At 69.2% G+C, this 115343-nt stretch carries 100 protein-coding genes, 3 pseudogenes and 1 riboswitch (1 of these 104 running past the window's edge); of the genes and pseudogenes, 68 read left to right on the forward strand and 35 right to left on the reverse strand.

All coding sequences use genetic code 11. From position 1 onward, the window contains the following. Positions 1-128: 128 nt before the first annotated feature. Positions 129-2054, reverse strand: a complete 1926-nt coding sequence (gene asnB, locus EGT67_RS12325; RefSeq protein WP_127916382.1) for an asparagine synthase (glutamine-hydrolyzing) — start codon at positions 2052-2054, stop codon at positions 129-131. Positions 2055-2357: 303 nt separating this feature from the next. Between asnB (EGT67_RS12325) and ctaC the strand changes: the two genes are divergently transcribed. Further along, positions 2358-3422: an aa3-type cytochrome oxidase subunit II gene (gene ctaC, locus EGT67_RS12330; RefSeq protein WP_127916383.1), complete on the forward strand. Its 1065-nt coding sequence runs from the start codon at positions 2358-2360 to the stop codon at positions 3420-3422. 35 nt (positions 3423-3457) lie between these two features. Beyond that, on the forward strand, positions 3458-3874 hold the full coding sequence (locus EGT67_RS12335) for a cytochrome c oxidase subunit 4 (protein ID WP_127916384.1): 417 nt from the start codon (positions 3458-3460) through the stop codon (positions 3872-3874). Between the two features lie 77 nt (positions 3875-3951). On the opposite strand, the gene EGT67_RS12340 is transcribed toward EGT67_RS12335, so the two are convergent. Continuing rightward, a complete protein-coding gene (locus EGT67_RS12340) occupies positions 3952-5382 on the reverse strand; it encodes a DUF1254 domain-containing protein (protein WP_241565992.1) in 1431 nt (476 codons plus the stop codon). 779 nt (positions 5383-6161) lie between these two features. Here EGT67_RS12340 and EGT67_RS12345 point away from each other — a divergent pair. Further along, on the forward strand, positions 6162-6518 hold the full coding sequence (locus EGT67_RS12345; protein ID WP_127916385.1) for a hypothetical protein: 357 nt from the start codon (positions 6162-6164) through the stop codon (positions 6516-6518). Positions 6519-6651: 133 nt separating this feature from the next. On the opposite strand, the gene qcrB is transcribed toward EGT67_RS12345, so the two are convergent. The 4 genes from qcrB to ctaE form a co-directional block, all read right to left on the reverse strand. Continuing rightward, positions 6652-8298, reverse strand: coding sequence for a cytochrome bc1 complex cytochrome b subunit (gene qcrB / locus EGT67_RS12350; protein WP_127916386.1), 1647 nt, complete (start codon positions 8296-8298; stop codon positions 6652-6654). Then, a complete protein-coding gene (gene qcrA / locus EGT67_RS12355; protein WP_127916387.1) occupies positions 8295-9431 on the reverse strand; it encodes a cytochrome bc1 complex Rieske iron-sulfur subunit in 1137 nt (378 codons plus the stop codon). The genes qcrB and qcrA overlap by 4 nt, the downstream gene beginning before the upstream one ends. Next, positions 9428-10300, reverse strand: coding sequence for a cytochrome bc1 complex diheme cytochrome c subunit (gene qcrC / locus EGT67_RS12360; protein WP_206612361.1), 873 nt, complete (start codon positions 10298-10300; stop codon positions 9428-9430). Before qcrC ends, qcrA begins: the two co-directional genes overlap by 4 nt. A gap of 64 nt (positions 10301-10364) precedes the next feature. Then, positions 10365-10976, reverse strand: a complete 612-nt coding sequence (gene ctaE / locus EGT67_RS12365; RefSeq protein WP_127916388.1) for an aa3-type cytochrome oxidase subunit III — start codon at positions 10974-10976, stop codon at positions 10365-10367. 126 nt (positions 10977-11102) lie between these two features. Here ctaE and EGT67_RS12370 point away from each other — a divergent pair, with 126 nt between their 5' ends. Both EGT67_RS12370 and trpD read left to right on the forward strand, forming a co-directional pair. After that, positions 11103-11549 carry a hypothetical protein gene (locus tag EGT67_RS12370; protein ID WP_206612362.1) on the forward strand — a complete coding sequence of 149 codons (447 nt, stop codon included), beginning with the start codon at positions 11103-11105 and terminating at the stop codon, positions 11547-11549. Positions 11550-11632: 83 nt separating this feature from the next. Beyond that, positions 11633-12727, forward strand: a complete 1095-nt coding sequence (trpD, locus tag EGT67_RS12375) for an anthranilate phosphoribosyltransferase (protein WP_127916389.1) — start codon at positions 11633-11635, stop codon at positions 12725-12727. Between the two features lie 22 nt (positions 12728-12749). Here trpD and EGT67_RS12380 read toward each other — a convergent pair whose 3' ends face one another. Beyond that, on the reverse strand, positions 12750-13025 hold the full coding sequence (locus tag EGT67_RS12380; RefSeq protein ID WP_127916390.1) for an Lrp/AsnC family transcriptional regulator: 276 nt from the start codon (positions 13023-13025) through the stop codon (positions 12750-12752). Between the two features lie 8 nt (positions 13026-13033). Continuing rightward, the gene (locus tag EGT67_RS12385) at positions 13034-14836 is read right to left on the reverse strand and encodes a DEDD exonuclease domain-containing protein (protein ID WP_241566025.1); all 1803 of its coding nucleotides are present in this window, start codon (positions 14834-14836) and stop codon (positions 13034-13036) included. A gap of 386 nt (positions 14837-15222) precedes the next feature. Beyond that, positions 15223-15388, forward strand: a riboswitch (cyclic di-AMP (ydaO/yuaA leader). 15 nt (positions 15389-15403) lie between these two features. On the opposite strand from EGT67_RS12385, the gene EGT67_RS12390 reads away from it, so the two are divergent. The 4 genes from EGT67_RS12390 (at position 15404) to EGT67_RS12405 (ending at position 19919) form a co-directional block, all read left to right on the forward strand. After that, positions 15404-16000, forward strand: a complete 597-nt coding sequence (locus EGT67_RS12390) for a C40 family peptidase (RefSeq protein ID WP_127916392.1) — start codon at positions 15404-15406, stop codon at positions 15998-16000. A gap of 231 nt (positions 16001-16231) precedes the next feature. Further along, positions 16232-17284, forward strand: a complete 1053-nt coding sequence (locus EGT67_RS12395; RefSeq protein WP_241565993.1) for an NlpC/P60 family protein — start codon at positions 16232-16234, stop codon at positions 17282-17284. 96 nt (positions 17285-17380) lie between these two features. Further along, a complete protein-coding gene (locus tag EGT67_RS12400) occupies positions 17381-18748 on the forward strand; it encodes a peptidase MA family metallohydrolase (protein ID WP_206612363.1) in 1368 nt (455 codons plus the stop codon). Between the two features lie 43 nt (positions 18749-18791). Continuing rightward, positions 18792-19919, forward strand: a complete 1128-nt coding sequence (locus EGT67_RS12405) for a glycosyltransferase family 4 protein (RefSeq protein WP_127916394.1) — start codon at positions 18792-18794, stop codon at positions 19917-19919. Positions 19920-19971: 52 nt separating this feature from the next. On the opposite strand, the gene EGT67_RS12410 is transcribed toward EGT67_RS12405, so the two are convergent. Then, entirely contained in the window at positions 19972-21783 is a 1812-nt protein-coding gene (locus EGT67_RS12410) for an AMP-dependent synthetase/ligase (RefSeq protein WP_127916395.1), read from the reverse strand. Between the two features lie 169 nt (positions 21784-21952). On the opposite strand from EGT67_RS12410, the gene EGT67_RS12415 reads away from it, so the two are divergent. From EGT67_RS12415 to EGT67_RS12450, 8 genes and pseudogenes are all read left to right on the forward strand, one after another. Continuing rightward, on the forward strand, positions 21953-22339 hold the full coding sequence (locus tag EGT67_RS12415; RefSeq protein WP_127916396.1) for a polyketide cyclase / dehydrase and lipid transport: 387 nt from the start codon (positions 21953-21955) through the stop codon (positions 22337-22339). A 106-nt stretch (positions 22340-22445) separates the two neighbouring features. After that, positions 22446-22880 (forward strand): SRPBCC family protein, encoded by a 435-nt coding sequence (locus tag EGT67_RS12420; protein WP_127916397.1) that lies wholly within the window; start codon positions 22446-22448, stop codon positions 22878-22880. Positions 22881-22918: 38 nt separating this feature from the next. Further along, positions 22919-24139, forward strand: coding sequence for an ArsA family ATPase (locus EGT67_RS12425; protein WP_338324860.1), 1221 nt, complete (start codon positions 22919-22921; stop codon positions 24137-24139). After that, entirely contained in the window at positions 24136-24504 is a 369-nt protein-coding gene (locus EGT67_RS12430; RefSeq protein ID WP_164877553.1) for a hypothetical protein, read from the forward strand. The genes EGT67_RS12425 and EGT67_RS12430 overlap by 4 nt, the downstream gene beginning before the upstream one ends. Before the next feature lie 49 nt (positions 24505-24553). Then, positions 24554-25531 (forward strand): ROK family glucokinase, encoded by a 978-nt coding sequence (locus EGT67_RS12435; RefSeq protein ID WP_241565995.1) that lies wholly within the window; start codon positions 24554-24556, stop codon positions 25529-25531. A 148-nt stretch (positions 25532-25679) separates the two neighbouring features. After that, entirely contained in the window at positions 25680-26417 is a 738-nt protein-coding gene (locus tag EGT67_RS12440) for a lysophospholipid acyltransferase family protein (RefSeq protein ID WP_127916400.1), read from the forward strand. Between the two features lie 80 nt (positions 26418-26497). Next, positions 26498-27094: a SanA/YdcF family protein gene (locus EGT67_RS12445; RefSeq protein ID WP_241565996.1), complete on the forward strand. Its 597-nt coding sequence runs from the start codon at positions 26498-26500 to the stop codon at positions 27092-27094. Positions 27095-27194: 100 nt separating this feature from the next. Further along, positions 27195-27980, forward strand: a pseudogene (locus tag EGT67_RS12450) (DUF4436 family protein); the annotation flags it as partial. A 33-nt stretch (positions 27981-28013) separates the two neighbouring features. Here EGT67_RS12450 and EGT67_RS12455 read toward each other — a convergent pair. Next, positions 28014-29351 (reverse strand): glycosyltransferase 87 family protein, encoded by a 1338-nt coding sequence (locus tag EGT67_RS12455; protein ID WP_421958123.1) that lies wholly within the window; start codon positions 29349-29351, stop codon positions 28014-28016. A 65-nt stretch (positions 29352-29416) separates the two neighbouring features. Between EGT67_RS12455 and EGT67_RS12460 the strand changes: the two genes are divergently transcribed. Continuing rightward, positions 29417-29908, forward strand: a complete 492-nt coding sequence (locus tag EGT67_RS12460) for a polyadenylate-specific 3'-exoribonuclease AS (RefSeq protein ID WP_127916402.1) — start codon at positions 29417-29419, stop codon at positions 29906-29908. 90 nt (positions 29909-29998) lie between these two features. Beyond that, positions 29999-31384, forward strand: coding sequence for a class II 3-deoxy-7-phosphoheptulonate synthase (locus EGT67_RS12465; protein ID WP_127916403.1), 1386 nt, complete (start codon positions 29999-30001; stop codon positions 31382-31384). Positions 31385-31470: 86 nt separating this feature from the next. Here the strand turns inward: EGT67_RS12465 and pknB are convergent, their stop codons facing one another. Continuing rightward, positions 31471-33489: a Stk1 family PASTA domain-containing Ser/Thr kinase gene (pknB, locus tag EGT67_RS12470; RefSeq protein ID WP_127916404.1), complete on the reverse strand. Its 2019-nt coding sequence runs from the start codon at positions 33487-33489 to the stop codon at positions 31471-31473. Positions 33490-33614: 125 nt separating this feature from the next. Here pknB and EGT67_RS12475 point away from each other — a divergent pair, with 125 nt between their 5' ends. After that, a complete protein-coding gene (locus tag EGT67_RS12475) occupies positions 33615-33983 on the forward strand; it encodes an Rv2175c family DNA-binding protein (protein ID WP_127916405.1) in 369 nt (122 codons plus the stop codon). Positions 33984-33989: 6 nt separating this feature from the next. Here the strand turns inward: EGT67_RS12475 and EGT67_RS12480 are convergent, their stop codons facing one another. The 4 genes from EGT67_RS12480 to EGT67_RS12495 form a co-directional block, all read right to left on the reverse strand. Next, positions 33990-34925, reverse strand: a complete 936-nt coding sequence (locus EGT67_RS12480) for a phytoene/squalene synthase family protein (RefSeq protein ID WP_127916406.1) — start codon at positions 34923-34925, stop codon at positions 33990-33992. A gap of 13 nt (positions 34926-34938) precedes the next feature. Next, positions 34939-36561: an alpha-(1->6)-mannopyranosyltransferase A gene (locus EGT67_RS12485; RefSeq protein WP_127916407.1), complete on the reverse strand. Its 1623-nt coding sequence runs from the start codon at positions 36559-36561 to the stop codon at positions 34939-34941. 103 nt (positions 36562-36664) lie between these two features. After that, entirely contained in the window at positions 36665-38194 is a 1530-nt protein-coding gene (gene crtI, locus EGT67_RS12490) for a phytoene desaturase family protein (RefSeq protein ID WP_421958124.1), read from the reverse strand. 29 nt (positions 38195-38223) lie between these two features. After that, on the reverse strand, positions 38224-39345 hold the full coding sequence (locus EGT67_RS12495; RefSeq protein ID WP_127916408.1) for a polyprenyl synthetase family protein: 1122 nt from the start codon (positions 39343-39345) through the stop codon (positions 38224-38226). Between the two features lie 215 nt (positions 39346-39560). Here EGT67_RS12495 and metF point away from each other — a divergent pair, with 215 nt between their 5' ends. Further along, positions 39561-40490, forward strand: coding sequence for a methylenetetrahydrofolate reductase [NAD(P)H] (gene metF / locus EGT67_RS12500; protein ID WP_206612375.1), 930 nt, complete (start codon positions 39561-39563; stop codon positions 40488-40490). A 21-nt stretch (positions 40491-40511) separates the two neighbouring features. On the opposite strand, the gene EGT67_RS12505 is transcribed toward metF, so the two are convergent. Genes EGT67_RS12505 through EGT67_RS12525 form a run of 5 tightly spaced genes read right to left on the reverse strand, consistent with a single transcriptional unit; the run spans position 40512 to position 45497 of the window. Continuing rightward, positions 40512-41768, reverse strand: a complete 1257-nt coding sequence (locus EGT67_RS12505) for a glycosyltransferase family 2 protein (protein WP_241565997.1) — start codon at positions 41766-41768, stop codon at positions 40512-40514. Continuing rightward, positions 41696-42424, reverse strand: a complete 729-nt coding sequence (locus EGT67_RS12510; RefSeq protein WP_127916410.1) for an LppM family (lipo)protein — start codon at positions 42422-42424, stop codon at positions 41696-41698. The genes EGT67_RS12505 and EGT67_RS12510 overlap by 73 nt, the downstream gene beginning before the upstream one ends. A 54-nt stretch (positions 42425-42478) precedes the next feature. Beyond that, on the reverse strand, positions 42479-43294 hold the full coding sequence (locus EGT67_RS12515) for a carotenoid biosynthesis protein (protein ID WP_127916411.1): 816 nt from the start codon (positions 43292-43294) through the stop codon (positions 42479-42481). Continuing rightward, complete coding sequence (locus EGT67_RS12520; RefSeq protein ID WP_127916664.1) at positions 43291-44874, reverse strand: phytoene desaturase family protein; 1584 nt, start codon at positions 44872-44874, stop codon at positions 43291-43293. The genes EGT67_RS12515 and EGT67_RS12520 overlap by 4 nt, the downstream gene beginning before the upstream one ends. After that, a complete protein-coding gene (locus EGT67_RS12525) occupies positions 44874-45497 on the reverse strand; it encodes a GNAT family N-acetyltransferase (protein WP_127916665.1) in 624 nt (207 codons plus the stop codon). Before EGT67_RS12525 ends, EGT67_RS12520 begins: the two co-directional genes overlap by 1 nt. Before the next feature lie 249 nt (positions 45498-45746). On the opposite strand from EGT67_RS12525, the gene EGT67_RS12530 reads away from it, so the two are divergent. The 24 genes from EGT67_RS12530 (at position 45747) to EGT67_RS12645 (ending at position 73322) form a co-directional block, all read left to right on the forward strand. Further along, positions 45747-46205 carry an SAV_6107 family HEPN domain-containing protein gene (locus tag EGT67_RS12530; protein ID WP_164877554.1) on the forward strand — a complete coding sequence of 153 codons (459 nt, stop codon included), beginning with the start codon at positions 45747-45749 and terminating at the stop codon, positions 46203-46205. A 205-nt stretch (positions 46206-46410) separates the two neighbouring features. Next, the gene (locus EGT67_RS12535) at positions 46411-46839 is read left to right on the forward strand and encodes a DUF3040 domain-containing protein (RefSeq protein ID WP_127916412.1); all 429 of its coding nucleotides are present in this window, start codon (positions 46411-46413) and stop codon (positions 46837-46839) included. Between the two features lie 512 nt (positions 46840-47351). After that, on the forward strand, positions 47352-47783 hold the full coding sequence (mraZ, locus tag EGT67_RS12540; protein ID WP_127916413.1) for a division/cell wall cluster transcriptional repressor MraZ: 432 nt from the start codon (positions 47352-47354) through the stop codon (positions 47781-47783). Positions 47784-48052: 269 nt separating this feature from the next. Beyond that, positions 48053-49069: a 16S rRNA (cytosine(1402)-N(4))-methyltransferase RsmH gene (rsmH, locus tag EGT67_RS12545; RefSeq protein WP_127916414.1), complete on the forward strand. Its 1017-nt coding sequence runs from the start codon at positions 48053-48055 to the stop codon at positions 49067-49069. Continuing rightward, positions 49066-49758 (forward strand): cell division protein FtsL, encoded by a 693-nt coding sequence (ftsL, locus tag EGT67_RS12550; RefSeq protein ID WP_127916415.1) that lies wholly within the window; start codon positions 49066-49068, stop codon positions 49756-49758. Before rsmH ends, ftsL begins: the two co-directional genes overlap by 4 nt. Then, positions 49755-51656 (forward strand): peptidoglycan D,D-transpeptidase FtsI family protein, encoded by a 1902-nt coding sequence (locus EGT67_RS12555; RefSeq protein WP_241565998.1) that lies wholly within the window; start codon positions 49755-49757, stop codon positions 51654-51656. The genes ftsL and EGT67_RS12555 overlap by 4 nt, the downstream gene beginning before the upstream one ends. Positions 51657-51845: 189 nt before the next feature. Continuing rightward, entirely contained in the window at positions 51846-53507 is a 1662-nt protein-coding gene (locus EGT67_RS12560; protein ID WP_127916416.1) for a UDP-N-acetylmuramoyl-L-alanyl-D-glutamate--2,6-diaminopimelate ligase, read from the forward strand. Beyond that, positions 53504-55012, forward strand: coding sequence for a UDP-N-acetylmuramoyl-tripeptide--D-alanyl-D-alanine ligase (locus EGT67_RS12565; RefSeq protein WP_127916417.1), 1509 nt, complete (start codon positions 53504-53506; stop codon positions 55010-55012). The genes EGT67_RS12560 and EGT67_RS12565 overlap by 4 nt, the downstream gene beginning before the upstream one ends. Beyond that, positions 55009-56103, forward strand: coding sequence for a phospho-N-acetylmuramoyl-pentapeptide-transferase (mraY, locus tag EGT67_RS12570; protein ID WP_127916418.1), 1095 nt, complete (start codon positions 55009-55011; stop codon positions 56101-56103). The genes EGT67_RS12565 and mraY overlap by 4 nt, the downstream gene beginning before the upstream one ends. Positions 56104-56106: 3 nt before the next feature. Next, positions 56107-57627 carry a UDP-N-acetylmuramoyl-L-alanine--D-glutamate ligase gene (gene murD, locus EGT67_RS12575; protein WP_127916419.1) on the forward strand — a complete coding sequence of 507 codons (1521 nt, stop codon included), beginning with the start codon at positions 56107-56109 and terminating at the stop codon, positions 57625-57627. Continuing rightward, positions 57624-59117 carry a putative lipid II flippase FtsW gene (ftsW, locus tag EGT67_RS12580; RefSeq protein WP_127916420.1) on the forward strand — a complete coding sequence of 498 codons (1494 nt, stop codon included), beginning with the start codon at positions 57624-57626 and terminating at the stop codon, positions 59115-59117. Before murD ends, ftsW begins: the two co-directional genes overlap by 4 nt. Further along, entirely contained in the window at positions 59114-60259 is a 1146-nt protein-coding gene (murG, locus tag EGT67_RS12585) for an undecaprenyldiphospho-muramoylpentapeptide beta-N-acetylglucosaminyltransferase (RefSeq protein WP_127916421.1), read from the forward strand. The genes ftsW and murG overlap by 4 nt, the downstream gene beginning before the upstream one ends. Continuing rightward, on the forward strand, positions 60256-61752 hold the full coding sequence (gene murC / locus EGT67_RS12590) for a UDP-N-acetylmuramate--L-alanine ligase (RefSeq protein WP_127916422.1): 1497 nt from the start codon (positions 60256-60258) through the stop codon (positions 61750-61752). The genes murG and murC overlap by 4 nt, the downstream gene beginning before the upstream one ends. Then, positions 61749-62576: a cell division protein FtsQ/DivIB gene (locus EGT67_RS12595; protein ID WP_241565999.1), complete on the forward strand. Its 828-nt coding sequence runs from the start codon at positions 61749-61751 to the stop codon at positions 62574-62576. Before murC ends, EGT67_RS12595 begins: the two co-directional genes overlap by 4 nt. A 222-nt stretch (positions 62577-62798) precedes the next feature. Further along, on the forward strand, positions 62799-64028 hold the full coding sequence (gene ftsZ / locus EGT67_RS12600) for a cell division protein FtsZ (RefSeq protein ID WP_127916423.1): 1230 nt from the start codon (positions 62799-62801) through the stop codon (positions 64026-64028). Then, positions 64025-64765, forward strand: coding sequence for a peptidoglycan editing factor PgeF (pgeF, locus tag EGT67_RS12605; RefSeq protein ID WP_241566000.1), 741 nt, complete (start codon positions 64025-64027; stop codon positions 64763-64765). Before ftsZ ends, pgeF begins: the two co-directional genes overlap by 4 nt. A gap of 27 nt (positions 64766-64792) precedes the next feature. Then, a complete protein-coding gene (locus tag EGT67_RS12610; RefSeq protein ID WP_127916424.1) occupies positions 64793-65521 on the forward strand; it encodes a YggS family pyridoxal phosphate-dependent enzyme in 729 nt (242 codons plus the stop codon). Between the two features lie 118 nt (positions 65522-65639). After that, positions 65640-66245 (forward strand): cell division protein SepF, encoded by a 606-nt coding sequence (locus tag EGT67_RS12615; protein ID WP_127916425.1) that lies wholly within the window; start codon positions 65640-65642, stop codon positions 66243-66245. Between the two features lie 104 nt (positions 66246-66349). Then, complete coding sequence (locus EGT67_RS12620; protein ID WP_127916426.1) at positions 66350-66652, forward strand: YggT family protein; 303 nt, start codon at positions 66350-66352, stop codon at positions 66650-66652. 114 nt (positions 66653-66766) lie between these two features. Further along, positions 66767-67591 (forward strand): DivIVA-like cell division protein Wag31, encoded by an 825-nt coding sequence (gene wag31, locus EGT67_RS12625; RefSeq protein ID WP_127916427.1) that lies wholly within the window; start codon positions 66767-66769, stop codon positions 67589-67591. Positions 67592-67631: 40 nt separating this feature from the next. Then, positions 67632-67910, forward strand: a complete 279-nt coding sequence (locus EGT67_RS12630) for a hypothetical protein (RefSeq protein ID WP_127916428.1) — start codon at positions 67632-67634, stop codon at positions 67908-67910. Between the two features lie 237 nt (positions 67911-68147). Next, a complete protein-coding gene (gene ileS, locus EGT67_RS12635) occupies positions 68148-71303 on the forward strand; it encodes an isoleucine--tRNA ligase (protein WP_127916429.1) in 3156 nt (1051 codons plus the stop codon). A 65-nt stretch (positions 71304-71368) separates the two neighbouring features. Next, positions 71369-72721 carry a DNA polymerase IV gene (locus EGT67_RS12640; protein ID WP_127916430.1) on the forward strand — a complete coding sequence of 451 codons (1353 nt, stop codon included), beginning with the start codon at positions 71369-71371 and terminating at the stop codon, positions 72719-72721. Between the two features lie 112 nt (positions 72722-72833). Then, complete coding sequence (locus EGT67_RS12645) at positions 72834-73322, forward strand: WKL family lipoprotein (protein WP_127916431.1); 489 nt, start codon at positions 72834-72836, stop codon at positions 73320-73322. A gap of 64 nt (positions 73323-73386) precedes the next feature. Here EGT67_RS12645 and EGT67_RS12650 read toward each other — a convergent pair whose 3' ends face one another. Next, the gene (locus EGT67_RS12650; protein WP_127916432.1) at positions 73387-74142 is read right to left on the reverse strand and encodes a hypothetical protein; all 756 of its coding nucleotides are present in this window, start codon (positions 74140-74142) and stop codon (positions 73387-73389) included. After that, entirely contained in the window at positions 74130-75083 is a 954-nt protein-coding gene (locus EGT67_RS12655; protein WP_127916433.1) for a hypothetical protein, read from the reverse strand. Before EGT67_RS12655 ends, EGT67_RS12650 begins: the two co-directional genes overlap by 13 nt. A 65-nt stretch (positions 75084-75148) precedes the next feature. Here EGT67_RS12655 and lspA point away from each other — a divergent pair, with 65 nt between their 5' ends. Genes lspA through EGT67_RS12670 form a run of 3 tightly spaced genes read left to right on the forward strand, consistent with a single transcriptional unit; the run spans position 75149 to position 77347 of the window. Beyond that, positions 75149-75754: a signal peptidase II gene (gene lspA / locus EGT67_RS12660; protein ID WP_127916434.1), complete on the forward strand. Its 606-nt coding sequence runs from the start codon at positions 75149-75151 to the stop codon at positions 75752-75754. Between the two features lie 14 nt (positions 75755-75768). Then, complete coding sequence (locus EGT67_RS12665) at positions 75769-76677, forward strand: RluA family pseudouridine synthase (RefSeq protein WP_206612365.1); 909 nt, start codon at positions 75769-75771, stop codon at positions 76675-76677. A gap of 1 nt (position 76678) precedes the next feature. After that, a complete protein-coding gene (locus EGT67_RS12670; RefSeq protein ID WP_127916436.1) occupies positions 76679-77347 on the forward strand; it encodes a hypothetical protein in 669 nt (222 codons plus the stop codon). A gap of 16 nt (positions 77348-77363) precedes the next feature. On the opposite strand, the gene EGT67_RS12675 is transcribed toward EGT67_RS12670, so the two are convergent. Further along, positions 77364-78440, reverse strand: a complete 1077-nt coding sequence (locus EGT67_RS12675) for an alpha/beta hydrolase (RefSeq protein ID WP_241566001.1) — start codon at positions 78438-78440, stop codon at positions 77364-77366. Between the two features lie 111 nt (positions 78441-78551). Between EGT67_RS12675 and rarD the strand changes: the two genes are divergently transcribed. Beyond that, positions 78552-79448 carry an EamA family transporter RarD gene (rarD, locus tag EGT67_RS12680; protein WP_206612377.1) on the forward strand — a complete coding sequence of 299 codons (897 nt, stop codon included), beginning with the start codon at positions 78552-78554 and terminating at the stop codon, positions 79446-79448. Positions 79449-79508: 60 nt separating this feature from the next. Beyond that, positions 79509-83045 carry a DNA polymerase III subunit alpha gene (dnaE, locus tag EGT67_RS12685; RefSeq protein WP_127916438.1) on the forward strand — a complete coding sequence of 1179 codons (3537 nt, stop codon included), beginning with the start codon at positions 79509-79511 and terminating at the stop codon, positions 83043-83045. A gap of 63 nt (positions 83046-83108) precedes the next feature. Here dnaE and EGT67_RS12690 read toward each other — a convergent pair whose 3' ends face one another. Both EGT67_RS12690 and EGT67_RS12695 read right to left on the reverse strand, forming a co-directional pair. Continuing rightward, the gene (locus EGT67_RS12690; protein ID WP_127916439.1) at positions 83109-83375 is read right to left on the reverse strand and encodes a hypothetical protein; all 267 of its coding nucleotides are present in this window, start codon (positions 83373-83375) and stop codon (positions 83109-83111) included. A 228-nt stretch (positions 83376-83603) separates the two neighbouring features. Next, a complete protein-coding gene (locus EGT67_RS12695) occupies positions 83604-84491 on the reverse strand; it encodes a DUF5995 family protein (RefSeq protein ID WP_127916440.1) in 888 nt (295 codons plus the stop codon). 333 nt (positions 84492-84824) lie between these two features. On the opposite strand from EGT67_RS12695, the gene EGT67_RS12700 reads away from it, so the two are divergent. After that, entirely contained in the window at positions 84825-85385 is a 561-nt protein-coding gene (locus EGT67_RS12700) for a hypothetical protein (RefSeq protein ID WP_127916441.1), read from the forward strand. Positions 85386-85416: 31 nt separating this feature from the next. On the opposite strand, the gene EGT67_RS12705 is transcribed toward EGT67_RS12700, so the two are convergent. Further along, positions 85417-85668, reverse strand: coding sequence for a hypothetical protein (locus tag EGT67_RS12705; RefSeq protein ID WP_127916442.1), 252 nt, complete (start codon positions 85666-85668; stop codon positions 85417-85419). A gap of 158 nt (positions 85669-85826) precedes the next feature. Here EGT67_RS12705 and EGT67_RS12710 point away from each other — a divergent pair, with 158 nt between their 5' ends. The 3 genes from EGT67_RS12710 to ilvA all read left to right on the forward strand — a co-directional run bounded on the left by EGT67_RS12710 (position 85827) and on the right by ilvA (position 89584). Beyond that, positions 85827-86264: a nitroreductase family deazaflavin-dependent oxidoreductase gene (locus tag EGT67_RS12710; RefSeq protein ID WP_127916443.1), complete on the forward strand. Its 438-nt coding sequence runs from the start codon at positions 85827-85829 to the stop codon at positions 86262-86264. Between the two features lie 105 nt (positions 86265-86369). Next, a complete protein-coding gene (locus EGT67_RS12715) occupies positions 86370-88145 on the forward strand; it encodes a pyruvate dehydrogenase (RefSeq protein ID WP_127916444.1) in 1776 nt (591 codons plus the stop codon). Positions 88146-88219: 74 nt separating this feature from the next. Next, complete coding sequence (ilvA, locus tag EGT67_RS12720; protein WP_127916445.1) at positions 88220-89584, forward strand: threonine ammonia-lyase IlvA; 1365 nt, start codon at positions 88220-88222, stop codon at positions 89582-89584. Here the strand turns inward: ilvA and EGT67_RS12725 are convergent. Then, on the reverse strand, positions 89577-90143 hold the full coding sequence (locus EGT67_RS12725) for a TetR/AcrR family transcriptional regulator (protein WP_127916446.1): 567 nt from the start codon (positions 90141-90143) through the stop codon (positions 89577-89579). The genes ilvA and EGT67_RS12725 overlap by 8 nt on opposite strands. 117 nt (positions 90144-90260) lie before the next feature. Here EGT67_RS12725 and EGT67_RS12730 point away from each other — a divergent pair, with 117 nt between their 5' ends. The 4 genes and pseudogenes from EGT67_RS12730 (at position 90261) to EGT67_RS12745 (ending at position 98597) form a co-directional block, all read left to right on the forward strand. Next, positions 90261-91775: an MFS transporter gene (locus tag EGT67_RS12730; protein WP_127916447.1), complete on the forward strand. Its 1515-nt coding sequence runs from the start codon at positions 90261-90263 to the stop codon at positions 91773-91775. 173 nt (positions 91776-91948) lie between these two features. Continuing rightward, a pseudogene (locus tag EGT67_RS12735) lies at positions 91949-94258 on the forward strand (arylsulfatase); the annotation flags it as partial. Between the two features lie 589 nt (positions 94259-94847). After that, positions 94848-97739, forward strand: coding sequence for a DUF7507 domain-containing protein (locus EGT67_RS12740; RefSeq protein WP_164877556.1), 2892 nt, complete (start codon positions 94848-94850; stop codon positions 97737-97739). 120 nt (positions 97740-97859) lie between these two features. Continuing rightward, a complete protein-coding gene (locus EGT67_RS12745) occupies positions 97860-98597 on the forward strand; it encodes a class F sortase (RefSeq protein ID WP_241566002.1) in 738 nt (245 codons plus the stop codon). Here the strand turns inward: EGT67_RS12745 and treZ are convergent. Then, entirely contained in the window at positions 98578-100335 is a 1758-nt protein-coding gene (gene treZ / locus EGT67_RS12750; RefSeq protein WP_127916450.1) for a malto-oligosyltrehalose trehalohydrolase, read from the reverse strand. The two genes, EGT67_RS12745 and treZ, sit on opposite strands and share 20 nt — an antisense overlap. Before the next feature lie 45 nt (positions 100336-100380). Then, positions 100381-101193 carry a mycofactocin-coupled SDR family oxidoreductase gene (locus tag EGT67_RS12755; RefSeq protein ID WP_127916451.1) on the reverse strand — a complete coding sequence of 271 codons (813 nt, stop codon included), beginning with the start codon at positions 101191-101193 and terminating at the stop codon, positions 100381-100383. Between the two features lie 121 nt (positions 101194-101314). Here EGT67_RS12755 and EGT67_RS12760 point away from each other — a divergent pair, with 121 nt between their 5' ends. Then, positions 101315-102160 carry an SAM-dependent methyltransferase gene (locus EGT67_RS12760; protein ID WP_127916452.1) on the forward strand — a complete coding sequence of 282 codons (846 nt, stop codon included), beginning with the start codon at positions 101315-101317 and terminating at the stop codon, positions 102158-102160. Positions 102161-102193: 33 nt separating this feature from the next. On the opposite strand, the gene EGT67_RS12765 is transcribed toward EGT67_RS12760, so the two are convergent. After that, positions 102194-102451, reverse strand: a complete 258-nt coding sequence (locus EGT67_RS12765; protein WP_127916453.1) for a hypothetical protein — start codon at positions 102449-102451, stop codon at positions 102194-102196. 84 nt (positions 102452-102535) lie between these two features. Here EGT67_RS12765 and EGT67_RS12770 point away from each other — a divergent pair, with 84 nt between their 5' ends. Together EGT67_RS12770 and EGT67_RS12775 are read left to right on the forward strand one after the other, a co-directional pair. Continuing rightward, on the forward strand, positions 102536-102994 hold the full coding sequence (locus EGT67_RS12770) for a DUF2867 domain-containing protein (RefSeq protein WP_127916454.1): 459 nt from the start codon (positions 102536-102538) through the stop codon (positions 102992-102994). A 539-nt stretch (positions 102995-103533) separates the two neighbouring features. Continuing rightward, positions 103534-104454 (forward strand): poly(ethylene terephthalate) hydrolase family protein, encoded by a 921-nt coding sequence (locus EGT67_RS12775; RefSeq protein WP_241566003.1) that lies wholly within the window; start codon positions 103534-103536, stop codon positions 104452-104454. Between the two features lie 260 nt (positions 104455-104714). Here the strand turns inward: EGT67_RS12775 and EGT67_RS25615 are convergent. Continuing rightward, positions 104715-105494, reverse strand: a pseudogene (locus EGT67_RS25615) (LysR family transcriptional regulator); the annotation flags it as partial. A 90-nt stretch (positions 105495-105584) separates the two neighbouring features. Between EGT67_RS25615 and EGT67_RS25620 the strand changes: the two are divergent. The 3 genes from EGT67_RS25620 to EGT67_RS12800 all read left to right on the forward strand — a co-directional run bounded on the left by EGT67_RS25620 (position 105585) and on the right by EGT67_RS12800 (position 107823). Then, a complete protein-coding gene (locus EGT67_RS25620) occupies positions 105585-105935 on the forward strand; it encodes a DoxX family protein (RefSeq protein WP_127916455.1) in 351 nt (116 codons plus the stop codon). A 282-nt stretch (positions 105936-106217) separates the two neighbouring features. Continuing rightward, positions 106218-106907, forward strand: coding sequence for an RNA polymerase sigma factor (locus tag EGT67_RS12795; RefSeq protein WP_127916456.1), 690 nt, complete (start codon positions 106218-106220; stop codon positions 106905-106907). Between the two features lie 88 nt (positions 106908-106995). After that, positions 106996-107823 (forward strand): hypothetical protein, encoded by an 828-nt coding sequence (locus tag EGT67_RS12800; RefSeq protein ID WP_127916457.1) that lies wholly within the window; start codon positions 106996-106998, stop codon positions 107821-107823. A 317-nt stretch (positions 107824-108140) separates the two neighbouring features. Here EGT67_RS12800 and EGT67_RS12805 read toward each other — a convergent pair whose 3' ends face one another. Beyond that, positions 108141-109268 (reverse strand): NDMA-dependent alcohol dehydrogenase, encoded by a 1128-nt coding sequence (locus EGT67_RS12805; RefSeq protein WP_127916458.1) that lies wholly within the window; start codon positions 109266-109268, stop codon positions 108141-108143. A gap of 134 nt (positions 109269-109402) precedes the next feature. Here EGT67_RS12805 and asnB (EGT67_RS12810) point away from each other — a divergent pair, with 134 nt between their 5' ends. The 3 genes from asnB (EGT67_RS12810) to EGT67_RS12820 all read left to right on the forward strand — a co-directional run bounded on the left by asnB (EGT67_RS12810) (position 109403) and on the right by EGT67_RS12820 (position 112777). After that, positions 109403-111232: an asparagine synthase (glutamine-hydrolyzing) gene (asnB, locus tag EGT67_RS12810; protein ID WP_127916459.1), complete on the forward strand. Its 1830-nt coding sequence runs from the start codon at positions 109403-109405 to the stop codon at positions 111230-111232. Positions 111233-111313: 81 nt separating this feature from the next. Next, positions 111314-111709 (forward strand): hypothetical protein, encoded by a 396-nt coding sequence (locus EGT67_RS12815; RefSeq protein WP_127916460.1) that lies wholly within the window; start codon positions 111314-111316, stop codon positions 111707-111709. A gap of 324 nt (positions 111710-112033) precedes the next feature. Next, positions 112034-112777, forward strand: a complete 744-nt coding sequence (locus EGT67_RS12820) for an SDR family oxidoreductase (protein WP_127916461.1) — start codon at positions 112034-112036, stop codon at positions 112775-112777. Here EGT67_RS12820 and EGT67_RS12825 read toward each other — a convergent pair. Beyond that, positions 112771-113667 carry a LysR family transcriptional regulator gene (locus tag EGT67_RS12825; protein WP_127916462.1) on the reverse strand — a complete coding sequence of 299 codons (897 nt, stop codon included), beginning with the start codon at positions 113665-113667 and terminating at the stop codon, positions 112771-112773. The two genes, EGT67_RS12820 and EGT67_RS12825, sit on opposite strands and share 7 nt — an antisense overlap. A gap of 83 nt (positions 113668-113750) precedes the next feature. Here EGT67_RS12825 and EGT67_RS12830 point away from each other — a divergent pair, with 83 nt between their 5' ends. Continuing rightward, on the forward strand, positions 113751-114602 hold the full coding sequence (locus tag EGT67_RS12830; protein WP_241566005.1) for an EamA family transporter: 852 nt from the start codon (positions 113751-113753) through the stop codon (positions 114600-114602). Between the two features lie 147 nt (positions 114603-114749). Here the strand turns inward: EGT67_RS12830 and EGT67_RS12835 are convergent, their stop codons facing one another. Both EGT67_RS12835 and EGT67_RS12840 read right to left on the reverse strand, forming a co-directional pair. Then, on the reverse strand, positions 114750-115256 hold the full coding sequence (locus tag EGT67_RS12835; RefSeq protein ID WP_241566006.1) for a hypothetical protein: 507 nt from the start codon (positions 115254-115256) through the stop codon (positions 114750-114752). 65 nt (positions 115257-115321) lie between these two features. Further along, positions 115322-115343 carry the end of a DEAD/DEAH box helicase gene (locus EGT67_RS12840; RefSeq protein WP_127916464.1) on the reverse strand. It continues 1850 nt past the right edge of the window, so 22 of the gene's 1872 nt are visible here — the last part of the coding sequence; its start codon lies beyond the right edge, outside the window — the gene reads right to left on this strand; it ends in the stop codon at positions 115322-115324.

Below are 115343 nucleotides of genomic sequence, written 5' to 3' on the forward strand. Positions count from 1 at the left end.
GTGCGGGCATTACGGTGGGACACGAGAACCTCCGAGCGGATGTGGGCCTTAGACAAGCCACACCCCACTCGGAGGTTCTCTTCACATCAAGCCGACACGCCCGCTACCAACGTCCTGGCCGGGTACACCTAGAGGCTGACGGGGTACACCGGCTCCTGGATCTGCGGCACGATGCGCTTCTCGACGAAGATGCCGTGCCACACCATGAAGCACAGGACCGTCCACAGCCGGCGGCTGTGATCCGACGTGCCCGCGCGGTGCTCGTTCAGCATCCGGGTGACCGCGGCCTTGTCGAAGATGTGGTCGGTGCCCGACTCGGCGATCTGCTGGTGCGCCCAGTCGAAGAGCTCGGTGCCGCGCAGCCAATGCCGCAGCGGAACCGGGAAGCCCAGCTTCGCGCGGTGCAGCACGTGCGGCGGGACGATGCCCTCGAGCGCCTGCCGCAGCGCGTACTTGGTGGTGTCCTTCGTGATCTTCTGATCCAGCGGCACCCGGGACGCGACGTCGAAGACCTCGGGGTCGAGGAACGGCACCCGCAGCTCGAGCGAGTTGGCCATCGTCATCTTGTCGGCCTTGACGAGGATGTCGCCCCGCAGCCAGGTGAACAGGTCAAGGTGCTGCATGCGCGCCACCGGATCCCAGTCGCGGGACTGCGCGTAGATCGGCGCGGTCACGTCCTGGTGCGTCCACTCGGGGCGGAAGTCGCGCAGCACGGCGCGCAGCTGCGCGTCGTTGAAGCTGCGGGCGTTGCCGTAGTAGCGCTCCTCGAGCGTCATCGAACCGCGGTTGAGCAGGCTCTTGCCGCGGGTGCCCTCCGGGATGCGCTCGGACAGCTTGCCCGCAGCGCGCCGCAGCGGCTTCGGCAGGTACTCGAAGGGCTTGAGCGACAGCGGCTCGCGGTAGATCGTGTAGCCGCCGAACAGCTCGTCGGCGCCCTCACCGGAGAGCACCACCTTGACGTGCTTGCGGGCCTCCTTCGCGACGAACCACAGCGGCACCAGCGCCGGGTCGGCGACCGGGTCGTCGAGATACCAGATGATCTCGGGGATCGCGGCCGCGAACTCGGCGGGGGAGACGACCTTGACCACGTGCCGGGCGCCGATCGCCGCCGCGGACTCGGCCGCGACGTCCACCTCGGAGTAGCCCTCGCGCTCGAAGCCGGTGGTGAACGTGATCAGGTTCGGGTTGTGCCGCATCGCGAGCGCCGCGATGGCCGTCGAGTCGATGCCGCCCGACAGGAACGAGCCGACGGTGACGTCCGCGCGCATGTGCTTGGCGACCGAGTCCTCCAGCGCCTCCGCGATCTCCCGGTAGCGGGACTGTTCCGACCCCGCGGCGAACGGCACGGCCGGGAACTTGGGCGTGAAGTAGCGGGTGATCTCGGGATCCTTGCCCGGGGTCAGGCGCGCGTAGCAGCCCGACTCGAGGCGGCGGATCCGGGCGTGCAGCGTCTCCGGCTCGGGCACGTACTGCAGCACGGTGTAGTGCTCGATCGCGCGCGGATCGAGGTCGGTGTCGATGCCGATGACGTCGGCCAGCTCGAGCAGGCTCTTCTTCTCGCTGCCGAACGCGGTGCCGCCCGTTCCGGTCGCGATGAACAGCGGCTTGATGCCGAACGGGTCGCGGGCGACGAACAGCTCGCGGGTCTCGGTGTCCCACACCGCGAACGCGAACATGCCGCGCAGCCGGCGGACCGCGTCGGCGCCCCAGTAGTGGTACGCGGCGACGATGGCCTCGCTGTCACCCTCGGTGCGGAACTGGGCGCCGTGATCCTTCGCGAGCTCGGCGCGGACCTCGAGATAGTTGTAGATCTCGCCGTTGAAGGTGAGCGCGTAGCGCTCCGGGTTCTCGGGCGGCCCCCAGCGCAGCGGCTGGTGGGAGTGCTCGAGGTCGATGATCGACAGCCGGTTGAAGCCGAAGATCAGGTCGTCGTCGTGCCATGTCCCGTGCTCGTCGGGGCCACGATGGCGCAGGCAGTGCATGGCCGCATCGACGCGCGCGACCGCGTCGTCGCTGGTGCCGTCGGTGGTGAGTAGTCCGAGCAGTCCGCACACAGCGTCCAGTACCTCGATTCAGAGTCGATTGTCGGTCGGAACGCGACCGCCCCGATGCGCGACGGCGAATTCCCCAGGGAAGTATGCCGCAGTTTCCGCGCGGGGACCGTCGGTGGACCGTGCGCGTGCATCGCGATCTCAGCTGAATCCCAGGTGGGAAGCGTACGGTGGAGGGTCGTTGGTCCCGACTCCAACACGGGCGCCTACCCGAGAGTGGAGGATCGGCGCCTTTGGTCTACGCTGCGTAGTAATTGGGCCTTCCCTTCGGGTGTGCCCTAGTGGAATTGCGGCGATCAGGAAGGCGTGAACGTGGCGCAAGGTCGGATCCTTCGGCGAGCCGGGCTGGCAGCATCTCTCGGCATAGCTGCCATGCTGTTGTCGGGTTGTTCAATCGACAATTCGGTGCTTCGCTTCGGGTGGCCATCGGGAGTTACCCCGCAGGCCGAACGTATGCGCGAACTGTGGACGTGGTCGGTCATCGCCGCCCTCGTCATGGGTGTCATCGTGTGGGGCCTCACCTTCTGGGTGGTCGTCTTCCACCGCAAGAAGAAGGACTCGCCCGAGTTCCCGCGTCAGACGGCATACAACGTGCCGCTGGAGCTCTTCTACACGGCCGTACCGTTCGTGATCATCGCTGTGCTCTTCTACTTCACCGTGGTCGTTCAGAACTACGTGACCGAGAAGAAGGACAACCCGAACGTCGTGGTGGATGTCACCGCGTACCAGTGGAACTGGAAGTTCGGTTACCGCACCATCGACCTCGGCGACGGCACCGCCAAGTACGAGGGCACCGATGAGGCCGCCACCGCGGCCGCACTCGCCGCGTCGAAGCCGGAGGGCGTCGACGAGCACGGCAACGAGAAGATCGGCCCGATCCACGGCAAGAACACGCAGGATCTGTCCTACCTGCACTACGACAAGATCGAGACCGTCGGCTCCAGCAACGAGGTTCCGATCCTCGTTCTGCCGACCGGCAAGCGCATCGAGTTCGTGCTCGCGTCCTCGGACGTCATCCACTCCTTCTGGGTGCCGGAGTTCCTGTTCAAGCGTGACGTGAACCCGAACCCGAAGGAGAACCACTCGGACAACGTCTTCCAGATCAGCGAGATCGAGAAGGAAGGCGCGTTCGTGGGCCGCTGCGCCGAGATGTGCGGCACCTTCCACGCGATGATGAACTTCGAGGTCCGTGCAGTGACGCCGGAGAAGTTCGAGAAGTACATCGAGGCTCGCAAGCCCGTCGAGGAAGGCGGCAAGGGCCTGAACACCGCTGAGGCACTGGCGTCGATCGGTGAGTCGCCGACCGCGACTTCCACCTCGCCGTTCTACACCGACCGCACCGTGCGCGAGGCATCGGTCAGCGGCAACTGACCCCCGAGCACCCCTGACCAAGGACAAGAACTGATATGAAGATCGAAGCCAAGCTCTTCGAGATCCTGACGGTGTTCTTCATTCTCGTCGCGATCGTCTACGGCGTCTTCACCGCCATGTCGCGCACCGGAATCGAGTGGGCCGGCCTGACCGCGATCGTCCTGTCGGCGGGTCTGAGCCTCATCGTCGGAACGTACTTCCGGTTCGTGGCGCGTCGTCTCGACACCCGCCCCGAGGACTACGAGGAGGCGGAGATCTCCGACGGCTCCGGCGATCTGGGCTTCTTCAGCCCGGGTAGCTTCTGGCCCATCCTGCTGGCCGGTGCCGCCGCGATCGCCGCTCTGTCGCTGGCCTTCTTCCAGCCGTGGATGATCGTCATCGCGGTGGTGCTGGTCCTCACGGCCGCCGCAGGACTGGTCTTCGAGTACCACCTCGGACCCGAGAAGCACTAGCTCTCGCCCAGATCGACGCCGAAGGCGCCGAACCCGACAAGGGTTCGGCGCCTTCGGCGTTCGCGTGCCGGAATCGGTCAGCCGCGCGGGAGCGGGGTCTCCTCGAGTTCGCTCGGCTGCCAGGTCTTCTCGAACCACGGTTCGAGGGGGCCGTAGAGCCGCAGCATCGGGAACCAGCTCTTGTTCGGCACGGTCTGGATCCAGTTCGCCTCCTTGCCCGCGGGCGCGGTCGGTCCGAACCACAGGACGAACGATCCGTCCGGCTCGGGTTCGACCGTTCCGGTCAGGCTCATCAGGCTCGGATACGGATTGTCCGTCTGCAGGAGCGACCGGGTCTGGGTGTCGTAGATGTCGACGGACCAGAAGTTCTTCGCCGGCGGATTCGGCGGCAGCGTGAGCCGATAGGTCCTGCCGCCGTCGAGGATCCGCCCCTGAGCGTCCTCGGCCGTGTAGGCGTACGCGGACCCGGCGCCCACCTGGGCGTGAGCCATCGCCGGGGTGATCACCGTGGCGAAGTAGTGGAACTGGGTGCGGGCGTCGAGCAGTCGCGCGTGGTTGTCGAGGAATTCGTAGCTGCCGCCGACGAACGCCTCCTTCCAGGACGATCCCTCGAACACGAAGCTGTCCGGGTTGCGGGGCGAGTAGACCAGCGCGCGGCTGATCCCGGCGGCCGTCTTCGCGGCGGCGTCCAGGATGCCGCGCAGACGCTCGTCCGGATCGAACTTCCGGCCGTGCTGGATCCCGATCGCGGCGAGTTGACCGGCCCGCTCGGGATCGAGGGAGTCGGCGGGCTCCTCCTGAACCAGTTCGTCGAGTTCCTCGAAGAACGAGAAGTCGTTCGCGTGCACGGTGTTGAACTGCTTGTCGGCGACGTTCACGAACGTCGTCGGCGGCGGGTCCGCGGCCTCGGTCAGCCGGTAGACGCGGGTCTGTTTCATCGCCTCGACACCGCCGAGCGCCCGGAGCACGACCCAGTTGGTGTAGGTCGGTGTCCGGTAGACGTAGTAGCCGTCCGGTTCGGCCCCCTCGTGGCCGGGCGGCAGGAACAGGTACTTGCCGCCCGCACCCTTGTCCGGGCCGGCGATGCCCATGTCGGCGACGTAGCGGAACCAGAAGTCGTCCACCACACACAGCGACTGCGTGGGCGGTTCGATGACCACCGGGCCGTCGCGCAGGTCGATGAACATCGTGCCGTAGGTGGTCTCCGTGTTCGGGGTGAGAAAGTAGCTACCCGAGTTCGCCCGGGGTTCGGTGAAGGCGACAATTCCCGGGCCGTCGATGCCGACGCTGCGGAATCCGGTGCGCATCGCCACCAGGGACGCTCCGGGCACCGCGTTGAGGAACACCTCGATTCCGCGCAGGAAGTCGAGCCCGTCGTACAGGGTCCGCGTGGTGTCCGGAAGCGGGACACCGTCGAAGAAGTCGAACGTGCCGATCGGTGTCTCGATGCTGTCCGGGACACCGACGCCGAAGGCTTCGGGTGTCAGCGCATTGCCGTGGTGCTCCAATGTTCCTCCTCGCACGACATGGGTCGGTCAGCGTGACCCTAGTTCCGCAGCACCGCCACCTCCTCACCCTTACGGGGTGACACTGATCCTCCAGCGGCTGGGCGTCCAGGATGCGGAGGTCCGTCGAATGCGCCGGACCGATCGTCCGAGCCCACCACGCGCCAGCAGTCGTGATGGGGCGCGGCGGTGTACCGGGATCGAGGGCCCTGCGGAAGTCTCGCGAGCCAACTGGCTGGGGCACACGAAGATCGCGTGAGTTGAGATTCGTCCGGGCCGCGGACATTTCGTAGGCTCCGATCGCTCGGAGGTGCAGCGCAAGCATCGAACTTGGCATACCGGCTAAACCAGCGACGCCAGCCGACGCGCCCGAGATCCGTCAAAGTAGCGAGGCGCGCTAGTCTTCGCTGCATCTCGCCGGTTGCCCCAGTGAGCTAGGCCCCGGCACCAGCGAGATGATCGACTCGAAGGAGGTCGCCCGAATCCGGGCGCCTACCAGCGAAGCGATCCGCAGCGCCGCTGAGATTCGACACCCAGCGACACAAGATCCACGACGTCGTCCGCCACGCGAACCGCCGCCTCTAGGTCGACAGGGACGCCTATGGCGCTGCGAGTTGGTAGCTGACCCCGGTGGAGGTCCTCGACGGGAACAGTCAACTCGACGACCGGTAGATCGTCATGGCAGCAGCCGGGTAACAGTGCGGACCGTTAGCCGGACGGCCGGGAGACGGCAGGACTACAGTCGGCCGGACTCGTCCTTCGACCGCGAGGTGGGGATCGCGATGAACCTGATCAAGAAGGTGGCAGCATCGGCGCTCGTCACCGGAGCGGTATTCGTCGGAGCCGGGACCGCGCACGCGGACCCGCCGCCGACCACCCAGCCGCCACTGACCAAACAGCAGGCACTCGACAACATGTTGAACGAGTTGGGCATCGGCTGGGAGCAGGGCGGCGCCGCGGGGGCCGCGACGGGCTCCGCGATAGGCCTCGGCATCGGCTGCGTATCGATGTTCCCCGGCAGCCTCGCCGGCTGCATCATCGGCGGCCCGACCGGCGCCGTCATCGGAGGCCTCATCGGTATCGGCAACGGCAACCCGAAGGCCCAGCAAGCCATCGAAACGTACCTGAACACTCCCTAGTCCGAAACACCCCGCAACTGGACGACCAGCTGAGGAGTCCTGGCAGGGGAGGGGAGCGGCGCCTCCACGCACACCGAAACGGGAAAGGCCCGAACCCGTGAGGGTTCGGGCCTTTCCCGTCAGTCTCGGCGAACTAGTGCGCTTCGCCGTCGCCGGAGCCGTTTCCGCGGTTGCGGTCCTGGTACTCCGTGAGAATCCGAAGCTGCTCGTGCTCGGCTGCGTGATCGGCAGCCTCGAGAGCCTGGCTCTGCTCGACCGGGTCGGGGGTGACCCAGCTGCCCGAGCCGGGCTTGCCGGCCGAACCGAGCTTGTTCATCTTCTTCGGGATCGCAGCACCCTGGTACTCCAGCGGGATCGGGTGGCCGTGATCGTCGACCGGGCCGAGCGGCTGGTGGATCTCGACGTACTCACCGTGCGGCAGGCGCTTGATGATGCCGGTCTCGATGCCGTGCTCGAGCACCGCGCGGTCGCTCCGCTGCAGACCGATGCAGAAGCGGTAGGTCACGTAGTACGCGAGCGGAGGCAGGACCACCATGCCGATACGACCGATCCAGGTCATCGCGTTGAGCGAGATGTCCAGGTGGTACGCGATGATGTCGTTGACACAGGAGATCGTGAGCACCAGGTAGAACGCGATGGCCATCGCGCCGATGCCGGTGCGGACCGGGACGTCACGCGGACGCTGCAGCAGGTTGTGGTGCGCGTCGTCCTTCGTGAACTTCTTCTCGATCCACGGGTACGCGATCAGCAGTGCGAACACGATGCCCATGATCAGTGCGACAGCGAACACGGCGGGGATCGTGTACCGGTCGAACAGGTAGATCTCCCACGCCGGCCACAGACGCGCCATGCCGTCGGTCCACATCATGTAGAAGTCGGGCTGCGAGCCGGCCGACACCTGCGACGGGTTGTACGGGCCGATGTTCCAGATCGGGTTGATCTGCAGGACGCCGCCCATGATCGCCAGGATGCCGAACGTGAACGCGAAGAACGCGCCGCCCTTGAGGGCGAACACCGGGAGGATCCGGACGCCGACGACGTTCTGCTCGGTTCGGCCGGGGCCGGGGAACTGCGTGTGCTTCTGGTACCACACCAGCGCCAGGTGGGCGGCGATGAGGGCCAGCAGGATGCCCGGGACGAGCAGCACGTGCGCGACGTACAGGCGCGGGATGATCAGGGTGCCGGGGAAGTCTCCACCGAAGATCAGCCAGTGCAGCCACGTGCCGGCGATCGGAACACTCAGCGTGATGCCGGACAGCGCGGCGCGCAGACCCGTACCGGAGAGAAGGTCGTCGGGCAGCGAGTAGCCGAAGAAGCCCTCGAACATCGCCAGGATCAGCAGCAGCGAGCCGATGACCCAGTTCGCCTCACGCGGGCGACGGAACGCGCCGGTGAAGAAGATGCGCAGCAGGTGCACGATGATCGACGCGGCGAACATCAGCGCAGCCCAGTGGTGGATCTGCCGGACGAACAGACCGCCGCGAACCTCGAACGAGATGTTCAGCGTGGTCTCGTAGGCGCGGGACATCTCGACGCCGCGGAGCGGCTCGTACGCACCGTTGTAGGTGACCTCGGCCAGCGACGGGTCGAAGAACAGCGTCAGGTAGACACCCGAGATCAGCAGGATGATGAAGCTGTAGAGCGCGATCTCGCCGAGCATGAAAGACCAATGGGTCGGGAAGACCTTGTTGATCTGCCGCTTCATGCCTGCCGCGAGGTGGTAGCGGGAGTCGACTGCCTCTGCTTGGGCGGCAACTCTGGATGGAGTGGTAGTGGTCACGGTCGACGCTCCCAAAATGCCGGGCCGAGGGCTTCGATGAAGTCACCGTTGGCGACGAGGTAGCCCTCTTCGTTCACAGTAATAGGCAGCTGCGGAAGAGCACGAGCGGCGGGACCGAAAATCGGCTTGCCGTACTGCAGCGCGTCGAACTGCGACTGGTGGCAGGGGCACAGGATCCGGTTGGTCTGCTGCTCGTACAGCGAGGTGGGGCAGCCGAGGTGGGTGCAGATCTTCGAGTAGGCGATGTAGTCGCCGTAGTTGAAGCTCTCCTGGCCCTTGCGCTTGACAGCCCTCTCGGCGTCCTCGGTGCGCAGACGGATGAGCATGACGGCGTTGCGGATACCGCGCAGCGCCTTGAACAGCTCCTCGTCGTTGCCACGCTCGGACTCACGGAACGGGAAGACCGTCTCCATGCCGCCGGCGTCGAGGTCCTCCGGGCGCACCAGCACGATGTCGTGCGGACGGCCGGTGTCGCGACGCAGGTAGATCGTCTCGCCCTCGTAGCGGGGGGTCCAGCCGGACACCCACAGCGGGGAGTTGTCGCCCTTGGCCCACGGGTTCTTGATCATGCCGCCGAGGGGCATGACCGACATGACGCCGATGGCGCCGCCACCGAAGATCAGGCTGCGCTTGATCATCTTGCGGCGGCCGATCGTCGACTTGTCCAGAGTGTCGGTCAGCTGGGCCCCGAGGGTCCGCTTGTCGACCTCGGCCGAACCGCCGTCGTGGCGGTCCTGGATCGAGACCTCTTCGGGGATGAACTTCTTGGTGAACTTCACCGCGCCGACGCCGACACCGAGGATCGCGAGACCCATCGTGAAGCCGATCAGCGGGGTGTACAGGTTGTACGCCCAGTAGGTGTCGTCGCCCTCGCCGGCCCACTCCCACGGCCAGAACAGGAAGATGCCGATGAAGGCGAGCGCCGAGATGCCGGCGAGGATGAACCAGAAGGCCACCGAGCGCTCAGCGCGCTTCTCGGCCTTGGTGCCCTCGACCGCCCAGCGATCCTTCTGGAACGCCACATCGACGCCGTCGAGATTGGTACCGAGCTCGACGAGTTCGTCCCGGCTCATCCGGTCGAGTTCGTCGTCCGTGTACTTCTTCGGCGTGCCGCCGCTGCCGGCGTCGCTCATGACCTTGCTCCGATCCACAGTGCTGCGCCGACGACTGCGACGATGCCGATGACCCACATTGCGAGACCCTCGGAACCCGGTCCGATGCCACCGAGGCCGTAGCCACCGGGGTTCTTGGCCTCACTCGACTGCTTGACGTAGGCGATGATGTCCTTCTTCTCCTCGAGCGTCAGCTGACGATCGGAGAACTTGGGCATGTTCTGGGGGCCCGTGACCATGGCGGCGTAGATCTGCTGCTCGCTGGCCGGGTCCAGAACGGGGGCGTACTTGCCGGAGGACAGCGCGCCGCCGCGTCCGGTGAAGTTGTGGCACGACGCGCAGTTCATGCGGAACAGCTCGCTACCGCGCGCGACGTCGCCGCCACGCAGCGACGACTGTGCGATCTCGCCGTTCTCGTCACGGACGAGGGTCGGGCCGCCGCCCTGCGACTGGACGTAGGCGCCGATGGCGTCGGTCTGGCGGGCGTCGAACTTGGCGGGCTTGCGGGCAGCCTGCGCCTCGTTGCGGGCGGCCGGCATACGACCGGACGACACCTGGAAGTACACGGCGGCTTCGCCGACACCGATCAGGCTGGGGCCGCGGTCCTGGACACCCTGCAGGTTCGCGCCGTGGCACGTGATGCAGGAGGTGTCGTAGAGCTGCTTGCCTTCGCGGATCAGCGCTGCGGAATCGTCGCTCGCGGTGGCGACCTGCGGAGCAGGCGTCAGAGCGGAGGCGAGGAATCCGGCGCTCACGAGTCCCAGCATGAGGATCAGCGCGCCGGTGACGCGCCGACGCAGCTTGCGCTGGCGGCGCGCCTTGGCGGCGGAACCTGCTGTGGTGCGGTTGGGCATGTCACCCTCGATTGCGGGAGGGGGGGATGAACTCATCTGTATCCCTTTGGGTATGTCGGGACGACTGAAGCGTCAGGGGGCTGCCTGGTCGTTCAGCTGGCTAACGGATGAAATAAATCGTGGCGAACAGGCCGATCCACACAATGTCGACGAAGTGCCAGTAGTACGAAACGACGATCGCCGCAGTGGCCTGTGCAGGCGTGAACTTGCTGACCTTGGTGCGGACGATCAAGAAGACGAACGCGATCAGACCGCCGATGACGTGCAGTCCGTGGAAGCCGGTCGTCATGTAGAAGACCGATCCGTACACGCTGCTCGAAATCGTCGTGCCCTCGTGCACCAGGTGGTAGTACTCGTAGCCCTGGCCGAGCACGAAGAACGTGCCCATGGCAAGGGTGAGCAAGTACCAACGCCGGAGACCGAAGACGTCGCCCTTCTCAGCCGCGAAGACACCCATCTGGCAGGTGAAGGAAGACGCGATCAGCACCAGCGTGACCGGCACGGCCAACGTGAGATTCAGCTCCGTCGGCTCCGGTGGCCAGTTCCCATTCGCCTGTGCTCGTGCAACGAAATACATGGCGAAGAGCCCTGCGAAGAACATGAGCTCGCTTGACAACCACACGATGGTGCCGACGCTGACCATGTTTGGCCGGTTCAGCGAGTGCACGCGCTGGGTGATTGCCGATCCTGAAGTCCCTACTGCGCTCGTCACGCTGAGAAGTATGACGCTTCGTCGTAAAGGAAAGCCACCCGGGTCCTGTCTCGGCGCGTCGATGCAGGTCAGGGGTGGTTCCTCTGCGGTCGAGGCGGCCGTCGGCGGACGTGACAAAGTAGGCACATGGAACTCAGACGTGGAGTCGCTCGTTGGATAGGCGGAATTCTGTCCAGGCGCTCGGCCACGCCGCTCGATCGGACCCGCGCGGACCTCGTCGTGGTGGTGTCCGGATTCGACGACGTCGAGGCCTGCTCGACGGCACTCGAGCGCGGCGCCGCGGGCGATCCCGCATGGATCCCCGACGCCGAGGCGGTCCTCCGGCACCATCTCCGCCTGCCGGCCGCCGCGGTGGCGCAGGCCGTCGACATCGCGGCCCAGGACGGCTACGCGCCCGCCGGTGACCCCGATCCGGCGGACGACACCGCCGTGATCCTCCGGCTCGAGCGGGTGCAGGTCCTCGACGCCCTGCACTGCTCGCAGGAACGGTCCCGCATGGCGGGGCTGGCCCAGCGGCTGGACGGGACCGCGCTGGGCTGGGAAGCGCTGCAGCCGTCCGCGGCCGGTGAGTGATCAACGCCGCGCACGCGCGCACTAAGCTGCGGGACGACGGTGCCCACCGGGCACCGGGTGAACGGGCAGCGAAAGGGATCGCGATGGTGCGGCAGTCGGCAGCGCAGGGCACGGATCGAGTGGCGGGCGCGGTCGACCGGAGCTGGCCCGCGGTCCTCGGCGCCCTCACCGACGGCCGTGACCTGTCCGCCGACGACACTGCGTGGGCGATGGACGAGATCATGTCCGACAACGCGACGTCGGCGCAGATCGCGGCGTTCGGCGTCGCCCTCAAGATGAAGGGCCCGACCCCCGCCGAGCTGCGTGGCCTGGCCGACTCGATGCTCGGGCACGCCCGGACGGTGCCGGTCTCGCCCGACGTCGTGGACATCGTCGGCACCGGTGGCGACCGCTCGCACACCGTCAACATCTCGACCATGGCGTCCGTCGTCGTCGCGGCGTCCGGTATCCGGGTGGTCAAGCACGGCAACCGGGCGGCGTCGTCGAAGAGCGGCGGCGCGGACGTGCTCGAGGCGCTCGGCGTGCACATCAACCTCGGTGCCGCGGACGTGGCGCGGTGCGTCGAGGAGGTCGGCATCGGCTTCTGCTTCGCGCCGGTCTTCCACCCGGCGCTGCGGTTCGCGGGAGCCCCGCGCAAGGAGATCGGCATCCCGACGGTGTTCAACGTCCTGGGCCCGCTGACCAACCCGGCGCGGCCACGTGCCGGGCTGATCGGCTGCGCGTTCGAGGACCTGATCGGGGTGATCGCCGGCGTCATGGCCGAGCGCGGGAACTCCGCGCTGGTGGTCCGCGGCGACGACGGCCTCGACGAGCTCACGACGTCGACCACGTCCGTCGTGCACGTGGTCACCGGGGGCACGGTCACCACGCAGAAGCTGGACCCGACCGACCTCGGCATCACCCGGGTGCCGCTCGACGCCCTGCGCGGCGGCGACGCCTCGGACAACGCGAGGGTGGCGCGCGGGATCTTCGCCGGCGACGCCGGTCCGGTCCGGGATGCGGTGCTGTTGAACGCCGCCGGCGCGATCGCCGCGTTCGACGGACTCGAGGGGGGTCTCGAGGAGTCGCTGACCGCGGCTATGGAGAAGGCCGCCCGTGCAATCGACTCGGGGGCGGCCGCAGCGCTGCTCGAGCGGTGGGCGGCCTTGACCGTGGAGTTGGCGGCCGCCCCCCGCTGAGTCCCGCACGGACGGAGGCGGCCTACTCGCCGATCGAGAAGGCCGCCTCGACGTCCGCGCTCGAGTACGACTGGAACGCGATGTGGGTGGCGGTCTTGATGACGCCCTGCACCTTGTTGATGCGTTCGGTGACGACCTCCGCGATCTGCGCGTGGTTGCGGACCTTCACGATCGCGATCAGGTCGATGTCGCCTGCGCACGAGTAGACCTCGGCCACGCCGTCGAGGTCGGCCACTGCCTGTGCGGTCTCCGGGATCCGGTCGGCCTCGGCGTGGATCAGGACGATGGCGTTGATCATGTCGCTCCTTAACTGTGCTGACGTTCGTCGAACACAGTAGGCGGTTGGGCGGCCCGGGCGAGCGTGCACCATTCCTCCCACGATCCCGCCCCGCGGGCGGGTTCGTAGTAGCCGTGGCTGGTCCGCACGATCCGCACGCCGTCGGCGTCGAGCCAGCGGGCGACGAGCGCGAGTTCCTCGGGGGAGGCGCCACGCAGCGGTGTCTCGTCGGGGAGGACCGTCTCGGCGGACGCGACCAGGGCCTCGACGACCGGCATGGGCGCCACCCCGCGCCGCGCCACGCCGGCGGCCGCGAGGCGCCCGGCACGGACGACGGCGAACTCCCAGCCGCCCTCGTCGGAGCGGCGGGCGGCGACCAGTTCGTCGACGGCGGCGAGCGCTGCCAGGCGTTGCATGCGGCGCAGCGCCAGTCCGAGGGCGGCGGCGCGGTCGCGCAACCGGGCCGCGCTCTCGAACAGTTCGTTCGCCGCGAGTTCCTCGATGCGCGACCGCAGGTCTCGGAGCGGGGCGTCGTCCTCGCCCCGCAGCAGCGCCCGCGCCAGTTCCGGTGCGAGGCGGTACCCCTCCTCGTCGTCCGCGCGCGCGGGGCAGCCCCCGAGATCCCGGGGCGGGCACTTCGGGCCGTGTCGCTGTCCCTTCGCGATCCGCGTCGTGCACGTGCGGAGGCCGCAGAACTCGGCGGCCGTCTGGGCGACGTCGGTGGCGTCGGTCCGGGACCGGAACGGGCCCAGGGCGTCGGCGGTCGGGGTACGGACGACGGAGAAACGCGGGAACGCCTCCGAGGTGAGCGTGACCCACCATCCGCGCATGGGGAATTTCGATCGCCGGTTGTAGGGCGGCACGTGCGCCCGGAGCAGCCGCAGTTCCCGGACCCCGGCCTCGAGTGAATGGGCGCACTCGACGTGGTCGATCCGGGTGGCGAGCGCGACCATCTCCTTCATCCGCCCGCGCGTCTCGGAGCCGGTGAAGTAGGTGCGGACGCGTCGGCGCAGATCCACGGCCGTCCCGACGTACAGAACCTCGTCGGACGGTCCGCGGAAGAGATAGACCCCGGGGGTGCGGGGCAGGTGGCTGGCGAGCGTGCGCTTGGCGCGCTGCTCCGACGACACACGCGGCAGATAGTCGAGTAGCTCCGGCAGGCTGTGCACGCCTTGGTTGCCGACGCGCCCGATGAGGGCGTGGAGAACGTCGACGGTGGCCCGGGCGTCGTCGAGGGCGCGGTGGGTCGGCGTCGTGTCCGCGCCGAGCAGCGTTGCCAGCGCCGACAGCTTCACCGAGGGGGCCTCGTCCCGGCTGAGCACCCGGCGGGCGAGTTTGACGGTGCACAGCACCTGGAAACGGGGCCAGGGGATTCCGGCGCGCGCGGCGGCGGCCTTGAGGAACCCGACGTCGAAGCCGGCGTTGTGGGCGACCAGCACCGACCCGCGGGCGAACTCGAGGAACGCCGGCAGCACGGTGTCGATGCGCGGGGCGTCGCGCACCATCGCGGTGGTGATCCCGGTGATCTCCACGATGTACGGCGGGATCGCCCGTCCCGGGTCGACGAGAGTGCCCAGCTCACCGAGGATTTCACCGCCCCGAACCTTGACCGCCCCGATCTCGGTGATGGCATCGTTCTCGGAGCTGCCGCCGGTGGTCTCGAGGTCGACGATCACGAATGTGGTGTCGCGCAGCGGGGCATCCAGTTCGTCGAAGGTCAGTTGACCGTCGTCGGTCGAGCGGGCGGTGCGCGGTGGACTCACGCCCGTAGACACTAGGGCCGGGTACCGACAGGGCCGTTGGACCCGGTTCCGGGGCAAAGAGACGAGCATCACAGTGCCGAGTTTCGGTCGGCGCGCGCGAGGTTCGCGATCTGTGTTGTGCGAGAGCGGTTTCGGAGCCTGCCGTGAGCCCTCGGTCGCGGGCGGTCGGCGCGGTGCGTCGGTCCCCGGTGCGCGAGTGGAAGCGGTGGTGACCAGTGGTAACACCTGGTGCGGTCGGTCGGGTGCCGATCGGCGCGGCAGCGGGGCCGCGCCCCGGATCGCGGCGAAACCGGACCGGTTGTTATCCCGCCGTGATCTCTCGTCGCCCGAAGTGCGCCAAGGGCGGGCAAAACGGACCAACGGGGCAATTTCCGCGCGTTCGAATCGACATCACGGATGCGCTTTCGTAATCTTCTCGAGACCTAGCGGAGTCTGCCGCCCCACCCGGAGCGGCATCGCTGGGCCCGCCTAATCGAAGCCTCCTCGGAGGCGACGTGCCGGGAACCCAAGTTTCTCTGGGGTGAATCCCGTCGAAGCCGCGCAAGCGGTGTCGGCGGGTAGGGCTGATCTTCCCAGCCCGAACCCGTCAGCTAACTCGGTCGGCGGACGAACGGAAGAAACGGAGTTCTCTTTCTCGTGGCGTCATCTACTTTCAAGCGTTCCGCGCGACGCGCCGCCGTTGCCGGCGCGCTGGCCGTCGGAGCGGTCACGGTCACCGCAGCGCCGGCGCTGGCCGATCCGATCAACGTCCCGGGTGTCGGCACCGTCGAGGTTCCCGGTGTCACGCAGGCCCAGGTAGACGCCGCGATCGCGTCCGTCACTCAGGGCATCGGCACGGGCAGCGCCGCCGCCCTGCCGGCTCCCGTCGCCGCTCCCGCGCCCGTGATGAGCATGGGGGAGAAGGCGTTCAAGGCCGCCGAGACCAAGCTCGGTTCCCCCTACGTGTACGGCGCCGCCGGCCCGGACGCGTTCGACTGCTCGGGTCTGGTGCAGTGGGCCTACAAGCAGGCCGGCCTCAATCTCCCGCGCACCAGCTACGACCAGGCCGCCGCAGGCGTGCCGGTCTCGCGCGACGCCCTCCAGGTCGGCGATGTGATCTCGTTCTACGGCGGCAGCCACTCGGGCATCTACGCCGGCAACGGCAACGTCATCCACGCGTCGACCGCCGGTCAGCCGGTCAAGCTGGCGCCGGTGTCGTCGATGCCGTTCGACGGCGCGCGTCGCTACGCGTGATGCGCTAGGAGTCCTTGCGCGCGGGGCGGTTCCGACTTCGGTCGGGGCCGCCCCGTGTGCGTTCGTGGGTGTCCGACGTGAGTGTTATGTGGCATTCACGACGATGCACGTTTTGTCCTACTTCGAAGTAGACACGGACATATGCCATTCCGTAACCTGTTCGAGACCTTGCGGAACCCATCGCCGGTCTGTGCGGTGGAGACGAATCCAGAAACGGAGAGTCGCGCTGCTGTGCCCTCGCAGAAGATGAAGCGCTCGATGTGTACTGCCCTGGCGACGGGAGTCCTCTCCCTGACCCTCGTCGGACTGCCCGCCGCCTCGGCCGGCGCAGACCCCGTCGTGAACAACCCGACCGAGGCGTTGGAGCGGCTCGCGGAGCTGTCCCGCGAATCCGAGCAGACGACCGAGGCGCTGCACAACGCGCAGATCGACCTGGACGGCAAGCAGGCCGTGCAGCGCGACGCCGAGGCCCGCCTCGCCGGCGACCGCGACGCCCTCGCCGCCGCGCAGGCTCGGATGGATCAGTTCCGGCCCACGGTGAGCAAGCTCGCGGCCGCGAGCTACCAGGGCGCCCGCACCAACCGGCTGTTCGCCGTGATGGTCAGCGACTCGCCGCAGCAACTCCTGGACCAGATGTCGGCGCTCGACGCGATCTCGAACGAGACGTCGAAGGCCGTCTCGCAGTTCAAGCAGGCCGCTACCGACGCCGAGGCGGCCGCGGAGGCGTCGCGGGTGTCCGCGGACGCGGCACGCACCGCCACCGAGCAGGCCAAGGTGGTGAGCGACGAGCTGCAGAGCAAGCAGAGTGATCTGCAGAAGCAGATCGACTCGGTCACCGCGGCATACGACCGGCTCACCGGCGCCGAGCAGGCCCAGCTCGCGGGCACGTCGTTCCCGGCCGGGTTCGACGCCGGTCGCATCCTGGCCGGCCTCACCCCGGGGTCCGGATCCGCCGCGCTCCAGGCCGGGCTCAGCCAGGTGGGCAAGCCCTACAGCTGGGGCGCGACGGGACCCGACGCCTACGACTGCTCCGGTCTGGTCGTGTGGTCGTACCGGCAGATCGGCAAGACCCTGCCGCGGTCGAGCCAGGCGCAGGCGGAGGGCGGGATCCCGGTCGACCGGAGCGCCCTGCAGCCCGGCGACGTCGTGCTGTTCTACAACGACGCGTCGCACGTCGGCCTCTACGCCGGTGACGGAAACGTCCTGCACGCGTCGACGTACGGCACCCCGGTCAAGGTCGACTCGATGGCGTCCATGCCGTTCTACGCGGCGCGTCGCTACTGAATCGTTCGGCGACAGTCCGACACACGGTCCGCGAATGGACCCGATATCCCGGGGGTATCGGGTCCATTCGCGTATCCGGCTCCTACACTTTCGGTCGTGTCCGCTGAAGATCGCACCCCGAGCCCCACGCCGAAGCGGCGTGTGCGGCGGTGGGAGTGGGTGGGGCTCACGGGGCTGGGCATCGCCGTGGCGCTCGTGCTGTCCCTGACGGCGTTCGACCACGAGGCCGAGGTGCCCGACGTCCGTCGCCCCGCCCCGGTCGCCAATCCGTACGAGGACGGGCGACGCGCGGGTGCGCAGGCCGTGCTCGACGAGTGGGCGCGCGCGGTGCGGTCCGGTGACACCGCGGCCCTGCCGGGACTGTTCGACCCCGCTGCGGCGCCGGGGTTCCTGGAGGCGGAGATCCGGCGCGCGGGCAACGCATCCCAGGTGCCGTTCTCCGAATTCGGCTACGACATCGGTCTGGACCCCGAGGTCCCGGTTTCGTCGGACGTGGCCGACGAACTCGGCGCATCGGACGTGTGGGCGCCGACGGTGTACCTCCGATACGCGATCGCCGGCGCCGACGCCCAGCCGACGCGCAAGCCGGTGGCGCTCGTGCTGGCCCGTCGTGGGGACGAGTGGAAGCTCGTCAGCGACTCGGGTGTCCCCGGATCCGATCGTGAAACGTGGCGAGGTCCTTGGGATTTCGGCCCCGTGATCGCGCGCGTCGTGGACGGGGCGGAGGGGCGGTCGTCGATCGTCCTCGGCCACCCGCAGCAATCGGCGATGGTCGATCGCCTCGCGGGGGACCTCGGGGAAGCGGTCGCGCACGTCACCGACGTGTGGGGTCAGGACTGGTCCCGTCGGGCGGTGGTGATGGTCGCCGGGTCCCAGGAGGAGTTCGCATCGCTGGTCGGCACCGCACACAGCGGCGCCGACATCGCCGCGGTCTCGGTGTCGGACGCGGTCGACCAGCGGTCGAGGACCGCGTCCGGCCAGCGGATCGTGTTCAGCCCGGAGGCCGCCGACCGGCTGACGGACCTCACGCGCGTGTCGGTGCTGCGGCACGAGTTGACGCACATCGCCGCGCGGGCGGTCACGGCGGACGGATCGCCGCTGTGGATCCTCGAGGGTTACGCCGACTACGTCGGTTACCGCGGCATCGAGGCCACGTTCGGCGCCCTGGCACCGACCCTCACCGCCGCGGTGGCCCAGAACGGTCCGCCGACGGCCCTGCCGACGAACGCGGACTTCGGAGCCGGCGGTGACACCGCGCGCCGGGCGTACGAATCCTCTTGGTCGCTGGCTGCTTTCGTGGCGAGCGAGTACGGGGAGGATCGGCTGGATTCGCTGTACCGGGAGCTGGCGCAGGGAGAGGCCACGGCGGATCGGCTCGACGGCCGCATCCACGACGCGCTGGGCGTCGGTGCCGACGGGCTGGTCCAGGCGTGGGGCGCCTGGGTGCAGAAACAGCTGGCGTGACCCTGGTTCCAGGCGCGGGGGCTGCGGCACATACGGTGGAGAGATGCGTCGAACCCTGTTGGTGACGAACGATTTTCCACCGCGGCCCGGTGGGATCCAGTCGTACCTGCACACATTTGCCGCCCAGCTGCCCGCCGACGAGCTGGTGGTCTACGCCCCGCGTTGGCGGGGCGACAGTCATATCCGATTCGACGCCGAGCAACCGTACGAGGTGGTCCGGCACCCCACGACACTGATGGTGCCGACCCCGTTCGTCGCCCGCCGCGCCGCGAAGCTCGTGGAGAAGTACCAGTGCGACAGCGTGTGGTTCGGTGCGGCCGCGCCGTTGGCGTTGCTCGCGCCGACGGTTCGGCGGGCCGGGGCCCGGCGGGTGATCGCGTCGACGCACGGCCACGAGGTGGGCTGGTCGATGCTGCCCGGCGCGCGGCAGGCCCTACGGCGCATCGGTGAGCACACCGACGCCGTCACCTACGTCAGCAAGTACACGCGCGGGCGGTTCGCGTCGGCGTTCGGGCCGAACGCGGCCCTCGAGCACCTTCCTTCCGGTGTCGACACGGACGTGTTCCGTCCCGACCCGGCGGCCCGAGCCGAGTTGCGCGCCCGCTACGGCCTCGGTGACCGCCCGACGATCCTGTGCCTGTCGCGACTCGTGCCCCGCAAGGGGCAGGACCAGCTGATCCGGGCACTGCCCGCGATCCGGCGGAGCATCGACGGTGCCGTCCTCGTCATCGTCGGCGGTGGCCCGTACGCCGAACGGCTGCACGCGCTCGCGCACGAGTGCGGCGTCGCCGACCACGTCGTGTTCACCGGTGGGGTGCCGGCCGCGGAACTGGCCGCGCACCACACGATCGCGGACGTGTTCGCGATGCCGTGCCGGACGCGGGGCGCGGGCCTGGACGTCGAGGGCCTCGGCATCGTCTACCTCGAGGCGTCCGCGACCGGGGTACCGGTGATCGCCGGACGGTCCGGGGGAGCGCCGGAAACGGTGGTCGAGCACGAGACCGGGCTGGTGGCGGACGGGACGTCGGTCGAGGACGTCGCGCAGTCGGTGATCTCGGTGCTGTCCGACCGGGACCGCGCCGCCGCGATGGGCGCCGCCGGCCGCGACTGGGTGAAGGCGCACTGGCGATGGGACGTGCTGGGCGCCCGACTGCGCAGCCTGCTGGCCTGACAACACGGCGCCCGCGATCCTTTCGGACCGCGGGCGCCGGTGTCGGGGCCGACTACTTGCTGTAGATCTGCTCGATGTCGTCGGCGAAGCTCTGGTGGACGACGTTGCGCTTGAGCTTCAGGGTCGGGGTGAGCTCACCGGTCTCCTCGGTGAAGTCCACCGGCAGGATGCGGTACTTCTTGATGGCCTCGGCGTGCGAGACGAGCTTGTTGGCCTCGGCGATGGCCGCGTCGATCTCGGCGGTGAGGTCGGCGTCCGACAGCAGTTCCGCGACCGTGGTCCCGGCCGGCTTGCCGTTGCGTTCGTTCCATCCGGGCAGTGCCTCGGCGTCGATCGTGATGAGCGCGCCGATGAACGGCTTCTGGTCGCCGACCACGATCGCCTGGCTGATGAGCGGGTGGGCGCGCAGGTGGTCCTCGAGCTGGGCCGGGGCGACGTTCTTGCCGCCCGCGGTCACGATGATCTCCTTCTTGCGGCCGGTGATGGTGATGTAGCCCTCGGAGTCGACGGTGCCGAGGTCGCCCGTGTGGAACCAGCCGTCCTCGATGGCCTCCGCGGTGGCGGCCTCGTTGCGCCAGTAACCGGTGAAGACGACCGGGCCGCTCAGCATGATCTCGCCGTCCTCCGCGATGCGGACGGAGTTGCCGGCCAACGGCTTTCCGACGGAGCCGACCTTCTGATTGCCGATCGTGTTGACCGCGAACGCGGCCGTGGTCTCGGTCAGTCCGTAGCCCTCGTAGATCGTGACGCCGATACCGCGGAAGAAGTGGCCCAGACGGGCGCCGAGCGGTGCGCCGCCGGAGATCGCGAGCTGGCACTTGCCGCCGAGCGCGGCCCGCAGCTTGGAGTAGACGAGCTTGTCGAAGACGGCGTGCTTGAGGTTCAGCAGCAGCCCCGGTCCGCCGTTGTCCTTCGCCTCGCTCCACGTGACCGCGGTGGTGGCGGCGGCGTCGAAGATCTTGCCCTTGCCCTCGTTGTGCGCCTTCTGGCGGGCGGTGTTGTAGACCTTCTCGAACACGCGCGGCACCGAGAGGATGAAGTCCGGCTTGAACTCGGCGAACGTCGGGACGAGGTTCGGGATGTCGCTGGTGTGGCCGAGGGTCGCACCGGCGTCGAACGCGGCGATGCTGACCGCGCGCGCGAGCACGTGCGCGAGCGGCAGGAACATGAGGGTGCTCACCCCCGGCGAGGTGAGCAGGTCGCCGAGGTTCGACTCGACGATGCCCTTCGACTCGGCGATGAGGTTCGAGTGCGTGAGCTGGCAGCCCTTGGGTCGTCCGGTGGTCCCGGAGGTGTAGATCAGGGTCGCCGGGTCGCTCGCCTTCAGCGCCTCGGCCCGGGCCCGGACCTCGTCGTCGGCGACGTCGGCCCCGTCCGCGGTGAGGATCGCCACCGCGCCCTCGTTCCCGGCGGAGGGTTCGATCTGCAGCACGGAGCGCAGATCCGGCGCGGCCTCGGCGACCTCGGCGACGGTCTTCGAGTGCTTGTCGGTCTCGACGATCAGGCCGATCGCGCCGGAGTCCTCGAGAATCCACCGCACCTGGTCGGCCGCGGAGGTCTCGTAGATCGGCACCGTGACACCGCCCGCCGACCAGATCGCGTAGTCGAGCAGCGGCCACTCGTAGCGCGTCGCGGACATCAGCGCGACCCGGTCGCCGGGCTGGACGCCGCGGGCGATCAGCCCCTTCGCCACCGCGGTGACCTGGTCGGCGAACTCGCGGGCGGTGACGTTCACCCACGCGCCGTTCACGAGGCGCCGGTACACGATGTGCCCGGGCTTCGTGTCCGCGTAGGTGAAGACGGAGTCGACCGCGGATGCGTCCTCCGGGATGGTGAACGTGGCAGGAACGCTGAACTCGGGCACGACGACCTCCGACACTGCAGATACTGGCGAGTAGGGTTTGCTGGTCCTCACGATAGACCGGCCCGGCGTGATGTGCGGCACTGCCACCTACCTGCGGCTCGACAGATGGGCATCCGTCCAGGTGTAGTCCAGATCACGGACCGTGACCGCCGTGTGTGAAGCTGTGGGAGTGAGCAGCATTCAGGTCGCCGACCAGACTTTCGTAGCAGCAGCCCCGGAGAAGGTGGCCGCCCGCGTGTCCGTGCCCGCGCGGTGGCGCGCGTGGTGGCCGGATCTCGTTCTCGACGTCCGCGAGGACCGGGCCGAGAAGGGCATCCGCTGGACGGTCGCGGGACCGCTCACCGGGACGATGGAGGTGTGGCTCGAGCAGGTCATGGACGGCACCGTCGTCCACTACTTCCTGCACGCGGAGCCGACCGGCGTGAGCCCGCAGGGGCTGGCGTCGCTGGACCTCGCCGGAATGAACCACGCGCGGCGCCTCGCCGGCAAGGCGATGACCTTCGAACTCAAGAAGCAGCTCGAGGCGGGGCGACCTGCGGGCGAGCCACCCGCATAGGGAATTGTGCGTCCGCTCGGGAATCGTGTGAGATGAACGTGGCGGTGAGACGCGTCGTGCGTCCCTCCAGCCGCCGTGAGCCGTTCTGAAAGGAAGCGTCCGAGGCATGGCCGAGAAGACCAAGCGGTCGATCACCATCGACGCACCCGCCGAGCAGATCATGGGTGTGATCGCCGACTTCGACTCCTACCCGGCCTGGGTGGAGGCGGCGAAGTCCGTCGAGGTCCTCGACTCCGGGCCCGACGGCCGTGCGGAGCAGGTCCGGTTCGTGCTCGACGCCGGCATGGTCAAGGACACGTACGTCCTGCGCTACCGGTGGGCCGCGGACGGTATGGCGGTCAGCTGGGAGCTCGTCTCCGGCGAGATCCAGAAGGCCCAGTTCGGCTCCTACACGCTCGAACCCGAGGGCGACGGCACACGGGTCACCTACGAACTGACCGTCGACCTCACGATCCCGATGATCGGGCTGTTCAAGCGCAAGGCGGAGAAGGTCATCACCGACACCGCGCTCAAGGAGCTCAAGAAGCGGGTGGAGGGCTGAGCGCCCCCGAATCCGGCCGCGGCGGTGCCCAGATCCGGCTGTTCCTCGGCAAGGGCGGGGTCGGCAGGACGACGATGGCGGCGACGACGGCCGTCGCGCTGGCCGGCGGCGGGCGGCGGGTGCTCCTCGCGTCGCTCGACCAGGCGCACTCGCTGGCGGACGTGCTCGGCCGCCCCGTCGGCCGCGGGCACGAGACCCCGGTGGCGGCCGGACTCGACGCCGTCGAGATCGACACGCTCGCGCTGCTCGAGGAGCGCTACCGGGGGCTCGTCACGGTGCTCGCACTCGGCGGGTCCCACGATCACGGGGCCCAGTTCGCCGACCTCGCGCCGCAGGAGTTGACGGGGCTGCCCGGTGTCGAGGACCTGCTCGGTCTGGGCGAGATCGTGCGACTCGCCGACCAGGGGCGGTGGGACGTCGTCGTCGTGGACTGCCCGCCGACCGCGGACGCGCTGCGGGCGCTGAGCCTCCCGGAGACGGTGTCCGGGTACGTCGAACGGGTGTGGCCGCAGCACCGGCGCATCACCGCCGCGACGTCTGCATCGTCCTCGGACGCGCGACTGGCGTTCGCGGTCGCGATGCTCGACCGGGTCCTCGACGCGACCGCGGCGGCGTCCGCGCTGCTGACCGATCGGGCTCGGACCGCGGTGCGGGTCGTCTCGTCGACCGAACGCGTCGGACTGGCCGAGACCCGGCGGGTCCTGTCCGCCGCCGCGCTCGCCGGTCTGCGGGTCGACGCGATCGTCGTGAACAAGCTTCTGCCGCAACTCGATCCGGGGGCCGAAGGGGGAGGGGTCGGGGGCTGGTACGGCACACGCCGGGCCGCGCAGCAGGACGCGCTCGCCGACGTCCGGGCGGCGGCGGGCACCGCCGCGGTGCTCTCGGCCGACCATCTGGCCGCAGAGCCGATAGGGTGGGATGCCCTCGACGAACTCGCGCGCGCGGTCTACGCCGACAGCGACGCGGCCGACCCGTCGGAGGAGTCCCTGAACGACCGCGCACCGGTGCGGGTCGCGCTCGAATCCGGTTCGGGCGACCTGCAATCGGTGTACGCGATGCGGATGCACCTGCCGCTCGTCGACCCCGGGACGTTGACGTTGGGACGAGTGGAGGACGACTTGCTGGTTGGGGCGGACGGTAGACGCCGTCGTGTGCGCCTGGCGTCGGTGCTGCGTCGATGCGTCGTGCGTGACGCGGACTTCGACGGGTCCGATCTGGTGGTGCGGTTCGTCCCCGACCCCGCGGTGTGGCCGCAGTGACCGGGGACCACGCCGAACTCGCCGCGGAACTGCGTGCGCTCGCGGAAACCGTCCTGGAACGACTCGAACCGATCCTGCAGAAGGCCGCCGCGCCGGTGCCCGCCGAGGGGGACGGTGACGGCGGGGCCGCCTGCAGCACCTGCTCGTGGTGCCCGCTGTGCGCGCTGGCCGCCCTGATCCGGGGTGAACAGCACGACCTCGTGACGCTGCTGGCCGGTCAGGCGTCCACGTTGCTCGCGGCGCTGCGCGAGGTCCTCGACGCGCACGAGGGCACCGCCACCGAGTACGCGGGGGCGCCGCCCGCCGCGGCGCCGTCGGCGTTCGTGCCGATCGACGTGACGATCAGGGACCACGAGCCGAGATAGGCGGTACCCGGCGTACCGCACCGGTCCCCGGGTCGGCAGAATCAGCGAGGTGGACAGCACCGAACTTCTCACCGTGGGCGTCGACGTCGGGGGAACGAGCATCCGGGCATCCGTCGTCGACGGTGACGGTGAGGTGCTCGACACGACGCACGTGCCGACGCCGCACTCCGAGGACGCCCTCGAGCACGGCATCGACCGGGCCGTACGGGAACTCGCGGACCGTCACGACGTCGCGGCGGTCGGCCTCGCGGTGGCGGGCTTCGTCGACTCCGACCGCACGACGGTCCGATTCGCCCCGCACCTGCCCTGGGTCGACGCTCCCGTCGCGCGCAGCCTCGGGAACCGACTCGGCCTGCCCGTCGTCCTCGAACACGACGCGAACGCCGCGGCCTGGGCGGAGTGGCGTTTCGGTGCCGCCGCGGGCGGACGCAACGTCGTCGTCGTCGCGATCGGCACCGGGATCGGGGCGGCGCTGCTGATCGACGGCGGCCTGTACCGCGGGAGCTTCGGGGTGGCGCCGGAACTGGGACACCTGCAGGTGGTTCCGGACGGCCGCGCGTGCGCGTGTGGCAAGCGGGGCTGCTGGGAGCGGTACTGCAGCGGGACGGCCCTGGTCGACACCGCGCTGGAACTGCTCGCGGCCGACCCGTCGGCGTCGACGGTCCTGGCCCGCGACGTCGCGGTCGATCCGGGTACGTTGACCGGGCGCCGGATCGCGGTGGCCGCGTCCGACGGGGACTCGTTGGCGCTGGCCACGTTTGCGGACTTCGCGAAGTGGCTCGGGGTGGGCCTGGCAACGGTCTCGGACGTCTTCGACCCCGACCTGATCGTGATCTGCGGCGGCGTCGGCAGTTCCGCGCCGCTGTTCCTCGACGACGCCCGCGAGCACTATGCGCGGCTCGTCACCGGTTCCGGACATCGCCCACTCGCCCGGATCAGACACACCCTGCTCGGTGAGGCTGCCGGGATGATCGGCGCCGCGGACCTGGCGCGGGCGGCGCTGCGGGATCCCGCACGCGGGAACTGAACCCGGGACCGCGCGTCCGAGCGGAAGCGGCCATCGCCCGGCCACCTGTGGCAGCGGTCGAGACTGCTGAGTACAGTCTTGGGCATGGCGAGTGCGGGTCGGGCCCCGGACGGACCAGGGGGTCAGAGCGCTCGGACGGAAGGACACCATGTGGTACTGGCTGTTTAAGTACGTGTTGTTGGGTCCTCTGATGTGGGTCCTCGGTCGGCCGAAACTCGAAGGCGCCGAGAATATTCCGGCGGACGGCCCGGCAATCCTGGCCAGCAACCACCAGGCCGTGCTCGACTCGTTCTTCCTCCCGCTGCGGTGCCCGCGGCGCATCACGTTCCTCGCCAAGAGCGAGTACTTCACCGGCACCGGCCTCAAGGGCAGGTTCCAGAAGTGGTTCTTCTCCGCCGTGGGCCAGGTGCCGATCGATCGCACCGGAGCGTCCGCCGCGAAGGACGCCCTCGACGCCGGCCTGCGGGTCCTGTCGCAGGGCAAGCTGCTCGGCATCTACCCCGAGGGCACGCGCTCGCCCGACGGTCGCCTGTACAAGGGCAAGACCGGCATGGCGCGTCTCGCGCTCGAGTCCGGCGTCAAGGTCATCCCCGTCGCGATGATCGGCACGGCCAAGGTCAACCCGATCGGTTCGCGCATGTGGAAGCCCGCGAAGGTCACCATCCGGATCGGTGAACCCATCGACTTCTCCCGTTTCGAGGGCATGGGCGGCAACCGGTTCGTCGAGCGTGCCGTCACCGACGAGGTGATGTACAAGCTGATGCGCCTGTCGGAGCAGGAGTACGTCGACATCTACGCGGCGACGGTGAAGAACCAGGGGACGGACGAGGCCCCGGCCCAGCCGGCCGCCGACGTCGCCCGCATCCCCGACACCCAGGCCGGCTAGCCCTGACGCCTGCGGTCCCGCGCCCGCACCGCCGCGCGCTGCACCGGATCGCCCTGCTCGCGGCGTCGGGGGCCGCCGTCGTGCTCGGCGCGCCGACGCTGTGGATCCGGGCCACCGCCGCTGGACACCTGTACGACGCGGACGGCGCGCCCGCTGCGCCGGTCGCGATCGTCCTCGGCGCCCGCGTTCGCGGCGGACGACCCATGAAGTTCCTCCGCGGCCGCCTCGACGCCACCGTCGACCTCGTCCGGGCCGGTGCGGTGTCCGTCGTCCTCGTCTCCGGGGACGCCCGGGGCCGGTCCGGTGACGAGATCGCGGCGATGACCGCGTACCTCGTCGAGGCCGGCGTGGACCCGGGCCGCATCGTCGCCGACCCGTACGGACTCGACACGTACGACACCTGTGTCCGCGCGGCACGGACCTACGGGATCCGGCGGGCCCTCGTCGTCACCCAGCCGTTCCACCTGCCGCGCACCGTCGCGCTCGCGCGCCGCGCGGGCATCGACGCGGACGGCGTCCGGGCCGGGCGTGCCGGTGGCCGCCGCACCACGCTGGTGAAGAACTCGATCCGTGAACTGCTGTCGTACCCCAAGGCGGCGCGGGACACCCTGCGGCGGCGGGACCCGAAAGTGGTGTCGGCGCCGGTGGATTCGGTGGCCGACGCGCTCGCTCGATAGCAGCTCCGGGGCCCGGGCGGCCGGTATCTTCCCAATCGTGGCAGCAGTAGCGTTCGCACGCACCCGGCCCCGCCTGTTCTGGTGGCTCGTGGCGGCCGTGATGGCGGTCCTGTACGTCGGGTCGCTGCTCGTGTACGGGCTGGCCGACCGCGACCGCGGTGGCGATCCGGCGGAGCGGATCGCGGACGACGAGGTGGTGGTGATCGTGACTCCCAAGGCGATGCACCCCACCGCCGACCGGCTCGACGCGGAGGTCAGCATCGTTCCGGGCGCGAGCTTCCGCAGTCCGCGCGGCGACACCCTGGCGGCGCCGATCAACCTGCACATGTCGCCCACCACGGCTCGCTCCGAGTTGGTGTTTCCGGCCGGTTCCGTGCCCACCACGCGCGACGTGCAGTTGATCGTCGACGGCCAGTCGGGGAGGTGGCCGTTCGACCTGTTCGACATCGAACCGCTGATCGTCGAGGCCTACAGCGGGGCGGGGGACGGGGTCGAGGTGCACCGCACCCGGGTGGTGCTCGACGAACGGATCGAGGGGTGGCAGCTCGACTCCGACGCGGTCGCCGTCGACGAGGAACTCGCCCTCACCGGCAACGGCCTCGCCGTGAACGTGCACCGATCGGCCGGCACGCTGGTCTACGCGCTGATCCTGCTGCTGATGATGATCGTCCTGGCGGTGCTCGCGGCGTTCGTCGCGATCCAGACCGCGCGCCGTCGCCGACTGGTGCACACCGACATGCTCGGGTGGATGGCCGCGATGCTGTTCGCGGTGGTGCCGATGCGCGGCATGCTGCCCGGCAACCCGCCGATCGGCTCCTGGGTCGACATCGCGGTGACCCTGTGGGTGGTGGTGACCCTCGTCTGCGCGCTGGCGGTGTACGTGTACTGCTGGTGGCGCGACACCGCCGCCGAGGACGCGTCAGGCCACGGGGGAGAGGCGCGCGGTCCCGTCGGCGCCCCCGCGGACGGCGGAGTCGCGTCGACCGACCCGCACGGCCACGGCCGCGATCACCGCGACGGCCCACCACACGTACGACGACGCCAGGAACTGGTCCCACAGCGGCCAGTCGGTGCCCTCCCATCGCCCGTGCCCGAGCCGCCAGTGCGGGGCGGTCACGAACAACGCCCAACTGGCCATGACGCCGACAGCCAGGACGACGCTGCGCCGTCGATACGCCTCGACCCCGACGAGCAGCAGCAGCGGGGCGACCCAGACCCAGTGGTGTGACCACGACACGGGGGAGACGAGCAGCCCGAGCAGACCGTTGACGAACAGCGCCAGCGCCGTCGCACCGGCGGTGAACGCGCGGTGCATCGCGACGGCCGCGAGCACGAGCGCGGCGGCGCTCAGGGCCAGCCACAGCACGCTGCGCAGCGACGGGTCCATACCGAGGCGCGCGAGGACACCCGTGATGCTCTGGTTCGCCGGGTATGCGGGCCCGCCGATCCGGCCGGAGTCGAACAGCGTGTCGGTCCAGTACTGCCACGAATCCTCGCGCGTGAGCACGAACCCGAGCGCGCCGAACGCGACGAAGCTCAGCCCCGTCGTCACGACGGCGCGGAAGTCCTTGCGCACCAGGAAGAACAGCACGAACACCGCCGGGGTGAGTTTGACCGCGGCGACGAACCCGATCAGCATGCCGCGCGGCCACGGGGTCTGCTTCAGCAGGCAGTCGGCCGCGACGAACGTCATCAGCAGGATGTTCACCTGGCCGTAGTTCAGCGTCGAGTAGACCGGCTCGAGCGTCAGCGCGGCCGCGGCGGCGGCCAGCGCCGTCCACACCAGCGTGGTGCGCGGCGCGACACCGATCGACGCCAGCGTCAGCACGAGCGTCGCGAACAGCGCCACGAGCGACAGCACGGTCAGCACGACCCCCGCCGCCTCGAGTGAGATCGCCGACATCGGGCTGAACACCACGGCCGCGAGCGGGGGATACGTGAACGGCAGGCCGACGCCGGACAGCGTCGGCGGCATCGAGCCGTACAGCGGACCGCCGTCGGCGAACACCGATCCGCCGAGCCGGTACACGTCCAGATCGATCCGGTAGTAGAAGCCGACGTCACGCAGGCCCGGGATCCCGATCAGGTTGTACGCGGCCCCGAACGCGCAGGCCAGCACGATCACCACCGCCGCGACGATGCCGAGCGGGGAACGCCACCACGACGGCGTCGAGGTGGGGTCGCCGTCCTCGGTAGAGGGCCCGCCTACCGAGGCGGCCGAGTCGCTTGCGGAGTCGTCACGAGGAGTGCGCACCAAGCCATCCTTCTACGAACAGGGGGCGCGGTGTCGAGTGCCCCGGCGCGCGGGCATAGGCTCCCCCCGTGCGCTACTTCTACGACTGCGAGTTCATCGAGGATGGTCGCACAATCGAGCTCGTCTCGATCGGTGTGGTTTGCGAGGACGGGCGCGAGTTCTACGCCGTGTCCACCGAGTTCGACCCGGAACGGGCCGGCAAATGGGTGCGCCGCAACGTGCTGCCCAAGCTGCCGCCGCCGTCGTCGCCGCTCTGGAAGAGCCGCGCGCGGATCCGCGACGACCTGATGAAGTTCCTCGTCCCGCGGCCCGGCATCGAACCCGAGCTGTGGGCGTGGGTCGCCGCGTACGACCACGTCGCGCTGTGCCAGCTGTGGGGTGCGATGACGGACCTGCCGTCGAACATGCCCCGCTACACCCGCGAGCTGCGCCAACACTGGGAGTCCCAGGGCTGCCCGCCGCTGCCGCCGGTGCCGGACGACGCGCACGACGCGCTCGCCGACGCCCGGCACAACCTCGCGAAGTTCGACGCGATCGAGGCGTTCCGCGCCGTTCGGTGACGGGAGTCACCCGCCGCGATCGGTGCAACGATTCTCTGTCAATGGGGGCCTTTGCTCACTCGGCTCGGGCGAGGCGAATATCCTGTAGTGGTGAACTGGACTGTCGACGTTCCGATCGACCGCTTGCCCGAACTGCCGCCGCTGCCCGCCGCCATGCGCGAGCAGCTCGACGCCGCACTGGCCAAGCCGGCCGCACAGCAGCCGCAGTGGCCCGCCGACCAGGCCGCGGCCATGCGCACCGTCCTCGAGAGTGTGCCGCCGATCACGGTGGCGAGCGAGGTGGAGGCGCTGTCGCAGAAGCTGGCCGAGGTGGCGCGCGGTGAGGCCTTCCTGCTGCAGGGCGGTGACTGCGCGGAGACCTTCGCGGACAACACCGAACCGCACATCAAGGGCAACATCCGCACGCTGCTGCAGATGGCCGTCGTGCTCACCTACGGCGCGAGCCTGCCGGTGGTCAAGGTCGCGCGCATCGCCGGCCAGTACGCCAAGCCGCGCTCGTCGAACACCGACTCGCTCGGACTGCAGTCCTACCGCGGCGACATGGTCAACTCGCTCGTCGCGGACGAGGCCGTGCGCGTGCACGACCCGTCGCGTCTGGTGCGGGCGTACGCCAACGCCAGCGCCGCGATGAACCTGGTGCGCGCGCTCACCGGTTCCGGGATGGCCGACCTGCACAAGGTGCACGACTGGAACCGCGAGTTCGTCGCGTCGTCGCCGGCCGGCGCCCGCTACGAGGCCCTCGCCGCCGAGATCGACCGCGGCCTGCGGTTCATGAACGCCTGCCGCGTCACCGATCCCAACCTGCAGTCCGCGCCGATCTACGCCAGCCACGAGGCCCTCGTGCTCGACTACGAGCGCGCGATGCTGCGGCTGGACAACTCCGACGACCACCCCAAGCTGTACGACCTGTCGGCGCACTTCCTGTGGATCGGCGACCGCACCCGCCAGCTCGACGGCGCGCACATCGCGTTCGCGGAACTGGTGTCGAACCCGATCGGCCTCAAGATCGGTCCGAGCACGACGCCCGAGCAGGCCGTCGAGTACGTCGAGCGCCTGGACCCGACAAACAAGCCGGGCCGGCTGACCCTGATCTCGCGCATGGGCAACCAGAAGGTCCGCGACCTGCTGCCGCCGATCATCGAGAAGGTGCAGGCCACTGGACACCAGGTGATCTGGCAGTGCGACCCCATGCACGGGAACACCCACGAGGCCACCACCGGCTACAAGACCCGCCACTTCGACCGCATCGTCGACGAGGTGCAGGGCTTCTTCGAGATCCATAATGGTCTCGGCACGCACCCGGGTGGCATCCACGTCGAGCTCACCGGCGAGAACGTCACCGAGTGCCTCGGCGGCGCGCAGGACATCTCGGACGTCGACCTGTCCGGTCGCTACGAGACCGCGTGCGATCCGCGCCTGAACACCCAGCAGTCGCTGGAGTTGGCGTTCCTGGTCGCGGAGATGCTGCGCGACTAGCAGTCACCGACCGCCCTGAAGGGTCCCTCCGTGCGCTCCCGGCGCGCGCAGGGGCCCTTCGGCCGTTCCGGGGGCAGTGCGGGTGATCAGAGCAGCGACGTGAGCGTGACGGTGCTGCCCGGCGCCACCCGGTCGCCCGCACCGGGGGTCTGGGAGATGATCAGCGACCGGTCCGAGCTCACGATCTGACGCACCTCGTACGGCAGGCCCAGACGGTCCAGTTCCGCCTTCGCGGCCGCCACCGAGCGGCCCAGCAGCGACGGCACCTTCACGGCGTTCGACACCTTCAGCACGACGCTGGCGCCGGCCTTGACGGTGGTGCCCACCGCCGGATCGGTTCCGACCGCGTCGCCCGCGTCGGCGTCGTCGGAGAACACCTGCTGCACCTCCCGCACCGTGATGCCCACCGAGTCGAGGGCCTTGCGGGCCGCGTCCTCCGACATGCCCGACACGTCGGGGACGTCCACGGGCGGGGCGCCCTTGCTGCGGATCATCCGGACCTGCGAGCCGACGGCGAGGATCGTGCCGGGAGCCGGCTCGAGGGCCGCGACGGCACCGACCGGCACCCGCGCGCTGAACGCCTCCCCGCCCTCGACGGGCACGAAGGTGCGCTCCCGCAGGCCCGCCTCCACCGCGGCGACGTCGCCGCGTCCGGTCACCTCGGGCACCGTCGGCCGGCCCAGCGACACGAGCAGCGACACCACCGATCCGCGCCGCACCTTGGCGCCGGCCGCCGGATCGGTCCCGATGAGGGAGTCGACGGCGGCGGTGTCGGAGTAGGTGCCCTGCGTCCGGGCCGTCAGCCCCGCCGCCTCGATCGTCTCGGTGGCGGCCGCGGCGTCCTGTCCGTCGATGACTGGGACCGCCGCGTACCGGCCGGATCCGAGCCACCACCCGCCGAACCCGACGGCGAGGGCGATGAGCAGCACCACCAGCAGCCACACCAGGACGGTCCGCCGGGACCCGCGCAGGCGGCTCTCGATGTCGCCGAACGGGCGCGCGGCGGCGCGGCCGGTGTCGTCGGACCGCGCCTCGGGCGGTCGCGGCGTGACGGTCGTGACGACCTTGGTGTGCTGGACCGCGTGCTGGCCACCGGCCTCGGGCGGCGGCGTCATGACGGTCGTCGGGTCGTGGCCCGGCGCGGCATCCGGCTGCGGGGCGGGCGGCAGTTGCCGGGTGGCGTTGTTCGGGGTGTTCGCCGGGCTCGGGACACCCGACGGCTGCGTCGTGCGGCGCGGCGCGGGCACCCGGTAGTCCGGCAACTGCAGCCGGGTGCTCACCGACCGCAGCTCGGCGGCCATCGCGCCGGCGTCGGCGAAGCGCGCGTCGGGGTCTCGTTCGGTCGCCCGGACGACGAGTTCGTCGAACTCCGGCGGCACCCCCTCGATGAGGGTGCTCGGCTCCGGGACGTCGTTGTCGATGCGCTGATACGCGATCGACAGCGACGTGTCACCCGTGAACGGGGTGGTGCCGGTGAGCATCTCGAACAGCAGCACGCCCGCCGCGTAGACGTCGCTGCGGGCGTCGGCGGTGCCGGTGGTGACCTGCTCGGGGGACAGATACTGGGCGGTGCCCAGGATGACGCTGCGGGACGTGGTGTTCGACGCGGCGATCGCGCGCACCAGCCCGAAGTCGGCGATCTTGACGTCGCCGGCGTGCGAGATCAGCACGTTCTCGGGCTTGATGTCGCGGTGCACCAGGCCCGCGCGGTGCGCGACCGCGAGCGCCTCGAGGACCGGCCGGGCCACGGCCGCGGCCGCGTGCGGCGGCATGGGGCCGCGCTCGCGCAGCAGTTCGCGCAGCGTGCCGCCCTCGACGAGTTCCATCACCAGGAACGCGTGCTCGCCGTCGCTGCCCTGGTCGTGGACGCCGACCAGTCCCGGATGGTTGAGCCGGGCCACGGCGCGCGCCTCGAACTCGAAGCGCGCGAGGAACTGGGGATCGGCCGCGAACTGCGGATCCATGACCTTGATCGCGACGGGACGGTCCAGTCGCAGGTCCATGCCGCGGTAGACGGTGGACATGCCACCCCGCGCGATCGGCGCATCGATGCGATAGCGCCGATCCAGCACCACACCGATCAACCCTCGACCTCCGGGATTCAAGCTCGCGCCCCCTCGCCTTTCCGTGCACAGATTCATCTCGATCGTAGTCAGCCGCGGCCATTGTCCCGATTCCGCGATGTGGCCCGTGGTCGTACCTGCGTCGTGGACCGGATAACGTTACGGGAGTGAGTGCTATCCCTTACTGCGATGACGTGTTGGACCGGTCGATTTCGCTGCTGCAGCTGGCAGACGTGTCGAAGGGGATGGGCCTTGCGGTCACCCGCGTGCACCAGCTGCTGCGCGACCACCATTTGATCGCCGTCCGGCGCGACGGCGTGCTCGGCATCCCCGAGGCCTTCTTCGGCGACGACGGCCAGCCCGTCCGGCTGCTGTCCGGACTGATCGTCGTCCTGCGCGACGGCGGATTCGAGGACGAGGAGATCCTGCGCTGGCTCTTCACCGCCGACGACACCCTGCCGGGAACCCCGATCGACGCGATGCACGGCCACCAGGCCCGTGAGGTCGTCCGCCGCGCGCAGTCGATGGCCTTCTGACGGGTCCTACCGCGAGCCGACGACCGTCCGGGCCAGCAGCGGCAGCGCGACGGCCAGGCGGCGGTGCCGCGGCACCGTGGCCCGGCGGTCGAGCACCCGGAAGTCGCCGTTCTCGATCTGGTCGAGAATCTCGGCGTACAGCACGTATGCGGCGCGCATGCCCGGTCGGACCCGGGGCTCGAGCATGTCGAGCCCGGGTTCGGCCCGCCGGTAGAGCGCGCGGGTGACCGCGACGAGATGCGCCAGCGCCCGGCGCAGGCGCGGGTCGACGGTGCCGGTGCGGCGGCAGTGGCGCATCAGCTCGACGTCCACGCCGAACGCGCCGAGCTCGTCGGCGGGAAGGTAGACGCGCCCGCGGTCGAGATCCTCGCCGACGTCGCGGAGGAAGTTCGTCAGCTGGAACGCCTCGCCCAGCGCGGCCGCATAGGGTTCGGCGACGACCCGCGGGACGGTGGTGCCCAGGACCGGGAGCATCTGCAGCCCGATCACCGCGGCCGACCCGTACATGTAGCGGCGCAGCTCGGCCATGTCCGGGTACTCGGCGCGGAAGCCCGGGGTGCCCGGGATGTCCATCCGCATCGAGTCGAGGAACGCCCGGAAGTACTCGACGGGGATCGCATAGTGCCGGACGGTGTCGGCGAGGGCGCGGACCACCGGCCCGGTGCGCGCATCGTCCACCGGGCGACCGGCGAGCGCGTCGTACAACTGCGCTTCGACGACGTCCAGCGCGGCCGCCCGCGCCGCCGGCGCCCGCCCGGCGCAGTCCACGTCGACGACGTCGTCGACGGTGCGCGCGAATCCGTAGAGCGCCCACACGGCCGGGCGCCGTTCGACGGGCAGGAGGCGGGTGGCCAGGTAGTACGTCCGGCCGTGCTCGGCCGCCAGTCGCCGGCATCGGCGGTACGCCGAAGATAGATCGTCGACCGGAACGGTGGGGGTCACGGCACTCGAACGGTCACAGCGGCGACGAACGCCGCTCGGGGGCGGCCGGTGCCAGCTGATCCACGACGTGCGCGGTCGCGTCGGGCACCTTCTCCGACACCGAGCGCAGGCGCAGCGGGTCCACCGTCCTCAGCGAGACCGCGGCCACGACCGCGACGAAGGTGGCGAGCGCGACGTGGAAGAACGTGTACAGGCCGATCGATCCGTCCGGCTGGAACACCAGCATCAGCCACGTCGAGAGGCCGACGAGGATCTGCAGCATCCGCGTGGACATCGAGAAGCCGGCCGCGATCGCGAGCGGCCACGAGTAGTACCACGGCAGGGCAGCGGGGGACAGGATGACGATCGCGACCAGGGCGACCAGGATGCCCATCACCGCGTCGCGCTCGGTCTTGCGGAACCGCCACCAGACCCACACCAGCACGACCGCCAGCGCGACGAAGCAGATGCTACGCGTGACCCCGAGGACCGGTGATCCCGAGTCCACCGAGGTCAGCCCGGTGAACCATCCGGTTCCGATCGTGACGACGTGCGCCATGATCGTGGGCAACGACAACCAGTTGATGATCTTCGCGGAGCCGGACAGCGCCGTCAGCCAGCCGAGCCCGACACCGGCGATCGCGGACGCGGCAGTGAAGATGGCCGCGAACACCGCGACCCCGATGCCCGCCGTCCGGACGAACAACGCCACCGGTGTCGCCGGTTCCCGGCCCTCCGCGAGGGCGCGGTCGCGCTCGTGGATCATCCAGATCCACACGATGAACGGCAGTGCGATGCCGGCCATCGCCTTGACCGCGACACCTAGCGCGATCAGTGCGATCGCCGCGACGTGCTTGCGGTCGAGCGCCAGGGTGATGCCGGCGACCATCAGACCGACCATGAGCAGCTCGTTGTGGACACCGCCGATCAGGTGGATCAGCACCAGCGGGTTGAGCACCGCCAGCCACACCGCGATCGTGGGCCGGCCGCCGAGTTGCAGGGCGAGACGCGGCAGCGCCCACATCATCATCGCGAGACCGGGCAGGAAGGCCACCCGCAGCAGCATGGTGCCCGCCACGACGTTGTCGCCGGTGACGGCGGTGATGCCCTGGCCGATCAGCAGCGAGATCGGGCCGTACGGCGCGGTCGTCGTGGTCCACACGTTGCTGACGTTGTCGAGCAGGATGCCGGGATTGACCACGGGTCCCACCGCGTACGGGTCGAAGCCGTCCCGGAGGAGGGCGCCCTGCGCGAGGTAGGAGTACGCGTCGCGACTGAACATCGGAACCGCGAGCAGCATCGGGGCGGTCCACGCCGGAACAGTCCACATCAGGGCCCGCAGCCCGACCCGGCCGTTGATCGTGGATCGGCCCAGCCGCACCCACGCGATGATCATCGACAGGACACCGCCCCAGATGATCAACGTCGACAGGGCGTAGCCGTGGCCGAACCGCAGCCACGACAGCCGCATCTCCTCGAGCAGCGGGTCGTGTCGGCGCACGCTACCGGCGCCGAAACCGCCGAACGTGATCATCACCGCACCGACGAATCCGAGGATCGTCGCGTGCCCTTCGGGGGTCCGCAGGTAGTCGGCCACGGCGCGCAGCCAGGACCGCCGGTCGACCGCGGCGTCGGGGATTCCGGAAGAGGCCGACATCGGTGAAGGTTCCTCCCCCGGAAGAAGCGATCGGTGACGTCCGGTCGCGTCGGGGCGGCCGGACAGCATGGGACGGGTAGTCAGTTTAGTGTGTCGTCGGCGATTATCCGGCAAGCCCTGCCTCCGAGCGGCCGCAGATGCGCTGCGCGGCCAGTTTGCCCGAGATCAGGACCGTCGGCACGCCCACGCCCGGCGTCGTGCCGGATCCGGCCAGGACGATGTTCGCCCTGCGTGAGGCCAGGTTCCGCCGCCGGAAGGGTCCGGTCTGCCGGAACACGTGCGCCGGTGCGAACGGGCTACCCGCAGCCATGCCGCGGCCGGCCCACGTCGCGGGCGTATCGATGTGATCAACGACATAGTCGCTGGTGATCCCGTGGTAGCCGCGGCGCTCGAGGGTCTGCAGCAGTTCTCGGGTGTAGGCGCCGCCGAGCGCCGCCCAGTCGAGCGGGGCGGCATCGAGGTTGGGGCACGGCGCCAGCACCGACAACGGTTCGTGGGGAACACCGTCGCGGGTGACCCCGAGTCCCGGATCGGTGACCGCGGGCCGGGTGACGAGCAGCGACGGGTCGCTCATCAGCCGTCCGTGCCCGGGCCGGGCCGCGATCTCGGCGAACGTGCGTTCCCACTCGGCGCCGAAGTCGATCGTGTGGTGATGCGCGGCACCCCAGCGTGCCGCGGTCGCCCGCGGGATCGTCCCGTGCAGGACCACCGCGGACGGTGAGATGCGCTGCCGACGCGGGCGACGGGTGCGCAGCAGGTCGTCGACGACGGGCAGGTCCGGGGTGAGCACCAGCGCGTCGCACGGGAAGGTCCGGCCGTCGGCGGTGTGCACCGCTCGCGCCCGCTCGCCGGACCGCTCCACGCGGACGACGTCGGCGCCGAAACGGAGGTGCCCACCCGCCGCGGCGAAGGCGTCGGCCATCGACTCGGCGATCGCGTGCATGCCGCCCTCGGGGAACGAGACCCCGAGGGAGGTGTCCATGTGGGCGATCGCTCCGTACACCGCGAGCGCCTTCGCCGGCGCCACCCCCGCGTACAGCGCCTGGAACGTGAAGATCCGGCGCAACCGCGGATCGGTGATCCGCCGGCCCACCTGCCGGCCGAGTCGGCCGAACCCGCCCGCCGCGGCCAGGCGGGCCAGGTCGGTCGCCGACTTCCGGGTCGAGAACAGATCCAGCGGCGAATCGAAGTTCGCGTCGATGAACGTGTCGAACTCGGCGTCGAACACCCGGGCCAGCCAGCCGCGCAGGTCGAGATACCGGCGCGCCTCGTCCGGTCCGCACGCGCGCGCCACCTCGGCGGCCATCCGCTCCGGGTCGGAGTGCACGTCGATCGTCGAACCGTCCGCGAACCGCGCGTGATACGCCGGATCCAGCCGGTGCAGGCGCAGCGGGGGCGTCGTCGTACCGAAGTCGGCACCGACCGCGGCGAGGGCGTCGCGCACCAGTTCCGGCATCGTCAGGACGGTCGCGCCGTTGTCGATGACGTAGCCGGGCCCGCGATACGTCCCGACGCGGCCACCCGGCCGGTCGTCGCGCTCGAGCAGCGTGACGTCGCGGCCGCTGCCGCGCAGGTACAGGGCCGCCGACAGTCCGGCGAGCCCGGCGCCCACCACGACGACGCGATCGGTCACCCCGCGGACGGTACGGACACCCACGTCGATCAGGCGTCCCGGCGGGTGACCGCGATCGCCATCTCCCGCAGCCGACGCTTGCCTTCCTCCGTGGCGGTGCTGCCGTCGAGTGCCGCGAGCGCGTTGTCGGTGAGCTCGGCGATGCGGCGCTCGGCGTCGTCGACGGCGCCCAGGTCGACGATCACCGATCGCAGCCGCTCCACCTGTGCGTCGGACAGGTCGGTGCCGATCGCCTCTCGCAGCAGCGTCGCGGCCGCCGGATCCGTCTCGTCGGCGCGCTGGAGCGCGACCGCGAACAGCACGGTGCGCTTCCCGGCCCGCAGGTCGTCCCCGGACGGCTTGCCCGTCACGTCGGGATCGCCGAACACGCCGAGCAGGTCGTCGCGCAGCTGGAACGCGACGCCGATGTCGGTGCCGAACGTCCGATACGCCTCGACGAGGTCGGCGTCGGCGCCGGCGATCGCCGCACCCAGGTGCAGGGGGCGTTCGATCGTGTACGCGGCCGTCTTGAACCGGTTGACGCGCAGCGCGGACTCCACGGACTCGTCGGCCCGCACCTCGTTGCTGATGTCGAGGAACTGGCCGCCGAGCACCTCGGTGCGCATCGCCGACCACACGGGGGAGACGCGGGCGAGGGTCTCGTGGTCCAGCCCGGCCTCGCGGACCATGTCGTCGGCCCACGCCAGCGCGAGGTCGCCCAGCAGAATCGCCACGGCGCGCCCGAACTCCGCCGAGCCGCCGCTCCATTGCTGCGCGACGTGCCGGTCGGCGAACTCCACGTGCACGGTCGGGAACCCGCGGCGGGTCGTCGAGGCGTCGATGATGTCGTCGTGGACGAGCGCGCACGCCTGGACCAGTTCGAGGGCGGCGGCGGCCTGCAGCGCGGCCGGCGCCTGCGGGCCCTGCGGATCACCGCCGGCGCCGAGCCAGCCGGTCCAGGCGAACACCGGGCGCACCCGCTTGCCGCCGCGCAGGACGAAGCTCTCGAGCGTTGCGACGGCATCGGCGTAACCGCCGCCGACGGCCCGGACCGTGTCGGCACGGGACGCGAAGAACTCGCGGACCGACTCCTCGACCAGATCGGTGAGCGGCGGGGTGGACTGGGTCGGGCGAGTGGACTCACCGGCTCCGGCGGACAGGACTGCCTCCAAGTTGACTCGAGGACTCGATGTCGAGCACAGACTGCTGCGCGGCGGCCAGGCCCGCGCGGAATAAGCCTCGCTCCCACCTTAGTGGTCGTCGTCGATGGTCCCCGCAGCGGTGACCGAGGCGCGAGCGCCGACGCGATTCGGGTGGCCGGTGCTGGTCAACCTATGCTTGGTTGGTGACATTCGATGCCGTTCGGGGGCGCAACAGCGCGGGTTGGGTGACCCAGACCCCTTCGATCGTGGACCGTATCCGCTCCTCCGACGGCGGTCGGATCCCCTTCTCGGTCGAGTTCTCGCCGCCCCGCGACGAGGCCGCCGAGGAGCGACTGTGGCGCGCCGTTCGCGCGTTCGAGCGGCTGAATCCGGCGTTCGTGTCGATGACGTACGGCGCCGGCGGTTCGACGCGGGACCGCACCGTCCGGGTGACGGGGCAGATCGCCGAGGAGACCACGCTGCTGCCGGTCGCGCACCTGACGGCGGTCGGGCACAGCATCGACGAACTGCGGGCGATGTGCGGCGCGTACGCGGACCGCGGGATCAGCAACGTCCTGGTGCTGCGGGGCGACCCGCCCGGGGATCCGCTCGGCGAGTGGGTCAAGCATCCCGAGGGTGTCGAGTACGCCGAGGAACTCGTGCGTCTCGTCCGGGACATGGGCGACTTCCACGTCGGTGTCGCGTCGTTCCCGGAGGGCCACTACCGCGCACCGGATCTCGATCACGACACCAAGTACCTGGTGTCGAAGCTGCGCGCCGGCGCCGAGTACTCGATCACCCAGATGTTCTTCGACGTCGAGGACTACCTGCGGCTGCGTGACCGGGTCGTCGCGTACGACCCGGAGCAGGGCGAGAAGCCGATCATCCCGGAGATCATGCCGATCACGTCGCTGCGCTCGGCCCGCCGCAGCCTCGAGCTGTCCGGGTCGCGGTTGCCGGTCGAACTCGACGAGCGCCTGCGCCGCGCCGCGGGTGACGGTCCCGAGGAGAACCGGGCCGCGGTCCGCGAGATCGGTATCGAGGTGGCGACCGAGATGGCCGAGCGGCTGATCTCCGAGGGTGCGCCGTGCCTGCACTTCATCACCCTCAACTTCGCGCGCGCCACCGGCGAGGTGCTCGCGAACCTGGGAATGTCGGCGTCCGCCGCGGTGTGACTCCGTCCGGGCCGTGCCGGTTCAGGTGACGGCCCGGCCCTTCCACCGCAGCCGTCCGCGGCGGCGCTCGCGATGCGAGACGCCGGTCAGGTAGATCAGCCCGACGATCGACGCCGGGTGGGCGGCCGCGTCCAGCACGTCGCGGACGCCGGGGCGGACGCCGGTCTCTACGGTGCGCGCGGTCAGCCGCGAGACGACACCGGCGGCGTACCCCGCCGCCCCCCACGCCCGGGTCCGGCCGCGCCCGAGGAGCGCCGCGGCCGGGGGCAGCAGGTACGCGAGGGCAGCGCCGGCCGACACCGCCGCAGACCCGGCGGAGGAACCGAACGCCGTCCACAACCACCGCGTGTATCCCGCGGACAGCGCCGCCGGGGTCGTGTACATCCGGCACGACGCGAGGTGCTGGGCGGCGGCCACGGCGGTCCGCCCGCCTCGCCGGCGCAGCGCGCGGGCGATGTCGAGATCCTCCGTGAGGCTGTCCGCGACGGCGGCGTGGCCGCCGATCCGGTAGTACGCGGCGGCGTCGAAGACGAGGAACTGCCCGCACGCGACCACCATCGACGGGCGGGTGTTGCGGGCGGCGACGGCGGTGGGCAACGACGCGAACCACGACCAGCACAGCAGCGGCTGGATCAGCCTCTCGGCGGCCGACACGGCGTCCTGCCGGGGCCACGGCGACACCAGGTCGACACCGCCGCGGCGCAGCGCGGTGACCGCGGCGGCGAGGGCGTCGGGTGCCAGTCGGACATCGGCGTCGAGAAACACGAGCACACCCGGCCGCCGCCGATCCATCAGCCGCGACGCGTGTTCGGCGCCGAGGCGGCACGCGGCGGTCTTGCCGAGCCAGCCGGGCGGCGGTGCGTCGGAACTGCGGATCGACGCGAATCGGCCGTCGTTGTCGAACGCCCGTCGGGCGACGTCGGCGGTTCCGTCGGTGGAGTCGTCGTCGAGGACGAGGACCCGCAGCGTGCTCAGTCCGCGCTGGGCGCGCAGGTCCGCGACCAGGGCGCCGATCCGATCGGCCTCGTTGCGGGCGGGCACGACGACGGTGACCGGTTCGGTGACCGGCCCGGCGTGCATCCGCGGCAGGGTGGCGGCGTTCGCAGCGGCGACTGCGGCGCCGCCGATCGCCAGGCCGGCACCGATGCGCGTGACCGTGGCGAGGGGGTCGAAACGGTGGAGCGGCGGAACCACGGGGTTCAGCGTCACCGCGCCGACGTCGCGACCGGCGTCTTGGTGGGCGGTCCGGGCGGCCGGGTGCGGTTGCGGGTCGCCCACGCCATGACGCCGACGATGGCCGCGACCGCGATCGCGACACCCGCGGCCATGCCGGCCCAGCCGGCGAAGCTCCGGGTGCTGGGATCGGCGTAGCGGACCTCGGCGCGCAGCGTGCTGACGTCGCCGGCCGGCAGCTTCCACGTCACGGTCGACTCACCCTCACGGGTGCCGTTCGTGGTGGCCACCCGGGCGGGGAAGGCGATCGTGAACTGCACGTCGGTGCCCTGGGCGGGGACGTTCTCCAGGTCGACGCGGCCCTCGAGGCTCACCAGGTCGCCGGCGCGCCGCAGCGACAACTGCAGCGCCGTGCCCGTCTCGCTGTACATCGAACCGAGCTTCTGGACGTCGCCGAACGACAGGCCGCTGAAGAACGCCTGCGAGCCGACGTAGCCGTCCTTGCGGTACTCCTGGACCCGGACCCGACTGGAGAGCGAGTCCGGCGGGGTCAGCTGCGGGCCCTTGTCGTTCTCGTCCTGCGGCACGGTCGCGGCGACGATCTGCCCCGAGACCTTGTCGTCGGCGGACACACCCATCGACACCTGGACGCGGAGACACCCGGCGAGCAACGGAACGAGGAGCAGCGCGAGCGCTGCGGTGGCGAACACCCGGATGCGGGAGCGGGAACGGACCGAGGGGCCAGATGTGGGCGGCTGCACGGGAACATCGTGCCAGGTGCGGCGAGATCATCGTGCAAGGCACGGGTATTCGTGTCAGGCGGCGCGGGTGGTGTCCGATTCGGTGCGGCGCGAACACGTCAGTCGCAGCAGCAGGGGAGCGCCGACGACACCCATCGCGACCAAGCCGTAGACCGCCGAGTACCGCAGCTCGGGAGCGTCCAGGAACACCGCGTGCGCGAGGGCCGAGCCGAGCCACGTCCACAGGAACAGCGCGATCGGCACGGCGTCGCGGATGGGCGATGGCGGCGCGGGGTGGACGCGGCGGTCGAGCAGGTCGACGAGGATCGCCATCACCGCGGCCACGACCATCCAGCCCGCGTAGTTGGTCAGCGGGATGTGCTCGACACCGGCCAGCCCGGCGTCGGTGACACACCACCGCCACTGCCCGTCCGCGACCATCTGCGGGTCGAGGTACAGGTCCCAGCCGACCACACCGATCGTCGTGAGGGCGATGCGCGGGAGGCTGCCGCGGGTGACCACCGACGCGGCGCACCACACCGGGTAGAAGCCCGCCGTCCACGCGAACGGCACCACCAGCGGCACGTCCGCGATCGACGGCCCGAGCCGGCCGGACGCGTACTCGTAACAGCCGTACGGGATTCCCGTCGCGACCCCGACGACCTCCGACATCAGCCCGATCCCGGCGGTGGCCAGCACCATGCCCGCCGCCCACCTGCCGCCCCGGACCCCGACGGCATGCACGATCGACGCCGTCGCCAGCAGCGCGACCACCGCCACCGTGACGACGTCCCGGGACCGGCCGTCGACGAGGGGATACGCGATCTGTGCCGCGACGGCGGCCGCCGCGACGACCGCGGAGACGCGCACGAGCGGCGTCGCGGACCTCATCGGAAGGTCTTGCGCAGCACCCGGCGTAGTCGTCCACCGCCGGCGTCCGCGAGCGCGACCCGGGCCGCGCTGCGTCCACTCGATCCCGACACCCCGCCACCGGGGTGCGTCGACGCGCCCGTCAGGTACAGGGCGTCGGCATCCGGGACGCGGTGTCCGGCCAGTTCCGGAATCGGCCGCCACATGAACATCTGGTCCAGTGACATCTCCACGTGCATCACGTTGCCACCGATCAGGCCCATCTCGCGTTCGATGTCGGCGGGCGTCTGCACGAACCGGTGCCGGACACTGTCGGCGAAACCGGGCGCGAGGGCGTCCACGCCCGCGACGATGCGGTCGGCCTCGCTCTCGCCGAGATCGGCCCAGCGTCGGCCGCCGGACAGCGCGTACGGGTGCCACTGCGACCACAGCGTCACCTGGTGCTCGCCCGCTGGGGAGATCGTGGGATCGATGCCGCTGAAGCTCATCGCCAGCACCGCCGGTTCCGGCGGCAACTCCCCGGCGAGCGCGGCGCCGTGCGCCGCCCGCAACTGCGCCCGGTCGGAGACCAGCAGCTGAAGACCCGACGTGGCGGTCGCCGCGGCGGGTGCGCTCGGGTACGACGGCAACGCGTCGGTGCCCAGCCGCAGCACCATGCCGATACCGGGGCCGACGCGGATCCGCCGTCGCCATCCGGCCAGGGTGTCCCGGTCGTACCCGCCGCGTTCGAGCAGGTCGAGGGTGGTCAGCACGTGGCAGCCGGCGACGACGGCGCGGGCCCGGAGGCGACGGCCGGACTCGGTCACGACGGTCCACCCGTCGGTGTCGCGGCGCAGCTCGGTGGCGCCGTCGCCGAGGCTGACGGTGCCGCCGTCGGACGCGAGACGCGAGGCCAGTGCTGCCGTGAGCGCGCCGCTGCCGCCGACCGCGCGGCCCGGCGGCAGCGTGTGCATCAGCGCCGCGAACCCGACCATCGGGGCGGTGCCCGGTTCGGACATCGGCGGACCCGACTGGGCACCGAACCACGCGAGCGCGGCCTTGAGCGGTTCGCTGTCGAAGTACTCGTCCAGCAGGGCGTCGCCCGTCGTGAGGAACTCCCGGGAGATCGCGCTGCCCCCAGCGGACGTGTCCAGCCCCCAGAACGAGCGCAGCAGATGTCCGCCGGTCGGCGGTGCCGAGAACGCCCGCATGACGCGCTCGGTGCGCGGGCCCCACGTCTGGACGAAGCGCCGGTACGCGGCTGCGTCGGCGCCGCCGCACGACTCCTCGATGGACCGGCACGTGCGCTCGAGGCTGCGGTGGAAGACGATGCCCGGTCGGTCCGAGTCGGCCGGGGCAGGGGCGAACGCCCACGGGTCGCAATCGATGTAGCGCAGTCCGTGCGCGGCGAGGTCGAGTTCCTCGATGATCCCGGTGTGGCGGATCATGATGTGCGCCGACGATCCGCGGTCCACCTTGTGTCCCGGGAACCGCTCGACGGTCGAGACCGCGCCGCCGAGCACCGTGTCGCGTTCGAGGACCTCCACCGACCAGCCTGCGCGCGCGAGGTAACAGGCCGAGACGAGTGCGTTGTGGCCCGAGCCGACGACGATCACGTCCATCACAGCGGCAGCCCCCGGCCCAGAACGGCGAACGGGCGGCGGTCGCCCGCGAAGGTGAAGTGGCGGACGACGTCCCGGAACCCGGTGCGTCGGTACAGCCGCCACGCCCGATTGTTCTCCTGGTCCACCTCGGGGGTGGACAGCAGCACGCCCCGTTCGGGTCGGTCGTCGAGGAGTCGGCGCAGGAGTCGTTCACCGAGTCGGTGCCCCTGCGCGCTCGGATGGACGTGCAGTTCGGTCAGTTCGAAGTAGTTGCCCAGGACGTACTCGATCTGGTCGCGGCTCCAGCCGGTCGCCTGCATCCCGTGACGGACCTGCTGCTGCCACCACTGGTCGGGGGCGCCGCGGTAGCCGTACGCGATCGCGACGAGTGGGGCCGGCCGGTCCGGGTGCGCGGGATCGGGCTGGACCGCACCCACCGCACGCCAGCCGGGTCGCCCCGTGTGCTCGGTCCACATCGGCGCACGGTGGTACTCGGTCCCGTGCGGATAGCCCATCGCGGCCACGTAGATCGCCAGCGCCTCGGGCAGCCGAGCGCGCATCTCGGACACCGACAGATCGACGACGACCGGCGTCCCGGGAGTGGTGCCGGGGCTCTCTCCGGGGCTGCCGGTGCTGTCCATGCTGTGGCTCACCCTCTTCTCCCTTGACGATGTGTCGGTGGGGCCAGCTATATTGAATAGGTCGAACACATGTTCGATATCGGCGATCCGGTGATGTTCGAGGGAAGCGAATCATCGCCGGATCGCCGGCCTTGAACTTCGGAGCGGTGGGAGGTGTTCGGAGTCGTGTCGGAAGTCGAATCGGTCGTACCGGTCGCGTCGAGGATGCGGCCGAGGCCGGCGTCGGGGTTGGCCCCGAGGTCGGCGGGAATGCCGGGGATCGCGGGCGGGTGCGGATCCTCCGGTCGGCGTCCGGTGTCGGTGCAGGCGACGACGTTGCTCCGTCGCGCCGACCGCCTGTTGTCGGAGGCGGCCGGGGCCGGGGAGCCTGCGGAGCGTTTCCGCTGCGCCTACCTCGCCGCCCTGCGCGGCGCGGCCGCAGTCCTCGCTGCGGCGGAGGGGCAGGCTCGTGCGGCGGCGTCGCGGCGGCCGCGTTCCCGGAGCGCGTGGGTGCTCATGGTCCGTGCGGCGCCCGAGTTCGCGGCATGGGCCGACTACTTCGCCGAGCACTCGGCGTTGCGCGCGGCGATCGAGGCGGGCGTGACGCGCGCGGTCTCGGATGCCGATGCCGACCGGTTCTACGGGGAGGTGGGTCGGTTCCTCACCGCGGTGGAGGATTTCCTGCCCGAGGTGGGTCGGAGTGGGCGTGATCGGGGCATCTCCGGGTAGTGTCCGGCGGGTGATTCCGGACACGTTGGCGGAGCTGCGGGTCGCGGTGTCCCAGATCGTCATGGATTCGTCGAGAACTCGTCGATGGAGTAGCTGGTACGGGACCGACTCTCCTCGTATTATTGAATTCAGGTAACCGTCAGTCCGTTACCCACCTCACCGCACCGCGGATGAGGTGCCAACTCTTAGTGCCGGGGGAGGTACCGTGCCACTCTCCGAGCACGAGCAGCGCATGCTCGACCAGATCGAGAGCGCGCTCTACGCCGAGGATCCCAAGTTCGCGTCCACTGTGAGGGGCGGGCGAATGCGTGCCCCCTCCGGCAAGCGTCGGTTGCAGGCGGTGGCCCTCTTCGTTTTGGGTCTCGTTCTTCTCGTCGTGGGCGTGGCTGTGAATGTGAGGTTGGGCGAATTCCCGATCATCAGTCTGATCGGATTCGTCGTGATGTTCGGTGCCGGAATCCTCTTTCTTCTCGGCGGAGGAAAGAGCCATCTGGCGGCGGTTCCCGATGGGGACGGCTCTCCGGGCACGTCGGGCGGATCGCATCCGCGTAAGTCCCATGGCGGCAAGAAGTCGGGTGGCGGCTTCTCTTCCCGCATGGAAGACCGATTCCGTCGGAGATTCGAACAGGAGTAGGTCGTAGTTTTTCGAAAACGGTGATGGCGTGGCCCTCGGGTCACGCCATCACTGTTTCTGTGCCCCGCTGTCGTGACGGCCCGTCGGGTGCGACACGCGCTCCCCACATCCCTCCACGACGACTCCCCACCGTTCCCCACCGGGATGCCCCACCGCTCCCCACCGGTGAGATCGGGACTCGCGATGCGGCGCTCCCGGCTCGGCCGCCCGTGCCGGCGGCGCCTCGAGCTGGGATTTTGTTGATCTTGAAATGCGCGTACCGGACCAGGCGGGCGCGCGACGCGCGTGTCCGCCGTCACCCATCGATGCTTCCCCCACTTCGCCCCGCGGCTGTGAGCTGCACTTATCGGACGGAACTTGTCAAATCTGGGTTCTGATCGGATTGAAAGTGGAGGGAAGTGGGGTAAAGTGGCGGGCAGCGGATCGTGCGAGCGACCCGCAAGAAATGCGGGACGGTACCAACCGGTATCGACCCACATGTTCGCCACAGGGCCCCGGTGGGAGGTGTCGAGATGTTTCTCGGTACCTACACGCCGAAGCTCGACGACAAAGGGCGGCTCACGCTGCCCGCGAAGTTCCGGGACGCGTTGGCGGGAGGGTTGATGGTCACGAAAGGGCAGGACCACAGCCTTGCGGTGTATCCCCGTGAGGAGTTCACCGCACTCGCGCGTCGTGCAGCGGCGGCTTCCCGCAGCAACCCACAGGCACGTGCGTTCGTGCGCGGGTTGGCGTCGGGAACCGACGAACAGCACCCCGATGCCCAGGGGCGGATCACGCTCTCCGCGGACCATCGCCGCTATGCGGGGCTGTCCAAGGAGTGCGTCGTAATCGGATCGGTCGATTTCCTCGAGATCTGGGACGCCCGAGCTTGGGAGTCCTACCTCGCGGAGCACGAAGAAAGCTACTCACAAGCCAGAGACGAGGCGCTCGAGGGGATCTTCTAGCCCACCGACGCCGGCGAGTGCCGCGAGGCCTCTGCCCGAGTGTGACCCTGACGCACTTCCCCAGCGCCAGGTTCACCACCGGGACCCTGACGCTCTTCCCCAGCGCCAGGTTCCTCGATCGGACAGGGACCTCGAGGCATTCGCCCTCCCCGGAGAAGTGACGTTCGCGAGTTTCGTTGCAGGACAGACCCGCTGCCGACGATTCGCAAACCCGCACCTCCGACACCCGAACAATGCACAGCCGCAATCGAGCAGGAGCCGGAGGAAACATGGTCGACGGCGAGGACGACAACCAGTCCGTCCCCGACGAGTTCGGTCATGTCCCGGTACTGCTGCACCGCGCGGACGAACTCCTGGGGCCGGCCATCACCGCCGACAACCCGCGCGGCGACGGCGCGGTGATGATCGACGCCACCCTCGGTCTGGGCGGACACTCCGAGTACTTCCTGCGCACCTATCCCGGGCTGCACCTGATCGGTCTCGACCGGGACCCGGAGGCGCTGCGGATCGCGTCCGGGCGGCTGGCTCCCTATGCCGACCGGACGACGTTCGTGCACACGCGCTACGACGGGATCGTCGACGCGCTCGACCAGGCCGGGCTCGACTCGATCGGCACCGTGCACGCGATCCTCTTCGATCTCGGTGTGTCGTCGATGCAGCTCGACGAGGCGGACCGTGGATTCGCGTACTCCGTCGACGCGCCGCTGGACATGCGGATGAATCCGACGACGGGCATCACCGCCGCCGAGGTGCTCAACACCTACAGCCACGGTGAGCTCGCACGCATCCTGAGCACCTACGGCGAGGAGCGTTTCGCGGGCCGGATCGCGTCGGAGATCGTGCGGCGCCGTCAGAAGCAGCCGTTCACCACGAGCGCCGCGCTGGTCGAGCTCATCTACGACGCCATTCCCGCCGCGACCCGCCGCACCGGCGGCCACCCCGCCAAGCGGACGTTCCAGGCGCTGCGTGTCGAGGTCAACGGCGAGCTCGATTCACTGCGCGCGGCCGTCCCGGCGGCGCTCGACGCCCTCGCGGTCGGCGGTCGCGTCGTCTTCATGTCGTACCAGTCCCTCGAGGACCGCGTCGTCAAGCAGGAGCTGACCCCGCTGTCCAAGTCGAAGACGCCGGAAGGCCTGCCCGTGGAGTTGCCGGGCATGGGACCGGAGTTCCGGATCCTCACTCGTGGCGCCGAGCGCGCGTCCGAGCAGGAGATCGAGGACAACCCGAGAGCAGCGCCGGTGCGGTTGCGCGCGGCGGAGCGAATCGCGAGGAGGGAGACGGCATGACTGTTCAGGTGGCTTCCACCACGCGGGTCCGACGGTCCACCGCGGCACAACGGGCGTACGAGCGTCGTCAGCAGCGCGCCACGGTGACCGCCGGTGCCGGCGCCGGCGCCGGCGCAGGCACCCGACCCGCGTCGCCGGCGTCGAATCGGTCCTCGCTCGGCTCGTCGTCGCGCACGATCGTCGCGCGGGTCCCGTTCGTGGCCACCATCCTCGGCCTGCTGTGCATGGGACTTGCGACGACGCTGCTGCTGACGACCCGGTCGGCAGAGGATTCGTACCAACTGGCCGACGCCCGGGCACACAACCAGAGCCTGCGGGAGCAGACGGCGGCGCTGCAGCGCGAGGTCGCCGCCGGCAACTCCGCACCGGTTCTCGCCGAGAAGGCGGCCGAGCAGGGGCTGATCCCGGCCAAGGATCCCGCCCGCCTGCTCCTCGATACCGACGGCACTGTGCACGTGATCGGCACCCCGAAGCCCGCCGAGGGCAAGCCCGTCGCGCCGCTGGACCGGACTCCCGCGCCCACACCGGCTCCGGCGGCACCGGCCCCGCAGGTCCACGCGTCGACACCGTCACCCACGACGGCGCCCGCCACACCGGCGCCGGTCAATGACGGCCGAGTCCAGGCGCGCGGTGAACAATCGACTCTCGTGACGGTCATCACTCAGCCCCCGGCAGGTGCGCGGCAGTGACGTCCCCGGGTGGACGCGCTCCGGCCCCACGCCGGCGCCGCCCGGCGTCCCCGCCCCCGCGCAGGTCGCGGGGGCGGAAGGCGTCCCAGCGGCGCACCGATTCGTTCGGGTTCCGGCTCAAGTACGGGCGGGCGACCATGCTCGTCGCGCTCGGCGTCGTGGCACTCCAGTTGTTGTGGGTGCAGGGTGTCGACGCGCCCCGACTGTCGGCGGAGGCGGCCAACCAGCGGGCCACGACGGTCACGCTGCCGGCCGTACGCGGCGCGATCGTCGACCGCAGCGGCAACAAGCTCGCATACACCCTCGATGCGAAGGCGCTCACCTTCCAGCCGGTGCGCGAGCGCAAGAACATGGAGGAACTGCGCGCCAAGGACGAGACCGCTCCCGATCCGGAGACCCGGCTGAAGGAGATCGCGCAGGGTATCCACGAGCGGCTCGGCGACACGGTGTCCGAGAGCGATCTGCTGAAGAAGCTGGAGAGCGACGAGACGTTCGTCTACCTGGCGCGCAGCGTCGACCCGGCGGTGGCCGCCGACATCGCGGACGAGTTCCCGGAGGTCGGGCTCGAGCGACAGGACATCCGCGAGTACCCCGGTGGTTCCCTCGCCGCGAACATCGTCGGCGCGACCGGATGGGACGGCCACGGTCTGCTCGGACTCGAGGACTCGATGGACTCGACCCTCGCGGGTAAGGACGGCAAGGAGACACACGACCGCGGTTCGGACGGTGCGGTGATCCCCGGCAGCCGGCGCGACCTGCAACCGGCGGTGGACGGTTCCACGGTGGAACTGACGATCGACTCGGATCTGCAGTACTACGTGCAGCAGCAGGCCCAGCAGGCGAAGGACCTGTCCGGTGCGAAGAACGCCTCGGTCGTGGTGCTCGACGCGAAGAACTCCGAAGTGCTCGCGATGACCAACGACGGCACGTTCAACCCGGCGATCGGGGTCGGCAACAATCCGCCGACCGCGCAGATGGGCAACCTTCCGGTGAGTTCGCCGTTCGAGCCGGGCTCGGTCAACAAGATCGTCACCGCGGCCGCCGCGATCGAGTACGGGCTGACCACGCCGGACGAGGTGCTGCAGGTACCGGGGTCGATCCAGATGGCCGGCGTCTCGGTGAAGGACGCGTGGGCGCACGGCGTCGCGCCGTACACCTCGACGGGCGTGTTCGGGAAGTCGTCCAACGTCGGGACCCTGATGCTCGCCGATCGGGTCGGCGAGGAACGCTACGCCGACATGCTGCACCGGTTCGGGCTCGGCCAGGCGACCGGCGTCGGCCTGCCCGGTGAGAGCGCCGGCAGCGTCCCCGAACTGGAGGACTGGTCCGGCGGTACGTTCGCCAACCTGCCGATCGGTCAGGGCCTGTCGATGACGCTGCTGCAGATGACCGGCATGTACCAGGCGATGGCCAACGACGGCGAGCGCATCGCGCCGCGGATCGTCAAGTCGACCGTCGCGCCGGACGGCACGCGGACCGAGACCGAGCGGCCCGAACCGGTCCACGTGGTCAGCAAGGAGACCGCCCGCACCGTGCGCGACATGTTCCGATCGGTCACCCAGAAGGATCCGATGGGCTACCAGCAGGGCACCGGGCCGCAGGCCGCGGTAGAGGGCTACCAGATCACCGGCAAGACCGGCACCGCGCAGCAGGTCGATCCGGTGTGCAAGTGCTACTCGAACTCGAACTATTGGATCACGTTCGCCGGCATCGCTCCGGCCGACGATCCGCGCTACGTCATCGGCATCATGCTCGACGCGCCGGTGCGTGGTGTCGACGGCGGCGGCGGCCAGTCGGCCGCACCGCTGTTCCACAACATCGCGTCGTGGCTGCTGCAGCGTGAGAGCGTGCCGTTGTCACCGGACCCGGGTCGGCGGCTGGTGCTGCAGGCCGACTGACCACCTGCCGGGGTGACGATTCCCACGTGAGCGGGCGGGCCTGACGTGCTGGCTCGTCCGTCGGGCGTCACCGCCGGTAATCTGACACGTCGATCTGTGTCGAACGTATCGGCGAGGATCGCGCGACAACCACAGACCACCGAACCGCAGTCCCGTAAGTACCGACCGACCCGAGAGGACCCATCGCCTGTGCTTCCGAGTCCGCAGCCTTCCACGCCGGACACGGCGCCGGGAAGCGGTCTTCGCCCCACGAATCCGCCGCTGACCGACCTCACGGAGTTGGCGGCGACGATCGGTGCCCGGATCGAATGGGTGCCGTCGGAGCCGGTGGGTGGACGTGAACCGGCGACCGTCACCGGTGTCGAACTGCGCGCGCAGGCGGTCCGGCCGGGCGACCTGTTCGCGGCGCTGCCCGGGGCGCACACGCACGGTGCGGAGTTCGTCTCGACCGCGCTCGACGCGGGTGCGGCGGCGGTGTTCACCGACGACGCCGGGCTCGCATCGGTCACCGCGCGCCTCGGCTCCGCCGAAGCGGTCGCACCGTTCCCGGTCGTGGTGCATCCGGATCCTCGCGGCGCGCTCGGGGAGGTCTCGGCCACCATCTACGGCCGCGCGTCCGAGCGGATGCAGGTGATCGGCATCACCGGCACGTCCGGCAAGACGACGACGTCGTATCTGATCGAGGCGGGGCTCGCCGCCGCCGGACGCAGCATCGGCCTGGTCGGCACCATCGAGACCCGTGTCGAGGGGCACCGCGTCCCGAGCGCCCTCACCACCCCGGAGGCGCCGCAACTGCACGCGCTGTTCGCGGCGATGCTCGAGCGGGGCATCGACACCGTGGTGATGGAGGTGTCGAGTCACGCGTTGGCGCTGGGGCGGGTGGACGGAGTCCGCTTCTCGATCGGTGCGTTCACGAACCTGTCCCAGGACCACCTCGACTTCCACAAGGACTTCGACGACTACTTCGGCGCCAAGAGTCGGTTGTTCGCGGCCGACTCGACGGTGCGCGCCGAGCGCGCGGTGGTCTGCGTCGACGACGAGTGGGGTGTCCGCATGGCCGACATCGCACGCCGCGCCCACCCGGACCGGTCCGACGCGGTCGCGACGGTGTCGACCCGCGCCGCAGGCGACTGGACCGCGGGCTCGGCGCACGCCGTCCCGTCGGGCAACCAGATCTTCACCCTCACGGGGCCGGACGGTGCCGCGCACGAGGTGTCGCTGCGCCTGCCGGGCCACTACAACGTTGCCAACGCGGCCCTCGCGGTGGCGGTGTGCGCGGCCGCCGGCGCCGATGTGGATGCGGCGCTCGCCGGTATCGGCGAGGTGGACGTGCCCGGGCGGGTGCAGCGCGTCGAGCGCGGGCAGGACTTCATGGCCGTCGTCGACTATGCGCACAAGCCGGCGGCGCTCGAGGCGGTCATCGCGACCCTGCGCGGCCAGGCCGAGGGCCGGATCGCGGTCGTCGTCGGGGCCGGCGGGGACCGCGACAGCGGCAAGCGCGCGCTGATGGGGGAGGCCGGTGCCCGCGGCGCGGACCTGCTGGTGATCACCGACGACAATCCGCGCACCGAGAACCCGGACGCGATCCGGGCCGCGCTGGTCCAGGGCGCGCTGGCCGTCCCGGCGACCGAGCGCGGCGAGGTCCGCGAGATCGGCGACCGCGGCGAGGCGATCGCCGCGGCGGTCCGGTGGGCGCGCCGGGGCGACGTGGTCCTGGTGGCCGGCAAGGGCCACGAGACCGGTCAGGAGATCCACGGGGTGAAGTACCCATTCGACGACCGCGAGGTCCTGGGAGAGGCGATCGATCGGATCGCTTCCGGAGAAGGCCCCGCACACGGAGGAAACGCATGATCCCGATGACGCTCGCCCAGATCGCACAGGCGGTCGGCGGGACGCTTCACGACGTCGACGATCCGTCGGCCACCGTCTCGGGAACGGTGGAGTTCGATTCCCGCAAGGTCACCCCGGGTGGCCTGTTCCTGGCGTTGCCGGGCGCGCGGGTGGACGGGCACGACCATGCCGCCGGTGCGGTCGCGGCCGGTGCGGTCGCGGTGCTGGCGGCCCGGCCCGTCGGTGTCCCGGCGATCGTGGTCGAACCGCTCGGCCCGTCGGGCAGCGCGGCGTTGGCCCTCGAGCACGACCGCGACGGCTCCGGTGCCGCGGTGCTCGAGGCGCTCGCCAAGCTGGCCCGTGCGAGCGTCGACCGGCTCACGGCCGAGTCGGGGCTGACCGTCGTGGGCGTCACGGGCTCGTCGGGCAAGACGTCGACGAAGGACCTGCTCGCGGCCGTGCTGGCTCCGCTCGGTGCCGTCGTCGCCCCGCCCGGCTCCTTCAACAACGAGCTCGGCCATCCGTGGACGGCGTTGCGGGCCGACGCCGACACCCGGTTCCTGGTGTTGGAGATGTCGGCCCGCGGTCGCGGGCACATCGCGGCCCTCGCGAAGACCGCGCCGCCGCGCATCGGTGTGGTGCTCAACGTCGGCACCGCGCACCTCGGTGAGTTCGGGTCGCGTGAGGCGATCGCCGAGACCAAGGGTGAGCTGCCGGCGTCGCTGCCGTCGGCCGCCGAGGGGGGCGTCGCCGTGCTCAACGCCGACGACCCGCTGGTCGCCGCGATGGCCAAGCGCACCAAGGCCCGTGTCGTGCTGGTCGGGCTGTCCGGCAACGCCGACGTCCGCGCGACCGACGTCCGCCTCGACGACCAGGCCCGGGCCGCCTTCACGCTGACCTGCTCGGCTGGCAGCGTCCCCATCACCCTCGCGGTGCACGGCGAGCACCACATCGGCAACGCGCTCGCCGCCGCCGCGGTCGCGCTCGAGTGCGGCGCGACGCTCGACCAGATCGCCGCCGCCCTGGGTGGGGCCGCGCCGGTGTCCGCGCGCCGGATGGAGGTCCGGGACCGCGCCGACGGCGTCACCGTCGTCAACGATTCGTACAACGCCAACCCCGACTCGATGCGCGCTGCGATCAAGGCGTTGGTGTCGATGGCGAAGTCCGGGCGCGGCCCGGCACGCCGGACGTGGGCGGTCCTCGGCGAAATGGCGGAACTCGGGCCAGAATCAGTCGTCGAACACGACGCGATCGGACGGTTCTCGGTGCGCCTGGACGTGACCAAGCTGATCCTCGTGGGTCCGGGCCGTCCTGTGCGGGCGATGTACCAGGGAGCGGTGATGGAAGGTTCGTGGGGTGACGAGGCGGTCCACGTTCCCGACAGCGCGAGCGCGATCGCTCTGCTGGAGCGGGAGTTGCAGGCCGGTGATCTCGTGCTGGTGAAGGCCTCGCAGTCGATCGGCTTGTGGGAGGTCGCGGACGCTGTGCTCGCCGCGCCGGTGACGGATTCGGAGGCGTCGCAGTGAGGCAGATTCTCTTCGCCGCGGGCATCGCGCTCGCCGTCTCGATCCTCTTGACGCCCGTGCTGATCAAGGTCTTCTCGCGGCAGGGCTTCGGCCAGGAGATCCGCACCGAGGGCCCGGCGAGCCATCAGGCCAAGCGCGGCACCCCCACGATGGGCGGCGTCGCGATCCTCGCGGGAATCTGGGCCGGCTACTGGGGCTCGCATCTTATCGGCATCGGCTACGACGCGGAGGGCCCGACCGCGTCGGGTCTGCTGGTCCTCGGTCTGACCACCGCGCTCGGCGGCGTCGGCTTCCTCGACGACTTCATCAAGATCCGCAAGCAGCGCAACCTCGGCCTGAACAAGACGGCCAAGCTGGTCGGCCAGTTGGTGGCGGCGGTCGCGTTCGGCATCCTGGCGCTGCAGTTCCGGGGCGGCAACGGGCTGACGCCGGGCAGCGTGCACCTGTCGTACGTGCGCGACATCGCGACCGTCAGCATGGGCTCGATCGTGTTCATCCTGTTCTGCTACCTGCTGGTGTCCGCGTGGTCGAACGCGGTGAACCTCACCGACGGGCTCGACGGCCTGGCCGCGGGCTCGATGAGCCTGGTGCTCGGCGCGTACGTGATCATCACGTTCTGGCAGTACCGCAACGCGTGCAGCACGGGTCCGGGCAGCCTCGGCCCGGCCAAGGGCTGCTACGACGTCCGCGACCCGCTGGATCTGGCGCTGCTGTGCGCGGCCGGCGCCGCGGCCTGCATCGGCTTCCTGTGGTGGAACGCGGCTCCCGCGAAGATCTTCATGGGCGACACCGGCTCGCTGGCCCTCGGCGGCATGCTCGCGGGTCTGTCCATCACCACCCGCACCGAGCTGCTGATGGTCGTCATCGGCGCGCTGTTCGTCGCGGAGGCCGCGTCGGTGGTGATCCAGGTGGCGGTGTTCCGGTCGAGCCGGCGCCGCGTGTTCCGGATGGCCCCGTTCCATCACCACTTCGAACTGGGCGGCTGGGCCGAGACCCAGGTGATCATCAGATTCTGGTTGCTGGCGGCCATCGCGTCGGCGATCGGTCTGGCCCTGTTCTACAGCGAGTACCTCGCGGCGATCGGGGACTGACGCATGCAGTTCGAGCAGACGTACCTCGACGAGGCGGGCCTGGGCCGGCTGCGGGACGCGGACGTCCTGGTGGCCGGTGCCGGGATCTCAGGCCGGGCGGTCATCGCGCCACTGCTCGATCTCGGGGCCAAGGTGACGGTCACCGATACCAACGCCGATGCCCTCGCGCGGTGCGCCGAGATGGGCGCCGAGACGGTGCGGATCGACGACCTGGTGGCCGAGCCGCAGCGGGTGGCCGGCTTCGCGCTGGTCGTCACGAGTCCCGGCTTCCGGCCCGACGCGCCGGTCCTGGCGGCCGCCGCGGACGCGGGCGTCCCCGTGTGGGGTGACATCGAGTTCTCCTGGCGGGTCGACCGGGCCCGGATGTACGGACCGCCGCGGCGCTGGCTGGTCGTGACCGGCACCAACGGCAAGACCACCACGACGTCGATGCTGCACTCGATCCTCGAGGCGGCCGGGTTGCCGTCGGCGGCGTGCGGGAACATCGGGCTCCCGGTGCTCGACGCGCTGCGGGCGCAGGAGCCCCGCGCGGACGTGCTCGCGGTCGAGTTGTCGTCGTTCCAGCTGCACTGGGCGCCGTCGGTGCGTCCCGACGCCGGTGTGGTGCTGAACATCGCCGAGGACCATCTGGACTGGCACGGCGGCATGCCGGGATACATCGATGCCAAGGCGCAGGCGTTGACGGGCGACGTCGCGGTCGTCGGCCTCGACGACGAGATCGCCGCGGGGCTCGCGTCGCGTCCGCGGGACGGGCACACGGTCGGCTTCCGGCTCGGCGCCCCGGACACCGGGGAGTTGGGTGTGCGCGGCGGCATGCTCGTCGATCGGGCGTTCGCGGACTCCGTCCCGCTGGTGGCGGCCGACGAGATCAGCCCGCCCGGGCCGGCCGGGCTGTGCGACGCGCTCGCGGCGGCCGCGCTGGCCCGCGCGATCGGCGTCTCCCCGGCGGCGGTGGAGGCGGGCCTGCGTGCGCACCGGGTGGGCCCGCACCGTGCCCAGCTCGTGCGCACCGTCGGCGAGGTCGCCTTCGTCGACGACTCGAAGGCCACCAACCCGCACGCGGCGCGCTCGTCGATCATCGCGCACGAGTCCGTCGTGTGGATCGCGGGCGGCCTGCTCAAGGGCGCGCGCATCGACGACCTGGTCGAGGAGATCGCCGACCGACTGGCCGGCGCCGTCCTGATCGGGCGCGACGCGGCGCAGATCGCGGAGGCGCTCGCGCGACACGCCCCCGATGTCCCGGTGGTGCACGTCCGGTCGGGAGACGATGACTCCATGGGTGCTGCGAACCCCGACTCGGTGCGGCTCGACCTTCCGGGAGCCGACGCCGACACGGTGATGGCGGAGGCCGTGCGTGCCGCCGCGGAACTGGCGGCGCCGGGCGACGTGGTCCTGCTCGCGCCGGCGGCCGCGTCGCTCGACATGTTCGACTCGTACGGTCACCGCGGGCGCAGTTTCGCCGCGGCCGCCGCGGCGGTGTCGGACGAGCAGACGCCGCCGGGGGAGTCCGGAACCCGCCGATGAGAGACGACTCCGAGCGCCGCAGCGACAAGGCCGACCGCGGGCCGCGGACCCGGATCGGTGCCTGGCTGGCGCGTCCGCTGACGTCGTTCCATCTGGTCGTCACCATCGCGATCCTGCTGACGGTGCTGGGCCTGGTGATGGTGCTGTCGTCGTCGAGCGTGGAGTCCGTCGCGCAGGACGGTTCGGCGTACGGGAAGTTCGTCTCCCAGTTGATCTTCGCGACGCTCGGTTTCGTCATCTTCTACATCGCGTTGCTGATCCCGGTCCGGGCGCTGCGCAAGTGGTCGCTGCCCGCGTTCGGCGCCACGATCGTGATGCTGGTGCTGGTGCTCATCCCCGGTATCGGCACGAAGTCGCAGGGCACCCGGGGCTGGTTCGTGATCGGTCCGATCTCGCTGCAGCCGTCCGAACTCGCGAAGATCGCGTTCGCGGTGTGGGGCGCGCACCTCCTCGCGACGCGGCGCCGCGACAATCCGTCGCTCAAGGAGATGCTGATCCCGCTGGTGCCGGCGGCGATGCTGGTGTTCGTGCTGATCGTGCTGCAGCCGGACCTGGGCACCACGATCTCGCTGGCGATCATCCTGCTGGCGCTGCTGTGGTTCGCCGGCCTGCCGCTGAGGATCTTCCTGGGCGTGCTCGGTGCCGGCGTGGTCGGGGCGGTCACCCTCGGGCTCACGGCGGGCTACCGGTCCGCGCGCATCCAGGCCTTCTTCAATCCGGGCGACGACCCGCAGGGCATCGGCTACCAGGCGCGGCAGGCCAAGTACGCGCTCGCCGACGGCGGGCTCTTCGGCGAGGGGCTGGGGCAGAGTCGCGCCAAGTGGAGTTATCTGCCCAACGCCCACAACGACTTCATCTTCGCGATCATCGGCGAGGAACTCGGTTTCATCGGCGCGGGCGCGGTGATCGGCCTGTTCGGCCTGTTCGTGTACACCGGGCTGCGGATCGCGCGGCGATCGGCGGATCCGTTCCTGCAGTTGCTCGCCGCGACCGCGACGGCCTGGATCACCGGTCAGGCCTTCATCAACATCGGCTACGTCGTCGGCGTCCTGCCGGTGACCGGCCTCCAGCTGCCGCTCGTCTCGGCGGGCGGCACCTCGACCGCCACGACACTGCTCATGTTCGGCCTCGTCGCGAACGCGGCCCGGCACGAACCGGAGGCGGTCGCGGCGCTGCACAGCGGCCAGGACGGACGCGTGTCGCGGATGCTGCGGCTGCCGAAGCCGGCCCCGTACATCCCGCCGCGGAAGCGGGGCGCGGCCGTCGTGCGCCGGTCGGAGAGCAAGAAGCTGCAGCCGGCGCGTGCCGAACGGGCACCGCGGCCGCAACCTCGGTCCGTGCGCCACGACCCACCCGGCCGACGGCAGTCGGACGGTGGCCGACGGGTGGACGAGAATCGAGGACACCCGGGATACGACCCGGTTTCGGAACGTGGACGGGCGGCGCGATCGCGCGACGGCCGTCCGGGAGAGCGAGGAATGCGCAGGTGAACGGCGACAACCGCGAGAATGCCGCACTGTCGGTGGTGGTGGCCGGTGGTGGCACCGCAGGCCACATCGAGCCCGCGATGGCGGTGGCGGATGCGGTCCGTGTCCTCGATCCGGCGGCCGTGGTGACGGCACTCGGAACCGAGCGCGGCCTCGAGACGACGCTGGTACCGGAGCGCGGCTACCCGCTCGAGCTGATTCCGCCGGTGCCGCTGCCGCGCAAGCCGACGATGGATCTGCTGCGGTTGCCCGGGCGGATCCGTCGCTCGGTCGCCGCCACCCGTGAGGTTCTCGATCGGACGAATGCGGACGTGATCGTCGGCTTCGGCGGCTACGTGGCGCTGCCGGCCTATCTGGCGGCGGGTTCGGGACTGTTCGGGCGACGCCGGAAGATCCCGATCGTCATCCACGAGGCGAACGCCAGCGCCGGCATCGCCAACAAACTCGGTGCCCGGCGCGCCCGGCGGGTGCTGGCCGCGGTCGCGGGGTCGGGCGTCGCCGCCCGTGGCCGCGACGACGCGGAGATCGTCGGTATCCCGGTGCGGTCGTCGATCACCGGTCTCGACCGGGCGGCGCTGCGGGCGAAGGCCCGCGAGCACTTCGGGTTGCCCGCCGAGGGGCCCGTGCTGCTGGTCTTCGGAGGGTCGCAGGGCGCCCGCTCGCTGAACGAGGCGGTCGTGGGGGCGGCACCGCAGTTGGCCGCCGCGGGGATCTCCGTCCTCCACGCGTACGGCCCCAAGAACTCGGTGGACGTCGCATCCGACCCGGCCGCGCCGTACGTCGCTGTGCCGTACCTGAACCGGATGGACCTCGCCTACTCGGCCGCCGACGCGGTGATCTGCCGATCCGGCGCGATGACGGTCGCCGAGGTGTCGGCGGTCGGGCTGCCCGCGATCTACGTGCCGTTGCCACATGGAAACGGCGAACAGGAACTGAATGCGCGGCCGGTCGTGGCCGCGGGCGGTGGGATGATCGTCGCCGACGCGGACCTGACGCCGCAGTACGTGTCCGACACGGTCGTTCCGCTGCTCGGTGATCGCGCGCGGCTCGACGAGATGGGCCGTGGTGCTGCCGGTGCGGGCCACCGCAGCGCGGCCGCCGCGGTCGCGCAGATCGTTGTCGACGTAGCAAGGGGAAATCGATGAGCGAGCAGTTGCCCGCAGGTCTCGAGCGGGTGCACATGGTCGGCATCGGCGGTGCCGGCATGTCCGGCATCGCGCGGATCCTCCTGGCGCGCGGCGGGCAGGTGTCCGGGTCGGACGCGAAGGAGAGCCGGGGTGTCCTCGCGCTGCGGGCCCGCGGCGCGGTCGTCCGGATCGGGCACGACGCGAGCGCGCTCGACCTGCTGCCGGGCGGCCCGACGGCGGTGGTGACGACGCACGCCGCGATCCCGAAGGACAATCCCGAACTGGTCGAGGCGCGCCGCCGCGGCGTGCCGGTGATCCTGCGTCCCGCCGTCCTGGCGTCGCTGATGCGCGGGCACCGGACGCTGCTGGTGTCGGGCACGCACGGTAAGACCTCGACGACGTCGATGCTCGTGGTTACGTTGCAGCACTGCGGGTTCGATCCGTCCTTCGCGGTCGGCGGCGAGCTGAACGAGGCGGGAACCAACGCCCACCACGGCTCCGGCGAGGTCTTCGTCGCGGAGGCCGACGAGAGCGACGGATCGCTGCTCCAGTACGACCCGGACGTCGTGGTGGTCACCAACATCGAGGCGGACCATCTCGACTTCTTCGGCAGCAGCGAGGCCTACGTCCAGGTGTTCGACGACTTCGTGGGGCGCATCGCGCCCGGCGGGCTCCTCGTGGCGTGCCTCGACGACCCGGGGTCGGCGGCGCTGGCGCGTCGGACGGTCGAGTCCGGGGGCGACGTCCGGGTGCTCGGCTACGGAACCGCCGAGGCCGTCGCGGCGGCGCAGGGCGTTTCGGTCGGTGCCGAACTGGTGTCGTGGACGGCGCGGGACGTCGGGGGAGTGGCCGTGATCCGGCTCGCCGGCGAGACCGAGCCGCGGACGCTCCGGCTGGGTGTGCCGGGAAAGCACATGGCGCTCAACGCCCTCGCCGCGCTGCTGGCCGCGCTGGATTCCGGCGCCCAGGTCGACGAGCTGCTCGAGGGACTGGCGGGGTTCGGAGGCGTCCATCGGCGGTTCCAGCTCACGGGCCGGGAGCGGGGTGTGCGGGTGTTCGACGACTACGCCCACCATCCGACGGAGGTTCGGGCGGTGTTGGGTGCCGCGCGTGAGCTCGTCGCCGAGGACCCGCAGCGGGGCCGTGTCGTGGTGGTCTTCCAGCCGCACCTCTACTCGCGGACGGTGACGTTCGCGCGGGAGTTCGGCGAGGCGCTCGATCTCGCGGACGAGGTGGTCGTGCTGGACGTGTACGGCGCCCGCGAGGAGCCGATCCCGGGTGTCAGCGGCGCGCTGGTCGCGCAGGGTATGACGAAACCCGTTCACTATCAGCCCGATCGGTCCCAGGTGCCGCGTCAGGTCGCGGCCATCGCCGAGCCCGGTGACGTGGTGATCACGATGGGGGCCGGTGACGTGACGATGCTGGGCGGGCAGATCCTCGATGCGTTGCGCACGCGACCCAATCACGTCCGCCGTTCAGGCGCAGCGGGATCCGGTCCGGGGTCGCAGTGACGGTCGACGGTCGGGGTCGGTCGCGTGGTGGACGTCCGGACGCCCGCCGCGAGCGGCGGGCCGGCACCCGGGCGAACACCCGCGAGCGCGGTGCCGCCCCGGATCGGCCGGGCGGCGACGGCCGCCCCGGTCGCGGTTCGGCCGATCGCGAGCGGGCCCGGTCGTTGCGTCGCAAGGTTTTCCTGATCGCCGCCGCGTGTGTGACCGTCCTCGCCGCGCTGTTCGCGACACTGTGGTTCAGTCCGCTGATGTCGGTCCGGCAGATCGCGTTCGTGGGGGACGGGGTGGTCACCGAGGAGGAGGCGCTGAGCGCCCTCGCCGTCGCGGAGGGGACGCCCTTGCTGCGGGTCGACACGGGGGAGGCCGCGCGTCGGGTCGCCCAGATCCCGCGGGTGGCCGAAGCCCGCGTGCAGCGGGAGTATCCGTCGACCGTGAAGCTCACGGTCACCGAGCGGATTCCGGTGGTGTTCTTCGATTCCCCGGACGGGCAGCATCTGATGGACGCCACCGGTGTCGACTATGCGATCGCGCCGCCTCCGTTCGGGGTGCCGAGGCTGGTCACTCCCAACCCGGGCCACGACGATCACGCGACGCAGGCGGCGTTGCAGGTGCTCGAGGCGCTTCCGGAGTCGATTCGAGTGCAGGTGTCCGAGGTTGCGGCGCCGACGATTTCGAGTGTTTCGGCTACGCTGGTGGACGGCCGTGTCGTGGTGTGGGGCGGCGTCGACGGTTCCGAGAGGAAGTCGGCGGTCGTCTCCGTGCTACTGACACAGCCCGGCCGGATCTTCGACGTGTCGAGTCCCGAGTTGCCCACAGTAAAGTGACGGGTGACGCGGATGCTCGCACCGATACCGGTTCGGGGGCTTCCCGCCCCGCAAAAACTTGGCGCGTGTCGGCGCGCCTGCTGGCGGAACGCTCCGGCACTGCATAGCGTTTCGCACCACTGGACTACTTGACATAACTTTAACCCTGTGGTTGAGGTTGAGGGTTTTCCGACACTGAATCCCAGAACGAGCGCGAAACCCACTCACGGAAGGCGAGAGCCCATGACGCCCCCGCACAACTACCTCGCCGTCATCAAGGTCGTCGGTATCGGCGGCGGCGGCGTCAACGCGGTCAACCGCATGATCGAGCAGGGACTCAAGGGAGTCGAGTTCATCGCGGTCAACACCGATGCGCAGGCCCTGCTGATGTCCGACGCCGACGTCAAGCTCGACGTCGGACGCGAACTGACCCGCGGCCTCGGTGCCGGCGCCGACCCCGAGGTGGGGCGCAAGGCTGCCGAGGACCACAAGGACGAGATCGAAGAGGTCCTCAAGGGCGCCGACATGGTCTTCGTCACCGCCGGCGAGGGCGGCGGCACCGGTACCGGAGGTGCGCCCGTCGTCGCGAGCATCGCCCGCAAGCTCGGCGCCCTCACCATCGGCGTCGTCACCCGCCCGTTCTCCTTCGAGGGCAAGCGTCGCGGCACGCAGGCCGAGTCCGGCATCGCCGCCCTGCGCGAGTCCTGCGACACCCTGATCGTGATCCCCAACGACCGGCTGCTCCAGCTCGGCGACGCGGCGGTCAGCCTGATGGACGCGTTCCGCAGCGCCGACGAGGTGCTCCTCAACGGTGTCCAGGGCATCACCGACCTGATCACCACGCCCGGTCTGATCAACGTCGACTTCGCGGACGTCAAGAGCGTCATGTCCGGGGCGGGCAGCGCCCTCATGGGCATCGGCTCCGCGCGGGGCGAGGGACGGTCGATCAAGGCCGCCGAAACGGCGATCAACTCGCCGCTGCTCGAGGCGTCGATGGAGGGCGCACGCGGGGTGCTGCTGTCGATCGCCGGCGGCTCGGATCTGGGCCTGTTCGAGATCAACGAGGCGGCGTCGCTGGTCCAGGAGGCCGCGCACATCGACGCCAACATCATCTTCGGAACCGTCATCGACGACTCGCTCGGCGACGAGGTCCGGGTCACGGTCATCGCGGCCGGTTTCGACGGCGGTGCGCCGGTCAAGCGCCCGCTCGAGGTTCAGTCCGCGATCGGTCGCGGCAACATCGGCGCCGGCCGCGCCGGCGAGGTCGGGCAGTCGGAGCGTCCCGCGGCAGCACCCGCCGCCGCGGCCCCCGAGCCCGAGCCGGCCGCCCCGGTGACTCCTCGTGAGCCGGTCGGAGCGCCCACCGGGTCGAGCCTGCCGCCGCTGGGGAGCCCCGCTCCCCGTGTCGTGCCGGTCAGCAATGAGGAAGGCGAAGACGACGACGTCGACGTTCCTTCCTTCATGCGCCGTTGAGCGGGGTTTCCGTGACGGGTGTCCGGGTCCGGCGGGTCGTCACGACCCGTGCGGGTGGTGTGTCCGCGGCGCCGTACGAATCGTTCAACCTCGGTGACCATGTCGGTGACGATCCGGCGGCCGTCGAGACCAATCGTCGCCGTCTCGCCGACGGCATCGGTCTGCCGTTCGAGCGGCTGGTGTGGATGGAGCAGATCCACAGCCGCAACGTGACGGTGGTCGACGGTCCGGTCGACGGCCCGGTGCCGGCAACGGACGCTCTGGTCACCAAGGAACCCGGTCTCGCGCTCGTGACGTTGAGCGCGGACTGTGTTCCGATCCTGCTCTCCGACGACGAGGCGGGCGTGATCGCAGCGGTGCACGCCGGTCGGATCGGCGCCCGGATCGGTATCGTGCCCAAGGTCATCGGCGCGATGATCGAGCAGGGTGCCCGGCCGGAGCGGATCGGCGCCTTCCTCGGCCCGGCCGCCAGCGGCCGGCAGTACGAGGTTCCTGCCGCGATGCAGGCCGATGTCGAGAAGTTCCTGCCCGGCAGCGCCACGCGCACCGCCAAGGGCACACCCGGTCTCGATCTGCGCGCGGGACTGCGCCGGCAGTTGCTCGCGGCGGGGATCTCCGGCGTGGCGGAGGATCCGCGGTGCACGATCGAGGACCCGACGCTGTTCAGTCACCGTCGAGGAGCCCCCACCGGCCGGTTGGCCGCCGTGATCTGGATGGATCCGTCCGGAGACAAGTGACGGGATCGACGTGGACGATGGGCACCGATGAGTAGGCACGAGGACATCGCGTCGGCGCTGACGGAGGTGCGCGCCCGGCTCGAGGCGGCCTGTGTCGCTGCCGGCCGCGATCCGGTGGAAGTGAAGTTGTTGCCGGTGACGAAGTTCTTCCCGGCGTCGGATGTGCGGATCCTCTACGGCCTCGGCTGCCGGGAGTTCGGCGAGTCGCGCGAACCGGAGGCGGGGGACAAGATCGCCGAGTTCCGGTCGGCGCCGGACGTCGCGGATCCGGTCCGCTGGCACATGATCGGTCGGCTCCAGCGGAACAAGGCCCGCTCGGTTGCCCGGTGGGCCGACACGGTTCATTCGCTCGACAGTGTCCGACTGGCCGAGGCGCTCGACTCCGCGGTGGGCGCCGCGCGGGACGAGGGCGCGCGTTCGGGCCCGCTGCGCGCCCTGATCCAGGTGAGTCTGGACGCCGATCCGGCCCGCGGGGGAGTTCCGGTAACGGATTTGGCCCCTCTCGCCGATCACATGGCGGGTGCGTCGAATCTGACTCTCGGCGGACTGATGGCGGTGCCGCCGCTCGGGTCCGATCCCGACGAGGCGTTCGAACGTCTCCAGGCCGCCCACTCCGACCTGCTGGTCTCCCATCCGGGCGCGACCGTGCTGTCGGCCGGGATGACGGGAGATCTGGAGGCGGCGGTCCGCCACGGTTCGACGTGCGTGCGTGTCGGAACTGCGATCCTCGGCGCCCGCCCGATAGTCTCGAAATAACCACCAGTCACATCATGAACATCAGCCACACGAAGATCGTCAGTCCATCCGCCAAGATCTCTGCGGTCGACCGCAGGTTCCACCAGTACCCGTCCGCCGCGCCCAGGAAGGTCGATCAATGAGCACTCTGCACAAGTTCAAGGCTTACTTCGGCATGGTTCCCCTCGAGGACTTCGAGGATGACTACATCGACGAGCCCGGGCCGGCTCGCCGTGAGTACGCCGAACCCGGATACCCGTCGAGCCGTCGTGACGACGTCGAGGACGACTTCGACCGCTACGACGCCGCGCCGCGCCAGTCGGCGCGGGTCGAACCGCTCCCGGCGCGCCCGTCCCGTCCCGCCCCCAGTGCGGGTCCGCGCGGCGCAACCCGGGGTGCGCTGGCCGTCGACGCCCGGATGGACCGGCTCGAGAGCCGCCGCTCGGTGGTCGACGAGGGTGGGCCGCTGTCGAAGATCACGACGCTGCGTCCGCGTGACTACGGCGAGGCCCGCACCATCGGTGAGCGGTTCCGTGACGGCACGCCGGTGATCATGGATCTCGTCGAGATGAGCAACGCCGACGCCAAGCGGCTGGTGGACTTCGCCGCCGGGCTCGCGTTCGCGCTCCGGGGCTCCTTCGACAAGGTCGCGACCAAGGTGTTTCTCCTCTCGCCCGCCGACATCGACGTGTCCGCCGAGGAGCGCCGCCGCATCGCGGAGACCGGTTTCTACAACCAGAAGTAGCCGTTGCGACCGAGAATCGTGTCACAGCGCACTCGTGGTGTGACACGCGCCTCGGCTCGTCGAATGGTTTTGATCGACCGGTTGTCGTCAGGCAGAGTGAAGGTGTGGCCGTGTTCTCGGTGATCTACGTGATCCTGTTCATCTTCTGGTTGTTGCTCATCGGGCGGATCATCGTCGAGTTCATCCGGGTATTCGCAAGGGACTGGCACCCGACGGGATTCGTCGTGGTCGTCCTGGAGGTGATCTTCACGGTCACCGACCCGCCGGTGAAGCTTCTTCGCCGGCTCATCCCGCCGATCTCGCTCGGCGGGGTGCGGCTCGATCTGTCGATCATGGTGCTGCTTTTTCTGCTGTTCATCCTCATGCAGGTCGTGTCGGGACTGGCGTCACCCGCGGGTTTGGTGTGACAGAATGACCCGCAGTTACAGTGTGACGAGTAACGAAATGGTTAACGAGTACGCGCAACGCGCTAGAACTGAATGCGTGCTAGACCGCCAAATGATGCGTGAAGGGATCCTTCCATGCCGCTGACTCCAGCTGATGTGCACAACGTCGCGTTCAGCAAGCCGCCGATCGGGAAGCGTGGCTACAACGAGGATGAGGTCGATGCCTTCCTCGATCTCGTCGAACAGGAGCTGACGCGGCTCATCGAGGAGAACGCCGATCTCCGTCAGCGCGTTGGCGAGCTCGATCAGGAGCTGGCCGAGGCGAAGAAGGCTCCGCGTCCGGTCGCCGCGGCGGCCCCGGCACCCGCTCCGAAGCCGGAGCCGGTGCGTGTCGTCGAGCAGCCGAAGCCGGAACCGGTGCCCGCCGCGGCCCCGCGTCCGTCCGAGGACGCCAACATGCAGGCCGCCAAGGTCCTGGGTCTCGCGCAGGAGATGGCGGACCGCCTGACCGGCGACGCCAAGGTCGAGGCGGAGCAGTTGCTCAGCGACGCCCGCACCAACTCGGAGCGTCTGGTCACCGATGCCCGCACCAAGTCGGAGACGATGGTTGCGGACGCCAAGCAGAAGTCCGATTCGCTCCTCTCGGATGCGCAGACCCGCTCGGAGACCCAGCTGCGCCAGGCCAAGGAGAAGGCCGACGCGCTGCAGGCGGACGCCGAGAAGAAGCACACCGAGATCATGGCGACGATCAACCAGCAGCGCTCCGTCCTGGAGGGCCGCATCGAGCAGCTCAAGACCTTCGAGCGCGAGTACCGTGTGCGGCTCAAGTCGTACCTGGAGTCGCAGCTGGAGGAGCTGGAGCAGCGTGGCTCGGCCGTGCCGGTCGACGGCGGCCAGGACGCTTTCGGGCAGTCCGGCTCGCAGTCCGGCTTCGGCCAGTTCGCCAAAGGAAACAACTGACCGAGCCGACACCGGCCGGCTCTCGAACAGAGGGTGAATCGTGCTGGTCATGACGCTGGTCCTCGCAGCAGTCGGGTTCGCACTGCTGGTGATCGCCCTGATGACGGGGTCCGTGGTCTGGGCGTGGGGATGCATTGCGATCTGTGTCGCGGGTGCCGTCCTCCTGCTCGTCAGTGCGCTGGCGAGCAGGAAGGCGGCGCCCGCCGCGGATTCGACCGGCGCGGCACGGGAGCGGGAGACCGGGACTCGGTCGTTCGGCAACGGCCGGGACGCCGAAGCGGGCCCGGGCGATTCCGGGCGGAACTCGACTCGGGGCTAGACTGATACGCACACATGGCGTCGATCCGGCCATCACCGGGGAGCTTTCGGAAGAACGGTCGGTAATGCGTGATGCGCATCCGACTCACTAGAACCGAACGGGTGGGCCCGTCACAGCCTTGATCGAGTGGCTCGTCTCGCATGCGCGACGGCGGGCAAGCGGGGTGGTACCGCGGCAGCGGCGCACAGGGCGTCGTCGTCGTCCCCGTGCCGGCAGACGGGCACGAGGAGCCACGCGGTGACCAGTAACGAATCCACCTCTCCCCAGACGAACGACGGGTACCCCCGCGTCGATCTCGTCGGCGGCCGCGCCACCGGCGCCGTCTCCTTCCCCGACCTCGAGCAGAAGGTGCTCGCGGCATGGGACGCGGACGACACCTTCCGCGCCAGCATCGCGAACCGCGAGGGGTCCGAGGATTTCGTCTTCTACGACGGCCCGCCGTTCGCCAACGGCCTGCCGCACTACGGCCATCTGCTCACCGGCTACGTCAAGGACGTCGTGCCGCGCTTCCAGACGATGCGCGGCAAGAAGGTAGATCGTCGCTTCGGCTGGGACTGCCACGGCCTGCCCGCCGAGCTCGAGGCGGAGAAGCAGCTCGGCATCAAGGACAAGTCGCAGATCGACGCGATGGGTCTCGCCGAGTTCAACGCCTACTGCAAGCAGTCGGTCCTGCGCTACACCGACGAGTGGCGCGACTACGTCACCCGTCAGGCCCGCTGGGTCGACTTCGACAACGACTACAAGACCCTGGATCTGGACTTCATGGAGTCCGTGATGTGGGCGTTCAAGGAGCTGTACGACAAGGGCCTGATCTACCAGGGCTTCCGCGTGCTGCCGTACAGCTGGTACGAGCAGACGCCGCTGTCGAACCAGGAGACCCGCCTCGACGACGCCTACAAGATGCGTCAGGACCCGGCGGTCACCGTCGACATGGTGCTCACCGCTCCGGGCAGTGACCTCGACGGCGCGAACGCGCTGATCTGGACCACGACGCCGTGGACGCTGCCGTCCAACCTCGCGATCGCCGTCCACCCGGACGTCGACTACGTGCAGGTGCGCGGCGCCGACGACAAGCGCTACGTGCTCGCCGCGGCCCGGGTCGGGCACTACGCCCGCGAGCTGGGCGAGGCGCCGGAGGTGCTGGGCGAGTACAAGGGCGCCGACCTGGTGGGCCTGTCGTACGTGCCGCCGTTCGACTTCTTCCACGGACCCGGCAAGGGCCACGAGGAAGCGCACCGCGTGCTCTCCGCCGACTACGTGACCACCGACTCCGGTACCGGTGTCGTCCACCTCGCGCCGGCCTTCGGTGAGGAGGACATGGAGTGCGCGACCGCCAACGGCATCGAGATCGTGCAGCCGCTGGACGCGGGCGGCAAGTTCACGTCCATGGTCCCGCCGTACGAGGGCCTGCAGGTCTTCGACGCGAACCCGGTCATCATCAAGGACCTCAAGGCCGCCGGAAAGCTGCTGCGCCACGAGACGATCGAGCACTCCTACCCGCACAGCTGGCGCTCGGGCCAGCCGCTGATCTACATGGCGGTGCCGTCGTGGTTCGTCGCGGTCACCAAGTTCCGCGACCGCATGGTCGAGCTCAACCAGGAGATCACCTGGGTGCCGGAGCACATCCGCGACGGCCAGTTCGGCAAGTGGCTCGAGGGTGCCCGCGACTGGAACATCAGCCGTAACCGCTACTGGGGCAGCCCGATCCCGGTGTGGGTGTCGGACGATCCGTCGTACCCGCGCGTCGACGTCTACGGCTCGCTGGATCAGCTCGAGGCGGACTTCGGGGTGCGCCCGACGGATCTGCACCGCCCGATGATCGACGAACTGGTCCGCCCCAACCCGGACGACCCGACCGGCAAGTCGATGATGCGCCGCGTCCCGGAGGTGCTGGACTGCTGGTTCGAGTCCGGCTCGATGCCGTACGCGCAGGTGCACTACCCGTTCGAGAACCGGGACTGGTTCGAGACGCACTACCCGGGCGATTTCATCGTCGAGTACAACGGCCAGACCCGCGGCTGGTTCTACACGCTGCACGTGCTGGCGACCGCGCTGTTCGACCGCCCGGCGTTCAAGTGCGTTGCGGCGCACGGCATCGTGCTCGGCGACGACGGCCTGAAGATGAGCAAGTCCAAGGGCAACTACCCGGACGTCAAGGAGGTGTTCGACCGCGACGGCTCCGACGCCATGCGGTGGTTCCTGATGTCGTCGCCGATCCTGCGCGGCGGCAACCTGATCGTCACCGAGCAGGGCATCCGCGAGGGTGTCCGGCAGGCGCTGTTGCCGCTGTGGAACGCGTGGAGCTTCCTGCAGCTGTACGCGTCGAAGCCCGGTCAGTGGCGGACCGACTCGCCGAACGTGCTCGACAGGTACATCCTCGCCAAGCTCGCGGCCACCCGGAACGCGATCACCGACGCGCTCGAGGTCACCGACATCGCGGGGGCGTGCGACGAGCTGCGCACGTTCTGCGACGCGCTCACCAACTGGTACGTGCGCCGCTCGCGCAGCCGGTTCTGGGACGAGGACCGCGACGCGATCGACACGCTGCACACGGTGCTCGAGGTCGTCTCCCGGTTGGCGGCGCCGCTGCTGCCGATGGCGTCCGAGGTGATCTGGCGGGGCCTGACCGGTGGCCGCTCGGTGCACCTGGCGGACTGGCCGTCCGAGACCGAGCTGCCGGCGGACGCCGAGCTGGTCGCCGCGATGGACGACGTCCGCAGCGTGTGCTCGACGGTGCTCGGCCTGCGCAAGGCGCAGAACCTGCGCGTGCGCCTGCCGCTGCCGGAGGTCACGGTCGCGGCGCCGGACGCCGAGAAGATGCGCCCGTACCTGGGCCTGATCGCGGACGAGGTGAACGTCAAGAAGGTCGACCTCACCGAGGACGTCGACGTGCACGGCCGCTTCGAGTTGGTCGTCAACGCGCGCGCCGCGGGTCCGCGTCTGGGCAAGGACGTGCAGACGGTCATCAAGGCGGTCAAGGCGGGCGACTGGGCCGAGAAGGACGGCGTCGTGTCGGCCGCGGGCATCGACCTGTTGCCGTCGGAGTACACCCAGCGTCTCGTCGCGGCCGAGCCGGAGTCGACGGCGGCGCTGCCGGACGGTGCCGGCCTGGTCGTGCTCGACTCGCAGGTGACCGAGGAGCTCGAGGCCGAGGGCTGGGCCAAGGACCGGATCCGCGAGCTGCAGGACGCGCGCCGCAACGCGGGACTCGATGTCTCCGACCGCATCTCGGTCATGCTGGACGTGCCGGCCGAGCGCCTCGAGTGGGCGACGCGGCACCGGGACCTGATCGCGGGCGAGATCCTCGCCACGACGCTCGAGATCGGTGACGTCAGCGGTGACGCGGTCGTCGATCTCGGGGAGGGCGTCCGGGCCGCGATCGCGAAGGCCTGAGCGAGTAGCCGCGCACCGGGCGGACGGCAGGTCTCCTGTCGTCCGCCCGGCGTATTTTGAGGGCCATGGCCGACGCCGTTCCCGATCCCACACGCAGCCGCCGGTGGGTCCTGCACCTCGACATGGACGCCTTCTTCGCGTCCGTCGAGCAGCTGACCCGACCGACGCTGCTGGGTCGGCCCGTGCTCGTCGGCGGGCTCGGCGGTCGGGGTGTGGTCGCCGGCGCCAGCTACGAGGCGCGGGCGTTCGGGGCGCGGTCGGCGATGCCGATGCACCAGGCGCGGCGGCTGGTGGGGGCGGCCGCCGTCGTGCTGCCCCCGCGTGGCGCCCTGTACGGGCACGTGAGCCGTCAGGTGTTCGACGCCCTGCGTGTGAAGATGCCTGTCCTGGAACAGCTTTCGATGGACGAGGCGTTCGGCGAGCCGGCCGAGCTGGCCGGGGCCGGGAAGGCGGAGGTCGAGCGCTACTGCGAGGACCTGCGCGCGCTGGTGCTGGCCGAGACCGGGCTGGTCGCGTCGATCGGCGCCGGTGCCGGCAAGCAGGTGGCGAAGATCGCCTCCGGACTCGCCAAGCCCGACGGGATCACGGTGGTCTCCCCGGATGTGCAACAGCAGTTGATGAGCGCGCTGCCGGTCCGGAAGCTGTGGGGTGTCGGGCCGGTGGCGGAGGAGAAGCTCAAGCGGTTGGGGATCGAGACGATCGGCGCGCTCGCGGCGCTGCCGGACCCCGAGGTGGTCTCGGTGCTCGGGGCGACGATCGGACCGAGTCTGCAACGGTTGGCGCGCGGCATCGACGACCGCCCGGTCGCGGAACGCGCCGACGCGAAGCAGGTCAGCGCGGAAACGACTTTCGCGCAGGACATCGTCACGCTGGGGGAGTTGCGACGTGCGGTCGAGTCGAGTGCGGCGGCCGCGCACCGGCGTCTGGAGCGGGACGGTCGGGCGGCCCGCACAGTGGTGCTCAAGTTGCGCAAAGCCGACATGAGCATCGTGACGAGGTCCCTCACGTTGCCGTACGCGACGACGGATCTGCAGGTCCTCACGGCGACCGCACAGCGTCAGGCGATCGACCCGCTCGAGTTGGGGCCCGTCCGGCTCGTCGGGGTGGGGTTCGGCGGCCTGTCGGCGGCGAGTCAGGGGTCGCTGTTCCCCGAACTCGATCAGGCCCCTCCCGTGGGGGAAGACGAAGACGCAGTGAGCGATTCGATCGCCGGGGCGAGCGAGGGGGCGTCGACCCAGTGGCGGCCCGGGCTGGACGTGTCGCATCCGGAGTACGGTCACGGTTGGGTCCAGGGCGCGGGGCACGGGGTGGTGACGGTGCGGTTCGAGACCCGCAGCACCGGGCCGGGGCTGTCACGTACATTCGACGAGACCGATTGTGGCCTGATTGTCGCGGACGCGACCGACAGCCTCAGGTGAGGCGGGCCTTACCGGTACTCTTGCTGTGAACTGGCGTCATAGCTGGGACAGGGGGACTCCGACCCGGCTGAAGCGTGAACGATGTTCGACCGAGAATGAAAAGGACAAGCACTTGAAGTTTCGGAAGATGACCATCGCCGGTGTGGCGATCGCGGCGGCCCTGACCATGTCGGCCTGCTCGGACGACAGCGGCAGCACCGAGCGCACCACGGCTCAGCAGACCACCACGACGGCCGCCGCCGAGCCGTCGCTCGCTCCGCCGACGCCCGCCGAGCTCAACGCCGCGCTGGCCAAGGCCTTCGACGAGAGTGTTCCGGTCGAGCAGAAGGCGCAGCTGGTCCAGGGCGCCGAGGCCGATCCGGAGCTGATCAACCAGGTCGCCAAGGCGGCCAAGGATGCCGGCGCCACCATCAACGTCGTCGACGTGACCCCGACCGGTGACGAGACCGTCACCGCCGGCGTCGAGCTGGTCATCAACGGCCAGACCAACCCGGCAACGGTCGACTTCGTCGCCGAGGACGGCGTCTGGAAGATGTCGAAGTCGTACGCGTGCCAGCTCGTGACGATGGCGCAGCTGACCTCGCCGGCCTGCCCCGCGTAGTTCCGCGTTCCCGCGTCGATGCCGGCGCCACCCGACGGGTGGCGCCGGCATCGGTGTCTTCGCGCTACTGCGGCGGCGAGACCGCGTGCACCCGATCCGCGGTGGTGCGCGCGACCGCGGCTGACAGGTCGCCGTCCATGCCGTCGGGTCCGGTCGCGATCACCTGCACCACCGTCGAGTCGATCACGGCGAGAACGACATCGGAGACGAGCGTGAATCCCTCGCTGGTCGTGGTGAGCCGGACCGCGATCGACGCGTCACCGGCGGCGGGCTGCGGGAGGGGATCGATCCGGTACTGCACCGACGTTCCGTCGGCGTCCGTGCCGGTGAACGTCGTGCACTCGCGCAGGGTGTCCTGGACGGCGGCGAAGGCGTCCGCGGCGCCGGTCCCCGCGTAGCCGGCGGCGTCGACGTCGATGCTCGTGAATCCCGGGCCGGTGAAGTTCTGCTCGGCCGAGGACACCGATCCGGGGACCTGACGGGTCACCGTGTCGGCCACGTTCGCGCACCGGGTGGGGTTCGTCGTGGACCGGTCCGGCTCGGGATCGCCGGTTGCCTGCGGTTCCGGGTCGGCGGTCGCGGGCAGGCGGGCGAACCCGGCGGGCAGGTCCGTCGCGGCGGGCAGCGCGGCCTGCAGCGCGGCGGTGTCCGTGATCGGGCCGGCCGACGGGGTTTCGGGGGCGGTCACCTCGGGGCCCAGGTCGACCGCCGACGGCGTCGACTCGTCCGAAGGCGAGGACGAGGACCCGCACGCCGCCAGCGGCGCCCCGAGCGCGACGAGGGCCGCCGTCGCGGCCGCCGCCCGGGTCAGCCGAGCCACTCGACCTTCTCGCTGGTGGTCTGCTGCAGCCGCATCGAGTCCGCGGGATCGCTGAACGACTGGGTGCCCTCGACGGTGACGGACCCGTCGATCGGGAGCGGCGACCGGAGGTCGATGACGACGGTGCCCGCCCCGCGCAGCGAGTACGAGTCGACGTCGAGCGTGCCGGCGCCGTTCGGCAGTTCGAAGACGGGGGACTTGGGGAACTGCTCCACCTGCATGTCGATCGTGAGCCGGTCGCCGTCGCGCGCCGACAGGGTGGCGGTCGTCACCTGGTCGAGCGCGATCGCGCTCATCACCTGCTGATGGATCTTCCACACCGCGCCCACGCCGATCGGCTCGGCCGGGAACGCGACCATGCGATAGACGGCCTGGAAGAACGCCTGCTCGATCATCGACCGGGCCTTGTTCTGGGCGTCGGGGTCGGGACGCAGCCGCAGCGCCGTGATCGCTCCGGACTCGTTCATCGTGAAGCCCGCATGCGAATCGGTTGCAGGCGTGAGGAGTTCGTTCGTCTCGTCCTCGGGGGTGGTCGGGGTGCCCAGCGTGAGGTCGACCGTCGTGGCGGGAGTGGCGTCCGTGGCGGCCTGCGTGACCAGGGCCGTGAGGGGGATCGTCAGCTGCGGGGTGGAGAAGTCCTGCGCGGCCTGGCCGTCGATCTGCTGCGACACGTCGGCGGTCGTCACCAGCCGGGTCTGCTGTTGGGTGCCCTGTCCGGGACGAAGCTGCACCACCGCTCGCGGTTCGGCGCCGGCGTCGAGGATCTCGGTAGTGGCGGCCGTCACGGGCACGGTGACCTCGTCGGATGCTGCCCCGACCGCATCGGGGCTCGTGGGGGCGGCATCACCGCCGCTGCTGCACCCGGCGACCAGCACCGAAAGGGAGAGCGTCGCCGCGACGAGCGCGGATCCGGGGTGGAGGAGTTTCGAGGACAGTGGCACGCCAACAGGTTAGTCGGCGTGGGTTGGATGACCGGTCTGTCTCCCGAGTAGGGGATGATGGCGGGGTGAGCGACGACCGCGGCGACGACGCCGACCATGCAGTGAAGGGTGAAGCGATTTCCGAGCCAGCCGCCTCCGAACCCGACGAGACCGTCGGGTCGGTGCCGTCCGGGCCGCGTCGGATGGTGCTCCTCGTCGGTGTCGCGGTGGTCGTGCTCGGCCTCGACCTGCTGACCAAGGTGCTGGCGGTCGCGTTCATCGACCCGAAGAACCCGGTCGAGATCATCGGCGACACCGTCACCCTGACGCTGATCCGCAATCCGGGTGCCGCGTTCTCGATGGCCACCGGGATGACCTGGCTGCTGACTCTGGTCGCGGTCGGTGTCGTCGTCGGGGTGATCAAGATCGGGCGCACGCTCAGTTCGCTGTGGTGGGCGCTGGGTCTCGGTCTCGTCCTCGGCGGCGCCCTCGGTAATCTGATCGACCGGATCTTCCGCTCACCCGGCCCGCTGCAGGGTCACGTCGTGGACTTCGTTTCCGTGGGCTGGTGGCCCGTGTTCAACGTGGCCGACTCGTCGATCGTGTGCGGGGCGATCCTGCTGGTGGCACTCACGCTGTTCGGGATCGAACCGAGCGGCGTCAAGACTTCTGGAAAGGGGGATGCGGCTTGAGGGAGACGCGTTCGATGCCGGTTCCCGACGGACTCGACGGGATGCGGGTGGATGCCGGGCTGGCCCGGCTGCTCGGCCTGTCTCGCACCGCGGTCGCGGCCCTGACGGAGGAGGGCGCCGTCCTCCTCGACGGGGCTCCGGTCGGCAAGTCCGATCGACTGGCGGCCGGGACGTGGCTCGAGGTGGAACTCCCCGAGCCGCCGCGCCCCCTCACGATCGAGGCCGAGCCGGTCGAGGGCATGGAGATCCTCTACGCGGACGACGACATCGTCGCGGTCGACAAGCCGGTGGGGGTGGCGGCGCACGCCAGCGTCGGCTGGACGGGGCCGACGGTCATCGGCGGCCTCGCCGCGGCCGGCTTCCGCATCTCGACGTCGGGCGCGCACGAGCGCCAGGGCATCGTGCACCGTCTCGACGTCGGCACGTCCGGCGTCATGGTGGTCGCGACGTCGGAGCGCGCCTACACGGTCCTCAAGCGGGCGTTCAAGCAGCGCACCATCGACAAGCGCTACCACGCGCTGGTGCAGGGGCACCCGGATCCGAGCAGCGGCACGATCGACGCGCCCATCGGCCGGCACCGCAGCAACGACTGGAAGTTCGCCGTCACCGCCGACGGCAAGCCGAGCATCACGCACTACGACACGGTCGAGGCGTTCCAGGCGGCCAGCCTGCTCGACATCCACCTGGAGACCGGCCGCACGCACCAGATCCGGGTGCACTTCTCCGCTCTGCGCCACCCGTGCTGCGGCGACCTGACGTACGGCGCCGATCCCCGTCTGGCCGAGCGGCTGGGGCTCGAGCGGCAGTGGCTGCATGCCCGTTCGCTGGGCTTCGCGCATCCGGCCGACGGGCACTGGGTCGAGATCACCAGCGAGTACCCGAAGGATCTCCAGCACGCGCTCGGAGTCCTGCGGGGCACGTGAGATGAGTTCGCGTACCTGGGCGGCCGTACTCGCGACGGTCGCACTGGCCGGCACGGTCGTGGGTCTCGGGGTGGCCAACCCCGTTCCGGCCGCCCGCATCTCGACCGACCGGCTGGGGCCGGACTCGGGCGAGCAGGTGTCGGCGTACCTCGAGCGCGCGACTGCGACGCTGACCGCCGAGGAAGACGCGGATCCGGGGACGCAGCACTGGGCGCTGGTGTCGCTGGACGCGCCCACGACGCCGTCGCAGTTGCTGGACGACGTCGGCGACGTCCGGGTGTCGCAGGTGCTCTTCCGGGTGCCGCTGGATCGGGTGCAGACGCCGATGGTGGCGATCCCGGTCGCGGCGAACCCGACGGCGGTGCAGCGGGCACCGTCGGTGGCGGCCGCGCGATTGCAGGCGTCGGTGGTCGGACACGACCGGCAGTCCCTGCTCGCCGCCTACTCGGCCGCCCAGTTGTCGGCCGACTGCGCGTGCGTGGTGGGGGCGACGGTGCGCGGTTCGCTCGATCAGTTGCGCGCACTCGACGCGGCGCCGTCGGTGCGGGCGGTCGAGGCGTTGCCGGCGGACGCGATCGCGGGTTCGTTCGCGGTCAGTCCGCTGCTGCCGTCACAGACCGACGTCGTCCTCCCGGGCCCCGACAACGGATCGGTGCCGCTGCTCGGCTGACGTGCCGCCCGGGCCCTCAGGTCCCCGGAGCGTCCACCGTGTGCTTGCGGACGAAGTCGATGGTCCGGGCCAGCGCGTTCACGCCGTCGGTGTCGTCGAGGTCGAACTGGTACTCGTGCGCGAGCGGCGGCTGATGATCGTCCGCGTAGAACAGCGTGGTCACGTCGACGCCGAGGCCCGCCAGCTTCGCCGCGAGCGGCTTGGACTGCTTGTCGGTCAGGGGGTCCGCGTTGCCGCCCGAGAGGTACGTCGGCGGGAAGTTCTCGGTGACGTGGCGGAGCGTCGACATCTGGGTCACCGCGGGCGAGTTCGCGAGATCCCTCGTTCCGGTGTACGCCCACAGCGACTTCTCGGCGCCCCAGCCGGCGATGCCGGGGCCGCCGACCATCTCGGTGAGCTCGTAGATGCCGCAGTTCAGCACCACACCTCGTAGCTGCTCGGGGCGGAGCGCGGACTCGATCCCGACCTCGCGGGCGTAGTCGGGGTTGGTGGCGATCGCGGCGAGCTGACTCGACAGCTGCGCGCCGGCGGAGTCGCCGGCGAGGACGATTCGGTTCGAATCCACGTGCAGGCGTTCGGCGTTCGCGACGACGTAGGCGTGCGCGTCGCGCAGTTGCTCGACCGCGGTCGGGTAGGTGCGCTCGGGCCCGAGCGAGTAGTCGAGCGATACGACGGTGAAGCCGGCGGCGGCGATCAACTGGTGGTAGGGCGCGTAGTTGCTGCGATGGCCGGAGATCCACGCGCCGCCGTGTGTCCAGATCACCGTCGGCAGGACGTCGGTGGTGCCGGCGACGGCCGCCGGGAAGTGGACATCGAGGAAGGCGTCGTCGTCGCCGTCGCGGTACTGCTGGTCCTCGATCGACACGACCCCGTCGGGCGCGTGCTTCCGCAGGGCGTCCGTGGTCTTCCGGGCGGCGCGATCGAACACCGCGCGCACGAGCATCGATCCGGGCCACGGGCTGGAGGCGAACACGACCGTGCCGAGGCGCGCGGCGACGGGAAGCGCGACCAGCGTCCAGAGGGCGCGTCGACGCCACCGTCCCGCCGCGGTCGGGGTGCTCCCGACACCGTCCGTCTCCGTGGTGCGCGTCACAGCAATCTCCTTGGCGGCGGGTGCGGTTCGATGCAGTGGCGAGTCAGCGTAGCCCGGCGGCTATCGTGGCGGGACGTGACACAACGGCCCCGCTCGGAAGACTCCACCGGAATGATGGCGGGCGTCGGTGCCTACCTGATCTGGGGCATGTTCCCGATCTTCTTCGGTCTTCTCGCGCCCGCCGGTTCGCTCGAGGTGCTGGCCCATCGGATGCTGTGGACCGTGCTCCTGATGCTCGGGGTGCTCGCGGTCCTGGGTCGGTTCGGCTCGCTGCGCGGCATGGGGGCGCGGACGTGGGGACTGGTGTCCGCGGCGACCGTCGCGATCGCGATCAACTGGGGCGTCTACATCTACGCGGTGGTCTCCGGTCACGTCGTCGAGGCCGCCCTCGGCTACTTCGTCAACCCGCTCGTGAGCGTCCTGCTGGGTGTCGTGCTGTTCCGGGAGCGGCTGCGTCCGGCCCAGATCGCCGCGCTCGTCCTCGCCGCGGTGGCGGTCACCGTCATCACCGTCGACTACGGGCGCCCGCCGCTCGTGGCGCTCACGCTGGCGTTGTCGTTCGCGCTGTACGGGGTGATCAAGAAGGTGGTGCCGCTCGATCCGCGCACGAGCCTCACCGCGGAGGGCGTGGTGGCGGCCCCGTTCGCGGTGGTCTACCTGGTCGTGCTCGCAGTGACCGGAACCGGATCGTTCTTCGGCAACGGCGTCGGGCACAGCCTGCTGCTCATGGCGGCCGGGCCGGTCACCGCCGCGCCCCTGCTGCTGTTCGGGGTCGCGGCCCAACGCATTCCCCTGACCACTCTCGGCATCCTCCAGTACCTCACTCCGGCGCTCCAGATGGTGTGGGGCGTGGTCGTCATGCACGAGGTCATGCCGCCGTCACGGTGGATCGGATTCGGCCTCATCTGGGTGGCGTTGGTGGTGTTCACCACTGATGCGCTGGTTCGTGCACGTCGGGTTCGCCGCGCCGCTTCGCGGGACGCCGAGACCGTCGGTGCGAGGGCATAGACTCAGGGACTGCTGGACCCACCGATACTCACGTATCGGGCGAAATACAGAGAGGCGCGCGTGGCTGACTCGTTCGTTCACCTGCACAACCACACCGAGTACTCGATGCTCGACGGTGCGGCAAAGGTCGGCCCGCTGTTCAAGGAGGCGGAGCGCCTCGGGATGACCGCGGTCGGCATGACCGACCACGGCAACATGTACGGCGCCAGCGAGTTCTACAACGTCGCGAAGAAGCACGGCATCAAGCCGATCATCGGCATCGAGGCGTACGTCGCGCCCGAGTCGCGGTTCAACACCAAGCGCGTGTTGTGGGGCGATCCCAGCCAGAAGTCGGACGACGTCTCCGGCAGCGGCGCGTACACGCACATGACGATGGTCGCCGAGAACTCGACGGGCCTGCGGAACCTGTTCAAGCTGTCGTCACTCGCGTCCATCGAGGGTCAGCTCGGCAAGTGGCCGCGCATGGACGAGGAACTCATCGCCCACCACGCCGAGGGCATCATCGCGACCACCGGGTGCCCGTCGGGCGAGATCCAGACCCGGCTGCGGCTCGGCCACGACCGCGAGGCGCTCGAGGCCGCCGCGAAGTGGCAGGAGATCTGGGGCAAGGACAACTTCTTCCTCGAGCTGATGGACCACGGGCTCTCGATCGAGCGGCGGGTCCGCGAGGGCCTGCTCTCCATCGGCAAGCAGTTGGGTATCCCGCCGCTGGCGACCAACGACTGCCACTACGTCACGAAGGACGCCGCCGAGAACCACGAGGCGCTGCTGTGCATCCAGACCGGCAAGACGCTCTCGGACCCCACCCGCTTCAAGTTCGACGGCGACGGCTACTACCTCAAGTCGGCCGAGGAGATGCGGGCCATCTGGGACTCGGAGGTTCCGGGTGCGTGCGACAGTTCGCTGCTGATCGGCGAGCGGGTGCAGCCGTACGAGGACGTGTGGCAGCACCGTGACCGGATGCCGATCTTCCCCGTGCCCGAGGGACACACGCAGCAGACGTTCCTCCGGCACGAGGTGCTGCGCGGCCTCGACCGGCGTTTCCCGGGCGGACCTCCGCAGGAGTACCTCGAGCGGGCCGACTACGAGATCGGCGTCATCAACGAGATGGGCTTCCCCGCCTACTTCCTCGTCGTCGGCGACCTGATCAACCACGCCCGCGACGTCGGCATCCGCGTCGGCCCGGGCCGAGGCTCGGCGGCGGGTTCGCTCGTCGCGTACGCGATGGGCATCACCAACATCGACCCCATCCCGCACGGCCTGCTGTTCGAGCGGTTCCTCAACCCCGAGCGCGTGTCGATGCCCGATATCGATATCGACTTCGACGATCGCCGCCGCGGCGAGATGGTCCGCTACGCCACCGAGAAGTGGGGCAGCGACAAGGTCGCCCAGGTCATCACGTTCGGCACCATCAAGACCAAGGCCGCGATCAAGGACTCCGCGCGAGTCCAGTTCGGCCAGCCCGGTTTCGCGATCGCCGACCAGATCACCAAGGCGCTGCCGCCGCCGATCATGGCGAAGGACATCTCGGTGTCGGGCATCACCGACCCCGAGCACGAGCGGTACAAGGAGGCCGTCGAGGTCCGGGCGCTCATCGACTCCAACCCGGATGTCGCGAAGATCTACCAGACCGCGAAGGGCCTCGAGGGCCTGATCCGCAACGCCGGCGTGCACGCCTGCGCGGTCATCATGTCGTCCGAGCCGCTCACCGACGCGATCCCGGTGTGGAAGCGCGCGCAGGACGGCGCGATCATCACCGGCTGGGACTACCCGTCGTGCGAGGCCATCGGCCTGCTGAAGATGGACTTCCTCGGTCTGCGCAACCTCACGGTCATCGGCGACGCGATCGAGAACATCAAGGCCAACCGCGGCATCGACATCGACCTCGACACGCTGCCGATCGAGGACCCGGCCACCTACGAACTGCTCGCCCGCGGCGACACCCTCGGCGTGTTCCAGCTCGACGGCAGCGCGATGCGCGATCTGCTGCGGCGCATGCAGCCGACGGGCTTCGAGGACATCGTCGCCGTCCTCGCGCTCTACCGTCCGGGCCCGATGGGCATGAACGCGCACAACGACTATGCCGACCGGAAGAACGGGCGGCAGGACGTCAAGCCGATCCACCCGGAGCTCGAGGAGCCGCTGAAGGACATCCTCAAGGACACCTTCGGTCTGATCGTCTACCAGGAGCAGATCATGCAGATCGCTCAGAAGGTGGCCGGTTACTCGCTCGGACAGGCAGACCTGCTCCGCCGCGCGATGGGTAAGAAGAAGAAGGAGATCCTCGACGAGGCCTACGACGGCTTCGCCGAGGGCATGAAGGGCAACGGCTTCTCGCAGGCGGCGATCACCGCGCTGTGGGACACGGTGCTGCCGTTCGCCGGCTACGCGTTCAACAAGTCGCACGCCGCCGGCTACGGCCTCGTGTCGTTCTGGACGGCGTACCTCAAGGCGAACTACCCGGCCGAGTACATGGCCGGCCTGCTCACGTCCGTCGGTGACGACAAGGACAAGGCCGCGGTGTACCTGTCGGACTGCCGCAAGATGGGCATCACGGTGCTGCCGCCGGACGTCAACGCGTCGCGCGTCGACTTCGCGTCGGTGGGCGAGGACATCCGGTTCGGTCTGGGCGCCGTGCGCAACGTCGGCGCCAACGTGGTGGGGTCGATCATCGCGGCGCGCGAGGAGAAGGGCAGCTTCACCGACTTCTCCGACTACCTCAACAAGATCGACGCGCTGGCGTGTTCGAAGAAGGTCACCGAATCCCTGATCAAGGCAGGCGGATTCGACTCGCTCGAGCATCCGCGCAAGGGTCTGATGCTGGTGCACGCGGACGCGATCGACGCGGTGATGGGCACCAAGAAGGCCGAGGCGATGGGCCAGTTCGACCTGTTCGGCGGCGACGACGCCGACGAGTCGATCACGTCCGTGTTCAACGTCAAGGTGCCCGACGAGGAGTGGGACACCAAGCACAAGCTCGCGCTCGAGCGCGAGATGCTGGGCCTGTACGTGTCCGGGCACCCGCTCAACGGTGTCGAACACGTGCTGGCCGCGCAGTCCGACGCGTCGATCCCGACGATTCTCGAGGGCGACATCAAGGACGGCACGCAGGTGACCATCGGTGGCATCCTCGCGTCGGTCACCCGGAGGATCAACAAGAACGGATTGACGTGGGCCTCGGCCCAGCTCGAGGACCTGTCCGGTGGCATCGAGGTGTTGTTCTTCCCGCAGGCGTACTCGGTGTACGGCATGGACGTCGTCGAGGACTCCGTCGTCCTGGTCAAGGCGCGGGTGTCGGTGCGGGACGACCGGGTGTCGCTGATCGCGAACGACCTGGCGGTGCCGGACCTTTCGGCGATCGGTGTCGCGAAGCCGGTCGCGGTCAGCCTGCCGGTCCGGCAGTGCACCAAGGAGAAGCTCGGCGCGCTCAGGCAGGTGCTCTCGCGTCATCCCGGCACCGCGGACGTGCACGTCAAGCTCATCGGATCGCGCGGCACCTCGCTGTGGAAGGTGGACGAGGTGCTCCGGGTGGAGCCGTCGTCGTCGCTCATGGGCGACCTCAAGGCGCTGCTCGGACCGAGTTGCCTCGCGGGCTGACGTCCTGACGGGACGCTGCCAGGACCGGGAACGGTCCGGGCAGCCCGCGCCGGTGCGGTGCGGTCACCGATGGTGGTGATGGCACATCCACTGCCAGTTCCCCTGCTGGTCGCGCTGCATACATCCGCAACCCATGTGGCGCCCGTGGTGGTGATGGTGAACCCGGGTCATCATGACCACGGCCGGACTCGCTGCCGGCGTCGCGGTGTCTGCGAGTGCCGGTGCTGCGGCCGGCCCGAGCGGGACGGCCGCGAGCGACAGCGTGACGAGGATTCTGGCGAGCAGACGCCGCATCGGGCGCACTCGTGGTGTTTCGTACTCCTGTTCCATGCGAGATCCTCTCCGCACGGCCGGTCGTCGGAGACGCTCGTCGCCGACGACCGACCACCGGGCGGTGCTCCGGTGGTCGAAGGGCCGTTGCGGTGCGTCGGGTACCGCCCTCGCAGCGCTCGGCGCATCGCTGCTTGTCGTGCACCCCTCATGTTATTGCCGGAATTGTCCGGTATTCGAAACTCGTAGGAGATTCACAGGTGGCCGTGACCTGGCCCGTCGGCGCGCTCAGAGGCCGCCGACGTCGGACAGGACGTCGAGCGCGTGATCGGTGGCCCGCCACAGCGCGTCGATCTCCTGCTCCGCGGCGGGCCGCGTCTGCGGGTTCTGCAGCGCGAAGCCGTTGGCGAGGGTGATGGTGTTGTAGCCGCTGTCGGCTGCACGCAGCAGCAGTCGCGACGGCTGGTCGTTGCCCGCGAGCCGGTCCAGTCCCTCGCCCACGAAGTAGAACCGCCACAGTGGGCCGAGATCGCCGCCGTAGAGCGCCTTCGTCAGTGTCACGATCGAATCACCCTTGACGGCAATGGAATCGACGATCTCGTAGAAGTCGGGGATGTTGTCGTGCCGGGTGCCGCTGGAGTCGACCGCGTATGCGAGGTCGACGGTGAGGTGGGCGTTGTAGCCGGCCATCGCGACCCGGGCCGGGCTCTCGGCGCACTGTCGTGTCAGTGCGAAGTAGTTGGCCCACGCCGGATCGACCGGCGCGCCGGTGAATTCGGCACGGAGATTGCGCAGGTAGCGGGCGAGCAGGTCGTAGCTGATCGTCGGGGCCCACTCGCGGTCGGACAGTGCGACCGGGTCGCGTTGCAGGGGTAGGACGGCGTCGTACTCGACGGCGTTCAGCCCGACCGAGAACAGGCCCCTCCAGTCTCGATGTGCGACAAGGATCTCCGTGATCCGGCGGTGTCGGTCGATCGCGGCCTCGAGCCGCGGGAGGCCCGTGCCCGACAACGTGGACGTATCGCTCAGCTCGACGATGTCCGCGATCTCGGTCGTGCTCAACGGTGTTCCGCAGGCCGTGGCCACCGAGGTGTCGGCTGCGGCGTGAGCGGGGGAGTGGAGCGCGAACGCGGCTCCGACGGCGACGAGGGGCGCGAACAGGCGGAGGGAGCGCATCGCCCGAGCCTAGATGGTGCCTCCGATTCGGTGCGGGACCTCAGGAACGCGCCGTCGGGCTGTGCCGCGGGCGACCAGCAGGCTCGGCAACCCGTTGACCGCGACCAGCACGGTCACGACGAGCGCCATGCTCGGCCCGGGCCTCGAAACCCAGAACGGGCCGCCGATCGAGAGAGCACCGACGATGCTCGCTGTCCATCCGGCGGCCCGGGAACTCGCTCGTCGCGCTGAATCTCGGTGCGATCTGTAACGGCCACACGCCTTTTGCCGGTGTTCAGGTTGCAGACGTGGCCGGGGGGCTTGCCGTCGGCCTGCAGCCGTTCAGGAGGGGACATGACCATCAGCAGAGCAGCGAAACGCGCACTTGCGGGGGCCGTCGCCGCGGTCGCGATAGGTGGTGCGGTCGCGGCGCCGGCGGGCGCAACAGAAGATCCGCCGGCAGCGACCACTGCGGTGGCGGCCGGCGCCGGCCTCGGTGACGTTGCGGCACCGCAGGGGATCACGACCCAGACGCTGATCGCCGCGTGGAACGCGCGGCTCCCCGTCTACGAAGCGATCGTGACCAGGGAGTACTCCTTCCCGAAGTCGACTTCCACGCTGACCGAGTACCGGCGCGTGTACGACATCGACGTGCTGAGCTCGCCCACCGCGAAGTTCGTCGGACTGGGAGCCGTGGCCCCGGACACCTTCTGGGTTCTGCACGGGCGCACCATCGCGAACTCGATCGTCGTCAATCTGCACGAGACGTGGCAGGAGAATGTCGGCTTCCCGATCATGAGATGGGACGCCACGACGCTGAAGTTCACCGACAGCCCGCTCGTGCAACTGCCCGGCGGCGGCCCCAGCGCCGGCATCGCGCTCGTCACGGACGGCGGCGGCTCGGCGTCCAGCTGAGCAGGGTGCTCGGCGGCGGCGCCCCGGCTCATCAGTTCGTCGGCGGCGTCGAACGGTGGGTGAGCATGACGCGTCGCACCCACCACACGACCACGGCCGCTCCAGCCGCGGTCAGCACTGCCGTCTGCAGCACCTGCGTCACGGCGAGGACGAGAACGAAGATCGCGAGCGCGGCGGCGATCGCCTCGAGCTTGTAGAGCGGCCACGCGGTGCCGGCGATGTCGACGGTCTCGGCGGAGGCGTGCATGCGACTGCGGGCGTGTCCGTGCAGTGCGGCGGTCATGCGTTCACCTCGTCCGTGTTCGGCTACCTTCGTCGATGATGTTCAGAATACCGACACACATGGTTTCGGTCCAACGAACAATTTCCGTCGTGGCGTGGAAGTCCCGTCGTCCGGGCTGTCGGGTGGTCAAGATCATGTGCGGGGTGTTCACTTGTGGCATGCCTCTTACCGGTGAATACGAACCCAGCCCCTCGTCCTGGGCCGCGGACCAGGTCGACCTTTACGAGCGCTCCGGCGGCACCGAGGGAACGATGATGGAGGGCAAGCCCGTCATCATCCTCACCACCAAGGGTGCCAAGTCCGGCAAGCTCCGTAAGACCCCGCTCATGCGCGTCGAGCACGACGGGCAGTACGCGGTCGTCGCTTCCCTCGGCGGGGCCCCCAAGCACCCGGTCTGGTACTACAACGTCGTCGCCGACCCGAGTGTCGAACTGCAGGACGGTCCCGTCAAGCAGGACATGACGGCGCGCGAGGTCACCGGCGACGAGAAGGTCGAGTGGTGGCAGCGTGCGGTCGAGGCGTGGCCGGACTACGCCGAGTACCAGAAGAAGACCGATCGGCAGATCCCGGTCTTCGTGCTCACGCCGCAGAAGTAACGGAAGCAGCGGACCTGGTTCGGGTCCCCAGCCGTCCGGCCCGGTTCCGAGTAGCCTGCGAGGAGTAAGGCGTAACCAATTCGGAACCGTGGCCGGAGGCTCGACATGGCGGCGAAAACTGTTGCAGATCAATTGGTTTCCCAGCTCGTCGAGGCCGGGGTGCAGCGCATCTACGGAATCGTCGGGGACAGTCTCAACCCGGTCGTCGACGCGGTCCGCAGGACCGGTGGGTCCGCGGCGGGCGGCATCGACTGGATCCACGTCCGGCACGAGGAGGCGGCGGCCTTCGCCGCGGCCGCGGAGGCGCAGGTCACCGGCCGCCTCGCGGTGTGTGCGGGCTCCTGCGGCCCGGGCAACCTCCACCTGATCAACGGCCTGTACGACGCGAACAGGTCCGGCGCACCGGTGCTCGCGATCGCGTCGCACATTCCGAGCACACAGATCGGGACCGGCTACTTCCAGGAGACGCATCCCGACCGCCTGTTCGTCGAATGTTCCTGCTACACCGAGATGATCACCACGCCGGCGCAGTCGGCCCGGGTCGTCCAGAGCGCCATGCAGCACGCGCTCGCGCGGTCCGGCGTCGCGGTCCTCACCCTCCCCGGCGACGTCGCCGAGGAACCGGCCGTCGGCACACCGCCGCCGCTGGTGCGGACCGGACGCCCCTCCGTCGTTCCGGCGGACGAGGACGTTCGCGCCCTCGCGGACGCGATCAACACCGCGTCGGCCGTCGCGATCTTCGCCGGTGCCGGCGTGCGGGACACCCGCGACGAGGTCCTCGCGCTCGCCGACACGGTGGGCGCACCGATCGGGCACACCCTCCGCGGCAAGGAATTCATCCAGTACGACAACCCGTTCGACGTCGGCATGACCGGCCTGCTCGGGTACGGCGCCGCGCACGACGGCATGCACGACGCCGACCTGTTGATCCTGATCGGCACCGACTTCCCCTACGACCAGTTCCTGCCCGACGACGTGCGCACCGCCCAGATCGACGTCGCCGCCGAGACGCTGGGTCGGCGCACCGGGGTGGATCTCGCCGTGCACGGAGACGCCCGGTCGGTCCTGCGGGCGCTGGCGCCGCTGGTCCACCGGAAGGCGGACCGCGGCTTCCTGGAGAAGTCCCTGGACCGGCACGAGAAGCTCATGACCAAGGTCGTCGGCGCCTACACCGAACCCGTCAAGCAGCGGATCCCGATCCACCCCGAGTACGCCGCGTCGATCCTCGACGACGTCGCCGCCGCGGACGCCGTATTCACCGCGGACACCGGTATGTGCAACGTGTGGGCCGCGCGCTACCTGACCCCCAACGGCCGCCGCCGGTTCCTGTCGTCGGCGCTGCACGGGTCGATGGCGAATGCGTTGCCGCACGCGATCGGCGCGCAGTTCGCCGACCCGGGGCGTCAGGTGGTGACGATGTCCGGTGACGGTGGGTTGTCGATGCTGCTCGGTGAATTGATCACGGTCGCGATGTACAGGCTGCCGATCAAGATCGTCGTGTTCGACAACTCGACCCTCGGCATGGTCAAGCTCGAGATGCTCGTCGACGGCCTGCCCGATTTCGGGGTGGATGTCCCATCTGTCGACTATGCCGCTCTTGCAACGGCTTTGGGTCTGTTCGCCCGCCGGATCGAGGATCCCGCGGACGTCGAGTCCGGATTGCGGGCCGCCTTCGAGCACGACGGCCCGGCGCTGGTCGACATCGTCACCGATCCGAATGCGCTCTCGCTGCCGCCGTCGATCACCGGCGAGCAGGTGCGCGGGTTCGCGCTGGCGATGTCGAAGATGGTGATGAACGGCGGTGTGGCAGAAGCGGTTCAGATGGCCAAGTCGAATCTGCGCAACGTGCCCCGGCCGTCGCAGTTCTCGCCGCGCGGGTGACGTCGTCCGGCGGCGGGCGGGTCCGCGGGTGGGGCGGTTGCGCTCGGTGCCGTGCGTAGTGGGAAAATGCATGGGTGTCTAACTCGCCGGAACTCGCAGAACTGAAGGTAACCTCGCCCGCGCTCACCGCGGACGAGATCGATGCGGCTGCCGAGCGAATTGCGCACATTATCGACGCGACACCCCTCCAGCTGAGCGATCGGCTGTCGGCCCTGACGGGGGCCAAGGTCTACCTCAAGCGCGAGGACCTCCAGGTGGTCCGTTCGTACAAGCTGCGCGGCGCCTACAACCTGATCATGCAGCTCAGCGATGTCGAGCGGGCGGCGGGCGTCGTCACGGCCAGCGCCGGCAACCACGCTCAGGGCGTGGCGTTCGCGTGCCGGGCGATGGAGATCCGCGGCCGCATCTACGTCCCCGCCAACACCCCGAAGCAGAAGCGCGACCGGATCATGGTGCACGGCGGCGGGTTCGTCGAGCTCATCCCCACCGGAGAGACCTACGACGCCGCCGCGGCGGCGGCCGCCGCCGACGTCGAGCGGACCGGGGCGACGATGGTCCCGCCGTTCGACGACGCCCGCACCGCCGCCGGTCAGGGCACCATCGCGGCCGAGATCCTCGAGCAGCTGGGAACGGCGCCGGACTGTGTGGTCGTCCCGGTCGGTGGTGGCGGCTGCATCGCCGGCATCGCCACCTACCTGCACGAGCGTGCACCCGAGACCACCATCGTCGGCGTCGAGCCGGTGGGGGCGGCGTCGATGACCGCGGCCCTGGTGGCCGGCGGCCCGGTGACGCTCCCGGAGGTCGATCCGTTCGTGGACGGCGCCGCGGTCAAGCGGGTCGGTGACCTGCCGTACGCGGTGGTGTCGGGGCTCGGGGCGAACGTCGTCTCGCACGCGTCGCTGCCGCTGGTGACCGGTCCCCGCGCGGGCCGGGTCGCGGAGATGGGGCCGGAGAAGTTCGCGATGACGCAGGTCGACGAGGGTGCGATCTGCACCGCGATGCTCGAGCTCTACCAGAACGAGGGCATCATCGCCGAGCCCGCCGGGGCGCTGTCCGTGACGGCGCTGGGTCACCTCGACGTCGAGCCGGGCAGCACGGTCGTCTGCCTGATCTCGGGTGGCAACAACGACGTCTCGCGTTACGGCGAGATCCTCGAGCGGTCGCTCGTGCACCTGGGGCTCAAGCACTACTTCCTGGTGGACTTCCCGCAGGAGCCGGGCGCGCTGCGCCGCTTCCTCGACGAGGTGCTCGGCCCGGACGACGACATCACCCTGTTCGAGTACGTCAAGCGCAACAATCGCGAGACGGGTGCGGCGCTGGTCGGCATCGAGCTCGGTGCGGCCGAGGGGCTGTCCGATCTGCTCGACCGGATGCGCACCTCGCGTATCGAGGTCGAGCAGCTCGAGCCGGGTTCGCCCGCGTACCGCTACCTCACGTAGCCGGTTCGCTGTCCGACCGGTCACTGCCCGCCGGGCCGGTGCCGAGCAATCGGTTCACCACCCGGCGGTGCAGGTCCGGATCGGGTTCGGGCAGTCCGAGCAGGGCCGCCAGATAGATGCCGTCGCCGACGAGTCGGACGATCTCGGCCTGAACCGGATCGTCGATCTCGGCGAGCAGCCCGTCGTCCCACGAGCGCATCACGTCCGCGACGGCCTGCTGGACCTCGTCGTGCTGACCGTCGGCGCTGCGCATGGCCGCGAGCATCGAGCGGTAGAGCGCCATCTCGTCGGCCGACTCGGCCACCGGGTACTGCAGGTAGATCTCGGAAACGGTCCGCCCGCGCGAGACGGCGTCGGCCAGTTGCTGATCCGAACGCTCGCCGAGTCGTCGCACCATCGACGCCAGCAGCGCCTCCTTGGTGGGGAAGTGGTACAGCAGTCCGCCCTTGGAGACCCCCGCGGCCGCCGCCACCGCTTCGAGCGTGACCTGGGCCACGCCGACGTCGAGGAGGAGGCGTTCGAGGGCGTCGAGGATGCGATCGCGTGTGTCGGATGCCATGAAAGTCACTGTACCGGCTGGACGGTTGGCTGCTATCCTGGAGTCGCTACTGTACCGGCTGGACGGTTAACTATCCGGTCGGTTCCTGTTCATCAATCAGTTCGTGGGAGTGGAAGCATGTCTGTGGGCACGGTGCGGGATCCGCACGTAGCGAAGGCCAGCCGGAAGGACTGGCTCGGGCTTGTCGTGCTCGCCTTCGCCGTCCTGCTCATCTCGGTGGACGCGACGGTCCTCGACCTCGCGTTGCCGTTCATCAGCGAGGATCTCGAGCCGAGCAGCACCCAGCTGCTGTGGATCATCGACGTCTACTCGTTCGTGCTGGCGGGCCTGCTGGTCACGATGGGCACCCTCGGCGACCGGATCGGCCGGCGGCGGCTGCTCCTGATCGGCGCCGCCGGGTTCGGGGTGGCGTCGCTGATCGCGGCGTGGTCGGCCAGCCCCGAGATGCTCATCGCGGCGCGTGTGCTCCAGGGCGTGTCGGGTGCGACGCTGATGCCCGCGACGCTCGGCCTGATCCGGACGATGTTCGTCGATCCGCGCCAGCGCACCACCGCGATCGGCGTGTGGGGCGCGATGGCCGGTGGCGGCGCCGCGGCCGGGCCGCTGATCGGTGGCTGGCTGCTCGAGCACTACTGGTGGGGCTCGGTGTTCCTGATCAACATTCCGGTGATGATCGGTCTCATCGCGCTGGGTCCGCTCGTGATCCCGGAGTCGAAGAACCCCCAGCCGGGCCGTTTCGACCTGATCAGCGCCGGACTGTCGATGCTCGCGATGGTGCCGATGGTGTACGCGGTCAAGGAAACCGCGGTCCACGGACCGAGTTGGGTGCTCACCGCGATCGGCATCGTGGGCCTGCTCGCGGGTTGGGTCTTCATCCGGCGCCAGCGGACGCTCGACGACCCGATGCTCGACCTGTCGCTGTTCGCCCGCCCGGCCTTCTCGACGGCCGTGCTGACGAACCTGCTGTCGATCTTCGCGCTCGCCGGTGTGCTGTTCTTCGGCTCGCAGTACCTGCAGTTGGTGCTGGGCTATCGGCCGCTCGAGGCCGGTCTGCTGATGCTGCCGGGCACGCTGGTCAGTGCGTTCGCGTCGTTGGCCGCGGCGTGGCTGGTCCGGCGGTGGGAGCCGAGTCGGGTGCTCAGCGTCGGTCTCGTGGTGGCGGCGTTCGGTGCCGCCGCGCTGATCGCGCTCGGTACGGACAGCGGGCCGCAGGCGTTCGTCGTCGGGTTCCTGCTCGCCGGTGCGGGCATCGGTGTCGCGCTCACGCTGACCAACGACCTCGTGGTCGGCGCGGTCGAACCGGAACGCGCCGGTGCGGCGTCGGCCGTCTCGGAGACCGCGTACGAACTCGGTGTCGCGCTCGGCGTCGCGATCCTCGGCAGTGTCGTGCTGGCGATCTACCGTCGCGGGCTCGACGTCTCCGGGCTGACCGCCGACCAGGCGCATGTCGCGGAGGGCACCCTCGGCGGCGCGGTCGAGGTGTCGCACTCGCTGCCGGCGAACGAGGCCGCGGCCTTCCTCGACACGGCGCAGTCGGCGTTCGTCGACGGCATGCACATCGCGGCCGGTGCGACGTCGATCGTCCTGTTCGCGACCGCGATTCTCGTGGCGCGCATGCTCCGTCGGCGCTGACGTCCGGGCGCCGGGGAGACGCACCTGCGTCGCACCCGGCACCGGACTCGGTCAGGATCATCCGAAGTGGGTGAGACCGGAGTGCGGTTCGCACGGATACGTTGCGGTGACCGACGGGCATCGTTTGCCCGCATCGATCGTCAGGAGATGCCGTGCCAGAAGAGAAGCCCGAGTTCAAGGGGAAGATCGCGCTGGATGTTCGGGATTCGGTTCCGGACTGGTCGCCCTATGTTCTACGGAAGGCGCAGGACGGTGCACCCAACGTGCTCATCGTTCTGTACGACGACACCGGCATGGCATGTTGGTCGCCCTACGGGGGGCGCGTCAACATGCCCACCGCGCAGCGATTGGCGGACAACGGTGTCACCTACACGCAGTGGCACACCACGGCACTGTGTTCGCCCACGCGGTCCTGTCTCCTGACCGGCCGTGATCACACGACCAACCGGATCGCCTCGATCATGGAGACCACCAACGGGTTCCCCGGCAACGCGGGTCGGATCCCGGACGAGTGCGCAACGATCGGGCAGATCCTGCAGGGCACCGGGTACAGCACCTTCTGGGTGGGCAAGGATCACAACGTCCCGGAGGAGGACAACTCCGCCGGCGGCAGCCGTTCGCGGTGGCCGCTGCAGATGGGCTTCGACCGGTTCTACGGCTTCCTCGGCGGTGAGACCAACAACTGGTATCCGGACCTCTGCGAGGACAACCACTTCATCGAGCCGCCGTGCACTCCCGAAGAGGGATACCACCTTTCGAAGGATCTGGCTGACCAGGCGATCAAGATGCTGCGGGATCAGCAGGCGTCGAACCCGTCGCGGCCCTGGTACATGTGGTTCTGCCCGGGAGCCAACCATGCCCCGCACCACAGCCCGAAGGAGTACGCGGACAAGTACAAGGGCATGTTCGACGACGGCTACGACGCCTACCGTCGGTGGGTGCTCGACCGGATGATCGAGAAGGGCGTCATGCCCGAGGACACCGAGCTCACTCCGTTCAACCCGATCCCCGAGGAACAGGCGAACCCGCTCGACCACGTGCGTCCGTGGGACGAACTCAGCGACGACGAGAAGCGCCTCTTCTCGCGGATGGCCGAGGTGTTCGCGGGCTTCTCCGAGTACACCGACGCCCAGGTCGGCCGCGTGATCGACTACCTGGAGCAGACCGGCCAGCTGGACAACACCATCGTGTTCTACTGCGCCGACAACGGTGCCTCGGGTGAGGGCACGGCGAACGGTTCGGTCAACGAGAACAAATACTTCAACAACTACCCGGACGACCTCGCCGAGAACTTGGCGATGCTCGACAAGCTGGGTTCGCCGGACACGTACAACCACTATCCGACGGGATGGGCGGCGGCTTTCAGCACGCCGTTCCAGATGTTCAAGCGGTATGCGCAGTACGCCGGTGGGACGTGCGACCCGATGATCATCTCGTGGCCCAACGGGATCAAGGCTCGGGGTGAGCTGCGGCACCAATATCATCATGTGACCGACATCGTCCCGACCATCCTCGAGCTCGCCGGTGCCGAGATGCCCGCCACCTTCCGTGGTGTCGAGCAGATCCCGTTGCCCGGTGTGTCGATGGCCTACAGCTTCGACGATGCGGACGCTCCGACCCGAAAGAGGCGGCAGTACTACACGATCGGCGGCACGCGTGGCATCTGGCAGGACGGATGGAAGGCGGCCGCCACACATGCGCCACTGAACGGCAAGGGGAATTTCGATCAGGATGCGTGGGAGTTGTACCACGTGGACGTCGACCGAGCCGAGGCCCATGACGTCGCCGATCAGCACCCCGACAAGGTCAAGGAGCTGATCGCTGCGTGGTTCGAGGAGGCCGAGGACAAGAACGGCCTGCCGCTGGACGACCGGTCGGTGATGGAGATGCTCACGGTCGAGCGGCCGCAGGCCGAGCCGCCCCGTGACCGCTACGTCTACTACCCCGGCAGCGGTGCGGTGCCGGAAGGCGTGGCGGTGAATGTTCGCGGGCGGTCGTTCAAGATCATCGCCGACGTGGTGCTGGACGGGGACGCGCAGGGCGTGATCTTTGCGCACGGCTCTCGCTTCGGTGGGCACGCACTGTTCATCAAGGACGGGAAGCTGCACTACGTCTACAACTTCCTCGGGATCCCGCCCGAGCAGACGTTCGTGTCGGAACAGCTCGCGCCCGGTCCGCACGTGCTCGGCATGGAGTTCGTGCGGGAAGGCGCCGGGGAGCACGGCGAATCGGTGGGCACCTGCAAGCTCTACGTGGACGATCAGCAGGTCGCGGAGGGCCCGATGCGCGCACAGATCGGAAAGTTCACGCTCTGCGGTGACGGTCTGTGCGTCGGGTTCGACAGCGCCGACACGGTGAGTCGGCAGTACAGCAACCCGTTCCCGTTCACGGGCGGGAAGATGCTCGGTGTCGCAGTGGACCTCGGCAAGGATCGGTACCGCGACCTCGAACTCGAGGCAGCGGCGCTGCTGTCGATCGAATAGGCCCGAGGCCGGGGCGGTCGGCGACGGCCGCCCCGGGTGCGCGGCGCCGCGATGTGCGCGGCGTGACCTCCTGCAACTCGGCTAAGGCGCCAGGAACGGCCGGCTCGAATCACATTCGAGCCGGCCGTTTTCGTGTCGACCCCCTTGCGGGGTAAGCGGCGTGAGCCTTCGCCTGACCTGCCCTCGTTGGACCCCTCCCTGGGCGGTGTGATCGTCGACACCCCGGCGTCGCCTGGGATGCCGCCCTCGGGGTCGATGGGGTGAAAACTCGGGTGAAATACCGGATGACCTGCTTGCTGGCGCAGGTCTCGCCCTCCTGCCGGTGGTGTTTCTGAATCATGCTGTTGCACAGTGGTTTATCGAGACGGTTGCGATGGGGTGATGACGTGTCACACGCGCGGCCGGCGGGTCTGGCTGTATCGCCGATTGTGTTTCGATGTCCCGCGTCGGGGTGATTGTCCAAGTCATCCATCGCTCGTTGCCGGATCCGGCCGGGCGTCCATCAGAAGGGCCTCAAATAATGGGGAGGTTAGGCGGCGCCCTGCATAAGGGCGTCATCCGAACTGTGGTCATGGCCATGCTGGCCGGCGTGGCCACAGTCTCGACCGCAACGGTCGGCGCGGGGACCGCGGCGGCAACGGGCAACCTGAATTGTGGTGTGCTCTATTCGGTCACTGACAAGGCAGGCAAAGCGAAGGAGATCGATCCCGCTACGGGGTCGACGAAGGATGCCTTCGAGTTGATGTCGAGCGACAAGGATCACAACCAGCTCGGTATCGGTCCCGGTGGCAAGTATGCGATCTACACGGCAAACAATGCCACGATCTACAAGTACGACGCCGCGTCCGGCAAGACGTCGAACGGTGTGAAGAAGCCTGACGGCTATGCGGCGACGCACGGCGCGGTGAACCCAGCCGATGGGTTGTACTACTTCGGTGGGGCGAGCGGTTCTGGCTTCAAGTTCGGCGTCTACGACCCGGCGACGGACAAGACCACCGGCACCGTCATCACCGTCAACGTCGACAAGAAGCCGGGCGACAACGGCGATTTGGCGTTCGACGCCAAGGGCAATATGTACATCGTCTCCGCTTCTGAATCCAAGGGTGTCGTCTACTCGGTCCCCGGGCCGATGCCGAAGTCGGGCACGCCGCAGCTGACGGGAACTGCGGTCACCAAGGTGACCGAAGCGTTCAATGCCAGCAACTCGATCGCGTTCGGCCCGAACGGTTTCCTGTACGTCGGAAGTCGCGATCACCTCTATCGCGTGGATCCGAGCACGGGTGAGCGGGTCGCTGAGCTGACGAAGTCGAACATGACAGACATGGGCTCCTGCGTCGATCCGAACACGATCGAACTCCACAAGACGCTGCCGGACGGGCGTGTCGGTAAGGACGATCAGTTCGGACTGGAGATCACCGGTGGTGGCTTGACCGCCGGCAACACGGCGACGACTTCGGGCGACAAGTCCGGTCTTCAGGAAGTATTGGCCGGTCCGGTCCTCGCGCTCGCGGGTAACACCTACACGATCAAGGAGACCGCGATGAACGGCGCGGACCTCTCCAACTACACCGTGTCCTGGGAGTGTGTGGACGCGAAGACCAAGGAGAAGACCTCCGGCACCGGCACGACCGGCACCGTGGCTATTCCGAACGGTCAGAGCGGCAAGAGCGTCAGCTGTACCTTCACCAACGCGGCCAAGAAGCCCGGCCTCGAGTTGACGAAGTCGGTGTCGCCCAGCGACGAGGATCACTTCAAGGTTGGCCAGGAGGTCACCTACAAGTTCGTGATGAAGAACACCGGCGCTGTGCCGCTGACGGGCGTCACGCCGGTGGAGAAGAAGTTCTCCGGTTTCGGCAAGGAGATGTCGCCGTTCAACTGCCCGGATAAGGACAAGACGTTGAACCCGGGTGACACTGCAGAGTGCACCGCGACGTACACGATCCTGCAGGGCGACATCAATCTCGGCGCCCCCATCGATAACACCGCGATCGCGACCGGCAAAGATCCAGGTGGCAGGCCGGTGGAGTCCAAGGAGTCGACGGCGACCATCAAGGGTCGCACGGCCACGAGCGGCATCACGCTCGAGAAGACCGCGGAGCCGAAGAGTGGTGTGAAGGTGGGTGACACGGTCACCTACACGTTTGCGATCAAGAACACCGGTGAGCAGACCCTGACCGACGTCAAGGTCAACGACGAGCAGTTCTCTGGGTCCGGCGAACTGTCCGACATCAAGTGCGAGGACGAGGCGAAGTCGCTGGATCCGGGCAAGTCGGTGAGCTGCACGGCCACCTACGTCTTCACGGACAAGGACATGAACGCCGGTTCCGTTGAAAACACGGCGACGGCGACGGGTATCCCGCCGTCGAAGACGCCGATCGAGTCGGATCCGTCGAAGGTGACTGTCACCGGCGATCCGGAGTCGGGGCTGACACTCGAGAAGACCGCGGAACCGAGTGAGAACGTCAAGGTGGGTGACACCGTCACCTACAACTTCGCGATCACCAACACCGGTGATCAGACGCTCAAGGACGTCACGGTCAAGGAGGGCGACTTCACCGGCACCGGTGACCTGTCCGACATCACGTGCCCGGACACCTCGCTGGATCCCGGCGAGTCGGTGACCTGCACGGCCACCTACACCTTCACGGACGAAGACGTGAAGGCCGGCCAGGTCGACAATGTCGCCACGGCGACGGGCACCTCGCCGTCGGACAAGCCGGTCGACTCGAATGAGTCGGACGCCACGGTCACCGCAGGTGAGCAGCCCGGCGGAACGGGCTCGCTCGGTACCGGTTCGCTCGGTTCGCTGGGCGCCGGATCTCTAGCGGCCGGATCGCTTGCGGCCGGATCGCTTGCGGCGGGCTCGCTCGGCGCCGGTTCGCTGGACGCCGGTTCGCTCGCGGCGGGCTCGCTCGGCGCTGGCTCGCTGGACGCCGGTTCGGTGGACGCGGGTTCGCTTGATGCGGGTTCGCTCGGCGCTGGCTCGCTGGACGCGGGTTCGCTTGATGCGGGTTCGCTCGGCGCCGGTTCGCTGGACGCCGGTTCGCTTGATGCGGGTTCGCTTGCGGCGGGTTCGCTCGGCGCCGGCTCGCTGGCCGCTGGCTCCCTTGCGGCTGGCTCCCTTGCGGATGGCTCGAAGGAGAACTCGGGCTCGGCTGGCTCAACTGGTTCGGGTACGCCCGGCGGCTCGAACACTCCTGGTGGGGGAACGGAAACCGGTAACCCCGGAACGCCCGGCAATCCCGGTAATCCCGGAACCCCTGCTGACTCCGGAAACGGCGGCAACGGCGGAAAGTCGGGAGACCAGGGAACGACCGGCAACTCCGACACCGAGACCGGTGCACTGATCGACTCCGGTCTGGGCGCCGACAGTGAAGGCGGCATGAACGCCGGACTCGTCGCTGGTGGTCTGGTGCTGCTGGTCGCGGCGGGTGGAGTGCTGTACTTCGCACTGCGCCGGCGGAACCAGGGGAGCGAGTGACGAGTGCTGTCGCAGAACGACTGTGACGTGCTCTGACGTGTGATCGAGTGGCCCGAGGCGTGTACCGCCTCGGGCCACTCGGCTGTTTCGAGAACCCAGCGTGAGCGGAGGATTTCCATCGTGGGCAGGCATGCGGCAGAACGACCGTCGGGTCGCAGTGGTTCGATCCTGATGATCGTGACGGCGTTGGTGCTGCTCACCGGTGGTGGTCTTCTGGTCTATCGGGGAGTGCAGCCGGCGCCGGCCGCGTCGGCGCCGGTGCCGGAGTCGACGTTCGACCTGTCGCCGGACGGGGTGGGTGATCCGGTGGTGGGCCCGGTGCCGTTGCTCGGCGGCGGCGGCAAGGCGCGCAAACCGGGTCCGGCGGCGGCGGATCCGGCGGAGCGGGCACAGATCCCGTTCGGGCCGTTGCCGGACGATCATCTGGTGATCCCGGCGATCGGAGTGCAGACGGCGTTGGACCCGTTGGGTCTGGCGGGGGACGGGAGTCTGCTGCTGCCGCGTGACGTGGCGCAGGTGACGTATTGGACGGGGTCGGCGCCGATCGATGCGCCCGACGGCGGGACTCTGGTCGCCGGTCATGTGGACAACGCGAATCAGGGCGAGGGTGCGCTGTATTGGATGCACACGTTGTATCCGGGCGATGCGGTATATCTGACGAGGGACGGCGTGGTCACCAGGTGGAAGATCACGCGGATGGAGCGGTTCGTGAAGCAGGCGTTGCCGGAGTGGGCGTTCCAGGGTGCGGGTGGTCCTCGTGAACTGCACCTGGTGACGTGCGGCGGCGAGATCGTCAAGGACGCGCAGGGGCGCGGGACCTATCTCGAGAACGTGGTGGTCACCGCGGTCCCGTTCTGACCGCGTGCGGCAGGGCCTCGAGCACCGCGAAGGAGTGGCCCGGAACCACGACCGCGGATGCGGTCTCGTCGATCTCCGGCGCGTCCCACCACAACAGCGGGACGCCGCCGACCGGCACGGTCACCGGTGTGCTCCCGAGATTGCATGCGATCCGGAGATTTCCGCGGACCACGGCGATCCACCGCTCGTCCTCGTCGTACTCGATGCCGAGGTGTTCGAGCCACGGGTCGGTGAGGTCCGGGCGCGCGTGGCGCAACGCGATCAGGTCGCGGTAGCAGGCGAGCAGTCGCGAGTGCGGTTCGACGTTGCGCTCGTGCCAGTCGAGTTTCGAGCGCAGGAACGTCCGTTCGTCCTGCGGGTCCGGGATGTCGTCGGTGTCCCAGCCGTGCTCGGCGAACTCCCGCCGCCGGCCCTCCGCCGTCGCCCTGCCCAGTTCGGGTTCCGGGTGAGACGTGAAGTACTGGAAGGGTGTTCGCGCGCCCCATTCCTCACCCATGAAGAGCATCGGCGTGTACGGCGAGCACAGCACCAGGGCGGCCTTGACCGCGAGTTGACCGTCGGTGAGGTAGCTGCTCGGACGGTCGCCGGTGGCGCGGTTGCCGATCTGGTCGTGGGTGCAGGTGTAGGCAAGCATCGCGTCGGCGGGAATGCGTCGGATGTCGATGGGACGTCCATGGTTTCGTCCGCGGAACGTCGAGTACGTCCCGTCGTGGAAGTAGCCGTGGGTGAGGGTGTGGGCGAGGGCCTGAAGTGACCCGAAATCGCCGTAGTAGCCCTGGCGTTCCCCGGAGACCGCGGCGTGGATCGCGTGATGGACGTCGTCGTCCCACTGCGCGTCCAGTCCGTAACCGCCCGCCGCCCGGGAGGTGATGATCTTCGGATCGTTGAGGTCGCTCTCGGCGATCAGGGTGAGCGGCCGACGCAGGTGCGCCGACAGTCGGTGCGTCTCGATCGACAACTCCTCGAGAAGGTGTGTGGCGCTGTGGTCGACGAGGGCGTGCACCGCGTCCAGGCGCAACGCGTCGATGTGGAACTCGCGGAACCAGCGCAGCGCGTTGTCGACGATGAACCGGCGCACCTCGCCGCTGCCCGGCCCGGACAGGTTGATCGTCCGGCCCCACGAGTTCCCGCCCTCCGCGAGATACGGACCGAACCGATCCGCGTAGTTGCCGGACGGCCCGAAGTGGTTGTAGACGACGTCCAGCGCCACCGCGAGCCCGCGGCGATGGCAGGCGTCGACGAAGCGCTGCAGGCCGTCGGGTCCGCCGTAGGGTTCGTGGACCGCGGACCAGAGCACACCGTCGTAACCCCAGTTGCGGGTGCCGTTGAATGCGGCGATCGGCATCAACTCGACGAAGCCGACGCCGAGGTCGACGAGGTGATCGAGGCGCTCGATCGCGGCGTCGAATGTGCCCTCCGGGGTGAACGTCCCGACGTGGAGTTCGTAGACGACGGCGCCCGCGAGCTGCCGGCCCGTCCAGGAGCCGTCCGTCCAGCCGGCGGGATCGAGCGCGTGCAGTTGCGACGGCAGGTGGACGCCCTCGGGCTGCCGCGGGGACCGGGGATCGGGGAGCGCGGCGTCCGTGTCGTCGAGCACGAACCCGTATCGGCTCGCCGGTCCCGCGTCGACCTCCGCCCGCCACCAACCGTCCGCGGAGCGGGTCATCGTGTGATCGGTCCCGTCGACGCGAACGCGGACCGAACGGGGGATCGGGGCCCAGACCTCGAAGGTGTGCACGTGATCAGGATGCCCCGATCACGTGCACACCGCAGCCGACTGCCGTCAGCGGATGAGGGTGCCCAGGTCGACCGGCAGCTGGATGCCGGTGACGTGCCGGGCCTCGTCCGACGCCAGCCAGGCGACGGCGTTGGCGATGTCCTCGGGCTGGCTGATCTGGTCGGGCAGGCTGCCCATGAAGATCGGGGCCAGGGTGGTGGCGTACTCCTGGACCAGGGCGTGCATGTCGTTGACCTGCATGCCCGTCTCGACGCCGTTGGGGTGGACTGTGTTGACCCGGATGTTGTGTGCGCCGAGTTCGACGGCGAGGGTCTTCGCGAGTCCGGTGACGCCGTGCTTGCTGGCGACGTAGTGGCCGAGGAACGGCAGGCCCCGCAGGCCCGCGACGGAGCTGGTGATGACGATCGCGCCGCCCTCGCCCTGCTCGATGAGGTGCGGGATCGCGGCCTTGCAGGTGTAGAACACGCCGGTGAGGTTGACGTCGAGCGTCTCCTGCCACTGTTCGGGCGTGATCTCCCACGACATGGCGCCCGAGCAGATCCCGGCGTTGGCGACCACCACGTCGAGCCGGCCGAGTGCGGCGATGCCCGCCGAGAGGGCGTCGGACACCGCGGCGAAGTCACGGACGTCGGCCTTGGTGGCGACGATCTTGCGGCCCAGGCCCTCGACGAGCGCGACGGTCTCGGCGAGGTCCGCCTCGGTGGCGCCGTCGTAGGCGGTCGACGTGAAGTCGGCGCAGGCGTCGATGGCGATGATGTCGGCGCCCTCGGCCGCCAGCCGCACCGCCTCGGCCCGGCCCTGCCCGCGCGCCGCTCCGGTGATGAATGCGACCTTGCCGACGAAACGGTTCGCGCTCATGGGTTCTGCCTCCAGTCTCCGACGATCGTGTGATCCGGACCATAGGGAGCGGTGACGGCCGAGGGACGTGCGGTCCCGGTCACCGGGAGGACAATCGACGGTGGGCTGAGGAGGTACTGCCATGAATCAACCTCGCGGGGTGGGGGCGACGGCAGTGTTCGTCGCGGCGGCGCGCGCACTGGAGACGGCGCGTGACGACCGATTGGTCGACGATCCGTGGGCGGGCGAGTTCGTCCGCCACTCGGGTTGGCATCCACCCACCGAAGAGATGGACAGCGGAAGCCTCGAGGAACTGACCACCTGGGTGGCGGCGCGGACGAGATTCCTCGACGACTTCGTGCTGGACGCGGTGGCGTCCGGTTGCGGGCAAGTGGTTCTGCTCGGCGCCGGCCTGGACACGCGCGCGTTCCGCTTGCGGTGGCCCGGGCCGGTGACCGTCTACGAACTCGACACCGCCGACATGGTCGCGTTCAAGACCGAGGTCCTCGGTGCCGCCGCGCCCGAGGCGGCCACCCGTGCGGTGGTGCCGATCGACCTCCGCGAGGACTGGCCGGCGGCCCTCCGCGATGCCGGCTTCCTGCCGGACGTCCCGACGGCGTGGATTCTCGAAGGACTGCTGATGTACCTCCCGGACGACGCGGTCGACGCGCTGATGACCCGTGTCGGCGAACTGTCCGCGCCCGGCAGTGCGATCGGTGCGACGATCACCAATGTCGACGTCGCGGCCGCGATCAGCGACGCGCCGCTGTTCCACGCCAGCCCGATCAATCGGGAGGAATGGCTGGCGATGCTGCACTCGAACGGTCCCGACGATCCGGTGGCCTGGTTCGACTCCTACGGTTGGCGCGCCACCGCGGTCCCGATCGACGAACTCGCCGAGCGGTACGGACGCGCGCTGCCCGAACGGTCGGCGCTGTGGCAGTTGCGGCCGGGACATCGATGGTTGGTGTCGGCCGTGAGGAAGTGAGATGGCGGGGCGTACGAACACGCGAACTGTCCGCTAGCGCGCGTTGTTCAACAGACGTTCGCGGACCGGGATTGCAATGGTGGCGAGGATGACCGGCACCGCGACCACCGTCAACACGATGCTCCACACGGTGTTGTCGTCCGATGTCCATATGCCCACCACAGTGAGTGTGAGACCGCCCGCCGAGATGAGCGCCCATACGGATCTGGGGACACGAGTCCGCAGAGGACGGGTACTGACGACCGCGCCGAGCACGACGAGGGCGAAGCCGACGTAGATGAGTACGTTCACGGACGCAATCGTGAACCATGGCACCGACAGGCCATCCGGGCTCGGGAGTCGGCAGCCTCTGCGGGATCGCGGGAAGATGGCGTCATGCCGCGTCCCGCGTTCTGGTCCCTCGCCCTCGACGACATTCCCCGCCCGGACTATGTCGACGTCATCGCCGCGCCGCTACCGCCCGGTGCCACCGACGATCCACGGGTCTGGGCCGAGGCGGTGTTCGCCGTCGGCTCGACCCCGGTCTGGATCCGCCTGGCCTTTGCGTTGCGGCAGTTGCTGGTTCCGCTGATCGGTGTGCCCCGCGGTGGCCGCGATGTCTTCGCCGTCTCACGCGTGCAGGACGGTGAGGCGTTGATCTCCGTGGACGACCGACACCTCGACTTCCGGGCGGGCGTAGCGGTCGACACCGAGGCTCGACTCGTCCGCCTGACGACGGTCGTGCGGCTGAAGGGCTGGCGCGGACGCGTCTACTTCGCGCCCGTCAGCGCGGTCCACCCGGTGGTCGTTCGTTCGATGCTGCGCCGGGCGTGCACCCGACTGGGCGAAGGGTGACACCGCACGAGACCGGTGGGGCGGTAGATGATCTCGGGATCCACCGGGAGAACTTCCGCCGGATGATCCACCGCAAGATGCGACTTGCTCCACCGATGGCGGTTTGGTGTGCCGGGTGGCGGCAGGCTCCTGTTGCCGCCACCCGGCCTGGGTAGGCATCCGTGTCGGGGTGGGATGCCTACCGTGTCGTCTTGCAACGACCTCCTGGACGCTATTCCAGCCGGATGGGTCCGCAAAGCCGACGTGCAGCGCAAACGCGATTTCACCCCCGAACTCATCCCAATGGGCGACGCAACCGGAGAATGCTCTGCGCCTTCGGGACATATGAGACCATCGGGTATGAACATGCAGTTTTGGGAGGTGTCTGCGCTTCTCCGGCACCTGCGGAACTATCTCGTGAATGCCCGTCGATTCTTCACGGGGTGGGGTGTCACCGAGATCCCGCGCGCGGAGCGTCCGCGTCCCGAAGACCGCTGAGCCGGCCAGGTTCCGGCCTGTCGACCGACTCCTCATCTGTCGACTCTGGCTAGGATGCGCTCGTGAAGTTGCGACGGCCTCCGCTGACCACCACCCGACACGCCCGGACTCTGCTCCTCGCTGCGATCATCGCTATTCCGACGGCGTCAGGAGTCTCGGCACCGGCATTCGCATCGGTTCCCGTCGCGGGGCCGACGGCGCCGGCGGATCCTGTTGCTCCGGAACGGCAATCCGTCAGCGAGCGCTACGCGGCCACCGGCATCCACGGCGTCACATCGGTCGCGGTGCCGGGCTACCAGGTGTTCCATCCCGCCGACATCGCCACCAGCGGAGACCGCCATCCGGTGGTCACCTTCGGGAACGGAAGCTACGCGACGTACGAGCAGTACGAGGAGTTGCTGCGCCACCTGGCCTCCTGGGGCTTCGTCGTCGTGGTCGCCGACAGCAGTGTCACCGGCGACGGAACCGAGATCCTGGCGGCCGCACGCTACATCCTGGCGCAGAACGACAACCCGGAGAGCGTCTTTCACGATCGCATCGACGTCGCTCACGTCGCCGCCGTCGGACACTCGCAGGGCGCCGGGGGATCGATCAATGCCAGCACCCACTCCGACGGACTGATCACCTCCACCGCGGTGCTCGACCTGCCCGATCCCTGGTGGGCCTCCCGGCCCGTCGACGTGATCGACGTGACGCGGCTGACAGGTCCGGTGTTCTACCTGACCGGGGCCGAGGATCTCGTCTCGACGGCCATTCCGCAGGCCGCCTATCACGCCGTGAGCCCGGGGCCCGCGGCCCGTGGCCGCCTGCTGGGGGTGGGGCACAACTGGCCCTCCGACGGTGGTGGATTCCGCGGATACCTCACCGCGTGGCTGCGTTTCACCCTCACCGGCGACACCGATGCCGCCCGCGCCTTCGTCGGCCCGGCACCGGAACTGCTGGCCGATCCGCGGTGGGACGGGACTGCAGTCAAGGGTTGGTGAATCGACGGTTTCGAGCCGGTGTCGCGGCTGACGAGCCTGCGCGAGCCGGCACGGGGGTGTTCACCAATCGTGGGTTGTTCTGGGCTGCATGCGCATTCGACAGGTTGACCGGCATCCAACCGGAACGGTTCAGCTGGTCGTGTGGTCCGCCTGTGAGCGGTTGTCGAGACAGCATTGGACGAAGTCCCTGATGATGGGATTGGTGTCGCTCGCGGGTCCCACACGATGCCGACCTGGCTGGGGCTGACACCGGTGACGGGTCGGTAGACAACGCCAGGGTGTGCGTAGAACCGGGCGGTAGCTTCGGGCGCGAGGGCGATGCCGTAGCCGTTGGCAATCGCGTTCAGCCACTCGTCGGGATTGCGGGCGACGGCACCGATCCGCGTTTCGTGGCCGCCGCGTTCCGCACTTCCCAGCCAGTGATCACGCACCGAGCCGGACTCGGGTGGACCCGTGACGAACGGCTCGTCCCACAATTCGTGGAATGCGATTCGGTCACGGTCGGCTAGCGGGTGCGAGGCGGGCAGCACTACGCAGCGGGGTTCGGTGAGTAGGACCTCGACGCGCATGCTCTCTTGGCCGGGGACGGGTAGCCGCAGGAATGCGGCATCGACTTCTCCGTCGGCAAGTCCGGCGGTCGGGTCGGACCATGCGGTTTTCCGCAGGTCGACGCGCCAGCCTGGCCTGCGGCGAGCGAACTCGGCGACGATTCGCTGCGTGGACTCGTTGGCCCCGGTTGCGACGAACCCGATCCGCAACACCTGTGCCGCATTGCCGGCTGCGCGTTTGGTTTCGCGCAGTCCTTGGTCCAAATCGGCCAGTATCGCGGGCACGCGATCCGCCAAGGCTTCGCCGGGTTCGGTGAGGGTCATCCCGGCACGCGAGCGGATGAACAGTTGCACTCCGAGGAGTGCTTCAAGTTGCTTGATCTGCTTGGTCAACGCCGGTTGAGACACGAAGAGTCGCTGCGCGGCGCGGGTCAGGTTCCCCTCCTCTGCGACGGCCGCGAAGTAGCGCAACAACCGCGTGTCCAGATCCATGCCCCCAGGCTATGGAAACAGGTATTGGACCAGCAATACGCGACCGATCAAAGTCGAAAGCAGAGCCGGTTTTCGATCCTTGGAGGGTTCATGTTCGCTCTCTACCTCGCTGTCACTTTCCTGAGTGTGATCGCCAACAGCTACGCGGCGATCCTGGATTTCATGCAGACCGAGCAGACTGTCACCAACGCGATCACGGTGGGCGCCTCGCGGTCGTGGGTGGTCCCGCTGGGTGCTCTCAAGGCGGCTGGAGCAGCTGGTCTCCTCGTGGGCATCGCGATACCACTCATCGGGGTCGCCGCCGCGGTCGGCCTCGTTGCGTTCTTCGCCTGCGCGATTGGTGCTCACGTCCGGGTGGGGTGGTTTTCGACGATCCCCTTCCCGGCGATATTTCTCGTCCTGGCCGCGGGAACACTCGCACTGCGATTGGCGACAACCTGATGAGGTTGGGGCGCGTCGCCCGCGGGTCCAGCTGAAGCCGATCCGGCGGGCCGGGATGATCTTCGTGCCGCTGTCGCGGTGACCGGGTGGGGTGCAGGAGTTCGACACGTCCGCCCCGCACTGGCTCGGAAGCGTCGACGGCGCTGCGGCCGACTGCTCGTCCTGTTCGGCGTGCACGGGGTGCGTGCCAATGCGGGTGCCGCCCCTCCTCGGTAGGGTCTGGATTCGGCACGCCGCCTCAGCGTGGTGCACGGACCGTCCGCCCACAGCAGCGCCACGCATATGGGGATCTCCCCGACCGTCTGCGCGGACCGTGAACCGGAAGTGGTGTTTGTGACAAATGGGAATGTGGACACTGATGTACTCCGCGAGGTCCCTGGCCCGCGCGACAATGAGCTCATCGCACGGTCGCTGACCGATCCTGACGCCTTCGCTGGGATCTTCGATCGTCACTTCGGCACGATTCATCGGTACCTTGCTCGTCGGGCGGGGAACGATGCGGCGGATGATCTCGCCTCGGACGTGTTCGTGGTCGCGTTCGGTCGTCGGGCCGGTTTCGACCTGGCCTACGAGCACGCGCTGCCCTGGCTGTACGGAATTGCGGGCAACCTCCTGAACTCGAACCGTCGCCGCCTGGGCCGGGACGTCGCACTGCTCGCTCGCCATCCCAGGCCCGACAGCACGTTGCCGTTCGAGGACCGGGTCGACGCTTCGATCGACGCCCGCCGTGAGGTCCGTGCACTCGAGCGCCGGCTGCGGCGCCTCTCGCAGGCGGACCTCGACACACTGCTGCTGTACGCGTGGGAAGACCTCAGCTATCCGGAGATCGCCGAGGCGTTGCAGATTCCTACCGGAACCGTGCGTTCTCGCTTGAACCGGCTCCGCCGCAAGCTGCGTGAACCGGAACCCGATGAACTCACAAGAACAGGGCGACAGCAGGCCGAGCCGGGGCAAGGAGATGGACATGGGTGACTTCACGGAGATCCGTAGTCGGCGACCTGAGCCGGAGCCCCCCAGCGACGAGGTACTCCTCCGCGCGAGACGAAATCTGATGCGCACCATGGAAATCGATGATTCCACGAGGCAGTCCGACTCCGAGGACACCGGGTCACCGGCTACGGTCGTCACACTCGGCAGGTTCCGTCGCCGGCCGGGGCGGGTGACGGCGGTGATCAGTGCTGCCTGTGTCGCCGTCTCGGTGCTCGTCTTCGCCGCAAGTTACGACAAAATGGGTGTACCCGAACAGAGCCAGGTCGTCACGGTGGGCGCGGCATTCACTCTGGAGCAAACGGCGACCTTGGTCGCGGCGACGACCGAGCCGATCGCGACCGGACCGATCCGGCACCTGCAGTTCGCCAATCTGACCGATGCGGGTCACCCGACGTACGACACCTTCGTGCGCCCGGACGGAACCGCACTCGTCGGCAGGGTCGGGGAGGGCCTTCACGAGACGTCCGGATACTTGACGAGTGCGCAGTTGGCCGACCTGCCGGTCGACCCCGACCAGCTGCGGTCGCAGATGCTGACCTTGTCGCACCAGCTGGGACTCGGTTACGCCGACGAAGCCCCTGACCGGGCACTGTATCGGCTGGCGACCAAGCTGCTACCGGACCCCGCAGTCACCCCCGACGTCAAGTCCGGGATCTATCGAGTCCTCGCCGGGCTCGACCTCGAGGCGATCCGGGCACGGGACCTCGGCATCGGCACGGATCGGACCGGGCGGCCCGGCTATGTCCTCGAGTTCACCTTCGAGGAGGGCTACGTCGACCGGATGGTGATCGACACCGGGACCGGAGCGCTGATCAGTGTCGAGACGCTGGACCGTGAGGGAAAGGTCTTCGGTGGCCAGGTCAACGTCTTTGCCGAGATGGTCGACCACATGCCGTAGGCGCATCCCGGAGGAGCGAGAGTGGTGCGGTCTCCGTCGCATCGAACGATCGATTACCGGGATGAAACATACAATTGATTTAGGACCTTTCTTGAACAGCAGTGCAAGAAAGGCGATTCGGGGATTTTGGGCAATCCGTCGAAAGTTCTGCATTCATGGAGGCGGTGCCGGCTTCGGCGGTTCCCGTCGGATTCGAAGCTGTCCTCGGCACCCCGAAAAGCGCGAGCATCCCGAAATGTGCAACGCCTCGGCCGCCGTCGTAGACGACGGCCGAGGCGTTGTCGGGATCGGATTACGTGAGATGCCCGATCGGTGATTTACCAGTCCGCTTCGGTGTAGCGGATGACGCCGCGGATGTTCTTGTTGTCGAGCATGTCCTGGTAGCCCTCGTTGACCTGCTCGAGCGAGTAGGTGTTGGTGACCATGTCCTCGAGGTTGAGCAGACCGGCGCGGTACAGGTTCAGCAGGTTCGGGATGTCCACGCGGGCGTTGAAGCCACCGAAGATGTTGCCCTTGAGTTCCTTCTGCAGCATCGCGAACGTGAACGCGTTGAGCTTGACGTCCATGTCGGCCATGTGACCCATGGCGGTGACGACGCAGCGACCGTTCTTGGCCGTGAGTGTGAGGGCGGGGTCGACGTACTCGCCCTTCATCTCGCCGACCGTGATGATCGTCTTCTGGCACATGCGACCCCAGGTGATCTCCATGATCGGGGCGATCGCCTCTTCCATCGACGGGAAGGTGTGCGTGGCACCGAACTTGAGCGCCTGTTCCCGCTTGAAGGGCGACGGGTCGATCGCGAACACGTGGCGCGCGCCCGACGCGACGGCGCCCTGCAGCGCGCTCATGCCGACGCCGCCGACACCGATGATCGCGACCGAGTCACCCGGCTTGACCTCGGCGATGTTCGTCGCCGAGCCCCAACCGGTGGGGACGCCGCAGCCGACGAGGGCCGCGAGCTCGAACGGGATGTCCTTCTCGATCTTGACGGCCTGGGACTCGTGCACCGTCATGTAGGGCGAGAACGTGCCCAGCAGGCACATCGGGATCACGTTCTCCCCGCGGGCCTGGATGCGGTAGGTGCCGTCGGCGATGGCCTGACCGCTGAGCAGCCCCATGCCGAGGTCGCACACGTTGGAATGCCCCTCGGAACACGACGGGCAGCGCCCACAGGCCGGGATGAACGAGAGCACGACGTGGTCGCCGACCTCGAGCCCCGTCACCCCCTCGCCGACCTTGACGACCACACCGGCGCCCTCGTGGCCACCCATCGCGGGGTAGGACGCCATCGGCGTCGCACCGGTGACGATGTGGAGATCGGAGTGGCACATGCCGGCCGCTTCCATCCGGATCTGCACCTCGCCGGCGACCGGGTCACCGAGTTCGATCTCCTCGACCGACCACTTCTCGTTGACGCCCCACAGCAACGCACCCTTGGTCTTCATTGCAACACCCTCCCCATACGTGACTTGCGATGGCTGTGACCATAGCCACAGATCCTTCAAATTGGAACACGTTCTAGATCGTTTTTACAAAACTACGTATTGCTGTGCAGGTAACCGAATTTGGGGGGCGTTACATGTGTGGAATCGCGGGCTGGGTGTCGTTCGACTCCGATCTGACCCGACAACAGAGTGTCATCGACGCGATGACCGACACAATGGCTTTGCGGGGTCCGGACGGAAGCGGCACATTCGTGCGCACTCACGTGGGGCTCGGGCATCGGCGGCTGGCAATTATCGATCCGCCCGGCGGAGCGCAACCGATGAGCGTGAGCACCTCGGCTGGGGACGTCGGAATGGTCTACACGGGGGAGGCATACAACTACCTGGAACTGCGTGATCAGCTGCGGGCTCTGGGGCATTCGTTCCGGACCGACAGCGACAGCGAGGTGGTGCTTCACGCATACCTGCAGTGGGGTGAGTGCGTCGTCGATCATCTCAACGGCATGTACGCCTTCGCGATCTGGGACCAGCGCGACGAGAAGCTGGTGATGATCCGGGACCGCATGGGCATCAAGCCGTTCTACTACTACCCGACACCGGACGGGGTCTTGTTCGGGTCGGAGCCGAAGGCGATTCTCGCGAACCCGCTGGCACGCAAGGCCGTCGACCTCGACGGAGTTCGTGAGCTGTTCGCGATGACGAAGGCGCCGGGCAGGTCGGTATGGAAGGGCATGCACGAGGTGGCGCCGGGCACTCTGATCCGGGTGGACCGCAATGGGATTCACGAACGCACCTACTGGCGCCTGGAGGCGGCCGAGCATACCGACGGCAGGGAGGAGTCCGTCCAGCGCGTGCGGGATCTGCTCACCGACACCGTGGACCGGCAGCTGATCTCGGATGTACCGAGCGGTGTACTTCTCTCGGGCGGCCTGGACTCCAGTGCCATCACGGGTCTGGCCGCGGCGAGTCTGGCGCGCAACGGCGAGCAACTGCGCACGTTCTCGGTGGACTTTCTCCATCAGGAGCAGAACTTCGTCCCCGACGAGGTACGCGGCACCCCCGACGCGCCCTACGCGCGAGACGTCGCGGCGTTGGTGGGGTCCGCACATCAGAACGTGATGCTGAATTCGGTCGACATGCTGGACCTTTCTGTGCGCCGTGCGGTGATCACCGCACGCGACATGCCCGGACTCGGCGACATGGATCTGTCCCTCTACCTGCTGTTCAAGGCGATCCGCGAGCAGTCCACGGTGGCGCTGTCGGGAGAATCGGCCGACGAGGTGTTCGGCGGCTACCCCTGGTTCCACGCCGAGCGGGCGGTCAATGCGGACACCTTCCCGTGGGCGGCCTTCACCGGCGACACCCCCTGGGACGCCCTGAATCCGGAGCTGCGCGAACCATTGGACATCGACAGCTACGTTGCTGACCAGTACGCCGCGGCATGCGCGGAGGTCGAGCACCTGCCCGGTGAATCCGCGGCCGAATTCCGCATGCGCGAGGTCTGCTACCTGCACCTGACCCGGTTCGTGCGTATTCTGCTGGACCGCAAGGATCGCCTCTCGATGGCGGCCGGCCTGGAGGTTCGGGTGCCGTTCTGCGATCATCGCCTCGTCGAGTACGTCTACAACACGCCGTGGCCGCTGAAGACCTTCGACGGACGTGAAAAGAGTCTGCTGCGGCACGCCACGAAACATGTTCTCCCGCAGTCGGTCGTCGATCGAGTGAAGAGCGGGTACCCCTTGACGCAGGACCCGGCGTATGCGACGAACCTGCAGCAGCTCGCGAAGGAGATCCTGTCCGAGACCAATTCGCCGGTGTTCGACCTGATCGACCGGAATTGGCTGCAACAGCTGACAGCACAGGATCCGATGCGGATGGATCCCGTCACCCGGGCAGGCCTGGATCGCGCCGTCGACATCTACACCTGGTTGGACCTGTACAGGCCGGGGCTGCAACTGGATTGAGTGTGAACGACCGAGCTGGAGAGTCCGGCCCCAGCGAGGAGTGCTGGAACGTGCCCGTGTGCGGGCATTTATGGTGAGCGGATGTCGTGGTTCGTGTATGTGGTGCGGTTCTCCGATGGGCGTGACGCGACGATGGATCGTGCCGCTGTGGAGAAGGTCCTCGGCAAGTACCGGGTCCAGGGTGTTTTGGACTCCGAAGATGCGTGCCTGTTCTTCGAGTCGGGCTGCTGCACCGACGTTTCCGTCGGTCTCGCGGACGATGGGCGATCGATTGCGTCGCTCGGCTTCGTGCGTCCCTCGGGCGATCAGGTATGGGACGTCATCCACGAGATTCTGCAGGCGACCGGGGCTGTTCTGATCGACCCGGACGGAGAGATCGTGGTTGCATCGGCCGATGCGCTCGTCGGTCTTCCTGTCCCGTTCGATGAGTATCCGTACACGATCGCGGGTTCCGGCGACGAGATGCCGTGGCGATGACGCTGGTCCGCGTCCTCGAGCGCGATTCGTCGGCTCCGAGGTTCGATCCGGTCGGATGCAGGTGGGGGCCCGGTCCGAGATCACCGGGCCCCCGTTCGTATGTCTGTCGGCTTACGCCCGAGTACGTCCACGCTCGCCCGGAGGTGACCGACTGATACGGGCGCACCGCTGTCATCGCCGCAGTTCGCGGCGGGGTTCCGCACACGCACCCGCTGATGCGTTGCCTTCGGTAGCCTTGAGGCGTCGCGAGATCGGCGACCGTCTTGTCCTCGGTGCAGGGGAAACATGTGATCCCCGAGCAGATTTCGGACGAAAGGTATGCGCATGAAGATCGTCGTAATCGGAGGAACCGGGCTGATCGGCTCGACGGTCGTCGCTCGACTGAATGGACATGGTCATCAAGCGGTTCCGGCCTCGCCGCGTACGGGGGTGAACACACTCACCGGTGAGGGAGTGGAGGAGGTGTTGCGCGGGGCGGACGTGGTGGTCGATGTATCCAACTCGCCGTCGTTCGCCGACGACGATGTGATGAGCTTCTTCCGGAGGTCCACCACGACCCTGCTCGGCGCGGCTGCCGAGGCCGGCGTCGGTCACTACGTCGCCTTGTCGGTGGTCGGTTGCGATCGAATGCCCGAGTCCGGGTACATGCGGGCGAAGCTCGCGCAGGAGGAACTGATCACGGGCGCGAACCTGCCGTACTCGCTAGTGCACGCGACGCAGTTCTTCGAGTTCGCGGGTGGAATTGCCGACTCGGCGACATCGGACGGCAAGGTCCGGTTGTCCGATGCCGGTGTGCAGCCGGTGGCCGCCGAGGAGGTTGCGGCGGCCGTCGCAACGACTGCGGCCGGAGCGCCGGTGAACGGCACCGTCGAGGTCGCGGGCCCCGAGGTGTTCGGGATGGACCAGTGGATCGGCACGGTGCTGACGGCCCGCTCGGATCCGCGCGAGGTCGTCACCGATCCGCAGGCCCGGTACTTCGGGGCGGTGCTCGAGCGCGACAGTCTGCTGCCGGGAAGCGGCGCGCAGCTGGCGCAGATCCGGCTGTCGGAGTGGTTGGCCCGTCAGTGACGCGAATGCGCGGGCGTCGAACCGCTGCTCGCGCTCAGTTCGTCCAGGACCAGCCGCAGCGGCGACCATCGTTCGCGACCGCGGCGAATGACCGCGTAGGTTCGCATGATCACCTCGAGATCGTCGAGGCGCCCGACCTGCACCTCCGAGTGCTGACGGGCCCGCTCGAGGGGGAGTAGACCGACGCCGTGGCACGCGGCAATGAGGTCGTCGATGAGTTCGAGGCTGTCGATGTGGTGGGTGATCCGCGGAGTGAAGCCGGCCATGGAGGCGAGGATGCGCAGGACCTCTTCGTCGGCAGTGTTGCGCGAGTTGACGATCCAGTTGCTGTCTGCGTAGGAGGACAGCGGGCCGGGGCGCCGGTCCGCATGTATGCCGAGCCCCCATTCCATCGTCCAGAGCGCGGTCGCGGCGAAGTCGTTGCGAAGTGCCGCTGGGGCGAGGTTGTAGTCGTACGTGAGCGCGATGTCGACATCGTCGCGGGCAAGCAGTTCGAGAGCCTCGAACGGCTCCTGTTCGGCGATCATGACGGTCACCGCCGACTCGGCCGTCGCGAGTCGAGCGATGGTCGGCAGCAGCGAGCGCCGAATGGCGGACGCGAAGCCCGCTACGCGCACCGTACCGGCCGGCGCCGCATCCACGTCGAGATCCACTATCGCGGCGTCGACCGCGGCCAAGATCGTCACCGCGTGCTCGGCGAGTCGCCGACCAGCCGGCGTCAGGCGCACCCGCCGGCCGTCGGGTTCTGTCAGCGGCGTGCCGATCTTTCGTGTCAGCGCCGCAATGTGTTGGGAGACCGATGAAGTGGTCATCCCGAGCTCGTCGGCGACCTCGCGCATCGAACCCCACCGGGACAGTTCGAGAAGGATGCGGAGTCGGTGCAGGTCCATACACGTCATTGTTCAGGATTGTTGAACGATTAGTCCATATTCTTCGCGTGGAATTTGACGGATGAGTTCGCTTCACTGACCTGATGACGACGATCGAGGCCCGCAGTGCAGCGCGGGCCGGAACCGGGATGGCGCTCTCTGCGATGCTCTGCGTGCAGCTGGGTCTCGCGGCCTCGGTGGCACTCATCGACCAGGTGGGTGTGGCCGGTGCCGCCTGGCTACGGCTTGCCTGGGCCGGTCTTCTCCTCGTCGCGATCGTTCGACCACGCCCAGCGCAGTTCACTGGCCGCGCCTTTCGTTCCGCGGCGGCCCTGGGCGTCGCGACTGCCGGCATGACGATTCTGTTCATGGCCGCGGCGTCACGGATCCCTCTCGGTACCGCGAGTGCCTTGGAGTTTCTCGGACCCCTGGGAATCGCCGTGACCCGAACCCGCGGAGTCGGCCGGCTGTGGGCGCTGGTCGGCGGCGTCGGCATCGTGCTGCTGACACAACCCTGGAGCGGCGATGTCGATCCGGTGGGCGCGGGTTTCGCCCTCGGCGCTGCCGTCTGTTGGGCGGCATACATCCTGCTCACGCAGAAGGTCGGTGACGAGGTGGCCGGCCTTGCCGGCCTGTCCATCTCGATGCCGGTCGCCGGGCTCGTCACGACGCTGGTGGCGGGGCCGGACGTCGTCGCGTGCCTGACGCCGCAACTCCTGCTCCTGGGCCTCGGGCTCGCGGTGCTGGCCCCGGTGGTGCCCTATGCGCTGGAGTTGCTTGCGCTCCGCCGCCTCGACGCGGGGGCGTTCGGCACGCTGCTGAGCGTCGAGCCCGCGGTCGCGGCTCTCATCGGGCTCGTGGCGCTACGGCAGATCCCGAATCCCCTGGCTGTACTCGGTATCGGTTTCGTCGTGGCTGCGGGGATCGGCGCACAACGCGGCGGCGCGAGGACCTGACCACACGCCGGCCCGTGGCCGCCGTCGAAACGTCACCGGTCATGACTGTAGGTTCGGGGCCTACTTGTTGATCGGATGACTCAGGCGGGTGCAGGTGTGCACCTGGGTTCGGACCGCCCGGACGCCGTCGTGGCGATCGTAGCCGGCTCAGTCGCCGTAGTACCTCGCTGCGTCCATCTCGGTGAGCAGTATCCGATCGATACTCTCCGACCGCGACGATCGCGCCCGGGTGGCGCGCTTTTCCCGGAGGGCGACAGCCAAGGCGGGCTCCTCGTCGATCCTTTGTGCCAGGCCGTACAGGACGGCGAGGTGATGCACGCATGGGCGTCGGCGGCCGGTGCACCCGCAGGTTGCGGCGCAGTCTGGAACCTCGACCGCGACCGAAATGCCCTTGTCTCGTAGGTCCGCGACGATGGCGTCCGGGAACTCTCCCGCCGCGATCCGCCGATCGCGGGCACCGGCGCTGCTGAGGATCCTGCGCACGACCGTGACTTCTTCTCGCTGCCAGAGCGGTAGGTCGATGGCCACGGGGAACGTCCTACCGCGCGCGGCTACCTCGGCCTGGATCGCGCCGCCGCCGACCGAGGTGATCGTGACTGCTCCGCGCGCAGCCAGTGCACGAGCCTGGGGCAAAGCAGGATTCGGTGCCGACATGGCCGTCGACTCTATTGTTCGCAGCCAGGTGCGTCCCCAAGCGGTGACGCCGAATTTTGCCCCCATCACAGCGTTCCGATCGCATCG

Origin of the sequence: Prescottella agglutinans, assembly GCF_004011865.1 — a bacterium.
Taxonomy (GTDB): domain Bacteria; phylum Actinomycetota; class Actinomycetes; order Mycobacteriales; family Mycobacteriaceae; genus Prescottella; species Prescottella agglutinans.

Excerpts from the sequence above, each read along its gene's own strand:
- EGT67_RS12335 (WP_127916384.1), top strand. The coding sequence starts at position 3,458 with ATGAAGATCGAAGCCAAGCTCTTCGAGATCCTGACGGTGTTCTTCATT.
- EGT67_RS12525 (WP_127916665.1), bottom strand. The coding sequence starts at position 45,497 with ATGGACAGCACCGGCAGCCCCGGAGAGAGCCCCGGCACCACTCCCGGG.
- EGT67_RS12385 (WP_241566025.1), bottom strand. The coding sequence starts at position 14,836 with ATGCTCGTCTCTTTGCCCCGGAACCGGGTCCAACGGCCCTGTCGGTAC.
- EGT67_RS12730 (WP_127916447.1), top strand. The coding sequence starts at position 90,261 with ATGTCTGTGGGCACGGTGCGGGATCCGCACGTAGCGAAGGCCAGCCGG.
- ftsL (WP_127916415.1), top strand. The coding sequence starts at position 49,066 with ATGACTGTTCAGGTGGCTTCCACCACGCGGGTCCGACGGTCCACCGCG.
- EGT67_RS12835 (WP_241566006.1), bottom strand. The coding sequence starts at position 115,256 with ATGTCGGCACCGAATCCTGCTTTGCCCCAGGCTCGTGCACTGGCTGCG.
- EGT67_RS12825 (WP_127916462.1), bottom strand. The coding sequence starts at position 113,667 with ATGGACCTGCACCGACTCCGCATCCTTCTCGAACTGTCCCGGTGGGGT.
- EGT67_RS12800 (WP_127916457.1), top strand. The coding sequence starts at position 106,996 with ATGGAAATCGATGATTCCACGAGGCAGTCCGACTCCGAGGACACCGGG.
- EGT67_RS25620 (WP_127916455.1), top strand. The coding sequence starts at position 105,585 with ATGTTCGCTCTCTACCTCGCTGTCACTTTCCTGAGTGTGATCGCCAAC.
- EGT67_RS12805 (WP_127916458.1), bottom strand. The coding sequence starts at position 109,268 with ATGAAGACCAAGGGTGCGTTGCTGTGGGGCGTCAACGAGAAGTGGTCG.
- trpD (WP_127916389.1), top strand. The coding sequence starts at position 11,633 with ATGGTGCGGCAGTCGGCAGCGCAGGGCACGGATCGAGTGGCGGGCGCG.
- EGT67_RS12665 (WP_206612365.1), top strand. The coding sequence starts at position 75,769 with ATGCCGGTTCCCGACGGACTCGACGGGATGCGGGTGGATGCCGGGCTG.
- EGT67_RS12830 (WP_241566005.1), top strand. The coding sequence starts at position 113,751 with ATGACGACGATCGAGGCCCGCAGTGCAGCGCGGGCCGGAACCGGGATG.
- EGT67_RS12705 (WP_127916442.1), bottom strand. The coding sequence starts at position 85,668 with ATGACCGCCGCACTGCACGGACACGCCCGCAGTCGCATGCACGCCTCC.
- EGT67_RS12405 (WP_127916394.1), top strand. The coding sequence starts at position 18,792 with ATGCGTCGAACCCTGTTGGTGACGAACGATTTTCCACCGCGGCCCGGT.
- EGT67_RS12640 (WP_127916430.1), top strand. The coding sequence starts at position 71,369 with ATGGCCGACGCCGTTCCCGATCCCACACGCAGCCGCCGGTGGGTCCTG.
- EGT67_RS12380 (WP_127916390.1), bottom strand. The coding sequence starts at position 13,025 with ATGATCAACGCCATCGTCCTGATCCACGCCGAGGCCGACCGGATCCCG.
- EGT67_RS12695 (WP_127916440.1), bottom strand. The coding sequence starts at position 84,491 with ATGCGCTCCCTCCGCCTGTTCGCGCCCCTCGTCGCCGTCGGAGCCGCG.
- EGT67_RS12710 (WP_127916443.1), top strand. The coding sequence starts at position 85,827 with ATGCCTCTTACCGGTGAATACGAACCCAGCCCCTCGTCCTGGGCCGCG.
- EGT67_RS12530 (WP_164877554.1), top strand. The coding sequence starts at position 45,747 with ATGCCGGGGATCGCGGGCGGGTGCGGATCCTCCGGTCGGCGTCCGGTG.
- EGT67_RS12715 (WP_127916444.1), top strand. The coding sequence starts at position 86,370 with ATGGCGGCGAAAACTGTTGCAGATCAATTGGTTTCCCAGCTCGTCGAG.
- wag31 (WP_127916427.1), top strand. The coding sequence starts at position 66,767 with ATGCCGCTGACTCCAGCTGATGTGCACAACGTCGCGTTCAGCAAGCCG.
- EGT67_RS12820 (WP_127916461.1), top strand. The coding sequence starts at position 112,034 with ATGAAGATCGTCGTAATCGGAGGAACCGGGCTGATCGGCTCGACGGTC.
- asnB (WP_127916459.1), top strand. The coding sequence starts at position 109,403 with ATGTGTGGAATCGCGGGCTGGGTGTCGTTCGACTCCGATCTGACCCGA.
- mraZ (WP_127916413.1), top strand. The coding sequence starts at position 47,352 with ATGTTTCTCGGTACCTACACGCCGAAGCTCGACGACAAAGGGCGGCTC.
- EGT67_RS12440 (WP_127916400.1), top strand. The coding sequence starts at position 25,680 with ATGTGGTACTGGCTGTTTAAGTACGTGTTGTTGGGTCCTCTGATGTGG.
- EGT67_RS12345 (WP_127916385.1), top strand. The coding sequence starts at position 6,162 with ATGAACCTGATCAAGAAGGTGGCAGCATCGGCGCTCGTCACCGGAGCG.
- murC (WP_127916422.1), top strand. The coding sequence starts at position 60,256 with ATGAGCGAGCAGTTGCCCGCAGGTCTCGAGCGGGTGCACATGGTCGGC.
- rarD (WP_206612377.1), top strand. The coding sequence starts at position 78,552 with ATGATGGCGGGCGTCGGTGCCTACCTGATCTGGGGCATGTTCCCGATC.
- EGT67_RS12700 (WP_127916441.1), top strand. The coding sequence starts at position 84,825 with ATGACCATCAGCAGAGCAGCGAAACGCGCACTTGCGGGGGCCGTCGCC.
- ftsZ (WP_127916423.1), top strand. The coding sequence starts at position 62,799 with ATGACGCCCCCGCACAACTACCTCGCCGTCATCAAGGTCGTCGGTATC.
- rsmH (WP_127916414.1), top strand. The coding sequence starts at position 48,053 with ATGGTCGACGGCGAGGACGACAACCAGTCCGTCCCCGACGAGTTCGGT.
- EGT67_RS12795 (WP_127916456.1), top strand. The coding sequence starts at position 106,218 with ATGGGGATCTCCCCGACCGTCTGCGCGGACCGTGAACCGGAAGTGGTG.
- EGT67_RS12760 (WP_127916452.1), top strand. The coding sequence starts at position 101,315 with ATGAATCAACCTCGCGGGGTGGGGGCGACGGCAGTGTTCGTCGCGGCG.
- EGT67_RS12690 (WP_127916439.1), bottom strand. The coding sequence starts at position 83,375 with ATGGAACAGGAGTACGAAACACCACGAGTGCGCCCGATGCGGCGTCTG.
- EGT67_RS12755 (WP_127916451.1), bottom strand. The coding sequence starts at position 101,193 with ATGAGCGCGAACCGTTTCGTCGGCAAGGTCGCATTCATCACCGGAGCG.
- EGT67_RS12610 (WP_127916424.1), top strand. The coding sequence starts at position 64,793 with ATGAGTAGGCACGAGGACATCGCGTCGGCGCTGACGGAGGTGCGCGCC.
- EGT67_RS12370 (WP_206612362.1), top strand. The coding sequence starts at position 11,103 with ATGGAACTCAGACGTGGAGTCGCTCGTTGGATAGGCGGAATTCTGTCC.
- EGT67_RS12615 (WP_127916425.1), top strand. The coding sequence starts at position 65,640 with ATGAGCACTCTGCACAAGTTCAAGGCTTACTTCGGCATGGTTCCCCTC.
- qcrA (WP_127916387.1), bottom strand. The coding sequence starts at position 9,431 with ATGAGCGACGCCGGCAGCGGCGGCACGCCGAAGAAGTACACGGACGAC.
- EGT67_RS12520 (WP_127916664.1), bottom strand. The coding sequence starts at position 44,874 with ATGGACGTGATCGTCGTCGGCTCGGGCCACAACGCACTCGTCTCGGCC.
- qcrC (WP_206612361.1), bottom strand. The coding sequence starts at position 10,300 with ATGAGTTCATCCCCCCCTCCCGCAATCGAGGGTGACATGCCCAACCGC.
- EGT67_RS12565 (WP_127916417.1), top strand. The coding sequence starts at position 53,504 with ATGATCCCGATGACGCTCGCCCAGATCGCACAGGCGGTCGGCGGGACG.
- EGT67_RS12815 (WP_127916460.1), top strand. The coding sequence starts at position 111,314 with ATGTCGTGGTTCGTGTATGTGGTGCGGTTCTCCGATGGGCGTGACGCG.
- EGT67_RS12725 (WP_127916446.1), bottom strand. The coding sequence starts at position 90,143 with ATGGCATCCGACACACGCGATCGCATCCTCGACGCCCTCGAACGCCTC.
- ftsW (WP_127916420.1), top strand. The coding sequence starts at position 57,624 with ATGAGAGACGACTCCGAGCGCCGCAGCGACAAGGCCGACCGCGGGCCG.
- EGT67_RS12670 (WP_127916436.1), top strand. The coding sequence starts at position 76,679 with ATGAGTTCGCGTACCTGGGCGGCCGTACTCGCGACGGTCGCACTGGCC.
- EGT67_RS12485 (WP_127916407.1), bottom strand. The coding sequence starts at position 36,561 with ATGTCGGCCTCTTCCGGAATCCCCGACGCCGCGGTCGACCGGCGGTCC.
- EGT67_RS12770 (WP_127916454.1), top strand. The coding sequence starts at position 102,536 with ATGCCGCGTCCCGCGTTCTGGTCCCTCGCCCTCGACGACATTCCCCGC.
- murD (WP_127916419.1), top strand. The coding sequence starts at position 56,107 with ATGCAGTTCGAGCAGACGTACCTCGACGAGGCGGGCCTGGGCCGGCTG.
- EGT67_RS12420 (WP_127916397.1), top strand. The coding sequence starts at position 22,446 with ATGGCCGAGAAGACCAAGCGGTCGATCACCATCGACGCACCCGCCGAG.
- EGT67_RS12515 (WP_127916411.1), bottom strand. The coding sequence starts at position 43,294 with ATGAGGTCCGCGACGCCGCTCGTGCGCGTCTCCGCGGTCGTCGCGGCG.